This window comes from Polaribacter sp. NJDZ03, from assembly GCF_019263805.1.
Taxonomy (GTDB): Bacteria; Bacteroidota; Bacteroidia; order Flavobacteriales; family Flavobacteriaceae; genus Polaribacter.
In genome coordinates this window covers 2,520,344-2,635,686 of the sequence record NZ_CP079195.1, presented here as the reverse complement: position 1 = coordinate 2,635,686, position 115,343 = coordinate 2,520,344, and the positions used below count along the sequence as shown (strand labels likewise).

At 29.2% G+C, this 115,343-nt stretch carries 118 protein-coding genes (2 of these 118 running past the window's edge); 43 read left to right on the top strand and 75 right to left on the bottom strand.

Features of this window, described 5'->3' with window-relative positions; translation table 11 throughout:
• The 4 genes from raiA to KV700_RS11165 form a co-directional block, all read right to left on the bottom strand.
• On the bottom strand, positions 1 to 128 hold the beginning of the coding sequence (gene raiA / locus KV700_RS11180) for a ribosome-associated translation inhibitor RaiA (protein WP_166383890.1). It extends 175 nt beyond the left edge of the window; only the first 128 of its 303 coding nucleotides appear in the window; its start codon is at positions 126 to 128; its stop codon lies off the left edge, out of view.
• Positions 129 to 608: 480 nt separating this feature from the next.
• Positions 609 to 1,451 carry a universal stress protein gene (locus tag KV700_RS11175; RefSeq protein ID WP_166383892.1) on the bottom strand — a complete coding sequence of 281 codons (843 nt, stop codon included), beginning with the start codon at positions 1,449 to 1,451 and terminating at the stop codon, positions 609 to 611.
• Between the two features lie 91 nt (positions 1,452 to 1,542).
• Positions 1,543 to 2,592 carry a response regulator gene (locus KV700_RS11170; RefSeq protein ID WP_166383894.1) on the bottom strand — a complete coding sequence of 350 codons (1,050 nt, stop codon included), beginning with the start codon at positions 2,590 to 2,592 and terminating at the stop codon, positions 1,543 to 1,545.
• Positions 2,589 to 3,830: a PAS domain-containing sensor histidine kinase gene (locus KV700_RS11165; RefSeq protein WP_218597930.1), complete on the bottom strand. Its 1,242-nt coding sequence runs from the start codon at positions 3,828 to 3,830 to the stop codon at positions 2,589 to 2,591. Before KV700_RS11165 ends, KV700_RS11170 begins: the two co-directional genes overlap by 4 nt.
• Before the next feature lie 136 nt (positions 3,831 to 3,966).
• Here KV700_RS11165 and KV700_RS11160 point away from each other — a divergent pair, with 136 nt between their 5' ends.
• The 4 genes from KV700_RS11160 to KV700_RS11145 all read left to right on the top strand — a co-directional run bounded on the left by KV700_RS11160 (position 3,967) and on the right by KV700_RS11145 (position 6,301).
• A complete protein-coding gene (locus tag KV700_RS11160; RefSeq protein WP_218597929.1) occupies positions 3,967 to 4,374 on the top strand; it encodes a hypothetical protein in 408 nt (135 codons plus the stop codon).
• 85 nt (positions 4,375 to 4,459) lie between these two features.
• Positions 4,460 to 5,344, top strand: coding sequence for a DnaJ C-terminal domain-containing protein (locus KV700_RS11155; RefSeq protein ID WP_166383900.1), 885 nt, complete (start codon positions 4,460 to 4,462; stop codon positions 5,342 to 5,344).
• A gap of 2 nt (positions 5,345 to 5,346) precedes the next feature.
• Complete coding sequence (locus tag KV700_RS11150; RefSeq protein ID WP_166383902.1) at positions 5,347 to 5,643, top strand: chaperone modulator CbpM; 297 nt, start codon at positions 5,347 to 5,349, stop codon at positions 5,641 to 5,643.
• A gap of 196 nt (positions 5,644 to 5,839) precedes the next feature.
• On the top strand, positions 5,840 to 6,301 hold the full coding sequence (locus KV700_RS11145) for a pyridoxamine 5'-phosphate oxidase family protein (RefSeq protein ID WP_166383904.1): 462 nt from the start codon (positions 5,840 to 5,842) through the stop codon (positions 6,299 to 6,301).
• Positions 6,302 to 6,381: 80 nt separating this feature from the next.
• Here KV700_RS11145 and KV700_RS11140 read toward each other — a convergent pair whose 3' ends face one another.
• Complete coding sequence (locus KV700_RS11140; RefSeq protein ID WP_166383906.1) at positions 6,382 to 6,717, bottom strand: single-stranded DNA-binding protein; 336 nt, start codon at positions 6,715 to 6,717, stop codon at positions 6,382 to 6,384.
• A gap of 178 nt (positions 6,718 to 6,895) precedes the next feature.
• Here KV700_RS11140 and KV700_RS11135 point away from each other — a divergent pair, with 178 nt between their 5' ends.
• A complete protein-coding gene (locus KV700_RS11135) occupies positions 6,896 to 7,438 on the top strand; it encodes a GNAT family N-acetyltransferase (protein WP_218597928.1) in 543 nt (180 codons plus the stop codon).
• Positions 7,428 to 7,778, top strand: coding sequence for a hypothetical protein (locus tag KV700_RS11130; RefSeq protein ID WP_165731465.1), 351 nt, complete (start codon positions 7,428 to 7,430; stop codon positions 7,776 to 7,778). The genes KV700_RS11135 and KV700_RS11130 overlap by 11 nt, the downstream gene beginning before the upstream one ends.
• 206 nt (positions 7,779 to 7,984) lie before the next feature.
• On the opposite strand, the gene KV700_RS11125 is transcribed toward KV700_RS11130, so the two are convergent.
• From KV700_RS11125 to KV700_RS11100, 6 genes are all read right to left on the bottom strand, one after another.
• On the bottom strand, positions 7,985 to 8,455 hold the full coding sequence (locus KV700_RS11125; protein ID WP_166383910.1) for a CBS domain-containing protein: 471 nt from the start codon (positions 8,453 to 8,455) through the stop codon (positions 7,985 to 7,987).
• Positions 8,456 to 9,353: 898 nt separating this feature from the next.
• Positions 9,354 to 10,781 (bottom strand): pyruvate kinase, encoded by a 1,428-nt coding sequence (gene pyk, locus KV700_RS11120; protein ID WP_166383912.1) that lies wholly within the window; start codon positions 10,779 to 10,781, stop codon positions 9,354 to 9,356.
• Positions 10,782 to 10,783: 2 nt separating this feature from the next.
• Positions 10,784 to 11,233 (bottom strand): IPExxxVDY family protein, encoded by a 450-nt coding sequence (locus tag KV700_RS11115; RefSeq protein ID WP_240914566.1) that lies wholly within the window; start codon positions 11,231 to 11,233, stop codon positions 10,784 to 10,786.
• Positions 11,234 to 11,345: 112 nt separating this feature from the next.
• A complete protein-coding gene (gene rnc / locus KV700_RS11110) occupies positions 11,346 to 12,083 on the bottom strand; it encodes a ribonuclease III (RefSeq protein ID WP_166383916.1) in 738 nt (245 codons plus the stop codon).
• Between the two features lie 6 nt (positions 12,084 to 12,089).
• Positions 12,090 to 13,343, bottom strand: coding sequence for a beta-ketoacyl-ACP synthase II (fabF, locus tag KV700_RS11105; protein WP_166383918.1), 1,254 nt, complete (start codon positions 13,341 to 13,343; stop codon positions 12,090 to 12,092).
• A 6-nt stretch (positions 13,344 to 13,349) separates the two neighbouring features.
• Positions 13,350 to 13,586 (bottom strand): acyl carrier protein, encoded by a 237-nt coding sequence (locus KV700_RS11100; protein ID WP_004569249.1) that lies wholly within the window; start codon positions 13,584 to 13,586, stop codon positions 13,350 to 13,352.
• A 171-nt stretch (positions 13,587 to 13,757) separates the two neighbouring features.
• On the opposite strand from KV700_RS11100, the gene KV700_RS11095 reads away from it, so the two are divergent.
• Positions 13,758 to 14,330, top strand: coding sequence for a phosphoribosylglycinamide formyltransferase (locus KV700_RS11095; protein WP_166383920.1), 573 nt, complete (start codon positions 13,758 to 13,760; stop codon positions 14,328 to 14,330).
• Positions 14,323 to 14,958, top strand: a complete 636-nt coding sequence (locus KV700_RS11090) for a viroplasmin family protein (protein WP_166383922.1) — start codon at positions 14,323 to 14,325, stop codon at positions 14,956 to 14,958. The genes KV700_RS11095 and KV700_RS11090 overlap by 8 nt, the downstream gene beginning before the upstream one ends.
• A 517-nt stretch (positions 14,959 to 15,475) precedes the next feature.
• Here KV700_RS11090 and KV700_RS11085 read toward each other — a convergent pair.
• The 9 genes from KV700_RS11085 to KV700_RS11045 form a co-directional block, all read right to left on the bottom strand.
• Positions 15,476 to 15,793, bottom strand: a complete 318-nt coding sequence (locus KV700_RS11085; protein WP_218597927.1) for a GIY-YIG nuclease family protein — start codon at positions 15,791 to 15,793, stop codon at positions 15,476 to 15,478.
• Positions 15,794 to 16,071: 278 nt separating this feature from the next.
• A complete protein-coding gene (locus KV700_RS11080) occupies positions 16,072 to 18,726 on the bottom strand; it encodes a carboxypeptidase-like regulatory domain-containing protein (RefSeq protein ID WP_218597926.1) in 2,655 nt (884 codons plus the stop codon).
• A 6-nt stretch (positions 18,727 to 18,732) separates the two neighbouring features.
• Positions 18,733 to 19,470 carry a GLPGLI family protein gene (locus KV700_RS11075; protein WP_166386213.1) on the bottom strand — a complete coding sequence of 246 codons (738 nt, stop codon included), beginning with the start codon at positions 19,468 to 19,470 and terminating at the stop codon, positions 18,733 to 18,735.
• 63 nt (positions 19,471 to 19,533) lie between these two features.
• Positions 19,534 to 19,797 (bottom strand): hypothetical protein, encoded by a 264-nt coding sequence (locus KV700_RS11070; RefSeq protein ID WP_166386211.1) that lies wholly within the window; start codon positions 19,795 to 19,797, stop codon positions 19,534 to 19,536.
• An 813-nt stretch (positions 19,798 to 20,610) separates the two neighbouring features.
• Positions 20,611 to 21,351, bottom strand: coding sequence for a GLPGLI family protein (locus KV700_RS11065; RefSeq protein WP_218597925.1), 741 nt, complete (start codon positions 21,349 to 21,351; stop codon positions 20,611 to 20,613).
• Between the two features lie 52 nt (positions 21,352 to 21,403).
• Positions 21,404 to 21,622: a hypothetical protein gene (locus KV700_RS11060; RefSeq protein ID WP_166385898.1), complete on the bottom strand. Its 219-nt coding sequence runs from the start codon at positions 21,620 to 21,622 to the stop codon at positions 21,404 to 21,406.
• Positions 21,623 to 21,848: 226 nt separating this feature from the next.
• The gene (locus KV700_RS11055) at positions 21,849 to 21,986 is read right to left on the bottom strand and encodes a hypothetical protein (protein ID WP_166386207.1); all 138 of its coding nucleotides are present in this window, start codon (positions 21,984 to 21,986) and stop codon (positions 21,849 to 21,851) included.
• Between the two features lie 135 nt (positions 21,987 to 22,121).
• Positions 22,122 to 22,844 (bottom strand): GLPGLI family protein, encoded by a 723-nt coding sequence (locus tag KV700_RS11050; protein ID WP_166386205.1) that lies wholly within the window; start codon positions 22,842 to 22,844, stop codon positions 22,122 to 22,124.
• Between the two features lie 82 nt (positions 22,845 to 22,926).
• Entirely contained in the window at positions 22,927 to 23,130 is a 204-nt protein-coding gene (locus KV700_RS11045; RefSeq protein ID WP_166386203.1) for a hypothetical protein, read from the bottom strand.
• 899 nt (positions 23,131 to 24,029) lie between these two features.
• Between KV700_RS11045 and KV700_RS11040 the strand changes: the two genes are divergently transcribed.
• The gene (locus KV700_RS11040) at positions 24,030 to 24,320 is read left to right on the top strand and encodes a helix-turn-helix domain-containing protein (protein WP_254712906.1); all 291 of its coding nucleotides are present in this window, start codon (positions 24,030 to 24,032) and stop codon (positions 24,318 to 24,320) included.
• 129 nt (positions 24,321 to 24,449) lie between these two features.
• Here KV700_RS11040 and KV700_RS11035 read toward each other — a convergent pair whose 3' ends face one another.
• The 17 genes from KV700_RS11035 to dinB all read right to left on the bottom strand — a co-directional run bounded on the left by KV700_RS11035 (position 24,450) and on the right by dinB (position 40,554).
• Positions 24,450 to 25,190 carry a succinate dehydrogenase/fumarate reductase iron-sulfur subunit gene (locus tag KV700_RS11035; protein ID WP_218597924.1) on the bottom strand — a complete coding sequence of 247 codons (741 nt, stop codon included), beginning with the start codon at positions 25,188 to 25,190 and terminating at the stop codon, positions 24,450 to 24,452.
• Between the two features lie 10 nt (positions 25,191 to 25,200).
• Positions 25,201 to 27,213, bottom strand: a complete 2,013-nt coding sequence (locus KV700_RS11030) for a fumarate reductase/succinate dehydrogenase flavoprotein subunit (protein ID WP_218597923.1) — start codon at positions 27,211 to 27,213, stop codon at positions 25,201 to 25,203.
• A 10-nt stretch (positions 27,214 to 27,223) separates the two neighbouring features.
• Positions 27,224 to 27,901 carry a succinate dehydrogenase cytochrome b subunit gene (locus KV700_RS11025; RefSeq protein ID WP_218597922.1) on the bottom strand — a complete coding sequence of 226 codons (678 nt, stop codon included), beginning with the start codon at positions 27,899 to 27,901 and terminating at the stop codon, positions 27,224 to 27,226.
• A gap of 162 nt (positions 27,902 to 28,063) precedes the next feature.
• Positions 28,064 to 29,680, bottom strand: a complete 1,617-nt coding sequence (locus tag KV700_RS11020; RefSeq protein WP_166386195.1) for an aspartate:alanine exchanger family transporter — start codon at positions 29,678 to 29,680, stop codon at positions 28,064 to 28,066.
• A 206-nt stretch (positions 29,681 to 29,886) separates the two neighbouring features.
• Positions 29,887 to 30,504, bottom strand: coding sequence for a hypothetical protein (locus tag KV700_RS11015; protein ID WP_166386193.1), 618 nt, complete (start codon positions 30,502 to 30,504; stop codon positions 29,887 to 29,889).
• Between the two features lie 423 nt (positions 30,505 to 30,927).
• The gene (locus tag KV700_RS11010; protein WP_166386191.1) at positions 30,928 to 31,800 is read right to left on the bottom strand and encodes a helix-turn-helix domain-containing protein; all 873 of its coding nucleotides are present in this window, start codon (positions 31,798 to 31,800) and stop codon (positions 30,928 to 30,930) included.
• Between the two features lie 36 nt (positions 31,801 to 31,836).
• Complete coding sequence (locus tag KV700_RS11005) at positions 31,837 to 32,295, bottom strand: 3-oxoacyl-ACP synthase (RefSeq protein ID WP_218597921.1); 459 nt, start codon at positions 32,293 to 32,295, stop codon at positions 31,837 to 31,839.
• A gap of 9 nt (positions 32,296 to 32,304) precedes the next feature.
• Entirely contained in the window at positions 32,305 to 32,871 is a 567-nt protein-coding gene (locus KV700_RS11000) for a 4'-phosphopantetheinyl transferase superfamily protein (RefSeq protein ID WP_218597920.1), read from the bottom strand.
• Entirely contained in the window at positions 32,864 to 33,115 is a 252-nt protein-coding gene (locus KV700_RS10995) for an acyl carrier protein (protein WP_218597919.1), read from the bottom strand. Before KV700_RS10995 ends, KV700_RS11000 begins: the two co-directional genes overlap by 8 nt.
• A gap of 69 nt (positions 33,116 to 33,184) precedes the next feature.
• Positions 33,185 to 34,459 carry a beta-ketoacyl synthase gene (locus KV700_RS10990; RefSeq protein ID WP_218597918.1) on the bottom strand — a complete coding sequence of 425 codons (1,275 nt, stop codon included), beginning with the start codon at positions 34,457 to 34,459 and terminating at the stop codon, positions 33,185 to 33,187.
• A gap of 55 nt (positions 34,460 to 34,514) precedes the next feature.
• Positions 34,515 to 34,955: a 3-hydroxyacyl-ACP dehydratase FabZ family protein gene (locus KV700_RS10985; protein ID WP_218597917.1), complete on the bottom strand. Its 441-nt coding sequence runs from the start codon at positions 34,953 to 34,955 to the stop codon at positions 34,515 to 34,517.
• Between the two features lie 53 nt (positions 34,956 to 35,008).
• On the bottom strand, positions 35,009 to 35,569 hold the full coding sequence (locus KV700_RS10980; RefSeq protein WP_218597916.1) for a transposase: 561 nt from the start codon (positions 35,567 to 35,569) through the stop codon (positions 35,009 to 35,011).
• Between the two features lie 71 nt (positions 35,570 to 35,640).
• A complete protein-coding gene (locus KV700_RS10975) occupies positions 35,641 to 36,693 on the bottom strand; it encodes a type III polyketide synthase (RefSeq protein ID WP_218597915.1) in 1,053 nt (350 codons plus the stop codon).
• Between the two features lie 92 nt (positions 36,694 to 36,785).
• The gene (locus KV700_RS10970) at positions 36,786 to 37,496 is read right to left on the bottom strand and encodes a methyltransferase domain-containing protein (RefSeq protein ID WP_218597914.1); all 711 of its coding nucleotides are present in this window, start codon (positions 37,494 to 37,496) and stop codon (positions 36,786 to 36,788) included.
• The gene (locus tag KV700_RS10965) at positions 37,496 to 38,659 is read right to left on the bottom strand and encodes an NAD(P)/FAD-dependent oxidoreductase (RefSeq protein WP_218597913.1); all 1,164 of its coding nucleotides are present in this window, start codon (positions 38,657 to 38,659) and stop codon (positions 37,496 to 37,498) included. The genes KV700_RS10970 and KV700_RS10965 overlap by 1 nt, the downstream gene beginning before the upstream one ends.
• 16 nt (positions 38,660 to 38,675) lie before the next feature.
• Positions 38,676 to 39,128, bottom strand: coding sequence for a GNAT family N-acetyltransferase (locus tag KV700_RS10960; protein ID WP_218597912.1), 453 nt, complete (start codon positions 39,126 to 39,128; stop codon positions 38,676 to 38,678).
• 343 nt (positions 39,129 to 39,471) lie between these two features.
• A complete protein-coding gene (dinB, locus tag KV700_RS10955; protein ID WP_218597911.1) occupies positions 39,472 to 40,554 on the bottom strand; it encodes a DNA polymerase IV in 1,083 nt (360 codons plus the stop codon).
• Between the two features lie 311 nt (positions 40,555 to 40,865).
• Between dinB and KV700_RS10950 the strand changes: the two genes are divergently transcribed.
• The 5 genes from KV700_RS10950 to KV700_RS10930 all read left to right on the top strand — a co-directional run bounded on the left by KV700_RS10950 (position 40,866) and on the right by KV700_RS10930 (position 45,240).
• Positions 40,866 to 41,195 (top strand): iron-sulfur cluster assembly accessory protein, encoded by a 330-nt coding sequence (locus KV700_RS10950; RefSeq protein ID WP_166386169.1) that lies wholly within the window; start codon positions 40,866 to 40,868, stop codon positions 41,193 to 41,195.
• Between the two features lie 15 nt (positions 41,196 to 41,210).
• Positions 41,211 to 42,659, top strand: coding sequence for a Fe-S cluster assembly protein SufB (gene sufB, locus KV700_RS10945; protein WP_166386167.1), 1,449 nt, complete (start codon positions 41,211 to 41,213; stop codon positions 42,657 to 42,659).
• Between the two features lie 79 nt (positions 42,660 to 42,738).
• Positions 42,739 to 43,485 carry a Fe-S cluster assembly ATPase SufC gene (gene sufC / locus KV700_RS10940; RefSeq protein ID WP_166386165.1) on the top strand — a complete coding sequence of 249 codons (747 nt, stop codon included), beginning with the start codon at positions 42,739 to 42,741 and terminating at the stop codon, positions 43,483 to 43,485.
• 137 nt (positions 43,486 to 43,622) lie between these two features.
• The gene (sufD, locus tag KV700_RS10935; RefSeq protein WP_166386163.1) at positions 43,623 to 44,936 is read left to right on the top strand and encodes a Fe-S cluster assembly protein SufD; all 1,314 of its coding nucleotides are present in this window, start codon (positions 43,623 to 43,625) and stop codon (positions 44,934 to 44,936) included.
• 100 nt (positions 44,937 to 45,036) lie between these two features.
• Positions 45,037 to 45,240: a hypothetical protein gene (locus KV700_RS10930; protein ID WP_166386161.1), complete on the top strand. Its 204-nt coding sequence runs from the start codon at positions 45,037 to 45,039 to the stop codon at positions 45,238 to 45,240.
• Positions 45,241 to 45,313: 73 nt separating this feature from the next.
• Here the strand turns inward: KV700_RS10930 and KV700_RS10925 are convergent, their stop codons facing one another.
• From KV700_RS10925 to KV700_RS10915, 3 genes are read right to left on the bottom strand one after another with little or no spacing between them, the layout of a single operon-like run.
• Positions 45,314 to 46,963, bottom strand: a complete 1,650-nt coding sequence (locus tag KV700_RS10925; protein ID WP_218597910.1) for a hypothetical protein — start codon at positions 46,961 to 46,963, stop codon at positions 45,314 to 45,316.
• Positions 46,964 to 46,980: 17 nt separating this feature from the next.
• Positions 46,981 to 48,141, bottom strand: a complete 1,161-nt coding sequence (locus KV700_RS10920) for an ATP-binding cassette domain-containing protein (protein ID WP_218597909.1) — start codon at positions 48,139 to 48,141, stop codon at positions 46,981 to 46,983.
• Positions 48,142 to 48,186: 45 nt separating this feature from the next.
• Positions 48,187 to 49,506 carry a serine hydrolase gene (locus KV700_RS10915; RefSeq protein ID WP_218597908.1) on the bottom strand — a complete coding sequence of 440 codons (1,320 nt, stop codon included), beginning with the start codon at positions 49,504 to 49,506 and terminating at the stop codon, positions 48,187 to 48,189.
• A 100-nt stretch (positions 49,507 to 49,606) separates the two neighbouring features.
• On the opposite strand from KV700_RS10915, the gene KV700_RS10910 reads away from it, so the two are divergent.
• A complete protein-coding gene (locus tag KV700_RS10910) occupies positions 49,607 to 50,821 on the top strand; it encodes an aminotransferase class V-fold PLP-dependent enzyme (protein WP_218597907.1) in 1,215 nt (404 codons plus the stop codon).
• Positions 50,822 to 50,902: 81 nt separating this feature from the next.
• On the opposite strand, the gene KV700_RS10905 is transcribed toward KV700_RS10910, so the two are convergent.
• Together KV700_RS10905 and KV700_RS10900 are read right to left on the bottom strand one after the other, a co-directional pair.
• Positions 50,903 to 52,534, bottom strand: coding sequence for a G-D-S-L family lipolytic protein (locus KV700_RS10905; RefSeq protein WP_218597906.1), 1,632 nt, complete (start codon positions 52,532 to 52,534; stop codon positions 50,903 to 50,905).
• A gap of 18 nt (positions 52,535 to 52,552) precedes the next feature.
• Entirely contained in the window at positions 52,553 to 55,405 is a 2,853-nt protein-coding gene (locus tag KV700_RS10900) for a TonB-dependent receptor (RefSeq protein WP_218597905.1), read from the bottom strand.
• Between the two features lie 192 nt (positions 55,406 to 55,597).
• On the opposite strand from KV700_RS10900, the gene KV700_RS10895 reads away from it, so the two are divergent.
• Entirely contained in the window at positions 55,598 to 56,530 is a 933-nt protein-coding gene (locus KV700_RS10895; RefSeq protein WP_218597904.1) for a bifunctional riboflavin kinase/FAD synthetase, read from the top strand.
• A gap of 399 nt (positions 56,531 to 56,929) precedes the next feature.
• The gene (gene serS, locus KV700_RS10890) at positions 56,930 to 58,204 is read left to right on the top strand and encodes a serine--tRNA ligase (protein ID WP_166386145.1); all 1,275 of its coding nucleotides are present in this window, start codon (positions 56,930 to 56,932) and stop codon (positions 58,202 to 58,204) included.
• A gap of 143 nt (positions 58,205 to 58,347) precedes the next feature.
• Here the strand turns inward: serS and KV700_RS10885 are convergent, their stop codons facing one another.
• Positions 58,348 to 58,491 carry a hypothetical protein gene (locus KV700_RS10885; RefSeq protein WP_165731424.1) on the bottom strand — a complete coding sequence of 48 codons (144 nt, stop codon included), beginning with the start codon at positions 58,489 to 58,491 and terminating at the stop codon, positions 58,348 to 58,350.
• 125 nt (positions 58,492 to 58,616) lie between these two features.
• On the opposite strand from KV700_RS10885, the gene KV700_RS10880 reads away from it, so the two are divergent.
• The 4 genes from KV700_RS10880 (at position 58,617) to mgtE (ending at position 63,015) form a co-directional block, all read left to right on the top strand.
• Complete coding sequence (locus KV700_RS10880; RefSeq protein ID WP_218597903.1) at positions 58,617 to 60,410, top strand: tetratricopeptide repeat protein; 1,794 nt, start codon at positions 58,617 to 58,619, stop codon at positions 60,408 to 60,410.
• A 96-nt stretch (positions 60,411 to 60,506) separates the two neighbouring features.
• A complete protein-coding gene (locus KV700_RS10875) occupies positions 60,507 to 60,836 on the top strand; it encodes a DUF4286 family protein (protein WP_166386141.1) in 330 nt (109 codons plus the stop codon).
• Between the two features lie 33 nt (positions 60,837 to 60,869).
• Complete coding sequence (rsmA, locus tag KV700_RS10870) at positions 60,870 to 61,682, top strand: 16S rRNA (adenine(1518)-N(6)/adenine(1519)-N(6))-dimethyltransferase RsmA (protein ID WP_166386139.1); 813 nt, start codon at positions 60,870 to 60,872, stop codon at positions 61,680 to 61,682.
• Positions 61,663 to 63,015, top strand: coding sequence for a magnesium transporter (gene mgtE, locus KV700_RS10865; protein WP_166386137.1), 1,353 nt, complete (start codon positions 61,663 to 61,665; stop codon positions 63,013 to 63,015). Before rsmA ends, mgtE begins: the two co-directional genes overlap by 20 nt.
• Positions 63,016 to 63,313: 298 nt before the next feature.
• Here the strand turns inward: mgtE and KV700_RS10860 are convergent, their stop codons facing one another.
• Positions 63,314 to 63,844, bottom strand: a complete 531-nt coding sequence (locus KV700_RS10860; protein WP_218597902.1) for an RNA methyltransferase — start codon at positions 63,842 to 63,844, stop codon at positions 63,314 to 63,316.
• A gap of 434 nt (positions 63,845 to 64,278) precedes the next feature.
• Here KV700_RS10860 and mutS point away from each other — a divergent pair, with 434 nt between their 5' ends.
• Together mutS and KV700_RS10850 are read left to right on the top strand one after the other, a co-directional pair.
• Positions 64,279 to 66,888 (top strand): DNA mismatch repair protein MutS, encoded by a 2,610-nt coding sequence (gene mutS, locus KV700_RS10855; protein WP_218597901.1) that lies wholly within the window; start codon positions 64,279 to 64,281, stop codon positions 66,886 to 66,888.
• The gene (locus KV700_RS10850) at positions 66,888 to 67,343 is read left to right on the top strand and encodes an RNA methyltransferase (RefSeq protein WP_218597900.1); all 456 of its coding nucleotides are present in this window, start codon (positions 66,888 to 66,890) and stop codon (positions 67,341 to 67,343) included. The genes mutS and KV700_RS10850 overlap by 1 nt, the downstream gene beginning before the upstream one ends.
• Before the next feature lie 23 nt (positions 67,344 to 67,366).
• Here KV700_RS10850 and KV700_RS10845 read toward each other — a convergent pair whose 3' ends face one another.
• From KV700_RS10845 to KV700_RS17295, 9 genes are all read right to left on the bottom strand, one after another.
• Positions 67,367 to 68,074, bottom strand: a complete 708-nt coding sequence (locus tag KV700_RS10845) for a zinc-dependent peptidase (protein ID WP_254713008.1) — start codon at positions 68,072 to 68,074, stop codon at positions 67,367 to 67,369.
• 165 nt (positions 68,075 to 68,239) lie between these two features.
• Positions 68,240 to 68,848: a short chain dehydrogenase gene (locus KV700_RS10840; RefSeq protein WP_218597899.1), complete on the bottom strand. Its 609-nt coding sequence runs from the start codon at positions 68,846 to 68,848 to the stop codon at positions 68,240 to 68,242.
• Between the two features lie 67 nt (positions 68,849 to 68,915).
• Complete coding sequence (locus KV700_RS10835; protein WP_166386125.1) at positions 68,916 to 69,479, bottom strand: Crp/Fnr family transcriptional regulator; 564 nt, start codon at positions 69,477 to 69,479, stop codon at positions 68,916 to 68,918.
• A gap of 172 nt (positions 69,480 to 69,651) precedes the next feature.
• Complete coding sequence (locus tag KV700_RS10830; RefSeq protein ID WP_218597898.1) at positions 69,652 to 70,029, bottom strand: hypothetical protein; 378 nt, start codon at positions 70,027 to 70,029, stop codon at positions 69,652 to 69,654.
• Positions 70,029 to 70,859 (bottom strand): hypothetical protein, encoded by an 831-nt coding sequence (locus KV700_RS10825; protein ID WP_218597897.1) that lies wholly within the window; start codon positions 70,857 to 70,859, stop codon positions 70,029 to 70,031. The genes KV700_RS10830 and KV700_RS10825 overlap by 1 nt, the downstream gene beginning before the upstream one ends.
• 460 nt (positions 70,860 to 71,319) lie before the next feature.
• The gene (locus tag KV700_RS10820; protein WP_218597896.1) at positions 71,320 to 71,601 is read right to left on the bottom strand and encodes a hypothetical protein; all 282 of its coding nucleotides are present in this window, start codon (positions 71,599 to 71,601) and stop codon (positions 71,320 to 71,322) included.
• Between the two features lie 205 nt (positions 71,602 to 71,806).
• Positions 71,807 to 73,363, bottom strand: a complete 1,557-nt coding sequence (locus KV700_RS10815) for an SIR2 family protein (protein WP_218597895.1) — start codon at positions 73,361 to 73,363, stop codon at positions 71,807 to 71,809.
• 335 nt (positions 73,364 to 73,698) lie between these two features.
• Positions 73,699 to 74,727, bottom strand: coding sequence for a D-alanyl-D-alanine carboxypeptidase (locus KV700_RS10810; protein ID WP_254712905.1), 1,029 nt, complete (start codon positions 74,725 to 74,727; stop codon positions 73,699 to 73,701).
• On the bottom strand, positions 74,728 to 74,964 hold the full coding sequence (locus KV700_RS17295) for a D-alanyl-D-alanine carboxypeptidase (RefSeq protein WP_254712904.1): 237 nt from the start codon (positions 74,962 to 74,964) through the stop codon (positions 74,728 to 74,730).
• A gap of 89 nt (positions 74,965 to 75,053) precedes the next feature.
• Here KV700_RS17295 and KV700_RS10805 point away from each other — a divergent pair, with 89 nt between their 5' ends.
• Positions 75,054 to 75,380 carry a twin-arginine translocase TatA/TatE family subunit gene (locus KV700_RS10805; protein WP_166386115.1) on the top strand — a complete coding sequence of 109 codons (327 nt, stop codon included), beginning with the start codon at positions 75,054 to 75,056 and terminating at the stop codon, positions 75,378 to 75,380.
• Positions 75,381 to 75,557: 177 nt separating this feature from the next.
• Here the strand turns inward: KV700_RS10805 and KV700_RS10800 are convergent, their stop codons facing one another.
• From KV700_RS10800 to KV700_RS10790, 3 genes are all read right to left on the bottom strand, one after another.
• A complete protein-coding gene (locus tag KV700_RS10800; protein ID WP_218597894.1) occupies positions 75,558 to 76,199 on the bottom strand; it encodes an O-methyltransferase in 642 nt (213 codons plus the stop codon).
• A 177-nt stretch (positions 76,200 to 76,376) separates the two neighbouring features.
• Positions 76,377 to 76,640, bottom strand: coding sequence for a hypothetical protein (locus KV700_RS10795; protein ID WP_166386111.1), 264 nt, complete (start codon positions 76,638 to 76,640; stop codon positions 76,377 to 76,379).
• 3 nt (positions 76,641 to 76,643) lie between these two features.
• Positions 76,644 to 77,210, bottom strand: a complete 567-nt coding sequence (locus tag KV700_RS10790) for a sigma-70 family RNA polymerase sigma factor (protein WP_166386109.1) — start codon at positions 77,208 to 77,210, stop codon at positions 76,644 to 76,646.
• Positions 77,211 to 77,466: 256 nt separating this feature from the next.
• Here KV700_RS10790 and panB point away from each other — a divergent pair, with 256 nt between their 5' ends.
• The 5 genes from panB to KV700_RS10765 all read left to right on the top strand — a co-directional run bounded on the left by panB (position 77,467) and on the right by KV700_RS10765 (position 81,341).
• Positions 77,467 to 78,285: a 3-methyl-2-oxobutanoate hydroxymethyltransferase gene (gene panB, locus KV700_RS10785; protein WP_166386107.1), complete on the top strand. Its 819-nt coding sequence runs from the start codon at positions 77,467 to 77,469 to the stop codon at positions 78,283 to 78,285.
• Positions 78,286 to 78,448: 163 nt separating this feature from the next.
• The gene (locus tag KV700_RS10780) at positions 78,449 to 79,387 is read left to right on the top strand and encodes a 2-hydroxyacid dehydrogenase (protein WP_218597893.1); all 939 of its coding nucleotides are present in this window, start codon (positions 78,449 to 78,451) and stop codon (positions 79,385 to 79,387) included.
• Positions 79,388 to 80,065: 678 nt separating this feature from the next.
• The gene (locus tag KV700_RS10775; protein ID WP_166386103.1) at positions 80,066 to 80,452 is read left to right on the top strand and encodes a VOC family protein; all 387 of its coding nucleotides are present in this window, start codon (positions 80,066 to 80,068) and stop codon (positions 80,450 to 80,452) included.
• Between the two features lie 31 nt (positions 80,453 to 80,483).
• Entirely contained in the window at positions 80,484 to 80,930 is a 447-nt protein-coding gene (locus tag KV700_RS10770) for a hypothetical protein (RefSeq protein WP_218597892.1), read from the top strand.
• A 12-nt stretch (positions 80,931 to 80,942) separates the two neighbouring features.
• Positions 80,943 to 81,341 carry a DoxX family protein gene (locus KV700_RS10765; protein WP_218597891.1) on the top strand — a complete coding sequence of 133 codons (399 nt, stop codon included), beginning with the start codon at positions 80,943 to 80,945 and terminating at the stop codon, positions 81,339 to 81,341.
• Positions 81,342 to 82,137: 796 nt separating this feature from the next.
• On the opposite strand, the gene KV700_RS10760 is transcribed toward KV700_RS10765, so the two are convergent.
• From KV700_RS10760 to KV700_RS10745, 4 genes are read right to left on the bottom strand one after another with little or no spacing between them, the layout of a single operon-like run.
• The gene (locus KV700_RS10760) at positions 82,138 to 82,995 is read right to left on the bottom strand and encodes a class I SAM-dependent methyltransferase (protein WP_218597890.1); all 858 of its coding nucleotides are present in this window, start codon (positions 82,993 to 82,995) and stop codon (positions 82,138 to 82,140) included.
• Between the two features lie 55 nt (positions 82,996 to 83,050).
• On the bottom strand, positions 83,051 to 84,928 hold the full coding sequence (gene mnmG, locus KV700_RS10755; RefSeq protein ID WP_218597889.1) for a tRNA uridine-5-carboxymethylaminomethyl(34) synthesis enzyme MnmG: 1,878 nt from the start codon (positions 84,926 to 84,928) through the stop codon (positions 83,051 to 83,053).
• A 49-nt stretch (positions 84,929 to 84,977) separates the two neighbouring features.
• Positions 84,978 to 85,388: an rRNA maturation RNase YbeY gene (gene ybeY / locus KV700_RS10750; RefSeq protein WP_218597888.1), complete on the bottom strand. Its 411-nt coding sequence runs from the start codon at positions 85,386 to 85,388 to the stop codon at positions 84,978 to 84,980.
• Positions 85,389 to 85,390: 2 nt separating this feature from the next.
• Positions 85,391 to 88,783, bottom strand: coding sequence for a DUF4175 family protein (locus KV700_RS10745; protein WP_218597887.1), 3,393 nt, complete (start codon positions 88,781 to 88,783; stop codon positions 85,391 to 85,393).
• Positions 88,784 to 88,893: 110 nt separating this feature from the next.
• Between KV700_RS10745 and KV700_RS10740 the strand changes: the two genes are divergently transcribed.
• The 6 genes from KV700_RS10740 to KV700_RS10715 all read left to right on the top strand — a co-directional run bounded on the left by KV700_RS10740 (position 88,894) and on the right by KV700_RS10715 (position 94,652).
• Complete coding sequence (locus tag KV700_RS10740) at positions 88,894 to 89,733, top strand: hypothetical protein (RefSeq protein ID WP_166386090.1); 840 nt, start codon at positions 88,894 to 88,896, stop codon at positions 89,731 to 89,733.
• A 254-nt stretch (positions 89,734 to 89,987) separates the two neighbouring features.
• Positions 89,988 to 91,508, top strand: a complete 1,521-nt coding sequence (gltX, locus tag KV700_RS10735) for a glutamate--tRNA ligase (RefSeq protein WP_218597886.1) — start codon at positions 89,988 to 89,990, stop codon at positions 91,506 to 91,508.
• 2 nt (positions 91,509 to 91,510) lie between these two features.
• Entirely contained in the window at positions 91,511 to 92,050 is a 540-nt protein-coding gene (locus KV700_RS10730; RefSeq protein ID WP_166386087.1) for a hypothetical protein, read from the top strand.
• A 161-nt stretch (positions 92,051 to 92,211) separates the two neighbouring features.
• Positions 92,212 to 93,141, top strand: a complete 930-nt coding sequence (locus KV700_RS10725; protein ID WP_205860424.1) for an SPFH domain-containing protein — start codon at positions 92,212 to 92,214, stop codon at positions 93,139 to 93,141.
• A gap of 68 nt (positions 93,142 to 93,209) precedes the next feature.
• Positions 93,210 to 93,527, top strand: a complete 318-nt coding sequence (locus KV700_RS10720) for a heavy metal-binding domain-containing protein (protein ID WP_218597885.1) — start codon at positions 93,210 to 93,212, stop codon at positions 93,525 to 93,527.
• A 249-nt stretch (positions 93,528 to 93,776) separates the two neighbouring features.
• Positions 93,777 to 94,652, top strand: a complete 876-nt coding sequence (locus tag KV700_RS10715) for a LytTR family DNA-binding domain-containing protein (RefSeq protein ID WP_218597884.1) — start codon at positions 93,777 to 93,779, stop codon at positions 94,650 to 94,652.
• Positions 94,653 to 94,852: 200 nt separating this feature from the next.
• On the opposite strand, the gene tatA is transcribed toward KV700_RS10715, so the two are convergent.
• From tatA to rnr, 3 genes are all read right to left on the bottom strand, one after another.
• The gene (tatA, locus tag KV700_RS10710) at positions 94,853 to 95,041 is read right to left on the bottom strand and encodes a twin-arginine translocase TatA/TatE family subunit (RefSeq protein WP_068447859.1); all 189 of its coding nucleotides are present in this window, start codon (positions 95,039 to 95,041) and stop codon (positions 94,853 to 94,855) included.
• Positions 95,042 to 95,097: 56 nt separating this feature from the next.
• Positions 95,098 to 95,787, bottom strand: coding sequence for a head GIN domain-containing protein (locus KV700_RS10705; RefSeq protein ID WP_218597883.1), 690 nt, complete (start codon positions 95,785 to 95,787; stop codon positions 95,098 to 95,100).
• A gap of 155 nt (positions 95,788 to 95,942) precedes the next feature.
• A complete protein-coding gene (rnr, locus tag KV700_RS10700; protein ID WP_166386080.1) occupies positions 95,943 to 98,168 on the bottom strand; it encodes a ribonuclease R in 2,226 nt (741 codons plus the stop codon).
• A gap of 115 nt (positions 98,169 to 98,283) precedes the next feature.
• On the opposite strand from rnr, the gene KV700_RS10695 reads away from it, so the two are divergent.
• The 3 genes from KV700_RS10695 to KV700_RS10685 all read left to right on the top strand — a co-directional run bounded on the left by KV700_RS10695 (position 98,284) and on the right by KV700_RS10685 (position 100,912).
• Positions 98,284 to 99,189 carry a diacylglycerol kinase family protein gene (locus KV700_RS10695; protein ID WP_218597882.1) on the top strand — a complete coding sequence of 302 codons (906 nt, stop codon included), beginning with the start codon at positions 98,284 to 98,286 and terminating at the stop codon, positions 99,187 to 99,189.
• 742 nt (positions 99,190 to 99,931) lie between these two features.
• Complete coding sequence (gene rpiB / locus KV700_RS10690; RefSeq protein ID WP_218597881.1) at positions 99,932 to 100,366, top strand: ribose 5-phosphate isomerase B; 435 nt, start codon at positions 99,932 to 99,934, stop codon at positions 100,364 to 100,366.
• Positions 100,367 to 100,465: 99 nt separating this feature from the next.
• The gene (locus KV700_RS10685) at positions 100,466 to 100,912 is read left to right on the top strand and encodes a GNAT family N-acetyltransferase (RefSeq protein ID WP_218597880.1); all 447 of its coding nucleotides are present in this window, start codon (positions 100,466 to 100,468) and stop codon (positions 100,910 to 100,912) included.
• On the opposite strand, the gene KV700_RS10680 is transcribed toward KV700_RS10685, so the two are convergent.
• The 8 genes from KV700_RS10680 to dinD all read right to left on the bottom strand — a co-directional run bounded on the left by KV700_RS10680 (position 100,909) and on the right by dinD (position 108,237).
• On the bottom strand, positions 100,909 to 103,461 hold the full coding sequence (locus KV700_RS10680; RefSeq protein ID WP_218597879.1) for a carboxypeptidase-like regulatory domain-containing protein: 2,553 nt from the start codon (positions 103,459 to 103,461) through the stop codon (positions 100,909 to 100,911). The genes KV700_RS10685 and KV700_RS10680 overlap by 4 nt on opposite strands.
• Positions 103,424 to 104,341, bottom strand: a complete 918-nt coding sequence (locus tag KV700_RS10675) for a FecR family protein (protein WP_218597878.1) — start codon at positions 104,339 to 104,341, stop codon at positions 103,424 to 103,426. Before KV700_RS10675 ends, KV700_RS10680 begins: the two co-directional genes overlap by 38 nt.
• Positions 104,342 to 104,401: 60 nt before the next feature.
• Positions 104,402 to 104,911: an RNA polymerase sigma factor gene (locus tag KV700_RS10670; protein ID WP_218597877.1), complete on the bottom strand. Its 510-nt coding sequence runs from the start codon at positions 104,909 to 104,911 to the stop codon at positions 104,402 to 104,404.
• 275 nt (positions 104,912 to 105,186) lie between these two features.
• Entirely contained in the window at positions 105,187 to 105,753 is a 567-nt protein-coding gene (locus KV700_RS10665; protein ID WP_302849996.1) for a pseudouridine synthase, read from the bottom strand.
• A gap of 4 nt (positions 105,754 to 105,757) precedes the next feature.
• Positions 105,758 to 106,555 carry an alpha/beta hydrolase gene (locus tag KV700_RS10660; RefSeq protein WP_218597876.1) on the bottom strand — a complete coding sequence of 266 codons (798 nt, stop codon included), beginning with the start codon at positions 106,553 to 106,555 and terminating at the stop codon, positions 105,758 to 105,760.
• Positions 106,556 to 106,598: 43 nt separating this feature from the next.
• Positions 106,599 to 107,396: an aldose 1-epimerase gene (locus KV700_RS10655; RefSeq protein ID WP_218597875.1), complete on the bottom strand. Its 798-nt coding sequence runs from the start codon at positions 107,394 to 107,396 to the stop codon at positions 106,599 to 106,601.
• A gap of 27 nt (positions 107,397 to 107,423) precedes the next feature.
• Entirely contained in the window at positions 107,424 to 107,699 is a 276-nt protein-coding gene (locus KV700_RS17395) for a hypothetical protein (protein ID WP_368384757.1), read from the bottom strand.
• Positions 107,689 to 108,237, bottom strand: a complete 549-nt coding sequence (dinD, locus tag KV700_RS10650; protein WP_368384756.1) for a DNA damage-inducible protein D — start codon at positions 108,235 to 108,237, stop codon at positions 107,689 to 107,691. Before dinD ends, KV700_RS17395 begins: the two co-directional genes overlap by 11 nt.
• 100 nt (positions 108,238 to 108,337) lie before the next feature.
• Here dinD and recA point away from each other — a divergent pair, with 100 nt between their 5' ends.
• Both recA and KV700_RS10640 read left to right on the top strand, forming a co-directional pair.
• On the top strand, positions 108,338 to 109,345 hold the full coding sequence (recA, locus tag KV700_RS10645) for a recombinase RecA (protein WP_166386062.1): 1,008 nt from the start codon (positions 108,338 to 108,340) through the stop codon (positions 109,343 to 109,345).
• 149 nt (positions 109,346 to 109,494) lie between these two features.
• Positions 109,495 to 110,037: a GNAT family N-acetyltransferase gene (locus KV700_RS10640; protein ID WP_166386060.1), complete on the top strand. Its 543-nt coding sequence runs from the start codon at positions 109,495 to 109,497 to the stop codon at positions 110,035 to 110,037.
• Between the two features lies 1 nt (position 110,038).
• On the opposite strand, the gene KV700_RS10635 is transcribed toward KV700_RS10640, so the two are convergent.
• Positions 110,039 to 110,191, bottom strand: a complete 153-nt coding sequence (locus tag KV700_RS10635; protein ID WP_166386058.1) for a PspC domain-containing protein — start codon at positions 110,189 to 110,191, stop codon at positions 110,039 to 110,041.
• 220 nt (positions 110,192 to 110,411) lie between these two features.
• On the opposite strand from KV700_RS10635, the gene KV700_RS10630 reads away from it, so the two are divergent.
• Positions 110,412 to 111,128 carry a LytTR family DNA-binding domain-containing protein gene (locus tag KV700_RS10630; RefSeq protein WP_166386056.1) on the top strand — a complete coding sequence of 239 codons (717 nt, stop codon included), beginning with the start codon at positions 110,412 to 110,414 and terminating at the stop codon, positions 111,126 to 111,128.
• 65 nt (positions 111,129 to 111,193) lie between these two features.
• Here KV700_RS10630 and dut read toward each other — a convergent pair whose 3' ends face one another.
• From dut to KV700_RS10615, 3 genes are read right to left on the bottom strand one after another with little or no spacing between them, the layout of a single operon-like run.
• Positions 111,194 to 111,625: a dUTP diphosphatase gene (dut, locus tag KV700_RS10625; protein WP_166386054.1), complete on the bottom strand. Its 432-nt coding sequence runs from the start codon at positions 111,623 to 111,625 to the stop codon at positions 111,194 to 111,196.
• Positions 111,606 to 112,505: an alpha/beta hydrolase gene (locus KV700_RS10620; protein ID WP_218597874.1), complete on the bottom strand. Its 900-nt coding sequence runs from the start codon at positions 112,503 to 112,505 to the stop codon at positions 111,606 to 111,608. The genes dut and KV700_RS10620 overlap by 20 nt, the downstream gene beginning before the upstream one ends.
• 3 nt (positions 112,506 to 112,508) lie before the next feature.
• Positions 112,509 to 113,963 carry a polysaccharide biosynthesis C-terminal domain-containing protein gene (locus tag KV700_RS10615; RefSeq protein WP_166386050.1) on the bottom strand — a complete coding sequence of 485 codons (1,455 nt, stop codon included), beginning with the start codon at positions 113,961 to 113,963 and terminating at the stop codon, positions 112,509 to 112,511.
• 95 nt (positions 113,964 to 114,058) lie between these two features.
• Between KV700_RS10615 and KV700_RS10610 the strand changes: the two genes are divergently transcribed.
• A complete protein-coding gene (locus KV700_RS10610; protein ID WP_166386048.1) occupies positions 114,059 to 115,054 on the top strand; it encodes an NAD(P)H-dependent glycerol-3-phosphate dehydrogenase in 996 nt (331 codons plus the stop codon).
• A 190-nt stretch (positions 115,055 to 115,244) separates the two neighbouring features.
• Positions 115,245 to 115,343 carry the 5' end (the start) of a hypothetical protein gene (locus KV700_RS10605; RefSeq protein WP_166386046.1) on the top strand. The gene runs 561 nt beyond the window's last position, so 99 of the gene's 660 nt are visible here — the first part of the coding sequence; its start codon is at positions 115,245 to 115,247; its stop codon lies beyond the right edge, outside the window.

Below are 115,343 nucleotides of genomic sequence, written 5' to 3'. Positions count from 1 at the left end.
TTTTTAAAAAACACATTTGCTTTAATAATTGTTTCGAATTTTTTAACCAAACCATCTAGCTTATTTTCAGTATAAGCTTCCATCGTTTCACTTGTAGACATGTTAACAAATTGAATATCCATTTTCATCTTTATGGTGTTTTTAGTTATTAATAAAAAAATTATTGAAACCTATCGTTTCGTATGTAGTTCTAAGATAATCCATTTTAATTAAATTATTATAATAGCATATGCAATATTTAATAGATACAAACCTATTAGAAAAAGTAGTGTATATATTGCCTGTACAAATCTAATATTTACAAGTTTTAACCAATGTATGGTTCGCTTCGGAATACTAAAGAGCGATAATCCTATAAGTAATGAAGACCAACCAATTAGGGTAATTATAAGTTTCCAATTAGGCTCCCAAATGTTATGGAATAGAATATTTATCAACCCAATAATAATGGCTAAAAAAGAAAAAATAATCAGAAATTTTTGATCTTCTAAATCATTAAATATTTGCCTAATCCTTTTAGGATTAAAGCTTAGTATAACGAAAAAAATAAGTAAATAATAACCCCAAAACTTTGCTAAAAAAATTGAATTATCCATAACATATTGTTTTTATTCATGCAGTACTAAAAAAGGAACATCGGTATGATAGCTTATTTCCGTTACTTTGGTATGAAATAATATTTGCTGAAAATAATTAAGGTTTTTTGCCACCATAACAATCATATCTATATTTCTACTATTTACAAAACATTGCACAGCATCTTCTACTTTTTTATTTGTTAAAAAATGAAAACTATGTATGTAATTATAGAGGTAATCTTCTAATAATTCTTTACTTTTTTGCTGATCTTCATTTAAAGCAGTCACTTTTTTACTGATATTTAAAACCCGTAAAGACGATTTTTTTTCTTCTAAAATTTCTGTTATCGGCTCTAATATCTGTAATTCATTACATAATGAAAAGTCGGTAGGAAACGCAACCTCTTCAATTTTCTTAAATGTAGCATTTTCTGGCACAACTAAAGTTGTACACTTTACCTTTGTAATAACATCTCCCGTATTACTCCCAGTAATATAGCCCGGAAAACCACTAGCTCCTTTTGTACCCATAACAATAACATCTATTTTTTTTTTATCTACATGCTGTCTTATAGATTCTATAAAAAAATTATCGTCTGTTAAAGTATAAAATTTATGATTTTTGTTATTATTAAAATTTATTGCTATTTTTTGCTGAAGTTCTTTTAGTTGTTTTTTTGCATTTTCTACATTTACATCTATTACAATTTCTTGCGTATCATCATATAAATAATCGTCTATTACAACGTTATTTAATCGATTAACATGTAACAAATAAAAATGGCACGTAGTGTGCTTATAAAAGTTTAAAGCATACTCAATAGCATTCCAAGAATTGTCTGAAAAATCTGTAGGGAGTAAAATAGCTTTCATTTAAATTCATCTTTTATATAAAAGACAAATTTATTGCTACAATACTTTTTAAAAAATGATATCGGTCATATTGACCTTATTTGCTTTCTTTTTAGCAAATTTCTTTAAGTTTCTCTAAGTCTAAAATTCTAATAGTTCTACCTTCTATTTCTATTAAACCTTGTTTCTTAAAACTAGACATTGTTCTTATTAACGTTTCTGTTGCAATACCGGCAACACTTGCTAAATCGTTTCTAGAAATTTTTATATGATCTTCTGGTTTTCTATTTAACTTTTCTGCAAACATTAAAATTGTTTTAGCAGTTTTTTTACTCACAGAACTATACGCCATTTGCAAAAGTTGGTCCTTTACAACTGCCAAGTCTTCTGTTAACAATTCTATTAACTCTAATGTTACTTTATGGTTTTTATTTAAAACACCTGTTAATGTTTTTTTAGAAAGCCCTACTAATTCGGTTTTTTGAATTGCCGTTGCAGATTCTTGATATGCTAAATTTTGAGAAAAAGAAGTATAACCAAACAAATCATCTTCTTTATATAAAGCAGTTGTAAGTTGTTTTCCTTGTTCATCTAGCTTATGGCATTTTATAAGTCCTTTATTTATTAAATAAATATAATTAGAGTTATTCCCTTCTTTATAAATGCTTGCATCTTTTAAAAAAGTAAAAGTTTCTCCATTATCTTCAAAATAATTTTTTAAGTCATTAAGACTTCTAATGTCTTCTACTTCTTCTGGTATTACTACTTTGGTTTCTCTACGATCTTTTAGTATCGCTGCTTTTGCCAATCTACTTTCTATAGCACTTATTAACTCATCTTCATTAAAAGGCTTGGTTATATAGTCGTCTGCTCCTAAATCCATTCCTTTTCTAACATCTCTTCTTTCTGTTTTTGCTGATAAAAAGATAAACGGAATGTGTTGGGTTATTTCGTTATTCGTTAAAGCTTCTAAAACACCATAACCATCTAACTCTGGCATCATGATATCACAAACAATAATATCTGGCACCATTTTTTTAGCTAATTGTACTCCTATTTTACCGTTAGCAGCACTCGTAACTTCATAGTTTGATAATTCTAAAAGTTCTAATGTGTTTTCCCTTAAAACTACATCATCTTCAATTAATAGTATTTTTTTCATATTGCTTTGTTAATAACCTTCAATGTAAAAGTAGATCCTATATTCTCTTCACTTTCAAAAGTAATCGTTCCTCCTAAATTTTGTAAATGACTTTTAATAATATTTAAACCAATTCCGGTTCCTTCCGTTAATAATGCATTTTCTGCTCTAAAATAACGGTTAAATATATTTTTTTGATCGGCTTTAGGAATACCAATTCCATGATCTTTTATTTTAATAGTAGTAGCTGTATTATCTTGCTTTATTTTAATATCTATTTCAGAATTTTCTGGCGAGTATTTAATAGCATTGTTTATTAAATTAGATAATGCCAAGGCGATGGTTTTTTCATCTTGTGTTAAAGAAATTTCATCTATATCTTCTGGATATTTAATTCTTTGGCCTTCTTTTAAAAGCATGTTTGCATTATAAATTACCTCATCTACAACCTTACTTAATCTAAACGTATGAAAGTTGTAATTTATCTTACCCGTTTCTAGCTTTTCTACCGATAAAAAATCATTTAAAATATTATTTAAATAATGTACTTTATTGGTAATGGTTTCTAAGTGCTTATCTCTTTTTTCTTGTTGTTCTGCCAATTTATATTTCCCTAAAAGCATTGTAGACGTTAAAATACCACTTAAAGGTGTTTTAAACTCATGAGAAACTAACGATAAAAACTTCGTCTTCAATTCATTAAGTTCTTTTTCCTTTTTTAAAGCATCTTTAATTTTAGTCTCTGCTTCTATTCTTTTATGGTTTTCTTCATCTAATTCAATGTTTACAACCTTTAATTCATGAACTGTTTTACTTAATTCTTTTGTTCGCTCACAGACCTTTTTTTCTAACTCATTATTTAATTGATGTATTTCTTCTTCTTGTTGCTTTCTAACAGAAATATCGATTACCAGAGCCATTATAAAAGTTTGTCCATTAATTTGGAACGGATTTAAACCTGCCTCTAACGGAAAAATAGCGCCATTTTTTCGGGCTCCATACAAGTCTCTCCCGTTGCCCATCTGCCTTTTTTCTTTGTTCTTCATAAAACCCTTAAAATGGGCTCCGTGACCTGCGTGATAATTTTTAGGTATTAAAATATTAAGCGATTTATTTAAGAGTTCTTCTGGGTTATAACCAAACATTCTCTCTACAGATGAATTTACAGAAACTATGTTTTGTTGATCGTTTACTACAACAACTCCCTCTGATACAGCCTCAAAAAGTACATTAAAAACATCCCGATCTTTACTTAGCATTTGGTAATAAATTATCTAATTAAACAAAGATTAAAAATACTACATTTTATATTGAAATTATAACATTTTATGACTAATATCATAATTATGTAACTCATAATTATATAACTTTACTCATATTCATAAATTCTTAATTATGAAACCATCACAAAACACAATTATTTCTTTTTATGAAAACTTAGGTAAATTATTTTTCGCAATTGCAGCTGCAGACAACATTGTAGAAGAAGTAGAATTTAATGTTTTAAAAAAAATAGTAAAAGACAAATGGACTAAAATAGATCCTGTAGATGATGGTTTTCATTCGGATGCAGCCTATCAAATAGAAACTGTTTTCGATTGGTTAAACAATGAAAGTTTTTTAAATTCTGAAACTTGCTACAATGAATTTATCGACTTTAAAAAAGAACATCCGTCCTTATTTACCGAAGAAATAAAAAGTCTAATTATAAAAACAGCAGCCAAAATTGCTGCTTCTGTTGCAGATTTAAATAAATCTGAATTAAAATTGGTTGCAAAACTAAGTTTAGAACTTGAAAAATAATAAATTTAAGTAGTATTTTAACTAAGTTGTTGTTCACAACCAAATTAAAAAAAATACGTATATTACTTTCTAAATACCTTAATTGATGGCTTCTATAGATTATTATAAAATTTTAGGAATTACCAAAAGTGCTTCTGAAGCTGATATTAAAAAAGCTTACAGAAAATTAGCACGAAAATACCATCCAGATCTAAACCCGAATGATAAAACTGCCGAAAAGAGCTTTAAAGAAATTAACGAAGCAAATGAAGTTTTAAGCAATCCAGAAAATCGTAAAAAATACGATGCATATGGAGAGCATTGGCAAAACGGAGAAGCTTACGAACAAGAAAAACAAAGACAGCAAGAACACCAAAGTAGGTCTCAAAGTAATCAAGGTGGGTATTCTCAAGAAGATTTTTCTGATATGTTTGGTGACATGTTTGGTGGTGCTTCTTCAGGAAGAAGAACGAATGCTAAATTTAGAGGGCAAGATTACAATTCTGAAATTCAACTAAATTTAAACGATGTTTACAAAACACAAAAACAGGTAATTACTGTTAATGGAAAAAACATTAGAATTACAATTCCGGCTGGTGTAGAAAACGGACAAGTAATCAAAATAAAAGGGCATGGAGGAAAAGGTGTAAATGGTGGTCCGAATGGCGATTTATACATTCAGTTTTCTATTGTAAATAATACAAAATTTAAACGAGACAAAGACAATCTTTATATTGATGTAGATCTAGATTTATATACCGCTCTTTTAGGCGGACAATTAACGGTTGATACTTTTGATGGAAAAGTAAAACTAACCATTAAGCCAGAAACAGAAAACGGAACCAAAGTAAAGTTAAAAGAAAAAGGATTTCCTAAATATAAAAAAGAGGGGCAGTTTGGAGATCTATATATCACTTATCAACTTAAAACACCAACTAAATTAAACGAAAAAGAAATAGCATTAATTAAAGAATTACAAAAACAACGCTAAATATGGAAACTCAAAATTTAATATCTATTCAGCAGTTTTGTGCCCACTACAGCATTCCTACAGCTTTTATAAATGAATTAAAAGAGTATGAATTAATAGAGGTTATTGTAGAAAATGATGATCATTATATTAAAGTTACTCAAATAACAGAAGTTGAAAAAATGATTCGTTTGCATTATGATTTAAACATAAACTTAGAAGGTGTAGATGTAATTTATAACTTATTAAACCAAGTAGATTCTTTAAAAAAAGAAATAACCAATTTACAAAATAAACTCAGGTTTTACCAAAACGAATAAAATTCGAAAATAATTTCTTGTAAAAAAGAGTTCCTTATTTCAGCTTTTATACTTCATCTTTTAAGATTTTTAACACATCTAAACCTTATAATTTAAAATCTATAATAGTTAAAAAATCATTAAACTGATATATATCATATTTTATCTAATTAACTTTAATTAGATTAGGTACTTGTTTTAACTAAAAACCAGCATCATGACAACTAATTTAAAAGAGAGTGAATGCATAAACATATTAGAAAATAACTATATAGGGCAACTGAGCTATATTTATATAGAAAGACCTTTTATTGTACCCATGACCTATTTTTTTGACAAGAAAAAAAGCATTGTTGGCTATTCTGAAGAAGGTCATAAAACAAAGGCAATGAGAAATTATAGAAAAGTTTCTCTACAGGTTTTAGAAAAAGCAGACGGCAATACGTGTAATTCTGTATTAGTGCATGGTGTCTATGAAGAACTATCTGGTTCTGTAGCAAAAAAATATTTGCACGATTTTACCGAGGGTATTAAAGCACTAATTTTAAAAAAGGAACACAGAGATTTGCATTGTATCAGTGATTTCTCTAACAAAAGTACCCTTAAAAAAATTCCAATTGTTTTTAGAATTACAGTCAATGAAATGACAGGTAAAAAAATTACAAACAAAAGTTCTTAATTCTAACAACGTAAACATCTAATTTAAAAAGACCATCTAAAAAGTTACAATACTTTCTAGACAGCCTCTTTCTATGTAAATTATTTAGCTCCCAAGAGCAATAATTCATTCACCATAATTTCTGTAATATATCTTTTTTCTCCTTCTTTAGTATCATAAGATTTATTTGTTAACTTTCCTTCAACCGCAATTTCTTGCCCTTTATTTACATAGTTTTCTACTACCTTAACCAAGCCACCAGTAATAACAATATTATGCCAATAAGTACGCTCTACTTTATTACCTGCTTTGTCTTTGTAACTGTCATCTGTAGCCATAGAAAATTTAGCCATTTTATTACCATCTTTAAAAGTTACTATTTCTGGATCTTGACCCAATCTACCAATTAACTGTACTTTGTTTCTTAACGTATTCATAAGATAAGTTTTTATGCATTTTTATTGAATGCAGATTTATAATTTGTTTTTGTCAAATCGTTTTGACTCTGCAAAGTTGCGACACCATTGCAACTTTATTCGGTTACAAAACAATTACTTTCGGTTGTAATTACTTGTAGTCGTTTGTAAACGGATAAAAATTAAGTATATTTACCTTATGAAATTTCATTTAGAAACAGAAAGACTACTTCTTAGAGAATTTAGAATAACTGATGTCGAAGGAATGTTTGAGTTAGATTCTAACCCAAAAGTTCATCAATATTTAGGAAAAAAAACAATTAAAACGAAAGAAGAAGCAAAAAGAATGATTGATTTTATTCTAAAACAGTATAAAGAAAATGGTATTGGACGGTTTGCTGTTATAGAAAAATCTTCAGGTAATTTTATAGGTTGGTCTGGTTTAAAACTAAATAAAGGAACAAAAGAAAGCTTAAATGGTTTTCAAGATTTTATTGATATTGGCTATCGCTTCATTCCGAAATATTGGAAAAATGGATACGGTTTAGAATCTGCCATTGCTTGTTTAGAATATGGTTTTAAAACCATGAACTTAGACATTATTTATGGTGCTGCAGAAATTGGAAATATTGGTTCTAATAAAATTTTACAAAAAATTGGTTTGCAATTTGTAAACGAATTTAAAGAAGATAATGAGCTGGTAAATTGGTACGAACTAAAGAAAGAAAACTATGGAAAGTAGAAAATGTTTAGAGTGTGATGAAGTTGTTAAAGGTAGAATTGATAAGAAATTCTGTTCAGATTATTGTAGAAACGCGTACAACAATCGTGTTAACAAAGACAGTAAAAACCTCATTAGAAATATTAACAATCGACTTAGAAAAAATTACAAAATTTTATCAGAATTAAATACAACCGGTAAAACAAAAGTAACCAGAACCAAATTGTACGATAAAGGATTCGATTTTCAGTTCTTTACCTCTATTTACAAAACAAAAACTGGGAATACTTATTTTTACGTTTACAATGAAGGTTATTTGCCTTTAGAAAATGAGACTTTTTTATTAATTAGAAAAGAGTAAAAGCTAATATTAATTGCAACCTTACGTTATACTTAAGCTTTTATAAAAATTGAAGGAGAAATTACTGTTAAAAATATTACAAAGTGGAAAAGCTTAAAAGAACCCATAGAAGGCTATTCGTATTCTAAAATAGCCGAACTAGAAAGTTCTGATAAACAAAAATTAATTATTACAGATTTACCAAATATTAAATCTAAAAAAAGGTTTTAACTATTCCAGGTATTACCTTTTACACTTATTGCAGCTTTTAACACATCGGTTTGACTAATTTGACCAATTAATTTTCCGTTATCTACCACAGGAAATCTTCTTCTGTGAGAACTAATAAATTTGAAAGCTGCATCAAAAATATTCGTGTTTTTATCAATCGTATCAACATCAGTTACCATATATTTACCTACCGTATTGTTAACATCAGAAGGCATATTATAATATTTACTTTCAGAAATGTGTTTAATACAGTCTGTTTCAGAAATAATACCAATCAATTCATTTTGATCATTTACAACAGGTCCACCAGAAATTTTATGTGTAATTAATTGTACAATTACATGATCTAACGTATCCTCTGCTTTAAAAGTTATCAATTTTTTGGTCATATAATCAGACACTAAAATTTGTGCATCCTCTTTTCCCTGACTTGTATCTCTTTTTCCTTGAAAGCTTTTAATTGCCATAGTAATTTTATTTTTTGGTTCTCTTAAATTTACTGTTTTTTCTGTTTTATGCAACAATTACATAAAGTTTTTTTTTATTTCATACTTTTATAGATACTTATTTATCAAATAATTAAACGAAAAACTTTTCTTCTCTTATATCTGTACTTATAATTTTTTAGAGTTATGTATTGAAGTTTTTCTAATTTAAAACCTACATTTTATCGAGACAAAAAACATCAAAAACTGTATTTTTAATTAAAAATGCGCTGTTTCATTTAAAAAATAATACCAAACGATGTCCATTTAACCATTTTAGAGAAAAAAGAAAATATTAATAGATTCAATTTTAAAAGGTTAATGCCTTTATACGGGTTGTACTATTATCTGGTAGGTTTTCTTCTTGCTTATGGAAGCTACTTTTACTCCTTTACACTCTATATAAAGCCATTTTAAAGAGTTTTATTCATAATGTATATAAGTATGCAGCTGCATTTGTATTTTTAAGTCTACGGGTATTATTTAAGATTTATAAATATATTATTAATCAAAAAAAAAAATGATTTTACTAATTGCACTAATTGTAATTTGTTTAATTATTAATTTCTTTATAAAAAGATGTTTAAAAGAAATACAGATAATTAGGCATCCTTTTGTTTTAAAGAATAACAAATAGCAACCAAACAAGTTTAGCCCTGATTGAAACGGCATCCTTTTTAATACCTTGCTAAGCAAGTGAAATCTATTTTAATTAAGAGATTGCCATAGTTTATAAAAAAGAAAACTGCGCAATGACATATTAAAAAGATACAGTGGAAAGCAGGAAACAGCTTCTAAAGAAACTATACTTTTAAATTTAAAGCAAAAAAAAGCATCCTGATTTCTCAAGATGCTTTATAAAATATTATTTTATAGGTATTTATTCTATTTCAGAAACTCTTAAAGTGTTCACCATTCCTTTAGCCTCAACTGGCATAGAAGTAAGGTTAATCATTAAATCTCCTTCTTTAACAAATCCTTTTTCTTTAGATATTTTGTTAATATCTACAACAGTATCATCTGTACTTAAGTTTTTATCGTAATAAAAAGCTTTAACACCCCAAAGTAAGTTTAGTTTTCCTAAAATTCTTCTTTCTGATGAAAATGCTAATATTTTAGCTTGTGGTCTCCATGCTGAAATTTGGAATGCTGTATAACCACTATTTGTTAAAGTAGAAATTGCGGTTGCATCGATATCATTTGCCATTAAAGCTGCGTGATGACAAACTGATTTTGTTATAAATCTATTTGTTCTAATATGTGGTGCTTCATGTGGTACTTTAATCATTCTAGAGTTTTCAACTGCTTTAATGATTTCAGACATTTTCTGAATTACTTTTAAAGGGTGTTTCCCTACAGAAGTTTCTCCAGATAACATTACTGCATCTGCTCCATCCATAATAGAATTGGCAACGTCATTTACTTCTGCTCTAGTTGGAACAGGGTTATCAATCATTGTTTCCATCATTTGAGTTGCAATAATTACAGGAATTCTTGCTCTCTTTGCACGTCTTACTAATTTCTTCTGAATTAATGGAACGTCTTGCATAGGAATTTCTACTCCTAAATCTCCACGGGCAACCATTAAACCATCACAAAAAGGAATTAAAGCGTCTATATTTGCAACTGCTTCTGGTTTTTCAATTTTAGCAATTACGGGTACTCTATAATCTGAATGCTCATCGATTAAATCGCGTAACATTCTTAAATCTTCTGGTGTTCTTACAAAAGAAAGTGCCATCCAATCTACGTTTAAGCCTAAAGCAAAAACGGCATCTTCTTTATCTTTTTCTGTTAAAGCGGGTAAAGAAATAGCTGTGTTTGGTAAGTTTACTCCTTTTTTAGAATGTAAAGGTCCACCAACTATAACTTTTACAACAACTTCTTTGTCTTTATCTGTAGAAACTACTTCAAAACGTAATTTACCATCATCTACCATAATGTTTTCCCCAACTTTTACGTCTTTAGGAAAACGTTGGTACGTCATAAATGCTTTTTGGTTGTTACCAATACACTTTTCTGTAGTAAAAGTAAAGAAGTCTCCATCTTTTAAGATGACATTTTCTTCCATAACTCCAACTCGAAGTTTTGGTCCTTGTAAATCTGCTAAAATTGCAACATTAAAGCCTTCTTCTTCATTAATTTCTCTAATTCTTAGCACATTTTGTTTTACAACTTCGTAATCTGCATGAGAAAAATTAATTCTAAAAACGTTGACACCTGCAATTGCCAACTCTTTCATCTTTTCTTTAGTGTCTATTGCTGGACCTAAGGTTGCAACTATTTTTGTTTTTTTGTAGTCTTTCATGTTTAAAATATTAAAAAGTCTTTAGACTTTAAGGTGTTTTTATCTATTGAATATGCGGTAATTACATTATCAATACTTTTAATACTATTTATAGTTTTCATAACAAACTCATACTCTGAATCTCCAGAAATTTTTAAAAAAAAATCTACTTTTTTCTTTTCTGGAATGAGGTATGTTATTGTTTCTGATGTTAATAACAATGCGTTAGATGCCGTTTGGTTTTCAGTTTTATAACTATTCGCTATTAAAAACCACTCGTAATCATATTCTATATTTTCATAATTATATATAGAAAAAGAGGCTGTCTTTTCTTCTATAACAAATTCTAAATCTTCTTTTGCTTTATAAAACCTGGTATTTAGGTTTTTATTTAATAAGTAGGCAAGTTTATAATCTTCTAATGTAGAATGGATTCCTATTAAAGAATATTCTTCTTCGCAAAAATCGTCCATTTCTAAAGCGTGTACCTGCATAGATAATAACTAATACTCGTTTTTATGAAAAACAAAATTACTAATTGTTTACGAACTTTACCGTTAATTTTAACGAAAACGTTATCGTGAGTTAGCCTATATTAATTTGTTTTTGAAATGCAAAGTAGACTCTTTTAGATGCTTGCTCTTCTGCTTTTTTCTTAGAAGTAGCTCTACCCTTGGCTATTTGCTCTCCATCGATACTAATCTTTACACTAAAATGTTTGATTGCCTCGTTACCAGAATCTTCATACGTTTCAAAAGTATATTTCTTCTTTTGTTTCTGACACCATTCTATAATAAGCCCTTTGTAACTTGTAATTTTTCCTTCTAGCTTTTCAATGTCTACATAAGGAACAATTACATTTTCGTAAATAAATTTCTGACAAGTATTGTAGTTTTTATCTAAATAAATAGCGCCTACTAATGCTTCAAAAATATTACCATGAATATTATCACCAACGTTAGATTGATCTATATTACTTTTTACAAAACGTATTAAGTTTAAGTCTTTTCCTAATTCATTTAAATGCTCTCTACTAACAATTTTAGAGCGCATTTGTGTAAGATAACCTTCACTACCTGTAGGTACTTTTTTGTATAAATAAGATGCAATTACAGATCCTAGAATAGAATCTCCTAAAAACTCTAAACGTTCATAATTAATAGGTATTCCTTTACTATCTAGCATTTGCACAGATCTATGTGTAAATGCTTTTTTGTATTTATTTATTCTTCTAGGAGAAAAATTAAGTAGTTTTTTTAATTCGTTGTATAATTGTGCATCCTCTTCATTGTGAGGTTTTACTATTTTACGAATAAAATTCATAGAGTATTATTCATCTAATTTTTTAAATGCAACACATGCATTATGCCCACCAAAACCAAAAGTATTACTCATAGCAACGTTAATCTCTCGCTTTTGAGCTTTATTTAAAGTTAAGTTTAATTCTGGATTGATATTTTCATCTACATTAACATGATTAATTGTTGGTGGCACAATGCTATGTTTCATTGCTAAAATAGCAGCAATAGATTCAATAGCTCCTGCAGCACCTAACAAGTGACCTGTCATAGATTTTGTAGAATTAATATTAATGTTTTTAGCATGTTCTCCAAAAACCGCAGAAATAGCTTTCAATTCTGCAACATCTCCTAAAGGAGTAGAAGTACCATGTGTATTAATATGATCTACATCTTCTGGTTTAATACCTGCATTTTCTAAGCAGTTATTCATTACAGCAATAACACCAATTCCTTCTGGGTGAGGTGCCGTCATATGATAAGCATCAGAAGACATACCGCCTCCAATAACCTCTGCATAAATTTTTGCTCCCCTTGCTTTTGCATGTTCGTAGCTTTCTAAAACCAAAGCACCGGCTCCTTCTCCTAATACAAAACCATCTCGTTCTGCATCAAAAGGTCTAGACGCTGTTTCTGGACTTTCGTTTCTTGTAGATAAGGCATGCATGGCATTAAAACCACCAACACCAGAAATTACAACTGCAGCTTCAGAGCCACCAGTTACAACAACATCACAAGTACCTAAACGAATATAATTTAAAGCATCTATCATTGCGTTTGCAGATGATGCACATGCAGAAACTGTAGTATAATTTGGCCCCATAAATCCATTTTTAATAGAAATATTTCCTGGCGCAATATCTGCAATCATTTTTGGGATAAAAAATGGGTTAAATCTTGGTGAACCGTCTCCAGCTCCAAAATTTATAGCTTCGTTTTGAAAAGTTTCTAAGCCTCCAATTCCTGCTCCCCAAATTACACCAACGCGTAATTTGTTTAATTTTTCTAGATCAAAATTCGCATCTGCAATTGCTTCATCTGAAGCAACCATTGCATACTGCGTAAATGGATCCATTTTTCTAGCGTCCTTTTTATTAATAAAGTCCGTTACCTCGAAATTTTTTAATTCACATGCAAAACGAGTTTTGAACTTGGCAGCATCAAACCGCTTGATAGGTGCTGCACCGCTAACTCCGTTAACTAAAGCATTCCAATACTCTTCAATATTATTACCAATTGGCGTAAGTGCGCCAAGTCCAGTGACTACAACTCGTTTTAACTGCATATAAATTTACTTTTTAGCTTCTTCAATATAGCTTACTGCTTGACCTACTGTTCCGATGTTCTCTGCTTGATCATCTGGTATTTGAATATCAAATTCTTTTTCGAATTCCATAATTAATTCAACAGTATCCAAAGAATCTGCTCCTAAATCGTTTGTGAAGCTAGCTTCTGTTGTTACTTCGTTATCGTCTACGCCTAATTTGTCTACGATAATAGCTTTTACTCTTGATGCAATGTCTGACATAATTTTGTGTTTTTTAAAATTTTAATCGTGGCAAAAATACAAATCTTAGCAATTAAAACTAATTTTTGCCGCGAAAATGATGTTTAAAAGTAAAGAAAAATATTTAATCTTCACTTAAAATAATCTATTTGTTAATAATTATTCTTTTTTTTGTAGCTTAGAAATGAAGTTATGAAGCGTATTGTTATTTTTGCATCTGGTTCTGGAACGAACGCAGAAAACATTATTAAATTTTTTAATCATACTAAAACCGCTAAGGTTACTACTGTGCTATGTAACAATGAGCATGCCAAAGTATTTGATAGGTGTAAAAAATTAGACATCAAATGTTTACATTTTAAAAAAGAAGCTTTTTTTACTTCGGATGAAATTCTAAACCTATTAAAAGAGCAGGCAGATTACATAGTTTTAGCAGGTTTTTTATGGAAAATTCCAACCAAAATTATCGATGCTTTTCCTAATAAAATCATCAATATTCACCCTGCATTATTGCCAAAATATGGCGGAAAAGGGATGTATGGAATGAACGTTCATAAAGCCGTAAAAGAAAATAAAGAATTAGAAACTGGTATTACAATTCACTACGTAAATGCCAATTATGATGAAGGTGCCATCATTTATCAGGCAAAAACTGCCTTAAACGAGGAAGATTTACCCGAAAAAATTGCAGAAAAGATACATATTTTAGAGCAACGTTACTTTCCTAGAGTAATTGAAGATGTAATTTTAGCTATAAATGAGTAAAAAAAAGTTTTATGTAGTTTGGAACGGACACAGAAAAGGAGTTTTTACGTCTTGGAAAGTCTGTAAAAAGCAAATTGATGGTTTTGAGGGTGCGCAATACAAATCTTTTGCAGATTTAAATGAAGCCGAAATAGCTGCAACCAAAAATTATGCAGACTATGTTGGTAAAGACACTAAAAAGAAAACGTTATCATCAACAGAAAAAGAAAAAATTGGAAGACCTATTTTAGAAAGTATTTCTGTAGATGCTGCTTGTTCTGGAAATCCTGGTAAAATGGAATACAGAGGCGTTTTAACGCATAATAAGCAACAAATTTTTATAAAAGGCCCATTTGCTAGAGGAACTAACAATATTGGTGAATTCCTAGCTCTAGTGCACGGAATTGCTTTATTAAAGAGCAAAAACAAAGAAAATATTCCTATTTATTCCGATTCTAGAATTGCCATGAGTTGGGTAAAGCAGAAAAGATGCAAAACCAATATGCATTTTGATGCTTCTAATAAAGATTTATTAGAGTTGATAAAAAGAGCTGAAACTTGGCTTAAAAATAATACGTACAAAAATCCTATTCTTAAATGGGAAACCAAAGCCTGGGGAGAAATTCCTGCAGATTTTGGGAGGAAATGAATTAGAAGCCCATCCCAACCTTCCCAAAGGGAAGGAGCTAACTTGTTTGTAAAAATTATTTGTTGATAACATAAAATTGAACAAGCAAATTGTCATTTCGACGATAGGAGAAATCTCATAACAGTGATAACAAACAAGTCTTAAAAAGCATTATGGGATTTCTCCCTAAAAAGGTCGAAATGACAAAACTGTGTAAAAATAAACTCAATAATTGTCACTTCGAAGTAATGAGAAGTCGCATAACAATGATAATATAAAACAGAACACTCAAATTGTCATTTCGACGATAGGAGAAATCTCATAACAGTGATGATAACAAACAAGACTTAAAAAACATTATACGATTTCTCCAAAAAGTTCGAAATGACAAAACTGTGTAAAAATAAACTCAATAATTGTCACTTCGAAGTATTGAGAAGTCGCATAACAGTGATAATAACAAACAAGACTTAAAAAAACTTTATGTGATTTCTCCAAAAAGGTCGAAATGACAAAACTGTGTGAAAATCAAAAAGTATTAATCAAACTCATTATTCAAAAAAGTAAAAGAAGGATTCATTTCTCTTATAAGTGTTAGTTTCTTCTCACGTCTCCATTTTTTCAATTCTTTTTCCCTTGCAATAGCCAGTTGAATCCAAGTATGCTTTTCGTAATATACTAAAAACTCAATATTATATTTTGCTGCAAATGTTTTCTTCTTTTCAAGTATGTTTGTTTTATGCTGTTGTAAACGTTCTTTTAAATTATTCGTTACTCCAATATAAAATGTAGAACGGTAACTATTAGTAATTATATAAACATAATAACTATGAAATCCTTTTTGTGGGTTTAGCATACTTTTTTCCTTAAAAGGTATGGATTATAAGAAGAACCTCCAAAATTTGTCACTTCAAAGTAATGAGAACTTGCATAACAATGATAACACAGCAATGCTTAACAAGCATTATGTGATTTCTCCCAAAAAAGGTCGAAATGACAAAACTGTATGAAAACAAACTCAATAATTGTCACTTCGAAGTATTGAGAAGTCGCATAACAGTGATAACCAACAAGACTTAAAAAACTTTATATGATTTCTCCAAAAAAGTAGAAATGACAAACTGTGTAAAAAACCTATAAATTATACCCAATACTAAACATTACAATTCTTGGTAAAATAAAAGTTTTACTGTCTGATATTAAATAATCTGAAAAACTGTTGCTTTGTTTAAATTGTGCATTAAACATATTTTGAACACTTAATTTATAAGACCACGCAGAATCTTCATTTTTGTAAGACAAAGTGGAGTTCGCTATTTCATACACGTTTTTTTGTCCCAATGTTTTATTCTGATAATTGCTTAACCTATAATCGAAATTAAAAATAAAGCCTTTTAAAAAATCATAATCTACGGTTACAAAAGGTTCTGTAGTTATAAATTTTGAGGTTGAATTACTAGAAATAAATTTACCAATATCTCTACTAACACCAACTTCTATGGTTGGGAAATTATCGAACATAGTTTCGAAACCGACTTCGTAATTATAACTATTATTTTTATTGGTTTGTGTATTTCCATTTAACTCTTGTAGGTATTTATTGTTACTAAAACCAACATCAAACTTATATTTTATTTTTTTTATACTTTTCTCTAAATGCACATTTCCTCTAATATCTTCGGATGGATTGTCGAACATTTTTACCGTTAAAAACTGATTGACATCATTAAAATCTACCGTATTTCTAACACCTTTTATCTGTTTGTTATAATTTAAGTTTGCAAACAACATTAAACCTCTGTACAAACTAAATCTACTATAATAAATACGAGCAGCATGATATAAATTGTTCTCTAAGTTTTCGTTTCCTTTAAAAACCGAATTATACGATTGTAAATAAAACCGATTGGCAAATTTTTCTACATCAGAAAAAGATGTTTTTAAATTATAATTCAGTTGTATTTTTTTTGATTTATTAAACTCAATTTTAGCTAAAAAATCAGGTAAAACAATCCATTTGTTGTTTTCTAATTGGGTTTGTTTGTTTAAGTTCCATTTATAATTGTGCAACTCAACACCTTGTTTTAGTGTAAAAATTCCAGTTCTAAATTTGTAATGCATTCCTACAAAGAAATCGTTTAACTTTAAATTTAAGTCGTTACCAAAATCATCCGAAGAAAAATTATTAGTGGTTCCGTTGTCTAACGTCTGAAAATCATCACTTAAAAAATCTTCGTTTAAAAACTTATTACCTAACGTTGTATAAATATGATTGCTATTGTTAATTTCCCAAAAGTGTTTAAAAACCGCATCAATATTTTGTTCTTTGGTATTTTTAAGTTGATGAATTCTTAACAAGTCTTGATCTGCATCCGCAGGAATTAAACCTTGTAAAATAGCATCTTGCGTTTGCCAGTAATTTGTTTTGTCACTTTTATTAAACACATAATTAAAAACGGATGAAAACGTGTGTTTATCGTTCTGTCTTTTATGCCACTCTATATTTTGGTTGATATATGTTGCCGTTAAATCTCTATCTGTAGCAATGGTATTTGTATTGGCATTTATTAAAGAAGCAACTGTATTATTTTTAGTGTTATTGGTTCTTTTTACTTGGGTTCTTGCGTACCATTTTTCTTTACTATTTGGTGTGTATTCTATATTAAGGTTCCCAATTCCTAATAAATTATCTGTAGCTGTTTTGTTTGTTTTTTGCTCTGTAAATGTGGTGTATTCATTTTGATTTTCTACAAAACTACTCGTATTTGTACCAGAAAAAATAGCATAACCAGAAATGTCTAAGGTTGATGTTGCTGTTTTTGTAATGTTTAATGCGCCAAATTTTTGTTGACTGGTTAGCAAATCTCTACTTTCTAAAAACTGAGAAAAATCGCCACCTTTAAAATTAAAATTACCTCTAAAAATGGAATTCATTCCGCCAGAAAAACTCATATAATCTCTAAACGTAAATGTTTTTTCGCCAATATTATTGATGTTTCCTATAAAATTGACATTGGTTTTGGGTGAATAATAAAATAAATTAGCACTTGTTTTATAAAAGTCTTTATTCCCTTTTCCTGCCTCTATATCACCAAAAAGAAAACGTTTTTTATCTTCTTTTAGTTTGATGTTCATAGCAGTTTCATCAGAATCTGTGAGTCCTTTTAAAAAAGCAACTTCGTTATAATTATCGATTACTTCTATATTACCAACAGCATCTGCAGGAATGTTTTCTACAGCCAATTTAGAATTACCACCAAAAAACTTCTTGCCATCTACTAACATTTTGGTAATCTTCTTGCCTTGTACGGTAACCGTTCCGTTTTTATCTACTTCTACACCTGGTAATTTTTTTAACACATTTTTTAGTTTGCGTTCTGTTCCGTTTACAAATTTATCGGTTTTATAAGTAGTTGTGTCTCCTCTAACAGTTACAGGCATTTCTATAACTACCTCATCTAATTGCTCTGAAGATTGTTGTAAAACAAAGTCTTTTTTAGTAGTTTTTAAGGCTATAAATTGATGTTCTACAGGTTTATACCCTAAATAAGAAATACTAATAGAAATGGTGTCTCCTTTTTCTAATAATAACTTATAATAGCCTTCGTTATCTGTTATGGCAAATTGTAAGTTTTTAGAAACGTCTTTCGGTTTTGCTATTACATTTGCATACGGCATTGGGGTTTGTAAACTATCTTTTACAGCGCCTGAAAGGGTTACTTTTTGGGCAAATAAAGAAGTAGAAATAATAATAAAAAAAAGTAATGATAGAAAGTGATTTAATTTCATATATGATTATCTTTTTTTATAAAATTCGGAAAATGATGTTCTTTTTAAAATGTCAAATTCTTTTCTAGAAAGTTTTTTTATTTTTTTCGGTTCTTTTATTATAATCTTTCCAATTGGGTTTAATTCTATTTTTATAGCCGTAATAACTATTGTATTTTTACTAATCTCTAAAATTACGCCAGGTAAACCAAAATAATTCATAACTCCGTAACTGTATGGGATTTTTGGAGTGTACCAAGCTTCTAAAGTTATTTTTTCTGTTTTTTTATTTCTTAAAACGGCTTTGTAACATAAAAACCCTCCGATCTTTTTAGTTTCTTGTTTTAACTCCCATATTGGCATTAAGTTTTGTATCAAAAAACACTCGCCTAATAAATAACAATCCAGAGTATTATTTTCATAGCTCATAACATTGTTAGATGTGTAGTATTTTTTTGAACTTCCTGACATAAGATATGTAAAGTTAAATTCTTCTTTATTTGTTAAATCCATTTTTTTTATAGCATGATATTCTGAAGCTACACTATTAAAATTCAATATTACTTTAACATCTTTTGCCTTTTTATAAAGTTCATTTACATGTTTTCTTATGTGTTTTTTATTCTTTTTACCTTTTTCTTGAATATAAGCTAAGGCCTTTTTGGCTGAAGCAAGGTATGTAATTCTCCCTTCGATGTTTTGTGAATGAAAAACAATTACATTTAAAAATAAAAAAATTAACAAATTGATATATTTTTTATTCATTTTATAAATAATTTTATATCCTCAATTTTTTTTAAACATTGAGGGTATTATTTTTTAATATTATTAACAACCTCTAAGACAACCAGTGTAATACCTCATATAAATTTCCATATACATGTCGTCATCGTTAGGATGGTCACCTATATCTTCTGCAATCTCATAAGTATTACCTCTAGCCCATCTTACACAACCACCAGCACAACCAAAATCTTCGACGATTTCAATAGCCTTTGCTGTTGTTGTAATCGGTGTTTCAGTCGAAACATTCGCATTCATCATAGTTCCTGTTGCAAAAACAAAAACCATTGCTAAAATTAATTTTTTCATAATATAAAATTTGTAATCCAAACTTTAAATTTGGATTCTTTGATTTAAAAATATTTAGAGGTTTATATGAGTTAACAAGTTTAAATATCTCTAAAAACTTGTAGAAAAAGGGTTACTTTTGTAGCCTTCCTCTGTTTGTTGGTGTTTATTTACATAAGCATTTGTTTAAGTTATACATTTATTTACAAGGTTTTTATATTTCTTAATTCCGCAAGCGGAGGTTTTTTGTTTTCGTTATCCATATCAATAGCTTATTAGTTCTAAGTGAGATTTCTCATAAGTTTATATTGAGCGTAGTCGAAATACCAAAAAAAGGAGCATTTCGAAATGACAATTGTCTTTATTTTACAATTGTTCTATGCTATAACATTAAAAAAACAACTGTTTGTGAGATTCCTCAATCGCCCAAAAAGGCTCATTTCGGAATGACACATGAGTATTATTTAAAAGATTACTTCATCTAAAACTATTTGTATTGACATTTTTTTTGGGGGAGACGAAAGAAATTTTCTTTTTCATAACAATTTCTTTTTCCAAATTTGGGAAATATATTTTATAACACCAAAAAATCCTTTCCTCTTTTTAGATTAACTGTTTTCAGGGAGTTAGCTTCACTGAAAACAGTTAGTCCAAAAAGGAAATAAAAAAAATCTTGACTAATTGTTATGAAATACTATAGGCACTTCTATTAAAAAAGAGTTTTTAAACAATCTTTTACACTGCTTAAAAAGGTTACTTTTTATGAAGAACAAAAGTTGAAATATTAAAAAGTAATAGAAATAGGAGTTTGTTTTTCATAGATTATTAACTAAGTTATAAACCTTTACTTTTTTTAAATTTTTGCATTGTTGATGATGCTTTTTCTTGATATTCCTTTTCGGTTACCTTAATCCCTTTTGTTGGTTTTTCTATTTTTATTTCTTCTTTAGGATTTAACATGATTTTTTTTGCATAATAAATTTTCTTATAAACCTCTAGCTCTAATATTAAACCAGGTAAACCATCATAACCTAAAGGACCAAAAGAAATTGGTATTTTTGTTGTAAACCAAGCTGTAATTAAATGTTTTCTACCTTTAGTGTTTACAATAATCTCTGTTGTAGCTTTAAAACATTCGAATTCTCCTATTTTTTTAGTTTCTTTTTGTATTTCCCATTTCAACTTAGGTTTTGTAATTAAAAATAATTCTCCAAAAGCATTTAATTGTAAAATCCGTTTATCTTTATTATAGTAAACTCCTTTATCATATGGCCCAGGACCTAATTGTTTTTTATGATTACTTTCAGACTCTAATAATGGTTTCATTGTAAAAATTCCAATATTATTATCAACCCTAAGTTCGAAAGTTAATTTTTTTTCACCTTCTGCATATAGTTCATACATTTTTTGAAATCTTTTATACTTTTCTGGGGTTTCTTTCATTCTCTGTTTATCCTTTTCAGTTAAAACCCTTTTCTTAGATTTTTTTCCGTATTCAATTACCCCTCTAGAATTTTGTGAATTGGTATTAAAAAAAAAGAGCAATACAAAAGGTATTATTAATATTTTATTCATAATTTTTTATTTTAAAAGGTTGCTAGTAAAACTAACAACCTTTGTTTATTATTTACGCACAATGTGTTTCATAGTATTCGTTCATATAAAACCATTCTGAATATTCACTATACCCCATGTCAGTTCCATACTCCCAAGCTTCCGAGAAACAATCATCTGCTTTTTCAATAGTTCTTGTTATTTGTGTAGTTATTTCTTTGTTAGAAGTATTCGCATTCATCATAGTTCCTGTTGCAAAAACAAAAACCATTGCTAAAATTAATTTTTTCATAATATAAAATTTGTAATCCAAACTTTAAATTTGGATTCTCTGATTTAAAAATATGTAGAGTTTTATATGAATTAACAAGTTTAAAATTCTCTAAAAACTTGTAGAAAAAGGTTCTCACATTAATCAGATTTCTCAATCGCTAAAAAAGCTCATTTCGAAATGACTATCGTTTTATTTTATATTTCTTAACTCAAATATAACTAAACAGTTAGTTTTAACTAATTATTTAGTTATAAATATTCAAAATAGTTGCGAAATCTCCCTTTTTTAAAAGCAACTTATAATAGCCTTCGTTGTCTGTAATTGCAAATTGTAAGTTTTTAGAAACGTCTTTAGGTTTTGCGATTACATTTGCATACGACATTGAGTTTTGCAAACTGTCTTTTACAGATCCTTAAAGGGTTACTTTTTGGGAGAAGCCTGTAGTTGATAAAGCAAAAATAAATAGGAGGTTCTTTTTTATGAAGTTTTTTATTTTTATTCTTGTAATTTTATACATTTAATTACCAAAAACACTCTTTTTGGCTTTACCAATAATTTTTTTAAATTCTTCTAGAGTTACAAATTCTCCTCCTTTTGGCTCAATTACATGTACCTCATCTTTTGGGTTTAATATAATTTTCTTGACTCTAAAAATAGATCTACTTATTTCTAATTCAAGAATTAAACCAGGTAAACCATATTCTCCTTTTGGACCAAAACTAACAGGTATTTCTGGAGTATACCAAGCAATTACTTTTTCATTAGCTCTAGTAGCCTTTAAAACTTTGTATCCATTAATGGTTTTAGTTTCTTGTGTTAATTTCCATTCTAAAAATTCATTAGGATATATAAAGCAATCACCTAAGGATTCACAATTTTTTATTAAGTATTTTTTATCTTTATCATTGTAATAGTATTTATTAGTGCCTCCAGCATTTATTTTAGCTATTGATAAACCTACATCATTATCATCTATATTCATATTATCATCTACCTCATAAATACCACTACCATTTTTAAATGTAATTTTTGAATTGATTGGTTTTGCCTGAAAATAAACTTTATCTAACGTTTTTATAAGTTCTTTATTTTTTATTGAATCTTTCTTCTTTTTTAAATATTCTTTTAGAATTTTTTCACTTATTGTTGATTCGTAATATACGATTCCAGAAAAATTAGATTGCCCCCAAATAATTGAAGATGTAAAAAATAACAATACTATTGTAAACTTGTTTTTCATCCTTTTAGCTTTTTTGTTAAGAAATATATTATTAAAAAAAATCTAGAAACTTTTAAATTCCTAGATATTAAACTATTCATTTTTATTTCATACAAATTGCATAAAATTTATTGTAATTCTCCATTAATTCACCTCCTACACCTCTGTCTGATTGATCTTCTGAGATTTCTAATGCTAACTGCCTTGCACCCCAATTACAATCACTAGCTTTTCCAAACTCCTCCACTACTTTAATAACTTCTTTTGTTGTTGGTAAAGTTTCATCATTAGTAGATGTTGCATTCATAAAACTCATTCCTAATGATAGTATAAAAACTTAATATAACTTTTTTCATAATATAAAGTTTTGTTACCTAAATATTATTTAGGTTAATTGATTTAAAAATATTTAGAGCTTTATATGAGTTAACAAGTTTAAAACTCTCTAAAAACTTGTAGAAAAAGGTTTACTTTTCAGATTCCTCTTCGTTCCTCATTCGAAATGATACTCGTTTCATTTTTATATTTCTTAAATCCGCAAGCGGATGTTTTTTGTTTTCGTTATCCATATCAATAGCTTATTAGTTCTAAGTGAGATTTCTCATAAGTTTATATTGAGCGTAGTCGAAATACCAAAAAAAGGAGCATTTCGAAATGACAATTGTCTTTATTTCACAAGTGTTCTATGCTATAACATTAAAAAAACAACTGTTTGTGAGATTCCTCAATCGCCCAAAAAAGCTCATTTCGGAATGACAAAACTGTATCATTTAAAAAAATACTTGGTGTAAAACTATTTGTGTTAACACTGTTTTATTTAGGGGAAGAAATTTTCTTTTTCATAGTAATTTCTTTTGTTAAAATTGGGAAATAAATTTTATAACACCAAGAAATTCTTTCCTCTTTTTGGACTAACTGTTTTCAGTGAGTATAAAAATTAAAAAAATGATATTTTTTAACAGTTAAAATTTATTCAATAAAAAACTCCTTAGATTAATCTCTAAGGAGTTTGTATCTTCTAAAGACTTTAGAAGTCTATATAGACTAAAACTAGTTTATATTTTTTGTGGAAATAAATTTCTTTTCATAGCAATTTTCCCAAAGTACAAAAGTCGGAAAGATTCTCATAGTTAACAAGAAATCCTTTCCTCTTTTTGGACTAACTGTTTTCAGTGAGACGCCCTCACTGAAAACAGTTAGTCTAAAATGGAAATAAAAAAAACCTTTTTTAGCATTATATTTGATGTAAGAAAAAGAAAAAAGAAAATGCTAAGAAAAATTACTATTGAAAATCCTAAAGAGAAAGCAATCAATGTTCTACAGAAAATTGTTACGAGAAGACAAGAATTAGGACTCTCTCAAACAGATTTAGCTATTAAATTAAACATGACCACAAGTGGATATTTTAAAATAGAAAAAGGAGACTCTAAACTAGATCTTTTAAGGCTATTTGCAATTGCAGAGTGTTTAGATATAGATGCTAAAACACTTTTTTAAAAGCGATACTATCAATTTTTATTATAAAATAAAACCCCGAAACTAATAATTAGCTTCGGGGTTTTTATATTTATAATTTTACTTTAAGATTGCTTTGTAAAAACTCGCAATGATGTTTAAACTATCTTATTATAAATTAGCTTTCATTAACTCTCTATTCATACGAGCTATATTGTCTAAAGAAATTCCTTTAGGACATTCTACCTCACAAGCTCCTGTATTTGTACAGTTTCCAAAACCTTCTAAATCCATTTGCGCAACCATGTTTTGTACACGATCTGCTGCTTCTACTTGCCCTTGTGGTAATAAAGCATACTGAGATACTTTTGCACCTACAAATAACATTGCAGAAGAGTTTTTACACGTTGCCACACAAGCACCACAACCAATACAAGTTGCTGCATCCATAGCGTCATCTGCTGCGTGTTTAGAAATAGGTAAAGAGTTTGCATCTTGTGTATTACCAGAAGTGTTTACAGAAATGTAACCACCAGACTGCTGAATACGCTCAAAAGCCATTCTGTCTACTACTAAATCTTTTATTACAGGAAATGCTGCTGCTCTAAAAGGCTCTATTGTAATAGTATCACCATCTTTAAACATACGCATGTGTAACTGACATGTAGTAACTCCTCTATCTGGTCCGTGAGCTTCTCCATTAATGTATAAAGAACACGCTCCACAAATACCTTCTCTACAATCATGATCAAAAGCAACTGGTTCTTCACCACCATTTACTAATTGTTCATTCAAAACATCCATCATTTCTAAAAAAGACATGTGCTCTGAAATATCATTCACTTTATAGTCTACCATTTGACCCTTTGAACCAGCGTCTTTTTGTCTCCAAATTTTAAGTGTTAAATTCATTTTGTCTTTCTTATTTGTATGAACGTTGTTTCAATTCAATATCGTTAAACTCTAATTCTTCTTTATGTAAAACCGCATCTGCAGGTTCTCCTTTATATTCCCAAGCAGCTGCAAAAGCGAAATCTGTATCGTTACGTTTTGCTTCTCCTTTTTGAGGTCCGTCTAATTCTGCCGATTCTTCTCTAAAGTGTCCTCCACAAGATTCTGCTCTCATTAAAGCATCTTTTGCAAACAATTCTCCTAATTCTAAGAAATCTGCTACTCTACCCGCTTTTTCTAATTCTGGATTCATTTCATTTGCTGTTCCAGGAACAGAAACTTCTTTCCAAAACTCTTCACGAATCGCTTTAATTTCGGCCATTGCCTCTGTTAAACCTTTTGCGTTTCTAGACATTCCTGCCTTGTCCCACATTACTTTTCCTAATTTCTTATGGAAATAATCTACAGATTTTGTTCCTTTATTATTAATAAAGTGACTAATTCTTTCTGTAACTTCTTTTTCTGCTTCAATAAATTCTGGAGTTTCTGTTGAAATTTTTCCAGTTCTAATGTCATCAGATAAATAATCTCCAATAGTATAAGGTAATACGAAATAACCATCTGCTAAACCTTGCATTAATGCAGAAGCTCCTAATCTGTTTGCTCCGTGATCAGAGAAGTTTGCTTCTCCAATACAGTAACATCCAGGAATCGTTGTCATTAAGTTATAATCAACCCAAACACCACCCATTGTATAGTGTACCGCTGGATAAATCATCATTGGAGTTTCATATGGATTCTGATCTATGATTTTCTCATACATCTGAAATAAGTTTCCGTATTTTGCTCTAACAATCTCTTGTCCTAATTCTTTTATTTTTGCAGGTGATGCATTTTTTATATTATGAATCTTAGCTTGCTCTTCTCCATAACGAGTAAAAGCAGATGCAAAATCTAAATAAACAGCTTCTCCTGTTGCATTTACTCCATAACCAGCATCACAACGTTCTTTTGCTGCTCTAGATGCAACATCACGCGGTACTAAGTTACCAAATGCAGGGTAACGTCTTTCTAAATAGTAATCTCTTTGGTCTTCTGTTAAATCTTTAGGTGTTTTCTTTCCTTCCCTAATAGCTAAAACATCTTCCATGTTTTTAGGAACCCAAATACGACCATCATTACGTAAAGATTCAGACATCAATGTTAATTTAGACTGATAATCTCCAGAACGCGGAATACATGTTGGGTGAATCTGTGTATAACAAGGATTTGCAAAATATGCTCCTTTTTTATGAATTTTCCAAGCTGCAGTAGCGTTAGAACCCATTGCATTTGTAGATAAGAAATATACGTTACCGTACCCTCCAGAACCAATTACAACAGCATGTGCAGAATGACGCTCAATTTCTCCTGTAATTAAATTTCTAGCAATAATTCCTCTTGCTTTTCCATTAACAATAACAACGTCTAACATTTCATGTCTGTTAAACATCTCAATTTTACCACGAGCAATTTGTCTATTCATTGCAGAATAAGCTCCTAATAATAATTGTTGACCTGTTTGTCCTTTTGCATAAAAAGTTCTAGAAACTAAAACTCCACCAAAAGAACGATTGTCTAACAAACCACCATAATCACGTGCAAAAGGAACTCCTTGTGCCACACATTGATCAATAATATTTGCAGAAACCTCTGCTAAACGATATACGTTTGCTTCTCTAGAACGGTAATCTCCACCTTTTACAGTATCGTAAAACAATCTGTAAGTAGAATCTCCGTCTCCTTGATAATTTTTTGCAGCGTTGATACCTCCTTGTGCAGCAATAGAATGCGCTCTTCTTGGAGAATCTTGGTAAGCAAATGCTTTTACATTATACCCTAACTCTGCTAATGTTGCTGCGGCAGAACCACCAGCTAATCCTGTACCTACAACAATAACGTCTATATTACGTTTGTTTGCAGGGTTTACCAAGTCTATTTTATTTTTATAATCTGTCCATTTATCTTTAATTGGACCTTGAGGTACTTTTGAATCTAAAGCCATATTGTATAGATTAATGGTTTAAGTAATGATAAATTGCAATAAAAATAAATCCTAAAGGAATTATAATTGAATATGCTTTACCTATTGTTTGTAATGTTTTTTTTCGTCCAGATGTAGAACCCATAGACTGAAATGCTGATGTAAATCCGTGTGCTAAGTGTAATCCTAAGAATACAAAAGCAACTACATAAGCAGCAACTCTCCAAAATGGCACAAATTTATGCAATAATTCTTCATGGTAACGGTACCCTTCTATTCCTTGTAAAGTACCAGACCAGTCTCCTTGAATAAATTTTGTGTTAATTTCTGGAATCCAGAAATCGATAAAATGTAAAATGATAAAAGCTAAAATAGCTGCTCCACTCCAAATCATGTTTCTGCTCATCCAAGATGAATTAGCTGCACCATTGTTCTTTGCATACCCAACTCCGTTTGCTTTTTTGTTTTTTAATTCTAAGATAAATCCCAATACAAAATGAAAAACCACACCAAAAATTAATACCGGCTGCAAGGCAAATTGTATTAAAGGGTTTGTTCCCATAAAATGTGAAACTTCGTTAAAAGTATCTGGGCTAAAAACTGATAAAAGATTGATTGCAAAATGCTGTAATAGGAAGAACATTAAAAAGAATGCAGAAAGCGCCATGGCTACCTTTCTTCCAACTGAAGATTTGAAAAATCCGCTCATTGTATAAATGTATAATTAAGTTATAATTGTTGTTTTACAAATGTACCATTTAGATACGCTCTACTGAAATAATAAAGGTTGTTTTTTGGTTATTTAGAATCGTTTTAATATGATGATTTTGTTTTAATTACCCTTTTAAATTTTGTCCTTAAATTTAACACGCTACAACAAAGCCATTACTTCTGCTACAATAATTATAAGCACCAATGAAAAAGGATACACTGCTGCATAAGCAATTTGCGGAGCATCAGACTCTGTCATAGAATCGGTAGCACTTAACCCGGGTGTAGATGTCATACCTCCTGTTAAAGCTCCTAAAATAGACAAAAAGTTAATTTTTAAAATAAATCGACCTACAAGAACCACTGTAATCATAGGAATTAAGGTAATTAGAGCGCCGTATAAAAATAAAATAAAACCATGTTTTTCAATTGCAGAAATTAAACTTTGTCCTGCTTTTAAACCAACTGGAGTTAGAAATAATAAAAGTCCAAACTGACGCAATATTTGGTTTGCAGGACCTGATAAATTCCAAATTACGGTAGCAAATTTTCCTTTCCAACTTAAAAAGATAGAAGATAAAAGTACACCTCCAGTAAGACCTAATTTTAAACCGATACCTCCTAACGGAATAGCAATTGCCCCTACAAGAATACCGATAACAATACCAAATGCAACGGGTAAAAAACTAGTTTCGCCTATTCTTTTTAAACTATCTCCAAAAAGTTCTGTAACTACAGAAACATTTCCTTTAGAACAAGAAACTAAAATTTTATCTCCATATTTAATTTGAGTTGAAGGATGAGGAGCCAAATCTATACTAGCTCTTCTAATACGTGTAATGGTAGCAGAATAATTTTCTAGAAGATTTAATTCTTCAATTGTTTTATTTACCACAGTATCATTACTTACCACATACCATTTTACTTCATAGGTGCCACTTCTAGGAATTTTAATATCGGTAACTTTACCTAATAAAACTTCAATTCTTTGCAATGCATTAACGGTACCTACTGCTTTTATAATATCTCCTGTTTCTAAAATAGTATCTTTTGTAGGAGAAGTAGGTAGCTGATTAGGCTTCATAATACGTGAAATATTAGCCTTGGTCATAAACCGTATTCTTAACTCATTAATTGTTTTTCCGTTTACGTTTTCATTAGAGATAATTAAGTTTTTATTAATCACCATTGGTGTGTTAGATTTCGATTTTTCTTCAAAATCTTTTTCTTCTTTCTTAATGTTTACTCTAAATAATGTAGGTCCTAATTTTACAAATAAAATAACACCTAAAACTCCAAATGGATATGCAATACCATAACCAATGGATGCTAAAGGAGATTGAGAAGCCTCTATAGAAGCCGCCAAACCAGGTGTAGACGTTAGCGCACCTGTTAACAAACCACTCATCATATTCATATCTACATCATAAATATAAGAAATAGACACGGCCGTAATTCCACCTGTTATAACCGTAATTCCTGCCAAAAGAATTAATTTAGCTCCTTGTTCTTTAAAAGAACTAAAAAAAGAAGGTCCTGCTTGCATACCAATGGTATAAATAAATAAGACCAAACCTACACTTTGTATAATTGGAGGAATGTTAAAGGTAATGCCATTTAAATTGTAGAGATATCCAAAAAAGATAGCAACAAAAATAACTGCAGAAGTATCAAAACTAATTCCTTTTATACGAATGTTTCCTAAGGCGATCCCTAAACCAATAACTAGAAATAACACAAAGTAATCTTTAGTGAGTAATTCTAAAAAAAATTCCATAATTTTAATATTAATTTTATTGTGTTTTTATAAAAAACTGACTTTCATTTAAGTAAGCAAAAATAGCTCTTTACTTTATTAAATTTTTATGATATTTATCACTAGAAGCCCTGCTATTACTAGTGTAATTTACTTATCCCTCCCCTAACTACTATGCCTATTGGACGAATACGTTGTAGTATATTTTATTACTTAAAAGGATCCGTTTATTTATTATCCGAAGAAATTAAGCATTTATCATTTCCCCACTTCCCTTTAAGTTCCTCTGTGTTAATTACTTCTCCATTACACCTTAAAAAATTCCCTTCTTTATCTTTTTTAATGATTTTCATTTTACCTTTCTCAATGGCGTTTATAATTCTATAAATCAAACCATTTTTAGACACAATACTACCTTTTGCAATTAGCTTTAATCCTTCTTCATTATTGTATAAATCCATTTCAGTTGAAATTTCATCTGGAACAACACCATCTTCTAATTTTTGTTTTTTGTACGTTAAATAATTTTCTTTTTCATGTGCCTCTCCTAAAGAACGAGCAGAGTTCTCACCTATTTCCTGAGCTAACCTTGCCATCCAATAGGCATGCCTAAAAGCATCTACTTGCCCACCTGCACCGTCTTTATCTAATACATCTGTTTTTGAAATAGAATCTGCTACTCTAGTAGTTTCTTTAGAAATCTCTAAAGATTTTTTTGCCTTAAAAGGATGAAAAAATACCCATTTTTTAATTGGAGGAGAGAGTTTAAAAAATCTTTTAAAATTAGATTGTCCAAATGAATGTATAGCAAAGAGTATCGTTAAAAGAAATAGTATCCTTTTCATTTTGAAAATAATGATTTGTAAAAAACAAAAATACTCCTTTTAATCGAAAAAAAACTTTCAATAGAAAATCCCTTTATGGGTCTTGCTTTTATAGTAGTAATATTTAATGTTCATCAATTTTTAAAATTTAGTACAAAAAAAAACCATCTTAATTATAAAAATTAAAATGATTTAAATATATCTTTTTAAAAAACAGGAATCACTTTCTAAAAAAATTGAGAAATTGGGGGACTTCTTAATTATTTACAGCAAAACTAAACTTAATTAAAAAGTATTTTTAGATAATAATACTCCTAAAAACTGTAAAAACGGGAAAACAAAGAAGAATTCAACTACTCTGAACATGCTTTTCTAAGAAAAAACAACCTTTACATTATAGAAAATTAGTACTATTTAAATAAAATTCAAATTTTAAAATAAAGATTATGCATACTTTTTTCTAAATTCTTCTGGTGTAGAATTAGTGTGTTTTTTAAAATATTTATACAAATTGGTAGGCTCATTAAAACCCGTTTTAAAAGCAATCTCTTTTATAGAAAGATCATAATGTATCAGCAATCTTTTCACTTTAATTATAACAGTATCATCTATAAACTCTTTAGCAGATTTGTTTGCAATAAATTTTACAACCATATTAAGCTTTTTTGCAGAATACCCTAACTTATCTGCATAATCATACACTTTTTTAGTTTTGTAATAATCTTCTTCTAATAAATTTTGAAAAATAATAAACTCTTTTAAATATCTACTCTGTTGTAAAGTGTTATACCCAGTCGATTTTATTCTATAAATTAAAGTAATTAAAATATGTAATAAACTCCTTATCAGTTTAAAAGAATAAATATCATTTACAACTAAAACCTCTTTTTCTATTCCTTTTATTAATTTAAAAATACTCTCAAAATCGAAGTCTTTTAATTGTGTTTTTGGAGAAACTAATAACTCATTAAACATCTGAATAGCATTTGCAACCTCAATTTCATTTAAATAACTATTTAAAAACTCTTCTTTAAAACATAATAGAAAACCTTTTGTTGCCTTATTTAAATAAAACCGATGCATTTGATCTTTTCTAATAGCCAAAATAGTCCCTTTATCATATTCATAATCAGAAAAATCAATTGAGTGTTTACCTTTTCCTTCTGTTATAAAAATTAATGCATAAAAATCTACTTTATGATTTTTTGTAAGAATTTCTTCACTTTCAAACTTATCTAAGTCTTGAAAATTGACAATATCAAAATTTGATTGCTGGAGTTTTAAGTAATTATGGGTTCTGTGTAGGGTAATTGACATCTATTTAAGGTATTTAAACCTCTAAAATACAGATTATTATTTTAGTCCTTTTATAATTATTGTATTTCCATTAAAAACAATTGCATCTTCCATCTTTTTACCTAACAACAACTTACCGATTGGAGACGAAACAGAAATAGCAAAATACACTACATTATCAACTGTAAGTTGACCTGCAGAAATAGATAAAAAATAGTTAGTAATATTTGTTTCAATCACCGTGCCTAGATGTGCAATATTAGACGTTTTAGAAACATCAATTTTAGCTAAAATCTCTTTCATTTGTGTAATTCCTGCAAGTTGCTGACTGGCTTTTTCCATTTCTAACTGCAACATGGCTCTACCAGTTTCATGCTTATCGCCAGCAGAACTTTTAGTTTCTGATTGTAATGCTTTTTGATTTGAAGTAATAATTTCTGTAACCGTATTTAAGCGTTTATTTACAAAAGCTTCACACTGCTTATAAAGTGCTTCTTTAACTTTTAATTCCGACATATATTATTTTTATTTCTCTAAAGAAAACACAAAGGCACCATAATTTCCATGATGCGAAATTGAGCAAGATTTGGTTAATAATTTTTTCTTGTGATAAAACAAAGGAGCACCAACAGTTGTTTTTATTTTTATGATTTCCTCGGATAAAACACCTGTTTCTATGGCCAATTGTATTTTTAGATCGATATGTGTTTTTTTTGATGAACCAATCTTTGAAAAAATAACAACTTCATTATTCTCTTCTTTGGCAATTGTATGGATATAAAATGGATTAAAACTTGTACTTGTACCATATTTATGATCTTTAAAAAGCACAAAGCCTTCTGTTTTAGAAATTAAACTACATTCAAATTTTTGAGGTGCAAAAAAGCGTTTTTCTATTTTTTGAGTATAACATTTATAAGCCGCTTCTTTCATAGACCAAAATTGCCAAACTTTTAAAAATGGATTCTCTGCATCACGAATTTCTTCTTGTTCTTTTTGGGTGAATTGTTTCTCTAAAAACCCTTTTCGTTGCCATTTACTTTGGGTTTTAGCAAGGTTTAAATCTACAATATCATTGCCAATATTATGCATCCGTTTTAGATTGAATTACAGCAATAGTTGCTTTTACAGAAAGCATTTTCTCCATAGAATCGTTGTCTATTTCTATATTAAATTCATCTTCTACATCTAAAATAATATCTACCAAATTTGCAGAATTTATCTCTAAATCATTTATAAAATCTGTTTCTTCAGATAAGTTTTTAAAACCTTCTTCGTTTTGAATATATGGTTTTACAATTGTTGTTAATTTCGATATAATTTCTTCTTTCGTCATATTTTATTTATTGTTTTAAACCTCACAGGTTTTTAAAACCTGTGAGGTCTTTCTATAACTTACAATTAGTTATAATTTATACTTTTTAAAGATAACACATGCATTAACATCACCAAAACCAAAACTTGCTTTTGCTAAAATAGTAATGTTTTTCTCCACCATTTTTGTCGGAATTTTATCTGTAGAAATTAATTCAGAAATTTCTGAATGCACATCTTCGCAATTAATATTCGGAAACACAAACTGTTCTTTAATTTGCAAAACGGAAGCTACAGACTCAATAGCACCAGAAGCAGCCAAACAATGGCCAACCATAGATTTTAAAGAGTTAATGTAAGGAAAATCAGTTCCTTTTCTTTGCAATGCTTTGGTCCAATTTTCTATCTCTAAACTGTCTTTAGAAGTGGCTGTTAAATGGCCGTTTATTACATCAATTTCATCTACAGAAATAGCAGCATCTAAAATTGCATCTGTTATACATTTCTGAACCGCTTCTGCATTTGGCGCAGTTAAAGTTCCGCCATTTCTTTGTCCGCCAGAATTTATATTCCCACCTAAAACCTCTGCATAAATGGTTGCTTTTCTTTCTAAAGCGCTTTCTAACGATTCTAAAACCAAGGCACCTGCGCCACTTCCAGGAACAAAACCAGACGCAGTTTCACTCATAGGTCTCGATCCTTTTTCTGGACTTTCATTGTGCTTATAAGACATTACACGCATTGCATCAAATCCACCCCAAGTATACAAACTACTGTCGCTAGAACTGCCAACTAACATTCTTTTTGCCTTTCCGTTTTTAATACGTTCAAACCCCATTAACAAGGCTTCTGTACCCGTTGTGCAAGCAGATGAATTTGTCGTTACTTGGTTTCCTAAACCTAGAATTCCGCCTAAATAAGCCGAAATACCGCTTGCCATTGTTTGTACCACAGAAGTACTACCCAAACGTCTTACATTTTGATCGTCAATTTTATAAATTGCTTCTCTAAATTTTTCAATACCAGAGGTTCCTGTTCCAAAAATTAATCCAGAATCATAGTCCAATTTAGAGTTTTCATCCACCGAAAAACCAGCGTCTTTCCAAGCATCAATTCCTGCCATACAACCGTATAAAATACTTGTACTATTGAAACCTCTTAATTGTAAAGGCGATAAATATGCAGCTTTTTTTTCTTCAGAAACTTCTGGAATTCCACCAATACAGCAAGAAAATCCTTTGTCCTTTAAATTCTGATGAAAGGTAATTCCAGATTTCCCAGTTTTTATGGCATTTGTAAATTCCTGCAAACCAACGCCATTTGGTGCAACAACTCCTAAACCCGTAATTACGACTCTATTTTTCATTTCTTTATCGATTTTTTAGACCTCACAGGTTTTAAAAACCTGTGAGGTCTGCTTACTAAATTAATATCATTCCAGAAATAGTTCCTCTGCAAACCAATTCATTTTTCTCATTCATCATTTTTACTTTGCACTTCAATTTATTGAATCTAAAATATTCTTTTTCTGAAATTACCGTTACTTTTTCATTTGGTAAAACAGGCAAATAGAAATCCACCTGATTAGAGGTTAAAGCAATTTGTGGTTTTTTTTCTTCGGATGAAATTTCGTCTTTTAATAAATAAATACCCAAACAAACAACACCAATTTGCGCCATTGTTTCTGTTAAAATAACACCTGGCGTAATCGGATTTCCTTTAAAATGACCCTCATAAAAAAAGGCATTCTCTTTAAATGTATAATTTCCAGTAACTCCGTTTTCTGAAATTTCTGTGAGTTCATCAACAAACAAAAAAGGATTTGTATACGGAAGGTTTTTAATGATTTCTATTGAGTTCATTTATTTAGTTTAACAGACCTCACAGGTTTTAAAAACCTGTGAGGTCTTCTTTATTACTCTAAAGTTAAGGATTCTAAAATAATTACTTCCTTAACTTTATGAGAGTCGATAAAATTTTGTTTGTCTTCAAAAATATTGATAACATAGTCTCTTAATAAACTTGTTTTTTTATCTGATAAAATAGAATTGTAAGAAGAATGTTTATACGTTCTAAAATCACCTACAAACTGATGGTGTGTTGGGTTTAAATGAATGTATAAAATCAACTTTCTTAAATACTCTTCATTATCTAATTTTATTCTTGAAAAACGATCTTTAAATAAACTTCCACTTCTTCCATATTTTTTATTGATACTTTTTGAATACGCATTAAATAAATTTGAAAATGATTGAGATATTTCTTTTGAAGCAACCTCTTCTTTTGTCTTTATTAATAAGTGAAAGTGATTTTTCAATAAACAATAAGTCAAAATCTCTAAAGTTTTAGAAAGGTGTTTTTTTACTAATAGAAGAAAATAAGCATAATTCTGCTCTTCAATAAAAATATTTTCTTTATTGTTTCCACAGTTATAAATATGGTAAAAAGAATCTTCTACTAAAACTTCATATTTCATATTGTTTTCTTTAACAGACCTCACAGGTTTTTAAAACCTGTGAGGTCTTGTCATTACTTATTATCATTCAATTACCACTCCAACAATATTCGTTGTGCTGAAAAACCAGGACCAAAACTTAACATAAGCCCTCTTTCTCCTTTTGGTGGATTTCGATCCATAAATCGTTCTAAAACATACAAAACTGTTGCGCTAGACATGTTGCCGTACAAACGTAAAACTTCTTTTGTGTCGTCTATATTTTTCCCTAAAACACCGAATAAATCTTCTACCGTTTGTACAATTTTCTTTCCTCCAGGATGAAAAATCAAGTGGTCTACATCATCAATCGTTAAATTATTTCGTTCTAAAAAAGGATGCACAATTGCCGGAAAATGATCTGATATTTTTTGCGGAACTTCCTTATCCAATATCATTTGCAAACCTGTATTTACCAATTTAAAACCCATCATAGAAGTGGCATCGTAAAAATGATACATCGCTTCATCAATAATTGCTGGCCCTTTATCATCTTCATAAGAAGACAAAATAACAGCAGAAGCTCCATCACCAAAAATAGCAGCACTTACAATATTTGTCATCGAATAATCTTCTAACTGAAATGTTGCTGTTGGTGCTTCCACAGCAATTACGGCAGCTCTTTTATTCGGATTCGCCTTTAAAAAATTCTTTGCATAAATAATACCAGAAACTCCTGCTGCACAACCCATTTCTGTAACAGGCAAACGCACAATGTCTTGTTTCATTTGCAAGGAATTAATCAAATAAGCATCCATAGACGGAATCATAATTCCGGTGCAACTTACCGTAATTATATAATCGATATCTGTAGGTTTTAAACTCGCTTTTTCTAATGATTTTTTTAAAGATTGTTCTGCTAATTTCACAACTTCACGTGCGTAAATATCATTTTTTTCCTCAAAAGAAGTTGCTATAAAAACTTCTTCTGGATCCATAATAGAATAGCGTTTGTCTACGCCTGCTCCTTCAAAAAGTTTAATTACTTTTCTTTGAAAACGGGTATCTTGATCTTGCATCCATAATTTTACAAACGGAATAATATCTTTTGTTTCTCTGTGATATTTTGGTAGTTGTTTTGCAACCGATGTTATTTTAACTTTCATATTTTTAGACACTGATTTCACGAATTCTCACTAATTTATTTCGACTTGAATTTCACTGGATTTTTATGGTTTAAAGTAAAACCTAAAACTTTTTAACGTTTCAATATCCATTGAAAACGAAATGCCCATTTCCAAGAAATTTGTGCTTTTACATTTAATTTTTGAGAGATTCTTTCTAAATCTTTTCTTTTGAATCCTCTTAAAACAGATGTTAATCCGTCTTCAATAATCATTTTATTTTTGATAAAAAGTGACAACAGCATAAATAAATAATACGCCAATTTATGTCGATGTAAATCGTTTACTACAATTGCTATTTTTGTTTGTTTTAAAGTGTTTCCCAGAAAAGAAACCAATTGTTCTTCTTTAAAATGATGTAAAAATAAGGTGGCCAATACCACATCGAATTGTCTGTTTTTAAATGTATCAGAAAAAATATCTTCCGTTTTAAAACTCAGTTCTGGAAACGCTGTTGACAATTCATTGGCGTATTCTATTGCTGTGGGGTTTGCATCAATACCTAACAACGTCATTTTATAGCCTTTGTTTCTTCCAAATTTTGCCACATCTCGTAAAATATCTCCATGACCACAACCAATATCTACAATAGTTAGCTCTTGTTCTTTTGGGTGATTTTTTAATACTTTTTTCAGTGAATTTAAAGTTACTAAATTTCCGCCTAAATACCGATTTATATTTTCTAACTTATCTAAAGTATCTCGCAATAAATCTCCGCCAATAGAAAAATCGTCCATTAATTCTTCTTTGTCTGTTCTATTATTTGTGCTGATAAAAAAATCCATTAAATTTTCATTGGTTTACCATGTGTTTGCTTAATTATAATTGGTAATAAAAAAGGTAGTTTTTTTAAAATTTGAAGCAAAACAGCTGCAATTTTATCTTTTCGAAACAACATTGCTATAAAATGACCTGCTTTTAAACGCAAACTAAATTTTTTATTCCACTGTCTAATATATTGCTTTTCGAGCTCGTTTCTAGACACTTTTTCACTATTCAAGTAATTTAGAATCAATTTAGAGGCAATTTGTGCAGACTGAATTGCCATACTCATTCCATTTCCGCAAAGCGGATGAATCATTCCTGCAGAATCTCCGCACATTAAAATATGCTTTTCTACTGGTTTTTTGGTTTCAAAAGAAATCTGACTAATGGTTAATGGCTTCTCAAAAATAGCTTGAGAATTATTAAAAATTTCTTTTAAAAATTGATTTTTAAAAACGACTTGTTCCTGAAAATCATCAATATTTTTATACTTTTTAAAGGATGTATAATTGGTGATATAACACAAATTAATTGCATTATTCTCTACTTTAGAAACACCACAATAACCACCTTTAAAGTTATGAAGCGCTACTAAATCTTCTCTAAAGTTTCCTTTTACATGAATTTTAACGCCTAAATAAGGCGATTTTTTTTGGATAAACTCACGTTCCATTTTTACATCTAACAAAGAACGTTTTCCAAAAGCTCCAATCGTAATTTTTGAAGTGAACGTGTTATTCTCTTTGGTTTCAACCAAAAACACATCATTTTTAAAAGCAACATTTATTACGGAATCTTTTAAAATTGTAACTCCGTTTTTTATCGCTTTTTCTGATAAAATAAGATCTAATTGATACCGTGAAATTCCGAATCCTCCCAAAGGTAATTTTACCGAAATAAGGTTGTTCTTAGTAGTTGATAATTGAAAGTTTTTAATTTTAACAGCGCCAAAATCAAACGGATTAATCTCTAAAAAGTCTAAATAAGGCAATACTTCATTCGATATATATTCACCACAAACTTTGTGTTTAGGGTATTCATTTTTCTCAATTAATAAAACCTTTTTATTAAATTTTGATAAATGAATTGCATTGCATAAACCTGCTAAACCTCCACCAATAATAATTACATCTGCAACTAAATTGCTATTATTATAATTATCTGTGTTTATAGGTTTTTTCATTTTAATCTATTGACTTTTACAATGCTTTTTCAAAACAAATACTATTTTCTACTCCTTTGTATTGTCCGTAATTTGGAATCTTTTTATAGTTGCATTTGGTATAAAATTTTGCTGCTTCCACTTGTCTTTTTCTGGTTTCTAAAATACATTTTTTATAACCTAATTCTTTAGCCCAAGTTTCTAATTCTTGTAATACTTTTTTAGCAACTCCTTTTCCTCTATCATCCAGAGAAACAAACATTCTTTTTACCTCTACAGAAGTAGCGTCAAACTTTTTTATTGCTCCGCAGCCAACTGCTTTTTTATCAACAGAAACCACCACCACATTCTTTAAAACATCAATATTATTAAACTGATTGTAAAAATCGTGTTCTGCTCCATCCATGATTTTTAAATAAGCATCTAACTGTTTTACCAAACTGATAAAATCTGGATTTTCAGAATTTGTTCTAATAGTTTCTATTCTCATTTTTAATGTTATTTATGTCATTCTAAGACCCTATAAAAAAATAATGACTCAGAAATAATAACGTACAATTTAATCCTTTCTCTGATAAGATTTTTGGTTTTTCTTTCAGTTTGTCATTTCGACCTTTTGAGAGAAATCACATAAAGTCACGCTGTTTTGTATTTTTCTGGTTATGAAATTTCTCCTACCGTCGAAATAACAATTGGAAGTATTATTAATTCTTTTCATTTTTAGGCAAGCCTACAGACATTAAACTCTTCATAATTTAAGTTAACAGATTACTCAGTAATGCTGCCGCACAATGCTTACCATAATTTTGTAAAATACAAAAAGACGCTTAGTGTCAGAACTCAAACTTTAACTGTACCCAAACAGGTTCTTTGTTTTCGGTATTTAAATTACCAAAAGACAAACCTAACAAACGTACGGAATTTGTAATTTCATCTTGAAATAACAACTCTTTTACAACAGGAAAAAATTCGTTTTTGGTCTGCATAAAATATTCTTTGGTTTTACTCCTAGTATGTTGTGTAAAATCTGAATACTTAATTTTTAAGGTAATCGTTTTTCCCTTTGTATCGGTTTTAGTCATGCGTCTTTCTAACTCATCGGCAATTTTCTCTAACTTTTCTATCATAAAAATTTCCGAAGAAATATTTTCACTAAAAGTTCTTTCTGCTGCAACAGACTTTCTAATTCTATTGGGTTTTACGGCGCTATTATGAATTCCGCGAACAATATTATAATAATGAGCACCAGATTTCCCGAAAGATTTAACCAGCTCTTCTAACGATTTTTTCTTTAAATCGTTCCCAACAAAAATACCTAAATTATACATTTTTGCAGCGGTAACCTTACCGACTCCGTAGAATTTATTGACAGGTAATTCTTCTAAAAACTGAATAACCTCATCTGGATGCACTGTTTTTTGTCCGTTAGGTTTATTAATATCAGATGCTACTTTTGCTATAAACTTATTTATAGAAATTCCGGCGGAAGCCCGTAAACCAGTTACTTCAAAAATACGCTCTCTAATTTCTCTTGCAATGGTGTTTGCAGACGGATTTCCTTTCTTATTTTCTGTAACATCTAAATACGCTTCATCTAAAGAAAGTGGCTCTACCAAGTCTGTATACTCATAAAATACTTCTCTAACTTGAGCTGATATTTCTTTATAGCGAGCAAAATTACTATTTACAAAGATTAAATGCGGACATTTTTGTCTGGCTAAAGCGCCACTCATGGCAGATTTTACACCAAATTTACGAGCTTCGTAACTGGCTGCAGAAATAACGCCTCTTCTACCTTCGCCACCAACAGCAATCGCTTTTCCCCTTAATTCTGGGTTGTCTAATTCTGCTACAGATGCGTAAAAGGCATCCATATCTACATGAATTATTTTTCTAAAAGGTGGTTGCAATTCCATGTATCGAAAGTACAAAATGAGTTATAAATTTATCAATATTTTGTTATTATATTCATAATTCATTTCAGAGAGTTTTATCAACAATAAAAAATGTTAGTACATTAATTTATATAAACGAGTATTTATATTTTCTTAGAATCTGCAATAGTATATTATTAATCTAAAATAATATCATGGTCTGTAAAACGGTTACTTAAAAGAACAATCAATAAAACCAATTGCATAATTGGGTTTGTTAATGAAAGTTTGTTATTTTTCTTCGACTTATATTGTATATTTGTCCACAATTTAGATTTAATCTATTTAAAATTATGATAAAAGTTTCAGACACAGCAAAGAAGAAAGTCATAGAATTAATGACTGACGATGGCTTTAATGCAGCAACCGATTTTGTACGCGTTGGTGTAAAAAGTGGTGGTTGTTCAGGTTTATCTTACGATTTAACTTTCGATAACAAAAAAGAAGAAAACGATAAGGTGTTTATGGAGAATGATGTAAAAATCATTGTTGATAAAAAAAGCTTTTTATATTTAGTTGGAACCACCTTAGAATACTCTGGAGGTTTAAACGGAAAAGGATTTGTTTTTAACAACCCAAACGCAAATAGAACTTGTGGTTGTGGAGAATCATTCTCACTTTAAAAATTTAAGAAAAAGATGTCAAAGTACACAGAGGAACAGCTAGAAGAAGAATTAAAAACTCAAGAATATAAATACGGTTTTTACACAGATATAGAAAGTGACACATTTCCTGTAGGATTAAGTGAAGATGTTGTTCGCGCAATTTCTAAAAAGAAAAATGAGCCAGAATGGATGACCGAATGGCGTTTAGAGGCTTATAGGGTTTGGGAAAAAATGGAAGAACCAGAATGGGCTAATGTGCATTATGCGAAACCAAGTTTTCAAGACATTGCTTACTATTCTGCACCAAAAAAGAAACCTAAATTAAATAGTTTAGATGAAGTAGATCCAGAATTATTGGACACTTTTAAACGTTTAGGAATTTCTTTAGACGAACAAAAAAAATTAGCTAATGTAGCGGTAGATATTGTAATGGATTCTGTTTCTGTTGCTACTACTTTTAAGAAAACATTAGGTGAAAAAGGTATTATTTTTATGCCTATTTCTGAAGCAATTCAAGAACATCCAGAATTGGTAAGAAAATATTTAGGAACCGTTGTACCAACTACAGACAACTTTTATGCAGCATTAAATTCGGCTGTTTTTTCTGATGGATCTTTCTGTTACATTCCAAAAGGTGTTCGTTGTCCGATGGAACTTTCTACCTATTTTAGAATTAATGAAGGTGGAACAGGACAGTTTGAAAGAACTCTAGTAGTTGCAGATGCAGGGAGTTATGTATCTTACTTAGAAGGATGTACTGCGCCAAGTAGAGATGAAAATCAATTACATGCAGCTGTTGTAGAATTAATTGCAATGGATGATGCTGAAATTAAATATTCTACTGTACAAAACTGGTATCCTGGTAATAAAGAAGGAAAAGGTGGCGTTTACAATTTTGTAACCAAAAGAGGATTGTGTGAAACCAATGCTAAAATTTCTTGGACACAAGTAGAAACTGGTTCTGCTGTAACTTGGAAATATCCTTCTTGTATTTTAAAAGGAAATAATTCTGTAGGTGAGTTTTACTCAATTGCAGTTACTAATAATTTTCAACAAGCAGATACAGGTACAAAAATGATTCACTTAGGTAAAAATACTAAGTCTACCATTATTTCTAAAGGAATCTCAGCAGGTAACTCACAAAACTCCTATAGAGGTTTGGTACAGATACATGCAAGAGCAGAAAACGCACGTAATTTCTCTCAATGCGATTCTTTATTGATGGGTAATGCATGTGGTGCACACACGTTTCCTTATATAGAAGTTAAGAATAAAACAGCTCAAGTAGAACACGAAGCAACTACAAGTAAAATTGGTGAAGAACAATTATTTTACTGTAACCAACGTGGTATTGATACAGAAAAAGCAATTGCTTTAATTGTAAACGGATTTAGTAAAGAGGTTTTAAATAAATTGCCAATGGAATTTGCTGTAGAAGCTCAAAAATTATTGGAGATTAGTTTAGAAGGAAGTGTTGGATAATTTATAACCAACCATAAAATATACAATTATTAAAAATAATGCTTCTAGCCAAAAGCTAAAAGCCAATAGCATAAAAAGAATGTTAAAAATAGAAAATTTACAAGCGAGTATTGATGATAAATCAATTTTAAAAGGATTGAGTTTAGAAGTAAAAGCAGGTGAAGTACATGCAATAATGGGACCTAATGGTGCTGGTAAAAGTACTTTGGCTAATATTATTGCCGGTAAAGATGATTATGAAGTTACTGCTGGTACAATTGAGTTAAATGGAGAAGACATTAGCGAATTAGCACCAGAAGAAAGAGCACATAATGGTGTGTTTTTATCTTTTCAATATCCTGTAGAAATTCCTGGAGTTTCTGTAACCAATTTTATTAAAACTGCAATTAACGAAACTCGTAAAGCAAAAGGTTTAGAAGACATGCCTGCAAAAGACATGTTAAAAATGATCAGAGAAAAATCTGAATTATTAGAAATAGACCGTAAATTTTTATCTCGTTCTTTAAACGAAGGTTTTTCTGGAGGAGAAAAGAAACGTAATGAGATTTTTCAAATGGCAATGTTAGAACCAAAATTAGCCATTCTTGATGAAACTGATTCTGGTTTAGATATTGATGCTTTGCGTATTGTTGCAAACGGGGTAAATAAATTAAAATCTAAAGACAATGCAGTAATTGTAATTACGCATTACCAACGTTTATTAGATTATATCGTACCAGATTTTGTACACGTTTTACATGATGGGAAAATCGTAAAAAGTGGAGATGCTTCTTTAGCTTTAGAACTAGAGGAAAAAGGATACGATTGGATTAAAGAACTTGTATAAGTTCACAGTAAAATCAGTAGCAGTTTGCATCCAGCAACTGTGTATAAAATTAAGTTAAGAATAAAAAATAGTCAGTTTACAATAGTTTAATGAAAATTCATAAAACTATTGTAAACTGAGTACTGAAGACTGAAACAATGGAATTAAAAGACAAACTATTATCATCATACCTTGCATTTGAAAATGATGTAGACACCAATTCTGACATACACGAAATCCGTTCTAAAGCATTTAAAAACTTTGAAACATTAGGGTTTCCTACTAAGAAATTAGAAGCTTGGAGGTACACTTCTTTAAACGCTGTCTTAAAACACGATTATAGCATTTTTCCTAAGAAAGACTGTAATATAGAAATGGCTGATGTAAAACAGTATTTTATACATGATATAGACACTTATAAAATTGTTTTTATCAATGGAAAATACAGCTCTTTTTTATCAGAAACCACACACGATGCTATAGATGTTTGCTTAATGTCTGCAGCTTTAGCTAAAGATAAATATAAGCCAGTAATAGAAAACTACTTTAATAAAATTGCAGAAAAAGATAATTTAACATCTTTAAATACTGCATTTGCAACAGAAGGAGCATACATTCATATTCCTAGAAATACCGAAGTAAAAAAACCGATTCAAATTATCAATTTCACTACAGGTACAGAAGCTGCTACAATGCTACAACCTAGAAATTTAATTGTTGTTGGAGAGAATTCTCATGTTCAAATAATAGAACGTCATCAAAGTTTAACAAGCAATCCTGTTTTAACCAATTCGGTTACAGAAATTTTTGCTGATAAAAGAGCATTTGTAGATTATTATAAGATTCAGAATGATGATTTAAATGCATCGTTAGTAGATAATTCTTTTGTAGAACAAAAATCTAATAGCGTTGTTTCTGTACATACTTTTTCTTTTGGAGGAAATATCACCAGAAACAATTTAAACTTTTATCAAAAAGGAGAATACATAGATTCTATCTTAAAAGGGATTACAATTAGCGAAGGGAAGCAACATATAGATCACCATACTTTAGTGCATCACATAGAGCCTAATTGCGAATCTCATCAAGATTATAAAGGAATTTATGACGAGCGCTCTACAGCCGTTTTTAATGGTAAAGTAATTGTAAATAAAGAAGCTCAAAAAACAAACGCATACCAACAAAACAATAATGTTTTATTAAGTGGTAAAGCAACGATTAATGCAAAACCTCAACTAGAAATTTTTGCTGATGATGTAAAATGTTCTCATGGTTGTACTGTTGGTCAATTAGATGATGAAGCATTATTTTACATGCAACAACGTGGTATTCCTAAAAAAGAAGGGAAAGCATTGTTAATGTTTGCTTTTGCAAATACTGTTTTAGAAAGCGTTAAAATACCAGAGGTAAAACAACGTATTACTAAGATAATTGCAAACAAATTAAACGTAAATATTGGTTTCGATTTGTAGATCTCAAAATCAATTATTATATAAATATAAAAAACCACGCAATTTGCGTGGTTTTTTATATTTATATATTTTTCGTAACTTTATAATAAAACAGAAAATCATGAACAAAACAATTAAAACAGTATTATTAATAGCCGGAGTTGCACTACTTGTTTACGGAACTTACACTATGATTCAACCAGAAACAGAAGTTTCTATTGGTGATTTAGATTTAATAAAATCTCAAGACAACACCAATTCATATATTACTATTGCTTTAGGAATTGCTGCTGTAGCACTTAGTTTAATAAAAGGTAAAAGTTAATAAAACAACCAGTAAATTATTTTAAAAACCACTTAGAAATAAGTGGTTTTATTATGTTTTAGTCTAAAATTGTTTACTCAGGTCTTGCTTTTAATTTTCTAATAAATAACGAATACACGTAGATTGTAATTACACTAATCAACAGTATTGCCCAAAAACCATAATTCTGAAACCACGTTTCAAAATTACTTTTATAATTATAATTTTGAGGGTTTAACTCTAAATATGCATCTTTTAAAAATCTAGAATAACTAAAAGCAGTAAATAAAAAGAAGGTTGGTACTGCAAATAAAACTAAAGACCAAAAGATAGATATTATTGTTTTTTTCCAGTTTAAAATATAAGAAAAAATTGAAAAAACGATAATTAAAAACGAGATAAATAATATTATAAAGTACTCGTTGTATTTACTATACCCAAACAAATTGTTAGAAGAAGACATTAACCAAACTATTAATACCAATACAACCAAACTTGCTACAAAACTTAACAATAGTGTTTTAATACTTGTTGTTTTAAATATTAAAATAAGAATACTTAAACAAAAAGAAAAGGCAATTATAAAATACAAAAAGACAATATCAAAACCCGAGAAGTAAGCTTCATAAACGTTCTTAAAAAAATTATCAGTATCATTAAAATCAAAATATAGACTCTTGGAATATGGAATCTCTTTACCCGAAGATAAAGTACTCTCACCAAAACCTCCTCTTGTATAGTACTCTGCATTTGGGTTGCTCGTGTTTATCAATTCGGTTAATAAATAATTTGGTTTGTTATCTATTAAACGAAACCAATTATCCATTGTTAAGTTATGCTCTATTTCATATTTTTTTGATAAAGAAAACACTTTATTTAAACCTTGCTTTATTTTAACATCATCTTTATTATTTAATATTTCTTCACAAAAATTAAGCTGGTTTTTGTAATCTAAAGCATCTTGACCGTAATTAAACTCCTGTTTTGAATAGTTTAATAGCGACGGACTTAAAAACTCTTTAAACTCACTTATATCAATTATAGTTCTATTGTCAAAATTATCAAAAACAATCTCAGATCTAGCTTCGTAAGAGTTATTCGTTTCTATATCATAATTACTATTGAACTTATAAAACTGTAAAAAACGACCATCCATTTTGATAAAAGCTTGTGTAGTATCAATATTTGCTTCTAAATTATGATTATAGCCAACTACAACCTTTAAAGGAAAAGGAGCCGGATATTCTTTTTTATCTATTTCATATTCAACTTGATTTTGCGCTAAAAACAAACTAAACTTATTAAAAACCTTAATATCTTTATCTATTTCTTGCCAACTATAAAGAGACCTCGTTTTAATTTTTAACCCGGTTTTAAAAGAATAAAATTGTGTTGTACTTATTAAGATGATGAGAAAAACAATGCAAAATTGCTGAAAAATCATTCCTTTTTTTATAGAATATAAATTCTTAAAAGCATTGTTTCTTAAGTAAAAAATTATCCAAATTAATAAGATAAAAATAGAGATTAACACGTTATAATACACGTTAGATGTAATGTAGAAAAAATCATCTAATTTATGATGTTCTTTTAAATCTGATAAATCATTTACAGTACAAAAGCCTATTAAAAAGAAAAGTAGGTGAATAATTATATTTACTCCAAGCATCCAAACTAAACGAGTATTCCATATTAATGGGTAATGTTCTAAAAGGTATTTATTTATTTTATTGATGAAATTCATTATTATTTTTTAGAAGATTAATACACAAAAAAGCGTCTGGTAGATTTAGAAATATCTCTAATATAAGTTACATTTAATTGATGACTTGCAATTGTATTTAGCACAATATTAAATGTAATTTCATGCTTAAAGTACAAGATATAAACACCTCCATTAAACTCTAGCTTTTCTAAATTCAGTTCTTTAAAAACAGTTTCTAATTCTTCTCTAGCGTTGGTTGCATCTAATTCTATAATTAATTGCTTTGCTGTTTTTCCTTCTATATTTAATTGATTAGAAGGTTTACCATTTCTTAAATAAATAACCTCATCAGAAATTTTTTCTACTTCATATAATTGCTGAGAAGAAAACACCATTGCAATTGGGTTTACAGGCGATTTAGACATCATCTTTAAATCTTCTAAAATAATTTGTTGTGCCAAAATATCTAAATTTGCTAAAGGCTCATCTAATAAAATAATTTCTGGTTTACGTAACATTGTTCTTGCCAATTCAAAACGCATTTTATATCCAGAAGAAAGTTCGCTCCATTTTAAATCTTTGTATTTCCAAAGACCAAACCTGGCAACCATCATTAAAACTAATAAATCATTTTTTTTGCCTTTTACACCATAATGTACCAATGCAAATTTTAAATTATCTAAAACTTTACCATACCAAACAGTGGTTCTTTGCGGTATGTAAACCAATTTAGACAATACATTGTAAGCGTCTTTATTTTTTGATGAAAAAGAATATTCTAAACTACCTGCAGATACTTTATTTAAAGAAGCTAACACCGTTAATAATGTTGTTTTTCCATTTCCATTTTCGCCAACCAAACCAAAAACATCGCCTTTTTTTAATTCGATATTTACAGGACCTAAAACAAAACGACCTTTGTTATAATCTTTGGTAATATTTTCTGCTTTTAAAATTGGTGTACCAACTAAGTTTTTTGTTTCAATTTTTATCTTTTTTAGTTGATTACAGCATTCTGTAAACAACAAAAGTAATGACGATTTATCATCACTACTTTCATTTTCATATTTTTCTACAAAGTTTAATACTTTGGTAAATATTTCTGTAGAATCGGTATTTAAAGAAGCATCTAAAAGCGTTCTATACCCTAAAGAAAAATCGCCTCTCTTAAAATATAAAAGCGCATTTTCTATTAATTCTTCTTGTGTTTGTATCATATTTCTCTAAATTCTAGCAATTTTTATAATTAGAAATGATAAAGTTTATTTTATCGATTCAATCACCCCTTTTAAAAAGGTGTTTTCATCAAAATTCTTTAAACCAAAACGGACAATTACCATCTCTTGATCGGGTAAAACGTACACTCTTTGTCCTTGAAAGCCATCTGCATAATACATGTTTTTTGGTACATCTTTAAAATCATTTTCTGCATTTAGCCAGAACTGCGCACCATAAGTTCCGTTAGAACCTCGTGTTGGTGTTCTTATATAGTTAACCCATTCTTTGGTAAATAATTGTTCTCCATTCCAATTACCGTTTTTAAGGTATAAAAGCCCAAATTTAGACCAATCTCTTGCAGTTGCCCATGAATAAGAAGAACCCACGTAATTCCCGCTTAAATCAGCTTCTAAGACCATAGAATTCATCCCTATTTTATCAATAAAATTAGTGTACCAAAAATCTAAATATTCTTGATGCGTTTTAAAGTAAGTTCTTAAAATACCGGATAATAGATTAGAGGTTCCAGAGGAGTAATTCCAACTTTCGTTTGGAGTACCAACCAAAGGCTTATTTTCTTGCATCTTGGTCATATCTCTATCTAAAAACAACATTTTAGTTGCATCTGAGATTCTACTATAATTTTCATCCCATTCTAAACCAGAATTCATTTGTAATAAATTATTGATCGTAATGTTTTTACGTTCGTCCTTTTGCCAAGAATCAATAGGAGCCTTATCAAACACATTAATTCCACCTTGGGTTTGCATAACTCCAAATACAGTACTTAACAAACTCTTAGTCATAGACCAACCTAATAATTTTGACTCTTTATGAAAGCCTTCTGCATATTTTTCTGAAACAATTTGATCTTTATAAACAACCAAAACAGCTCTTGTTTTATTGATTGAATCAAATAGAAAATCTACAGATTCATCAATTTTATCATAATCTAAATTTGCAAAAATGGTGTCTTTTTGTGGTGCATTTCCGTAAGGATAAGGTGTGTTATTATCTGGTTTTAACCTTTTAGGAATTAAGTAATCTGCAGTTTCATCACTTTCTTTTAAAGTTAAAACAGCTCCTAAACCTTCTCTATAAATAGCTTTTCTTGTTAACAAGCCAAAAGCAGAAGATGTTGCATTTTTATTTTCTAAATCAACGCTATCCGAAGCCAAATTAACTGGAGAAAAATCATTGTCCGTGGTATCAGTATATTCTAGAGTTCTCTCTGCAACAAAAACAGACGAAGCAATATTTTTAGCAGAATAACCAGCCAATAGGTTCAATTTTGGATAATTATAAATTACTGTAGATAAAACAAGAATCAATACTAAAAGTAGAATACGTTTAAAAATTTTCATCAGAAAAAGAGTTTAATTATGTAAAAATAAGAAAATCATATTGTCTTTATCACAAGTTTAAAAAATCAACGGTTATCTTTGTCTTTTAAATTGATTTTGTATGATAAATGTTGATAAAATTAGAGCAGATTTTCCAATTCTAAAAAGAACCGTTCACGGAAAACCTTTAGTCTATTTTGATAATGCTGCTACTTCTCAAACACCACAAGTTGTTATTGATGCAATTGTAGATTATTACAGTAATTACAATGCTAATATTCATAGAGGCGTACACACTTTAAGTCAGGAAGCAACAGATAAATACGAACAAGCGCGTATTAAAATTCAACATCATTTTAATGCTAAAGAAGCGTATGAAATTATTTTAACTGCTGGTACCACAGACAGTATTAATAGAGTTGCAGCTGGTTTTGCATCACTTTTAAGTACAAGTGATGAAATAATTGTTTCTGCTTTAGAACACCATTCTAATATTGTGCCTTGGCAAATGCTTTGTGAAAAAACGGGCGCAATTTTAAAGGTGATTCCAATGTTAGAAGATGGTTCTTTAAACATGGAAGCATACCATAAATTATTAAATGATAAAACAAAATTAGTCTTCTGTAACCACGTTTCTAATGCATTGGGAACAGTAAACCCAATTGAAGAAATTATTGCTGCCGCACATAAGGTGAATGCTGCTGTTTTAATTGATGGAGCTCAGGCTACACCACATATTAAACCAGATGTACAAGCTTTAAATGTTGATTTTTATGTAGCATCTGCTCATAAATTATGTGGGCCAACAGGTGTTGGAATGTTATATGGTAAACAAGAATGGTTAGAAAAACTACCTCCTTACCAAGGTGGTGGAGAAATGATAGAAACCGTAACTTTTGAAAAAACTACATATGCAGGTTTGCCTCATAAATTTGAAGCTGGAACGCCAAATATTTGTGGCGGAATTGCTTTTGGAGCAGCCATAGATTATATGAATTCCGTTGGTTTTGATAATATTGCTGAATATGAACATGAGCTTTTAGCTTACGGAACACAAGAACTTTTAAAAATAGAAGGATTAAGAATCTACGGAACTACAAAAGATAAAACGGCTGTAATTTCTTTTAATGTAAACGATATTCATCCGTATGATATTGGTTCTATATTAGATAAATTAGGGATTGCAGTAAGAACAGGACACCATTGTGCACAACCAATTATGGACTTCTATAAAATACCAGGAACCATAAGAGCTTCTTTTTCTTTTTACAATACAAAAGAAGAAATAGATATTTTAGTTGCTGGCGTAAAAAGAGCAACAATGATGTTGTCTTAAGTAAACAACACTTTATAAAAACAAAAAAGGTTGAGAATATTAATTCTCAACCTTTTTTTATGCAACTAATACGCTATTTTATTATTTTAAACTAGGAGAATAATTTGTTGGGTATGCTCCTGCTTTTGCTAAACTATTTGTAGCTGTGGTAAAGTTAGAACCATATTTAGCATCTATAGAAGCTAAAATTTTGTTTGCCATTAAAGCATAACCTCTACTTGTTAAATGAATACCATCTAAACTGATTAAACCACCAGTAACTAAGTTTGTAGTCATTGTATAACCATCAAATACAACTCCGCTTGTAGAAGCTTCATTTAAAATAGCATTTAAATCTACAAAAGCTAACTCTTTTGCACTAGCAACACTAGCAATTGTAGCATTATAACCATCTGTAGCCGTTTTAATTTCTAATTGTTCTTCTGGTGTTAACACCCATTTATCTGCTAATGGAAGTGTTACTCCTTCTGCAGAAAACTGACCCGCTAAAGCTTGTGGCAACCCTTTACTCATTAAAAATTGTAAAGAAGTAGTATTTATTTTACCTATTACCCCACTACTAGATAACACTAATAAATCTTTTGCAGTTGCAGGTCTTGCTTGTCCATAATATTGCCCAAATAAAGAGGCAACTAATGGAGCTGCTTCTGCAGGAAGACCAAATTGCTGAACAAAAGGAACAAAGGTAGCACTAGAAAGTAAGCCTCCAGTAATTTGAGCAGATATATCTGTTAAATTTTCATCCTTTATTACAACTGGGTTTGTATTTTCTAAAGAAAACTCAATAATTCTATCTGTTTCACCTAAAGCTGTAAAAACTCTATTTATACCTCCGTAAACAGTGTTTAATGTAGGTATTTGAGCTTTAAGCCCAGCACCTGTATCTTTATCATTAGGATCTAAAGGATTAAAAGGTACCGTTGTAAAATGTGGTAAATCTGTAATATTAGGAACATTTGTAATAACTCCTTTAGGAGAAACCGCTGTTAATTGATTTACCATGTCATTAAAGACAAAATCGAAAGTAGCTATTGGTGTAATTGGGTTTGTACCATCTCCTCCTGTTGTAGCATATCCTAAAACATCATTACCACCAATTTCTGTTAATGTAAAAAATGTTGGGTTTTGTGCAATTGCATACTCTAACATAGAAACTGATGGTGAGTTTGCCATTCGTCCAAAATATGGGTTCAAACTTGCATAACCATTAAGGTTGATATGAGTACTCTTTGCACCTGGCACTCCAACATTTGTAAAAATACTACCATCTGCTGCCAAACTTACTCCAGCATTTGTAGATACTGGTGGTACAGGAGCACCTAAATTTGTTAAAAATTCATTTAACCTTTGCGGAGTTGCTCCATTAAAAATTAATCGATAAGCAAAATCATCAACTCCAGGAACTGGAATTATCATACCACCGGTATTATCATTCATTAATGGCTGATTAAAATCTCCTCCTCCAGCAGCTTTAAATTTTGTTGCTAAAATATTTGGAAAAGAATTCTCTTGACCTGCTTTAAATAAAGCCCCATCTGTATAACCTGCAGTAAAAGAAGCACCAAGAGAAATGTATTTAGAGAAATCTAATCCGTTTGCGTTTAGTGCTACTGCTGTTGCATCTTCTGAAATTGTATCTAACTCATTATTTACATCACAAGATGTTAAACTAAGCGTTAAAAGAAACAATCCTATATATTTATAATTTTTCATAAATTATCGTATTTTATTTTAGTTATTAATTGTCCAAGAAAGGTAATACTGAGAACCAATTGCACCAACACCAGGAGCACTTAAATATTCTTTACCCGTTAAGTTAGCACCACCTAATTTAAAAACAGATTTCCAAGTAGGAACGCTATAATTAATTTGCGCATCTAAGACTGTTCTAGAAGCAATTGTTGCATCTAAGAAAGTAGACTCCCATCTGTACTCATCTTGCCATCTTGCATTAATATTAAAACCAAAGTTTTTAAATAAATCTGTTTTCCCAAATTGTAATTTTACTTTGTGTTCTGGAGTATTAAACCCAGCTTCAAAATCTGGATCAGATGCTTGGTCAAATTCAAATTTAGAGAACGTATAGTTTAAACCTAAATTAAATCCATCTAAAATTTTTGTATTTAAACCAATAGAAGCACCGTAAGAGCTAATATCTGCTGCAGAGTTTGTATATGTTTGAAAAGCGGTAAAATCTCCACTTCCTAAAGCCACTAATGCTAAAGGAACTTGCGATCCTCCTGATCCAACTGGTGCTGTTTGTGTTAAGTTAACATCGCCATAAAAAGGAACGACAACATTTTTGTTTGCAATAAAATCTTCATATTGGTTATAATACACACTTAAATCTACAGTTACTCTTTGACTGTCTGCTAAAGCTAAACCTCTATAACCAACTTCAAAAGCAGTTACTTTTTCTGGTTTTACTATAGATACATTCGCATTACTTGGTGCTGCAACTTGTCCGGCAGCAAATGCTTCTACAGAACTTGCAGAAAAAGCATTTTCATAGGCAGATCTTCCAGAAAGAGCAATGGTTCCAGATCCTGTAAAATTCTGACCTGCACCACTAACTGTTAAAGGATTTGTTACATATCTATCTAAATTATCTGGTGCAGAACCTACTAAAAATCCTCTACCAGCATTTAATCCAATATATTGATCTTGTGTTGTTGGGTTTCTAAAACCTGTTTGAAAAGAGGCTCTAAAATTTTGATTTTTATTTTCTCCGCCTGCATACGCAAAAGAAACTCTTGGAGAAAAGTTACCTTCAAAATTTTGTGCTTTATCATAACGAATAGAAGCCGTAATTTTTAAACGATCGTCTTCTAAAAATTGTTTTTGAACTTGTGTATACACACCATATTCATTGTATTCTATAGGACCATCATAATCTGTAAAAATACTTCCGTTAGAATTTAAAGAATATAATCTATAAGAACCACCAATCTGAAACTCTGCCCAATCTATATAATCTCTAAAGTTATAGTTTGCATCTGAATGATAATATTTTGTGTTGTCTTGAAACTTTGCACCTGTAACTAAATTTGGATCTGCTATTACTTTATCAAAAGCAGCATTAAATTCTGCTGAACCAGGAAGTAACCTACCCGACTCTGCTGTTTGTCTAGCAATTGCATGTGCTTGGTCTGCAGTTAAACCGGCTAAAGTACTTTGTACAAAAGCACCTGTGTACTGACCAAACCATGTATTATCATCTTTCCAAGATCTATTAATATTAATAGCTGCAAAACGAGTATCATAAGAATTACCTGCATCTTCACTTGTCATATATCCTCTAAGAAAGAAATTTTTACCTTTAATTTCTAATTTATGTTGCTCCATAAAGAAGTCTTTAATATTGTATCTATTGGTACCTTGGTAAATAGTATTTCCAATACCAAATTTAGAATTCCATATTATTTCTAAACGATCATCTCCAAAAGGACGATAATTTAAAGAACTCCCAAATTTTACACTTTTAGCTTCATAAGACATTAAATCTCTTTCATCATACCCTGTTCTACTTATATTTTCACTCGGCACTAAAGCTGCAGCTCCGGCAGGTAAAATACCTAACCCCTCTAATGTTTCTGCAACACCTCTTAGATTGGTAGAAACCTCATCTCCATAAACGTTTAAACCGTCATAGTTTCTATCAGAATCTCTATCTCCAAAAGCATAACCACCATCTCTGGTATTTCTATAATCTGTAGCATGCCATTCTGTACCTTTTAAATAAGATAAAGTAGCTTTAGCAGCAAACTTATCAGAAAAAGCATACGCCATTCTAAGATTAAAATCATTATACTCATTGTCTCCAGCTGCTTCTTGACTTGTAATTCCAGATTTTAAAGAAATACTAATACCTTGATCTTCAAAAGGACTTTTACTTGTCATAAACATTATTCCGTTAAATGCATTTGCACCATATAAAGCAGAAGATGCACCAGGAAGTAACTCAACCGTTTTTACATCTAGCTCAGACATTCCTAATAAATTACCCAATGCAAAATTTAATGCTGGCGATGAATTATCCATACCATCTACTAACTGCATAAAACGAGTATTAGAAAACGTTGCAAAACCACGTGTATTTACAGACTTAAAAGTTAAACTGTTTGTGTTTACATCTACTCCTTTTAAGTTTTCTAATCCGTCATAAAAAGAGGGGGCAGAAGTGTTTTTAATAGCTCTACTATCCATTCTTTCTACCGTAACTGGAGATTCCATAATACGTTCTGGAGTTCTAGAAGCAGAAACCACTATTTCATCTAAAGAAGTTGCATTTTCTTTTAAATTAGCAGCTACTTTTTGATTGTTTTTTGTAATTTCTACTTTTACTGTATGAAAACCTAATACAGAAATTTCTATGGTAAAAGGGGGTTTGTCTGCAACCTCTAATACAAAATTTCCATCGAAGTCTGTAGTAGTACCTACGGCCTTTCTAGAAATTTTAATGTTTGCTCCAGGAAGAGTTTCTCCTGTTTTAGCGTCTTTAACAGTTCCTGTAACAGTGGTTTGAGCTACCATTGTTACACTACTAAAAGCTATAATTGCAAGAAGTATAATTTTTTTTATCATAATTTGATTTTTTTGTTAACTAAATGCAAAATACAATATTTTTTGAATAATTTAACAAACAGGTCTTTATTTTAAGATTATAGCAATATATCACCATAATATTATTAAATAGAAAGTTTAAAAACTACTCTTTTTCATATTAGTAAAAACCGTTAGTTATTGTACATTTGTCATATATTTAATTATCTTTTTTTGAATACAATTCAGAATATTTCTAATTTTTCTACTTCAGAAAAAACATACGTAACCATAGGTACTTTTGATGGCGTTCATTTTGGACATCAAAAAATTATTGACAAACTAGTTTTAGAGGCTAAAAAAGCAAATAGTAAATCTGTTTTACTTACTTTTTTTCCGCATCCAAGAATGGTCTTGCAAAAAGATGCTACTATAGAATTGATAAACACGATTGAAGAACGTGCAGAATTACTTAAAAAAACAGGTTTAGATTACTTAATCATTCATCCTTTTAGTAAAGAATTTTCTAGAATGAATGCACTTGAATTTGTGCGTGATGTTTTGGTAAATCAACTAAATATTTCTAAATTAATTATTGGTTACGATCATCATTTTGGGAAAAATAGGGAAGGAAACATTGTGCAACTAACAGAATATAGTTACTTGTACGATTTTGTGGTAGAGGAAATTCCGGCACAAGATATAGATGATGTTTCTGTAAGTTCTACAAAAGTAAGAAGTGCTTTGGCTACTGGAAATTTAAAAACTGCCAATGATTATTTGGGTTATAACTTTATGCTGAGTGGTACTGTTGTAAACGGAAAAAAGTTAGGCGGAAAAATAGGATATCCAACGGCAAATATTGATGTAAAAGAAGCGTATAAATTAATACCTAAAACGGGGGTTTATGTTGTAAAATCTACCATAGACAATAAAACTGTTTTTGGAATGATGAATATTGGCAGCAGACCAACCGTAGATGGAACTTACCAAACAATTGAAGTCCACTTTTTTGACTTCAACCAAAATTTATACAACGAATATTTAACGATAGAATTACTTTATTTTTTACGTGATGAAGAAAAATTTAGTTCTATTGATGCATTAGTTGTTCAGATTAAAAAGGATGAACAAACGGCTAGAGAGTATATTAAAGAAAACCTTTAAGTTTTTACAATTTTTTTTTTTTTGCAGATTTGTGTTATCACTGTTATGGGACTTCTCAATACTTCGAAATGACAATTTCGGTATTTAATATTAAAGACCCTTCAGGTTTTTAAAACCTGAAGGGTCTGAACTGAGTAACCTTATAATAACTTCCTTTTTTAGTATTCACTACGCGTTAAGGATAGCGCAATTGTTTGAGCTCTTTTTTGTTTTTCTACAAAAAAAGCGAGTGCGAAAGCCTGACCCTTGTGGTAACGCCCAAAAAACATTTGAAAACATCTATTTTCTATGATTTCTTTGTGCCTATTTGTTTAGAATTTTACAGCATACTTTTATGTATAATTTAGTGTAAAACAATTTCACAAATTATATCTTTGCATTTACAAAAATTCTACAAAAATGTTACAAGTACAGTTTATTAGAGACAACAAAGAAACGGTTTTAGCAGGTTTAGCAAAACGTAATTTTGCCAATGCAGCAACTATTATTGAACAAGTTTTAACTGCGGATGAGAATAGAAGATCTACTCAGGTTGAGTTAGATAATACTTTGGCAGAATCTAATAAATTATCCAAAGAAATTGGTGGTTTTTTTAAATCTGGAGAAGTACAGAAAGCGAATCTTTTAAAGGAAAAAACAGTTCAGTTAAAAGAGAAATCTAAAGAGCTTGGTGATAATTTTAATGCTTTTGCAGAAGAGTTGCAAACGTTACTTTATCAAATACCAAACATACCGCATACTTCTGTAAAAGCAGGAACTTCTGAAGAAGATAACGAGAACATTTTTAGTGAAGGAACAATTCCTGATTTAGGAGAAAATGCTTTGCCTCATTGGGAATTAGCTAAGAAATACGATATCATTGATTTCGAATTAGGTAATAAAATTACAGGTGCTGGTTTTCCGGTTTATAAAGGAAAAGGAGCAAGATTACAACGTGCATTAATTAACTATTTTTTAGATAAAAATACCAAAGCAGGTTATACAGAAGTACAAGTGCCACATTTGGTAAATACAGAATCTGCAACGGCAACGGGTCAATTGCCAGATAAAGATGGGCAAATGTATCATTCTACGGTAGATGATTTATATTTAATTCCTACGGCAGAAATTCCTATCACGAACATGTTTCGTGGTAATTTAATGCAAGAAGCTGAATTTCCTATTACCGTAACGGGCTATACACCTTGTTTTAGACGTGAAGCAGGAAGTTATGGTGCACACGTAAGAGGTTTAAATAGATTGCATCAATTTGATAAAGTGGAGATTGTACGTATTGAGCATCCAGATAATTCTTACCAAGCTTTAAACGGCATGGTAGAACATATTAAAGATATTTTAAGAGAGTTAAAATTACCTTATAGAATATTACGTTTGTGTGGTGGTGATACTGGTTTTACAGCTGCTTTAACCTTCGATTTTGAAGTGTTTTCTACAGCGCAAGACCGTTGGTTAGAAATTAGTTCTGCATCTAACTTTGAGGCTTTTCAGGCAAATAGATTAAAATTACGTTTTAAAAATAAAGAAGGTAAAAGCGAATTAGCACACACCCTAAACGGTAGTTCTTTGGCTTTACCTCGTGTTTTAGCAGGTATTTTAGAAAACTATCAAACTGCAGACGGAATTAAAATACCGGATGCTTTAGTACCTTATTGCGGGTTCGATATTATAGATTAATTTTAGTATTCAGTTTACAGTAGCAGTATTCAGTGCTAAAGTTTGTGAAAAAAGTAATCAGTCTCAGTTTACAGTTCTAATAGTACTGCAAACTGAGACTGATTACTTTTTTTTGACTGTTTACTGAAAACTGAAACTGCAAACTAATTTGCAACTACAGCAACCATTAATCTTTTGTATTTATTCATTTCTAAAAGTGAGTTTAAATACGCACTAATTTGTCCGTTTTTCATAAACTCTATAGAATTGTTTTTTGCTGTTTCGTATTGTTTTTTAAATGTATTCATCTTCTTAAAATTTGATTGGTTATATTCTCTTTAGACAAGTTTCGTGCCAAAATGTTACAAAGAACACCTTAGAATAGACGTCTTTAATAAAAATTTAACATATTTCTTACCTATCTTTGAAATTGATGAAACAACTGTTTTTACTTATTTTTATTACTATAACTAGCGTTAGCTTCTCTCAAGGTGATTATTATTTGGCAGAAGATTACTATAGAGAAGGAGAGTATGAAAAAGCCACTCAAATCTTTAAAAACTTATATGCTAACAACCTTTTTAATACTACTTATTTAAGTAGATTGATTTCTTGTTATCAAGAAACCAATAAATTTAATGAAGTAGAAAAACTATTAAAAACCGCACTTGACAAAGACCCTAAACAAGCTTTTTTCTATGTGCACTTAGGGTATAACTACCAAAGACAAGAATTACAAGAGTTGGCAGAAAAAAATTACTCTATTGCCTTAAATTCTATTGATACAAATAGTTTTTATGGCGGATTTATTGGTAGACTTTTTAAAGATTACAATCTTTTAGACCATGCTATTTTAGCCTATACAAAAACAATGGCTAAAAATAAAAAAGCAGATTATAACTTTAGAATTGCTCAGATTTATGGTGAAAAAGGTGACTTAAAAAAAATGTTTGAAGCTTACTTTAATCTCGTTGATAAAAACATTGAAAATTACGATTTAGTAAAAAGATATACGAGTAGTTATATTACAGATGATGCAAAAAATGAAGCAAATATTTTATTTAGAAAAACACTTTTAAAAAAATCTGCGAGTAACCCAAAAGATGTTTGGAATCTTTTATTAAGTTGGCTTTTTACACAACAGAAAGATTACAATAAAGCTTTTACGCAAGAAAAAGCTCTGTACAAAAGAAACCCTGTTGATTTAAATTCTATTTTTGATTTAGGAAAAATAGCTTTTGAAAACAAAGATTATACTACTGCTAAAGAATGTTTTTATTTTATAACCGAACAAAAAACTTTACAAATAGAAAAAATTGAAGCTTCATTATACCTAACAAAAATAGCAGTCGCAACAGATAATCCTGAAGTAGAAAATATGTTTCTATCTCTTTTTAATCAATATGGTAAAAATTCATATACCATAAAATTACAAGTGGAATATGCTGATTTTTTAACTTTTAAAAAAGACCAACCAAACGAAGCTAAAACTGTTTTAGAAGAAGCCTTAAACTATTCTCGTTCTCGATTTGATAAAGCCAGAATAAAATTAAAATTAGGAGATATTTTGGTTTTTACAGGAAACTATAATAAAGCATTGATTTATTTTTCTCAAATTCAAACGCAACTTAAAAACCACGAATTAGCACAACAAGCACGTTTTAAAGTAGCACAAACAAGTTATTATAAAGCAGATTTTACATGGGCTAAAGCACAGTTAAAAGTATTAAAAGGCTCTACAACACAATTAATTGCCAATGACGCTCTAGAGTTGTTTTTAAAAATTACAGATAATGAACCAGTAGATTCTATTCCGTCTGGCTTAAAACAATTGGCCAAGGCAGAACTGCTTTCTTATCAGAATAAAAATGAAGAAGCATTAACCGAATTACACAGTTTGTTTATACCTAAAAACGTTTTTGAAAACGGGTTAACACCAGGAGAAGTTATATACGATGATGTATTATTTTTTGAAGCAAAGTTGTTCATCAAACAAAAAAAATATGACGACGCTATTGCCAGTTTTTCAAAAATTATAGCCGCCGATAATCAAGGTATTTATGCAGATGATGTCTACTATGAAATGGCAGAATTGTATAATAATCAATTAAACAACCCAGAAAAAGCCTCAGAATACTATCAAAAGATTATTTTTGACTATTCTTCTAGTATTTATCTTGTAGATGCTAGAAAAAAATACCGAAAATTAAGAGGAGATGATATTTAATCATCCTGCAAGGGTTCAAAAACCTTGTAGGTATAAAAATAAATTAATAAACCTGCAAGGTTCTAAAAACCTTGCAGGATAAGGAAAAAAAATAGCATGTACATATACAACGTAACTATAAATATAGATGAAACCGTTCATTTAGAATGGCTAACCTGGATGGAATCGCACATTTTAAAAGTACTAAATACAGGCAAATTTACAGTAGCTAAATTAACCGAAGTTTTGGTAGAAGAAGAAATGGGTGGTAGAACGTATTCGATACAATATACCGCAAATACAAGAGAAGATTTAGACGATTATTACAAACACGAAGCAGAAATATTACAACAAGAAAGCCTGCGAAAATTTGGAGATAAAATGTTAGCTTTTAGAACAGAATTAAGGTTGATAAAAGAATTTTACCCTACAAATACTAACAATTAAGAACAATTTCTTTACTTTTTAAAAAACATAAACATGTCAGTTAAAGCAAAAAAACATTTAGGTCAGCATTTTTTAATGGATGAAAGCATTGCAAAAAACATTGCAGATGCCTTAACTGGAAATGGGTATGATGATGTCTTAGAAATTGGTCCGGGAATGGGGGTTTTAACCAAATACTTATTACCTAAAAAAGCAAAAGTAACTGTCATGGAATTAGACAGAGAATCTGTTGCTTATTTACATGAAACTTTTCCTTTAGAGCACATTAAATTAGATACCTCTAAAGAACATTTCGAAATTATTGAAGGCGATTTTTTAAAGAATCAAATTCAAGATATTTTTAATAAAAAGCAAGTAGCAATTATTGGTAATTTTCCTTATAATATTTCTACACAAATTGTTTTTAAAGCCATAGAAAATAGAGACTACGTACCAGAATTTGCAGGTATGTTTCAAAAAGAAGTAGCTAAGAGAATTGCAGAAAAAGAAGGTAGTAAAGTGTACGGAATTTTATCTGTTTTAACCCAAGCCTTTTTTGATGTAGAATATTTATTTACAGTTCCGCCAACAGTATTTAATCCGCCACCAAAGGTAGATTCTGGTGTAATACGATTAGTTCGTAAAAAAGATTATTCGTTACCTGTAGATGAAAAGTTATTTTTTAGAGTAGTAAAAACCGCCTTTAACCAACGAAGAAAAATGCTTCGTTCTAGTTTAAAGTCTTTCAATATTTCGGATTCTCTAAAAGAAGACCCTATCTTTGCGAAACGCCCAGAACAATTATCTGTTTCTGAGTTTATTTCACTTACGCAAAAATTGGCAGAAAATGACGTTCGAAATCAATGATGAATCCCTAGAAAACCTATCAGAACTTATCATTTCTAAAAATGATAAAGAAATAACAGCATTATTTTCTGAAGTCCATTTTGCCGATATTGCAGAAGTTTTAGACGAAGTTAATTTTGATGAAGCTATCTATATAATCAAACTTTTAGATAGTGAAAAAACATCAGAAATACTTACCGAATTAGACGAAGATACGCGTGAAGAAATTTTAAAAAACTTATCTGCAAAAGAAATTGCCGATGAGGTTAGAGAAATGGATACCGATGATGCTGCAGATATTATTGGTGAACTTTCAGAAGAGCGACAAAGACGTGTAATGTCTGCTTTAGAAGATGATGACCATGCGGCAGATATTAAAGAGTTATTGTCTTATAATGATAATTCTGCAGGAGCTTTAATGGCAAAAGAGCTCGTAAAAGTTTATGAAACCTGGACCGTTGCCGGCTGCATGCGTAGAATAAGAGGGCAAGCAAAAGACGTTACCAGAGTGCACTCTATTTACGTAGTAGATAAAGAAGATAAACTAGTAGGTAGAATGTCTTTAAAAGACTTAATAATTGCCAAATCAGACCATAAAATAGCAGACATTTGTAAAGCAACCGTAGATGCTGTAAACGTGCATGAAGATGATGAAGCCGTTGCCAAAATAATGGCTAAATACGATTTAGAAGCCATACCTGTTGTAGATGATAACAACGTTTTAGTAGGTAGAATTACTATTGATGATATTTTAGATGTTATTAGAGATGAAGCCGACAAAGATTATAAAATGGCTGCTGGTTTTTCTAAAGATGTAGAAGCAAATGATACCATTTGGGAACTTACAAAAGCACGATTACCTTGGTTAATTTTAGCCCTTTTTGGTGGTTTTGTTTCTGTTTCTATTTTAGGTAGTTTTGATAGTGCAATGAGCAGTTTTCCAGAACTTTTTTTCTTTACCCCTTTAATTGCTGCAATGGCAGGTAATGTAGGTGTACAATCTTCTGCAATTATTGTGCAAGGTTTGGCCAACGACAGCTTAAAAGGATCACTATTTAAAAGGTTGTTAAAAGAAATATTACAAGGCTTGTTAAACGGTTTTGTATTGGCTGCCTTATTAATGTCTGCCGGAATGTTGTTTTTAGGTTTTCCACTAGATTTAGGTATTACCGTAGCAGCTTCCTTAATTTCCGTAATTATTATTGCCTCAATTATCGGTACTTTTATCCCTATTCTTTTAGCTAAAAAAGGCATCGATCCTGCTTTAGCAACAGGCCCATTTATAACTACCAGTAATGATATTTTAGGAATTTTAATCTACTTTTCTATTGCTAAATTAGTACTGGGTTTCTAAATTTTTTAGAAGCTATTTACAGCTTTCTGCACTCGCTTTTTTTGCTAAAAAAAGCAAAAAAGAGCTCAAACAAATGCTTCAATCTGGACTAAACTTGTTTGCTAACTACTTGTATTTATAAAACACCTTTTTTAGTCTAATTTGACAATTCAATATAATGCTTAAAGAAATAAAAAAAATAACAACCCACTAGTCATTTAGCCGCAAGGAGAAACCTCATAACAACAATATACAAACCAAAGCAACCTTATCTGATTTCTCTATCTGTTCGAAAAAGACAAACAGTATGAAAAAAGGACTATTTTCTTAACTTCACAAACAAGTCCCAAATAACAACCCCTGTAGTAACAGAGATATTTAAAGAATGTTTGGTACCCAATTGCGGAATTTCAATACACAAATCACTCGCATTTACAACTTCTTGTTGTACTCCTTTAACTTCATTACCCATTACAATAGCATACTTCTCTCCTATCGTCGGATAAAAAGTGTCGAGCATTGTAGCGTTTTCTGCTTGTTCAATAGATAAGACTTTTACATTTTCTGCTTTTAATTTTTCAACTAAAGTCAACGTATCCTCTACATATTCCCAAGCCACAGATTCTGTTGCACCTAAAGCTGTTTTATGAATATCTTTATTTGGCGGAGTAGCGCAAATACCACATAAATAGATTTTTTCAATCAAAAAAGCATCACTCGTTCTAAACACAGAACCAATATTATTTAAACTTCTAATATTGTCTAAAACTACTATAATAGGCGTCTTCTCTACTGTTTTAAATTCATCAACAGTAATTCTTCCTAACTCGTTATTCTTTAATTTTCTCATACTTATTTTATTCAAAACTCCAAACCTCACAGAGGTTTTAAAAACATTCGTTTATAAGAGTTTTATCGCGTTCCTAACTATAATTATTTGGCTAAAGCCAATATTTAACTGATCATTAAACACAGACTAAAGTCTGTAACAATCCATAATTTTAATTCAATTACCTGTAGATTTATCCACAGGTCTTAAAGTATTTCCAGCATAATGGCTTTAGCCCAAATTTTGTTTTAATCAACAACCTCAACCTAAGGTTACAAGATATGCTTCGAAACAAATATTTAACATTTTAAAGCATGCCTCAGTAAATAAAGCTCCTAACTATCGCCCTATAATTAAAAGTTCTGACTTATTGTGAATAAGTTCACTACAAACTGCCAACTGAATACTGACTACTTTTTCTATCTTCGCAAAACTAACTGAAAATTTCCAAAAACTTGGCAAAATCAAAAGCAAAAAAGGTTACTCCTTTAATGAAACAATACAACGCAATCAAGAATAAATATCCTGATGCAATGTTACTTTTTAGAGTAGGAGATTTCTATGAAACCTTTGGTGAAGATGCTAAAAAAGCTGCTGATGTTTTAGGAATTACCTTAACAAAACGTGGTGCCGGAAGTGAAACAGAAACTGCATTGGCCGGTTTTCCGCATCATTCTTTAAATACCTATTTACCAAAGTTGGTAAAATTTGGAATGCGTGTTGCCATTTGCGATCAGTTAGAAGACCCGAAAATGACCAAAACCATTGTAAAACGTGGTGTTACAGAATTGGTTACTCCTGGAGTTTCTTTAAATGACGAAGTTTTACAAACCAAAACAAATAACTTTTTAGCCGCGGTTCATTTTGATAAAAAACAACTCGGAATTTCTTTTCTTGATGTTTCTACAGGAGAGTATTTAGTAGCGCAAGGAAATGCAGAATACATAGATAAATTGTTGCAGAATTTTAGTCCGAGTGAAGTCTTGGTTCAAAAACAACACAAACAACAATTTTTAGAACTTTTTGAAAACCGTTATTATACGTTTTATTTAGATGATTGGGTTTTTCAAAAAGAATACGCAAACGAAACGTTGCAAAATCATTTTGAAGTAAAAAGTTTAAAAGGTTTTGGAATCGAAGATGTTAAAAACGGAATTATTGCTGCCGGTGCAGTGATGTACTATTTATCTGAAACGCAACACAATCAGTTAAAACACATTCAACATATTGGTAGAATTGCTGAAGATAATTATGTTTGGATGGATCGTTTTACGGTTCGAAACTTAGAACTTTATAATCCGAATTCTGTAAACGCAGTAACGTTATTAAATGTTATTGATAAAACGATATCGCCAATGGGCGGAAGATTGTTAAAACGTTGGTTGGCGCTTCCATTAAAAAATATAGACGAGATTAAAAATCGTCATGAATTGGTAAAGTTTTTTATAGATTCTGATGAGTTTTCTCAGACGGTAACCTATCAATTAAAACAAATATCCGATTTAGAAAGATTGATTTCTAAAGTAGCAACAGGTAAAGCTTCACCAAGAGAAATTGTACTTTTAAAAGATTCTTTAAAGGCGATTCTTCCGATAAAAGCATCCGCAGAAAAGAGTAAAAATAAGGCTGTAAAAGCTCTCGGAAATCAGTTACATACTTGCAATGATTTAATTGAAAAAATTAATGAAACTTTATTTGATGAAGCTCCGGTAAACATCAATAAAGGAAATGCCATAGCAACAGGTGTTCATCAAGAATTAGATGATTTACGCGCTATTTCTAACTCTGGTAAAGAGTATTTAGATAATATGCTAAAACGTGAAACAGAGCGCACAGGAATTACAAGTTTAAAGATTTCTTTCAACAATGTTTTTGGGTATTATATAGAGGTTAGAAATTCTCATAAAGACAAAGTTCCGCAAGAATGGATTCGTAAACAAACCTTAGTAAATGCAGAACGTTATATTACTGAAGAGTTAAAAGAATACGAAACTAAAATTTTAGGTGCTGAAGAAAAAATAGCGAAAATAGAACAAGAAATATTTTCTAAGTTATTACAATATATCATTCAATATGTACAAGTTGTGCAAGAAAACGCACAAATTATTGCAAAAATAGACTGTTTACTTTCTTTTTCAGTTTTAGCGATTGACAACAATTATGTGCGCCCAATTATGGATGAAAGCACAGATTTAGAGATAAAAAATGGTCGTCATCCGGTTATTGAAAAGCAGTTACCAATAGATCAAGCATATATTGCAAACGATGTTGTGCTGAACAGAAATCAACAACAAATAATTATGATTACCGGACCGAATATGTCTGGTAAATCTGCAATATTAAGACAAACAGCATTGATTGTTTTATTAGCACAAATGGGAAGTTATGTTCCGGCTCAGAATGCAAAAATTGGTATTGTAGATAAGATTTTTACCAGAGTTGGTGCAAGTGATAATATCTCGATGGGAGAATCTACTTTTATGGTAGAAATGAATGAAACCGCTTCGATCTTAAATAACGTTTCTGAGCGCAGTTTAATTTTGTTAGATGAAATTGGTAGGGGAACCTCTACTTATGACGGAATCTCGATTGCATGGGCTATTTCTGAGTTCTTACACGAGCATCCAACCAAAGCAAAAACATTGTTTGCAACGCATTATCATGAATTAAATGAAATGACTACTTCTTTTGAGCGCATTAAAAACTTTAATGTATCGGTAAAAGAATTAGAAAACACCATTATTTTCTTGCGTAAATTGGTTTCTGGTGGTTCTGATCATAGTTTTGGTATTCATGTTGCCAAACTTGCAGGAATGCCGAATATGGTAATCCACAGAGCGAATAAAATTTTAGCAAAACTAGAAAAGAACAACAAAAACGCCGAAGTTAAAGACGTTTTAAAACAAGATCAGAATGAAGAAATGCAACTCAGCTTTTTTCAGTTAGATGATCCGTTATTAGAAAACATTAAAGAAGAAATTTTAGCCACAAACATTGATACTTTAACACCTATTGAAGCCTTAATGAAGTTGAATGAAATTAAAAGAATGTTGATTAAAAACTAATGGTAAATAATTTAGAACAAGGTTTTTTCGGAATCGGAATTCAGAATGGAAAAACGCCCGAAAATTTAGGAGTTCTTTGGCGTTCTGCACAAAATATGGGTGCAAGTTTTATTTTTACCATTGGCAATCGCTATGCTAAACAAGCTTGCGATACACACAAAGCTACTGGAGCAATGCCTTATTTTCATTACAAAACTTTTGATGATTTCTTTAATAACTTACCAAAAGGCGCTATGTTAGTGGGGGTAGAATTAGATGAAAAAGCAGTACAATTAGAAACTTTTAAACATCCGAGACGTTGCGTATATTTATTAGGCGCAGAAGATCATGGATTGTCTAATGCAGCTATTGAAAAATCGCATCATTTGGTAAAATTTAAATCGGAATTGAGTTTAAATGTATCCGTAGCAGGAAGCATTATTATGTATGATCGGCAAGCGAAGTTTAATTTTTAAAGTTGATTAAAACACATCTTAGATCATAAAACAGGATCCTTTTTATTAATTGGATCTTGCTTTAATAATTGCGTCATACTTTCATACAATTCTGGCTCGTTTTCTTTAAAGTATGCTGCTTGTTCAATAAAGGTTTCTAATGAAACTGAAAAGAACTCGACAAGATTTGTACCTGCATAATCCCTTAAAACGATGTTTTCTTTCGCTTTTATTTTTTTAAATTTCGTTTTTGCTTGACTTTTCCAATTTTCAAAATCTCCTTTATTAAATATTTTAGAGAAATAAGATCTTGTATGATTCTCGAAAATTAAACAATGACCAAATTCGTGAATAGATAAATTAAGCGCATCATCTGTAATTTTAAAGCCCTTTTCTATTGCAGGCCAAGACATATTTATCTTTTTAGTTGCAATATTTACATCACCCTTAAAAACTGCTGTATTATTTTTGTAAGAGTAAGAACTTGGTGCAACAAATACATCATTAAACTTATTTAAAGTATCCGTTTTTAATCCAAATGTAATTTGAACAAAAGCACTCGAAATAATAATTTTCATTTTTTTATTTACAATGAAATCAGGCTCTGAACTGAAGTTTGTTGTAGAAATAAATAATAATGTTCTTGCTTGAAAATTAGTTTTATGAACATCTGAAAGGTTCTTATAATATGAGTTTGATTTAAATAGAACTTCATGACATTCAATTTTTGATTTTCTTCTAAAAAAAAGCAAGAATGATAGTGACAAAAATGTTTAAAAAAGTAACGCTCTTGTGTTTGGTTTGGTTCGTGTTTTAAGCTACTAATTTAGTAAATAATAACTAAATAAAAAGTCCTCACAAACTTTCGTAAATAGATGAGGACTTAGCAATAAATTATATACGGCTTAAGTTTGTATTTATGCATCTACAAAAATTACTTGACCCGTAATAAATCCATCAACCGAACGTTCAAAAGCTTTACCTACTAACTTTCCAGGAACTGGCTCAAAACCTGGCATCATTTCACCATAAACATCCCAAGCCTCTTCTAAAACAGTTGGGTTTATTGAGTTTACTCGGATTCCTCTTGGCATTTCAAAAGCAACACATTTAACAAATGTATCAATAGCGCCACTAGTAGTAGCATCAGCAATTGCAAAAGGTATAGGCTTAGTATTTAAAATTCCTGTTATTAAAGTAAATGCCCCCTTATCTGCAATGTATTCTTGACCAATACGTACAATGTTTATTTGTCCCATCATTTTACTTAAAATGGTACTCATCCATTGTTCTTCGGTCATTTCAGTAAAATTTGCATATTCACAAACACCAACAGTGTTTACAACAGCATCAAAATGACCAACATCTTCATATAATTTCCTTAATGATGCTTCGCTTGTAATATCTACTTGAAAGTCATAGCTATCAGCAGAACGTCCAGCAGTTATAACTTTGTGTTTTCCTAGCCCCATAAGAGCAGCTTGTCCCATTTTTCCGTTTGCTCCAATTAAAATTATTGTTTTCATATAATATCTGTTTTTAAATTATATGCAAATTTATGAAGCACTAAAGGTTTATGAAGAGGACATTTGTCTAATACGTAATATTAGCCCTTATTCGACTTAGGTGACGTTGTGTAACGCCTAGGTAAGAAGCTATATAATGTAGTGGAATCTCCTTGATATATTCAGGTTGCGTTGTAATTAAATCTAAATAGCGTTGTTGAGCCTTATCTTTTTGATGATTAAATATCCATTTTTCTAATTCAACATATTCCTTTTCGGCAATAATTTTCAAAAAACGCAACCAATTACTATTTGATTTGGCTAAATTTTCTAAAGTTGCTTTTGGTATTGAAATTATTTCAGCATCTGTCAGAGCTTGAATATTTTCTTCAGATTTTTTTTGTGAAATAAATGAAGAATAAGCCATTAATAATTTATTAGGAAAAGTGAAACAATATGTGATTTCATCTTCATTATTTGAATAATAATAGGAACGAAAAATTCCACTTTTGACAAAAGCTATAGAGTCGCAAATTTCATTATTATTAATATATAAATCGCCTTTTTTTAATAAAATAGTTTGAGATAAATTCAAGAAATCATTAATCTCTATGTCGGTAAATAAATTAAATGATTTTAAATATTCTTTCATTTCTTTCTTTGATGTTTGGTATGCTCAAATTACCGCCAACGTGTTGGTATATGAAAAGTAGTAGAATAATAATGCTTTTACTTTCAGTTTATACACAAAATAGTAGAAAAGCACAAACTTTGTAGCCCACACTTAACTGCTATTTTTTATATAACGTGTTGTGGTTTGTATATTATTCTATTTCAGTAATCGCAACAGTTTTAGTAAAGTGTTTTTTTTCAATTATAATTACAATATGCTTATTTAAATATATAGCTAAATCATAATCTCTAACTTTATCATTATCATAATAGGCTCCAGATTTTTTTATTATTGTATTCATACAATATATTTTTGTTGGCTTTAAATTATACAAAGTGTCTGTAATAGATAGTGAAGTAAATTCTGCTGAATTATCATTGTCTTTAAATACAAAAATATGTTCTTTTTCTGTATAGTCAAATCCTTTTTTTAAGTATTTGCCATCTAGCTTTATAAATAAAGTATCTTTTACTTTTTGAGAGAAACAAATAAAAGGAAGAAATAATATGACTAAAAATATTTTTTTCATTACTTACAAAAGTTTTTAGTTAAGCCCGATAGGTTTGTATTAATTGTATTATTTATTTTAATTGTGTCTTTACCTTTATCTAGCCAAGCTTGTAATTTATGGTTTTTTAATCCTTGCCATGCAAGCGCCTCATAAATATTATCTAAAGTATTTAATGGATAATTTTCTTTGTAATATTTTACCTCATTAGGTATTAATTTTTGATGAGTATTTTTTAGTGCTAATATCATTTCGTTTAAATATAATTTAGTCATAGTCTCGTGTTGAGGGTCTGGTTTAAAGTTAACATTTTTAAAATGGTTAAACGTTTGTTTAAAATCTAAATCACCGTTTATTGAATATTTTGTATTTAATTTTCTAAACATATCTGCATGTATATATTCATGTAGTATAGTTCTTATGCCAGCTAATGAAGACATATTTGATAATCTTCCAGTACTAATATTAATATTTATTAATGAGGAACCAGGTAGATACGTAGTTTTTCCATTAAGTTCAATATTAGTATTTTTTCTAAAAATTTTATCTTTTGAAGATCTATTTATGTTAAATTCAGAGTTTCCATTAAAATTAGCTAATAAATCTTTAACAAAATCATTACTATCTTTGGTTAAACTATCGTTTAAACACTCTGCTTTACCTGTAAGGTCAGAGGAATCAATATGATCTTCCAAATCCTTTACACAATCACCATTACTATTAGGAAATAACCCTGGTCCACAATAACTAATTGCATCATTAATAAAAGCAATTTTTTCTTCTTTTTCTCCAGTATTGTTAGTGCCTGTTTTTTTATAGATACCAGCACCATTTGGCCCAAATCTATTCATTTCGGGCAAACTACCTCTAGTTATACAAATTTCCTCATAATCATACCCAGTTATTGTTGTACCTTGGTATACTATAAAAATTCCGTCTTCATCACTAGATATATTATACCAATCTGTATATTCTGTAACAAGTCTAACAGTTTCACAATTTGAATCGCTTTTAGCAAATGTTGATGTTGAAGATTCTTTTTTTGTTTTAAAAGGTGAATAGTGTGTTACATTACCTTTATCGACTTTTTTAGTATAGACAAAGTTTTTTTCTTTATCTACTAAATAAATGATACCAGAATAATTTTTAGAATTAGAGAATGAAACTTCTGAATTAATTAAATGACTATTTTGGGTGTCTACATTTTGATAAAATTTAGCAGCAAAAAAATTAAAATCTCCTTCATTATTTTGAATGGCTACTATTTTATATTTAGTATAATACCCTCCTTTTCGTTTAAGTTTGTTTAACTCATTGGGGGTTCAATAAAGAAGTATAATTGACAGGAAGTTCGTAGTAAAATAATTCTAAATCTTCGGAGTAGGATTTTACAGGGCTGCTAAAATCTACAGTAAATTCATAAGGAATTAAGTTGCTAAAATCATTTTGATTAAAGATTTTTTGTAGTTGTTCAGAAACAGTATTTTCCTGAACTAGTTGGTTTTCTTCTTTTTCACAATTCCAAAGTAATAATGAAATTCCAAAAAATAGAATTCCAAGTTTAAAAAGGTTGATTGATTTGTTTTTGTTCATTTTGATTATTGTTATAAATTTAATGATTAATTTTTAATTCTACAAGTTGCAATTTTATCGTAATTTTTCTGGATATAAACCACAACGTTGTTGTATAAGATTAGTTGCGTGTTTTAAGTACTAAAGTTAGCAAATAAATCACAGATAGAAAGTCCGCGAGGACTTTCGTAAATAGACTAAAACCAGCAATTAATTTTATACGGTGTTAGCCACCGTTTTTATACGCTAAGTAATCATATAGACAGATTAGTTTTCTGAAATATGTATTTCCCAAAGTTTTATTATTTATATTCTCTTTCAAAAAATTATGTAACTGTTCAATATTTATTTTTTCGGTTTCCAAAAGAGGTGTATAATATAAAATATGCGCAAAATCTTCCCCTTCTTTAAGCTCTTCGAAATTTTTATATTTTTCGTTAATTTCCTCAGCTTTTCTTGAATAATTTTGTGCAGGGTAAAAGTTTTGTTGCTGAATTGAATTTACCTTTTCAATAAAAGCAGGACTGAACTCTAACGTTTTATCATCTGTTGGAATTTCCCCATCTTCATTTAAGAAACCGCCACCATTCAAATGCTTAAAATATGGTATATAAGTTCCGTTTATATTCGTAATTACGTTTTTTGAAACTTTTTCTGCATTCCAATTTTTAGTTAAAACAATATCTTGCAATAAATCTCTCAAATGAATACCAGTATAACCAACTTCTGAGAGTTTATCTCTAACACCAACACCGTAGAAAAACTCAACCTTTTCAATATCTTCAATTTCATCTAAATCATCACTAACAAAAACTTTAGATTTTGATTGGTTTGATTTTACGTAATCAAAAACCATATCTTTCATATTTCTAAGAATTTTTATTGGAAGTCTTTTTTTGTTATTTGCCAATACAGTATATAAAGGACTAAAATTATTTAATCTTATTAGCTTTATAGGAAGTACTGTATCTGAAATCAAAAGTGTACTATCAATCATAGTTGGTTCAATATCGTCTGGAATCCATTCGCAAAAGATTAATCTATCTTTTAGCTTATCAATATTATGTCTGCTTAAACAAGCTATTATTGATTTCAAAATTTCTTGAATATTATGGTCGTTTAAGCTGTAACCTAAAAATATTATAGGTTGCTCAATGAAAATAGTTAACAACTTTGCTGCTAAATATGGGTTTTTATTATTGAAATTTTCATAGTCGCTTGAAGTTAGAACTAATGAATTTGGTTTAGAGCTACATCCGTGAATTTTGTAAATATCTCCAACAGAAATATAGTCTTGGAATAAAATACTTTCTTGACCAATAAATACACTAAAATCCGGAAATATTGATTCTAAAAATAAATCCCAGTTTGTAGTTATTATACCATCAATATTTATTTTTCGAAATAGATTAATTTCTTGCTCAAGTTCCTTTATGTTCGTTAATCCTTTATTTCTGATATATTTCGTAATTTCAAATTTGAAGGGACATTGTGAGGTTTTAACTTTGTCTTGAAATTCTTCACGACTCTCCGTAAAACGCTCTTCTTTCCACCACAAATCGTAAAATTCCTCCGCTATAATTGAAGCAACTTCAGGTAAATCTCCATTTGCTTTAGATAAATAATATCTAAAACTATTAGCCATTCCGATTTCAGCTGTGATTTTTTCGAGTAGTCCTGTCCAAGTTTCTAAACCTAAATACCTTCTCGAAATTCCTGAACCAACAAATAGGAAAGGTGACGTAGCAAATTTATTTAGATGTATTTTTAATTCTTCTTCCAAAGTTTGTTTTTAAATGGTGGCTAACGCTTTATATAACAGTAAAAATTTGTTTTATCCCCTAAATTCACAGGGTTTAAAAAAAAGTATTTACTTTTATAATTATTTCTTGATATTTAGATTTAGCAATTTATTATATGGTAAAAATAAACCATAAAAATATACTTGTTAATAACAAAACATTAAAATTCATTTTTTACTAAAACGTTTCGAAAATTTGAATAAAAAATATACCGCGGCCGCCAAAAATATTATTTGAATTACTTGCCAAATAAAACCTCCTGCACTAAAATCATTTATCGCTTCTTCCATATATGTTGCTCTTTTTTTAAATATACTTAATAATTATCTCTTAACTCCTCAAAAACAGCTTGCATTTTCTTTTTTACTTCAGCATTAGAATGCATGTAATGATTGTTCATATAACTGAATATTAATGTTTTTCCGGAGTTTGTAATTAAGTAACCACTTAAATTATAATTGTTCCCCAAAGTACCAGATTTTGCATGAATATACGGTTTTGGGTTTCCAGAAAACCAATTTTTTAAAGTCCCAGACTTTCCGCCAACCGGAAAAAACTGAAACAACCTTTTTATTGGAATTTTTTGATGCATTTTGGTTAAAACTTCGACAAAAGAAATCGGTGTAAATAAATTATACCTACTCAATCCAGAACCATCTACCCAACGTGGTTTTTGTTTTAAATCTTTCAATTGATTTTCTAATAGATAGTTTATTGCTTTTGCAGAATTTAACGTGTCTGAAAGAGTGGATGAAGCTAAAACTAAAATCTGTTCTGCTAAAAAATTATCGCTTACTTCCATCATTCTTTTAAATAAAGAATCTTTAGGAATACTGTATGCAATTTTAGACGGTTTTAAAGCCGATTTATGCAGTAAACTTACTTTGTTGGGTAAAATGTCATTCCAGAGATTTAAAAGCAAAGAATCACTTATAATCATCGGAATTTCGGTTTCTCTTTTCCTATTTTTTCCAAAGTAAAAAGAGTTAGAAAGCTCTTTTCTACCGTAACTTTTATCTGTAATTTCTAATTTATCAGAAAAATAGTTAGGGGCAACTTTTATTGAATCTTCATTTTGGACAAATACAACATTTCCATATATAGGAAAAGCACTTCTTTCTGGACTAAAATAGCTATCAAAATCTTCCCAAGCCCAACCTGGTCCGTATCTTTTATCAGAAATATTATTAGCTATTATATGTACTTTTTTATATTTTTTCGCCAATTTTAAAGCGGTACTGTCTTTAAAAAATGGATGTAAAAAAGTAGGATCTCCTGTGGCTTGTATTGTAATTGTATCTTTATTTACAGCATATTTAAAAGCCGGAATTGAATCTGGTAACATTTATAACCCCGTAAAAAGTGTAAAAATTTTGGTATTACTTGCGGGTGTAAAATACTTATCTGCATTATAATTATAGAGTACTTTGTCTGCTGCTACATCATAAATATAAATTCCCGTAAAATGATTATCAAAAAAAGAAGTTGCTAATTTTTGATCGATATTTCTAGATAATTTAACCGTTTTACAGCTTGTAAAATAGACAGTTACAAACAAAACTACAAGTACTCTTTTAAGCATTTAAACTATTTTTAATATTTTTTTTTTCTAAACTACAAATATTTTGGTTTGTGAAGTTTATATATTGAATAAATATTTACCTTTGTTTTATGAATTCTACTCTTTTATTTATTAGTGGTCCCGAAATAATGGTTGTCATGTTAATTGTGGTAATGCTTTTTGGTGCAGATAAGATTCCTGAAATTGCCAGAGGATTAGGAAAAGGAATGCGTCAGGTAAAAGATGCAACCAACGATATTAAGAGAGAAATTAATGAAAGTGCTAAATTGCCTATTTCAGAGACTGATTCTGCAAAAGAAGTTACTAAAGGTGTTAATGAAGAATTTAAAAGTATTACAAAAGACATTAACAAAGGAATTAATTCTGTAAAAGATAATATTGAAGATCTAACAGGTCCTATAAAACGTAATTTCTAACTTTACTTTATTCTGAATTTAGTTATAGAATAGCACATTACATTCAAAAAAAATCTTTACCGCACAAAAAGAAAACCATCATTAATAATTTAACAGCTTCTTTTTAACTATTTTATTTGTTTTTAAACAGCTATGTTTTTGTTTACAAACATTGTTTTTTATCCTGTGAAACAGAAACTACTTTACTCTACTTATTGTTAAACCATCTCTAATTGGCAAAAGTACCGTTTCAACTCTATCGTCTGTATTTAATAGTTTATTGTAAGCCAAAAGTATTTTTGTATCCTTATCTTTTGGATCTAATTTTTCAACAACTTTACCACTCCAAAGTACGTTATCAGATAAAATAATTCCACCAGAATTCATTTTATCTATAATTAAATGAAAATAATTAATGTAGTTTGTTTTATCTGCATCAATAAAAACCAGATCAAATTTCTCATTAATGGTAGGTATAATATCTATTGCCTTACCAACATACTGTTTTATTTGATTTCTAAAACCAGATTTTTCAAAGTATTTATTTTGAAGTGTTTCTAATTCTTCATTCTTATCTAATGTAAAAATTTTTCCTTCGGGTGCTAAACCTTCGGCTAAACACAAAGCAGAATACCCAGTATAAGTACCAATTTCTAAAATATTTTTTGGTTGAATTATTTTTGAAATCATAGACAATACTCTTCCTTGAAGATCACCGCTTAACATTCTTGGGTTTAATACTTTTTGCCAAGTTTCTTTACTTAATTCTTTTAAAATTGTAGGTTCTTGTTGTGAGTGATCTACAGCGTAGTTGTCAATATTTTCTGGTAAAAAATGCATCTGATGTTTGGTCGAGTACAGTCGAGACCTTATTAAGTTTCTTTACAAATCTCTCGGCTGTACCCGAGAAAATAAAAAGCGAATGTACAAAAAAACGGAATCTATATTTCTATAAATCCCGTTTCAATCTAACAAAAAATCAAAAAATGTAGTTTTTTAAAAACTACCAAAATATTTTTATTCTTTTATTTTAGCTAACTCTTTTTTAAGAGCTTCCTTTTCTTCTTTACTAAGGCAACGTTTTGTTGGTTTACAACTTCTTGCATGCCCTTTGTACATATTTGTAAGTGCTTTATTTTGCTTTGTGTAAAGACAACATATTTTACAACTTAAAAAATGTAGATTTAGTTTTATTTTTTCAACTAAAGAAGCAGCACCATATTGGCTTTTATCACAAATAGTAGTTGCTTCGTCGCAAGTAATTTTTAAATTTTTAAACATCTCTTAATTATTAAACCAATTATCTTCCATACATTTTCTGAGCTGTGTTCTTGCTCTATGAATGATAACCCATAAGTTGGACGCTGTAATATCTAACTCCTTACAAATTTCTTCAGTTTCGAACCCTTGTATGGTTTTCATTCTAAAAACCATTGCATATTTTTTAGGCAAAGCATCTATACAAGAATCTAACTGACTTTTTAATTCTTCGTTTTCAATGGTTTTCTCAGATTCATTGTCCCAACTCTGTGGTACCCTCTCTTCTAACCAATTACCTTCGTTTTCACCATCATCATAAAAATTCATTCTAACTTCAGCTTGCCCTTTTTTAGAATTTATTTTTCTATAATAATCTATAATTTTTCTTTTTAAAATAGAAATTAACCAAGTTCTTTCTGTAGATTTTCCTTGAAAATTTTTAGCAGACTTTAATCCTGCAAAAAAAGTATCTTGAACTAAATCTTTAGCTAAATCACTGTTATTTACACGCACAATAGCATAATTATACATATAGTCTGCATAATTATCTATCCATTTGTCTGTGTTTAATACAACTTGCTCTTCTGTCATTTAATAAATAAAGGTCAAAGATAATGTTATTTTTTATTCTTTACTCTTTTAGATTATCACTTCTTTTTACACCTAAAACATAATTAATTAAATACAGGTTGTTAGAAATTTAATTAGATAATTATAAGTAACCAGCAATAAATCTAAACAAATAGCTTAATAATAAAATTTATTTTTCTTAAGATTAACGAAATATTAACTTGTTTAATCTTTATGCTTTTCCTTACATTTACATACTATTTTAAAAACAAAAAGTATGTCAACAGCAAAAAAAGAATATAAAAAAGTTACCGTAAAATCTTTGGTAGATATGAAAAAGAATGGAGAGAAAATTTCCATGCTAACTGCCTATGATTTTACAATGGCAAAAATTTTAGATGGAGCTGGAATCGATGTTCTTTTGGTTGGTGATTCTGCCTCAAATGTTATGGCAGGTCATGAAACAACTTTACCTATTACGTTAGATCAAATGATTTATCATGCAAGTTCTGTTGTTAGAGCAATAACCAGATGTCTAGTGGTTGTAGATTTACCTTTTGGTAGTTATCAATCTGACCCAAAAGAAGCCTTGCGTTCTGCCATTAGAATTATGAAAGAAAGCGGCGGACATTCTATTAAATTAGAAGGTGGTAAAGAAATTAAAGAATCTATTAAACGCATTTTAAATGCCGGAATTCCTGTAATGGGTCATTTGGGTTTAACACCACAATCTATCTATAAATTTGGTACCTATACGGTTAGAGCAAAAGAAGAAGAAGAGGCAAAACAATTAATGGAAGATGCTTTAATGTTAGAAAAATTAGGCTGTTTTGGAGTTGTTTTAGAAAAAGTACCAGCTAAATTAGCACAAGAAGTTGCAGAGGCTATTTCTATTCCTGTAATTGGTATTGGTGCCGGAAATGGTGTAGACGGACAAGTTTTAGTTACCCACGATATGTTAGGAATGACACATGAATTTCATCCTCGTTTTTTACGTAGATATTCTGATATGCATGCAGATATGACTGGTGCTTTTGAAAGCTATATTGCAGATGTAAAAACTGGTGATTTCCCTAATGATAAGGAGCAATATTAGAGCCCATTCTAATCCTCCCAAAGGGAAGGGACTTCTTGTTACAAAAATATGATCCACTAAATTCACAGATAAACACGAATGAAGTGTGTGTTTATCTGTAAAATTTGTGGGAAATAAAAACCTCTGTTGACTATGTTTCTATGTGGTCAAAAAATTATTACAAATGAAAATTCTACACTTAGATTCAAATCATCCTCTTTTACTTAAACAACTCTGCGAGTTGGGTTTTAGTAACGATGAAGATTACACTTCTTCAAAAGAAGAAATTCTAGCTAAAATTCACAACTACGATGGTTTTATTATTAGAAGTCGATTTTCTATTGATAAAGCATTTTTAGATAAAGCTACTAATTTAAAGTTTATTGGACGCGTTGGCGCAGGTTTAGAAAATATAGATTGTGCGTACGCAAAAAGCTTAAATATTGAATTAATTGCTGCTCCAGAAGGAAATAGAAACGCCGTTGGAGAACATAGCTTAGGAATGCTATTATCGCTATTTAATAAGCTAAACAAAGCAGATAAAGAAGTTAGAAACGGAAAATGGCTACGCGAAGAAAACCGAGGAATTGAACTAGACGGTAGAACGGTTGGTTTAATTGGTTATGGAAATATGGGGAAATCTTTTGCAAAAAAACTACGTGGTTTTGATGTGGAAGTATTGTGTTATGATATAAAACCAAATGTTGGTGATGCAAATTGTAAACAAGTTTCTTTAGAAGAATTACAAGAAAAATCAGATGTTTTAAGTTTACACATACCACAAACAACACTTACTCAAAACATGATAGATGCAGATTTTATCAAAGGTTTTAAAAAGCCTTTTTGGTTGATAAATACCGCGCGTGGAAAATCTGTAGTTACCAAAGATTTAGTTGCTGCTTTAAAAAATGGTAAAATTTTAGGTGCCGGTTTAGATGTTTTAGAATATGAAAAAGCCTCTTTTGAAAATTTGTTTTCTGATGATAAAATGCCAGAAGCTTTTCAATATTTAATCAATGCAGAGAATGTTTTGTTATCGCCACATGTTGCCGGTTGGACTGTTGAAAGTAATGAAAAATTAGCACAAACTATTGTAGATAAAATTAAGGCAAAATTTAAATAGATCATTTTATTTTAACATTCAGACCCTTCAGGTTTTAAAAACCTGAAGGGTCTTTTTATTTTATAAAACTTAAAGTAAACATTTCTACCTTTTCAAAAAAAATTACTCAAGGTATCTTTTATCACTGTTACCCTACTTCTCCTTTGGTCGAATTAGTTAACTTCTACAGAAGTGACAATTTTGTGTTTTTTTTATATTCAGATATGCTTACACCCAGATGTGTCATTTCGACCCTTTTTAGGAGAAATATCATGAAGTTCCTCGGTTTTACATTAACTTATTTATAGAATCATTCAATACTTAGAAATCACAAAAATTCATTAACTTGTTAACCTTTCTTATTCCTAATAAAGAATAAAAAGAAATTTATTATTGTCAAATTTTATGAGATTTTTAAATCAACAAGAAAGTCTCATTTTGAAATGACAATTGTATAAATCTAAAATTATGCAATACAAAGCCACATCAGCAGAAGAATATATAAATCAGGTTCCTAAAGAATGTAAAATACGCTATTAGATTTACGTACAACAATCAAACAAAACCTACCAAACTGTATAGAAGAAGGTATTCCGTATGGAATGATAGGCTATTATATTTCTCATTCTTTGTATCCAGATGATATCTGTTGATGAATGTATGGCAGTTTATGAAACTAATATTAAAAAGAAAAAGTTTATGAAAAAAAGAGTTACAGGAATTGGAGGTTTGTTTTTTAAATCTGAAGATGCAAAAGCAGCAAAAGAATGGTATAAAAATCATTTAGGATTTAATACTGACGATTGGGGATCTACTTTTTGGTGGAAAGATGAAAACGGAAATAAATGCGCTACACAATGGAGTCCATTTGCAGAGGATACCAAACATTTTGAACCTTCTAAAAAGGATTTTATGTTTAATTACAGAGTAGAAAATTTAGTAGAATTATTAGCAGAACTAAAGAAAGAAGGTGTTACTATTGTAGGTGAAATGGAAGAACATGACTACGGTAAATTCGGTTGGATTTTAGACAACGAAGGAAACAAAATTGAACTTTGGGAACCAATAGATAAAGCATTTCTTTAGAAATATATAAGAACAAATTAATCAAAAAATCATGTCAGAAAAAAGTAAAAATATAGAAGAGAACCTAAAACAAACCGCAGGTTCAATTTCTAACGAAGCAAAAGATACTCTTAAAAATACAAAACAAAAAGCCAGTAAATTTGCAGACACTGCAAAAGAAAAAACAAACGAATTTGTAGAAGATGCTAAAGAAGTTTTTGGAGATGCAAAAGAAAAAGTAAATGAACTTTTATCTGATGAAAATATAGAAAAAGTAAAATACAAAGCAGAAGAATACTCTGAAATAGCAAAACAAAAAACTACTGAATTTACAGATGACGCCAAAGAATCTTTTGAAGATTTAAAAGAAAAAGGTTCTGAATTAGCTGGAGACGCGGCAGAACATTTAGCCGATTTTGCAGAAGATGCTAAAGAGGAAATAAAAGAGATGAAAGAAAAGTCGAAAAGCTTTTTACAACGATTATTCGGAAAATCATAAAGAGAAGTAATTATGCGTTTTTTATCAGACCACCCAACCGAAATTTTAATACTACTATTTTTAATCATCACTTTTTTAATATCAGCATTTGAAAAAATACTAGATTGGAAAGGAACTGTATCTTTTATAAAAGATCATTTTAAAAATTCTCCATTAAAGGGCAGTGTTCCGTTTTTATTATCCATTTTATTAATCATAGAAATTATTGCTGTAGGATTTATGCTTATTGGAGTGTATCAAATTTACACTTCGCAAGCAAAAGAAATTGCTTTACTCGGAATACAGCTTTCTGCGATCAGTATAATTTTTATGCTTATTGGGCAACGTCTTGCAAAAGATTATCCAGGAGCGATGTCTTTAGGTGTCTATTTTATTATTTCACTTTGTGGTGTATATTTACTAAATAAGTAAAACTGATATTTTTAATAAATAATATAAATAATATTTATAGAAAAAGCTCTTAAAACAATCGTTTTAAGAGCTTTTCTTTTTCAACTAAGGTATTTCTATTCTATTAGAGTTAAACTTTTAACAAGTCTTTTTAAAATCGTTTTTAATGGCTTTTTAAGTACAAAAACTAAAGTAAGATATACTTTTCTTCTTTTTGATGTAAATGAAACTGAAAACTGATTTTACAACGTTCTTTTTCAATTTTGATATCTATTTCTTAAAAACATCTTTATTTAGTATTCTAATGTATTTCTAATATACGAATTGTTTACAAAAAAAATTAAGCTTTATCCGATAAGGAAAAACACAACTAAACCAGAATTTAAAAGAGAATACAATTTTCAGAAAAAACTAATTAGAATTTAATTTAGAAACTAAAAATCAGAATTACATTCTAATTACTTCTATTTATAAAAAAGTAATTTATTTTGAAGTAACTGAACTTTTCAAACTTATTATAAATCTGTAAAACGGGTATTATATAATTCTACAAAAGCTACCACTACTCCAACATTAATAATGATTATATAAAATTTAATATTTATTACCTGGTAATCTATTTTTTAATTTAATGTTTGTAGCTAAACCATAAAACCATTCTTAGATCAATTTTTTAAATATTGTTTAAAAAAACGCTCCTAATTTTAGATTAAAAATTAAAATGTTCCACGAGGAACAACTTGATTTATCATCATAAAAAAACCTTCAAAATTTTAATTTTGAAGGTTTCTAATATTTTTTAAAAAAAATTATAATACTACTTATTTTTAATCACATAGATTAAAGAAGAATACTCAGAACTAGAACTTGCTTTTAAATTAGAAACAAAGCCTCTATAAAAAGCTTTCATAGGATTCATTTTACCTGTTTTATATTTTTCACTTAAAAGCGAAACATAATAAGAATCAAACTTCATTGGTAATATTTTTTCTACCTCCATATTATCTTCCGAGAAAATTTTCTGAATGGAGTTTTGAGAAAAATGCCAAATATGTCTTGGTACATCAAAAGCTGCCCAATACTCTTTATAATATTTTGCATCATCACTTTTATGATTAGGAACTGCAATAATTAATCTTCCATTTTTAGAAAGCAATTCTTTTAATTTAGAAATATAATCAGACAATTTTTCAACATGTTCTAAAACATGCCAAAGTGTAATTACATCAAATTTTTTATTTTGAATATCCAATAATTCTTCTTCTAAAAAAACTCCTTTTTCTTTAGCAATTCTTCTTGCATCAACACTTGGTTCTACACCCAGAACATTCCAATTATTAGAAGCACATATTTTTAAAAAATCTCCTGTACCTGCTCCAACATCTAAAATATTTTTTGCATCTGTTTTAAAAGAATTGATTAAAGCTAATTTTCTTTTTAACGTAATATTTTTTACAGACTGATATACTTTATCTATAAATGTTTTTTTACTATCCGTATGTGAAATATAGTTTTCACTCTTATAGTAATTTTCTAAATCTACCGGAATTGGTGAAGTCACCAACATATCATATTCCTTATTAAACATTACTTCATAAGTTTCATCTGAAACTGTAAAATCTTTACAATTTATAAATGGTTCTAGTCTTTTGTGAAGCCCTCTTTTTTCCCCCATAATTCTTTTTCTTTTTAAATTGTTCCACGAGGAACATAGCAATTATTTTCACAATTTATCTACCCATATAAACCAAAAGCACAGAGATGTCGCTGGGTGAAACGCCACTTATTCTACTCGCTTGTGAAATGGATGTAGGTTGTATTTTACTCAACTTTTCTCTAGCTTCAAAAGACAGAGATTTAACTTTTTGATAATTAAAATGAGAAGGGATCATAACATTCTCTAATCTATTTAATTTATCTGCATTGTTCTTTTCTTTTTCTATATATCCAGAATATTTTAAATGAATAACGGCTTGTTCAATAGCTTCTTTATCAATATTATTTTCTTCTAAAAAAGCAGCCAATTTCTTTACATTTTTAAAATCAGAAAATTCTAATTGCGGTCTTGCAGCAATTTTATAAAGCTTCATAGACTGGTTAATTAAAGCTAAATTCTTTGCTTCTAAAATAGGATTAATTTCCTCTTGTTTTACACTCGTTTCTTGTAAAAACTGAATTAACAAATCTGCTTTCGCTTGTTTTTCTATAACTCTATCTAATCGTTCTTGAGACGCTAAACCTAATTTAAAACCAATTGGAGTTAATCTTAAATCTGCATTATCTTGTCTTAACAACGTTCTATATTCTGCTCTAGAAGTAAACATTCTGTAAGGCTCTTCTGTTCCTTTAGTTATTAAATCATCTATCAAAACACCAATATAAGCTTCGTTTCTTTTTAATACAAACGGTTCTTTTCCTTGAACTTTTAAAGCAGCATTTACACCAGCCATTAAACCTTGTGCAGCAGCTTCCTCATAACCTGTAGTTCCATTTATCTGTCCTGCAAAAAACAAATTCTCTATTAACTTTGTTTCTAAAGAATGTTTTAATTGTGTTGGCGGAAAATAATCATATTCTATAGCATACCCATATCTTAAAAACTTTACGTTTTCGAAACCAGCAACAGAACGAATTGCTTTGTCTTGAATATCTTCTGGAAGAGAAGTAGAAAAACCATTTACATACATTTCACAGGTTGTCCATCCTTCTGGTTCAATAAACATTTGATGTCTATCTTTGGTTGCAAAACGATCTATTTTATCTTCTATAGAAGGGCAATATCTTGGTCCTGTAGATTTAATTCTACCATTAAACATTGGCGATCTATCAAACCCAGTACGTAACAAATCATGCACATCTAAGTTTGTATACGTAAGCCAACAAGAGCGTTGTTTTACCAATGCTTTAGTGGTTGGTAAGTAAGAAAATTTCTCTGTAACTTCATCACCAGGTTGCTCTATCATTTTAGAATAATCTAAAGATCTACCATCTACTCTTGGTGGCGTTCCTGTTTTCATTCTACCAGATTCAAAACCTTTAGCAACTAAATCTTCTGTAATTCCGGTTGATGCTCCCTCACCTGCTCTACCACCTCCAAAACTTTTATCTCCAATATGGATCAATCCATTTAAAAAAGTACCTGCAGTTATTACAACAGTTTTTGCTTTTATTTCTAAACCTAAAGCAGTTTTAACTCCTATAATTTTATTACCATCAAACAATAAACCGTTTACAGAATCTTGATAAAAATCTACATTTTCTGTTTGCTCTAACATTGTTCTCCAACATTCTGCAAACTGCATTCTATCAGATTGTGCTCTTGGACTCCACATTGCAGGTCCTTTAGATTTGTTTAGCATCTTAAATTGTATCGCTGTTTTATCAGTAACAATTCCGCTATAACCTCCTAAAGCATCAATCTCTCTAATTATTTGTCCTTTTGCGATTCCTCCCATTGCAGGGTTACAACTCATTTGCGCAATATTTTGCAAATTCATTGTAATTAGTAAGGTATGCGCACCCATATTGGCAGCAGAAGCCGCGGCCTCACTACCAGCGTGACCACCTCCTACTACAATAACATCGTATGTTGTTGAAAATAAACTCATTATATTATAGTTCCACGTGAAACCTTGTATTTATATTATTGATTATCAATTATTTGAATTCAGATAATGCCACATTTTCGGCATTTCTCATCTCTTTTTTCTCAATTTCTGTTTTATCTTTAAACCCCATATAGTGAAGTACGCCATGTATCATTACTCTATGTAATTCTTCTAAAAAAGAAACCTCAAAATCTTTCGCATTATCAGCAACTCTTTCGATAGAAATATAGATATCTCCACTAATTAACTTACCTAAAGTATTGTCGAAACTAATTACATCCGTTAAAGTATCGTGTTGTAAAAACTCTACATTTAATTTATGAAGGTATTCGTCATCACAAAAAATATAGTTTAATTCACCTAAACTAAAACCTTTTTTTGAAACCACATTATCAATCCAATATTCTAAAAGATTTTCATCTTTTAAATCAAAATCTGTTTCGTAATTAAAAGTAACCATAATTAATCCTTATTTGAGTCAGAAAAATATGCTCTAACTTTGTTTTTATAATTCTGCTGCAAAGGTAATGATTGTCTGTTTAATATCTCTGTTTGATTGTAAAACTGCTTTTTAAATTCTAAAGCCTTTATATTTATCTTTTCAAATTCTTTTAAATTAGAATTAGACTTTCTTTTTTTATCTTCTCCCTGTTCTAAAGCAGCTTTATCTAACTTTAATAATTCATAATTTAATTGCTGCATTTTTTGAAGTGTTTCAGCGTTAAAACCTTTTTCTAAAATTTCATTTTCCAAGTCTTCCATCTTTTTTAAAGCTTTATTTGCTTCTGAATTTTTACCATTTCCAGCTTCCTCAGACATATTAATTTGTCCTTGTAATTCTTGTCTTAATAAACTTTGTTGCTTATAAATCTCATAAATTTCTCCGTTCAAATCATTATTAGAACCACCTTTTCCATTCTCGCCTTTCTCTCCATTCGTTCCCTGTTTGTCTACTTTACCTTTTTGTCCATTACCATCTGGTTTATCGATTTCTCCTGGTTTCTCTCCTTTTTTTCCTTCTTTGCCTTCAGCTTTATTATCACTAGGTTTATTACCCTTTTTCAATCCTTGTTGCATTTTTTCAGACAACTCTCCTTGCTTCTTGATAAGGTCTGGAAGACTAAAACCATCACCTTTTTTTTTCTTTCCTTTGCCCATTTTCATAGACATAGAATTCTTCATACTACTTAACATGTTACTTAAATAATCTGCTAAACTATTTACAGAAGTCATAACGTATCGTTGATTAGAAACTCCATATGAAAAAAGATTTTCAGAAAAATTATATAAAGATTGGTCTAAGTTATAATGCGTTGTAGATAAATCATCTTTAATAATTGCTGAAATTTTAGGCAACCTCATAGACAACACATACAGACTATCATCTATGTGTTCGAAATACGTTTTTAAAACATTCTGACTTTTTAAAGCTTTTCCAAAATCTGGATGTGATGTGGAAATTTGATCAAACTTATGCATTAAAGATTCTTGTTTAAAAGAAAAAATAACAAGGTTTTCTAAAATTTTACGCAAGTCATCTATGTTTTCTTCCATAGATTCTCCCTCCATTTCCAACATTTCTTTTTGCATTTTAGCACTCATTTCTTTCATCTTTTTTGATGAATTTTTTTGACTCTTTTTTGCATCAGAATTATTTTCTTTAGATAAATTTTCTTCAGATTTTTTTAATTCAGTATCAATAGCTTCTTTATCATCTTCCACATCCGGAAGCTCCATAGCTTCTTTTAATTTCTCATTATCCTTATTAAGTTCTTCTAAATCTTTTTTTATCGCTTCAAATTCTTTTTTTATTTCTCTCTGATTATCTAAATTATAATCTTTTTCTTGAGATAGCACTTCTTGTTTTTTAGATAATACTTCAACCTTATTAGCAATTTGCATTGTTTTCTGCTCAACATAAAAACGTTTTGTCAATTCTAAAATACGTTCTAAGCTTCTTTCTTGTTGTTTATTTTGTTGCGATAATTCTTTGGCTTTTTTTAACAAATCTTCTTTGTTAAGTTTTTTACCCATTTTCTCAATTTCATCTAACAATTTTTGTTGCTTATCTATTTTTTTAAGTTCTTCGATGCGTTTTTTTAGTTCTTCTTTTTTTGTTTGAAGATCTTCATTTACTTCTTTTTTTTCATCTAAATTTTCATGTAACTTTTCAGTTTGACGTTGCATCATTTTATTATAATTGTTCTGACGCGCTACAAATTTTTCAATCTTCTTTTTATCATTCCAATTAATTTGCTTCTTACTTTGTAAATCTTGCTGAACTTTTTCTAATGCTTTCTGTTGCTTTTGTTGTTTCTGAATGGAGTTCTCAATATTATTAATTGTATTTCTTTGTTCTTGTAACAACTCCTCCTCTACCTCATCAGTAGTTTTTTGTCGATAATTAAAAACTTTGGTCTTTGTTTTTTTACTTCCATTTACAGCGTCATTATCAAATACCTCAAAATATAATTCATAATTAATTCCTGCTTCTAAATTTAAACCATCTGGAAACTGATAAAAAAAAGTTTGAATATTTTCTTTTGTTATTGATAACTCAAATTTATTTTGACTTTGTGGATGCCCTTCATTATAATAAACAAGCTGTAATTTTTTAATTCCGTAATCATCGGAAATCTGACCAGCAAACTGTGCCGCTCCACGTGAAATACTATCTATATTAGATTGCACAGAAATCAATGGAAATTCATCTTTTATAACATCCACCGAAAACTGTAAATTTTCAAAATCTTTTAAATCTTTATTAGATGATGAAATTTGATAATTTAACGGATTATGAATTCTTTTAGAATATGTAAAAATATTATCTGAATCTGTATCAAAAAAAACACTTTTTTTATTGTTGATAAATGCCACAGAATCTGTTTGATTAGTAGTAACATTCCAAGTAATAGTAGTACCTTCGGGAACTATTACATTCCCAGAATTTTTGATCTTTTCATTTTTCTTACCCAAATATCTAGGATACTTAACATCTAAAGAAATAGCATTTATAGTAGGTGTTTTTATCACTTCTATTTTATAATCTTGAGATTGAACTCCGTTTGCTTCAATAAAAAAATCAATTGGTTGTTGAACATCAGAAAAAGTATACGTAAAAGTTCCGTTACCATTATTTTCTAAAAAATATTGCTGATTTTCAAAGTGGATCAGTGACTCCATTGGTAGCACTTTTCCGAGGGTCTCAACCAAAATAGAAATAGACTTTCCTTGTATCACTTTTAAATCGTTATTTTTAATCAAAAACAAAAATGGAGCAGGCGGATTATAAGCTGTTTTATAATTTACAACGCGCTCTAAACTTTCTGATAATTTATCATTAATACCTGTAAATAAGGTAATTAAAAAAATAATAACAGGAACTATCGCATATTTTAGATACTTTTTATTTTTGGTAAAATCTACTGCTTTTACAAACGGAATGGGTTGTAATTCAGTTTCTTTTTGTTGAATACTTGCTAACAATAAATCTGAATTATTATTGTTTTTTTTCAATTGTAAAACATTCAATAATTTATCCTGAACCTCAGGAAAATGAGCACCAATTATTTTGGAAGATTGTTCATAAGTAATTCCTTTTCTAAGACCAAATAATTTAAAAATTGGCACAAAAATAAATCGAATAAGTAAAAAAAATTCCACTATTAAGAAAACCCAAAATAAAATAGTTCTTGCCGTTGGTTTTAACCACAAAAAAAATTCTATAAATACCGTGAAAAAAAAGTACAGAAATCCTAAAGAAAGAAATAATATGCTTCCTTTTATCAATTCACTCGTGTAGTATTTACGTGTAAATTGATGTAACTTCTCTTCTATGTTCTTAAATTCTGCCATAATTAACTATTAAAAATACTATTTTTACATAGATAAGCAACCAAATAACTGTTAAAACGATTTTTACAAGTAATTAATAATAAGTACAACTAAAGTTAAAATTAACTAAAATGAAAAAAATAACAAAACTTCTATTTTTATTAGTAAGTATTTCTGCATTTTCTCAAGGACCTTGGACACAGGAAAAAGGAAAATTTTATACACAAGTATCCTTTTCTACGATACCAAGTTATAATGAATTGTTTGGCGATCCTGATTATACTATTAATGGAGAACTAACAGATAATACCCTTCAACTTTATGGTGAATATGGTATTTCTAATAAAACTACTTTACTCGTAAATGTGCCTTATAAAATCATTAAACACAAAGAGTTAGTAAATCCTTGTTTAATTGGTCCTTGTCCAGAACATACAAATAATAAAACTGCTTTAGGAAATATAGAAATTGGTGTAAAACATAATTTCTATAAAAAAGATTGGTTACTTTCAGGTCAGTTTTCTGTAGAATCGAATACAGGTTCGTATGATGAAAATTCTGGTTTAAGAACAGGTTATGATGCATTTACGTTCACTCCCCTATTCTTAGCTGGTAAAAGTTTTAATAAATCTTATGTACAAACATTTATAGGAACCAAAATTAGAACCAATAATTACAGTTCTAATTTTAAAATTGGTGGAGAATATGGTGGCAAAATTTATAAAAATATTTGGTTGATAGGTTTTCTGGATATTGAAAAATCATTTGAAAACGGAGATATAGAAATACCAAATTCTAATAAAGCAACAGGTTTATATGTTAATGATCAAGAATATGGTGTTGTTGGTATAAAAGCAATTGGAGAATTTTCTGATAATTTTGGAATTACCGCAAGTTTACCCGCTGCTTTTTATGGAAACAATGTGGCCAAACAAGTTGCCTTAACAGTTGGTCTTTATAAAAAGTTTTAAAAAATTAACTCATATATCAAAATTAGTAAGCGTATCAGCCCCTTCAGGTTTTAAAAACGTGAAGGGGCTTTTCAATACAAAACTTTTATAACGAAAAAAGTAGTTAAAAAACACCTCTATTTTTTCTTTTCCTTAATTTCTATTCTCTCTTATAAAAACTATCTTTGCGCATTAAAAAAGCACCTTAAATTTTCTTTAAGTTGCAATATATAATGTCTTACTTGCTTTGGCAGGAATCAAAAAAAAACAAAAAAATGGAATCTAATGTTCGCGTTCGTTTTGCACCAAGTCCTACAGGACCTTTACATATTGGTGGTGTAAGAACGGCTTTATACAATTATTTATTTGCTAAAAAATATAACGGAACTTTTGTACTTCGTATAGAAGATACAGACCAAACGCGTTATGTGGCCAATGCAGAGCAATATATTATAGACGCTTTAGAATGGTGTAATATTCCTTTTGATGAAGGTCCGGGTAAGAACGAAAAATTTGGTCCATACAGACAATCAGAACGTAAAGCATTGTACAAAGAATATGCAGATAAACTAATTAAAACCGGTTGGGCATATTATTGTTTTGATTCTACTGAAGCGTTAGATTTAGAAAGAAAAGCACACGAAGCAGAAGGAAAAACCTTTATTTATAATTGGCATAATAGAGCTGGCGGAACATTAGTAAATTCTTTAGTTTTAACGGATGATGAAGTACAAGCTAAAATAAATGCTGGTGAGAATTATGTAATCCGTTTTAAAACTCCACAAGACGAGCTTTTAAGAATGGAAGATGAAATTCGTGGAAATATTAGAATTGATACCAATACTTTAGATGATAAAATTTTATTTAAAGGAGACGGAATGCCAACCTATCATTTAGCAAATATTGTTGATGATCATTTAATGGAAATTACACACGTAATTCGTGGTGAAGAATGGTTACCTTCTATGCCACTGCACGTTTTATTATACAAAGCTTTTGGTTGGGATGCTCCTAAATTTGCACATTTACCGTTAATTTTAAAACCGGTTGGTAAAGGTAAATTAAGCAAACGTGATGGTGATAAATTAGGTTTCCCAGTGTTTCCTTTAGAATATACCAATGAAGTTTCTGGTGATGTTTCTCGTGGATATAAAGAAGATGGTTATTTTTCTGATGCTTTTATTAACATGTTGGCTTTCTTAGGATGGAATCCTGGAACAGAACAAGAATTATTTAATTTAGAAGCATTAATTGAAGCTTTCGAATTGAAAAGAGTGAGTAAATCTGGCGCAAAATTTAATCCAGATAAAGCTAAATGGTTTAATCAACAATATATGCAGACAAAGTCTAATGACGAGTTGACTGATTTATACTTACCTATTCTAGCTGAAAAAGGAATTACAAAAGACAAAGAGTTTGTTTTAAAAGTTGTTTCATCTATAAAAGAAAGAGCCGTTTTTGTAAACGATTTTTGGGATTTATCAAACTTCTTTTTTGAAACGCCAACAGAATATGATGAAAAAGCTAGTAAGAAAAACTGGAAAGAAGGAACTGCTGAATTAATGCAAGAATTAAGTACTGTAATTACTTCTATTGACGACTTTTCATCAGAAAATACCGAAAAAATAGTTAAAGAATGGATTTCTGGCAAGGAAATTGGTTTTGGTAAAGTAATGCAACCTTTAAGACTCTCTTTGGTAGGTAAATTAGCAGGACCTCATTTATTTGATATCATAGCAATGATTGGTAAAGAAGAAACTGTAAAAAGGTTAGAAAACGCAATAGAAAAACTATAATTATGAAAAACTTAATCCTATTTATTATTCTATTTTGTGCTTTTACAACTCAAGCACAATATGGTAGTTATGGAAACAATAGTGGCAGACAAAGACAAATGCCACAAACAGAACAAAAAGCTCCAGATCCAGATTTTAATATAGAAAGATATGTTGGTATTGTTAATTATGATATAGAAAAAGCAGCTAAAAAATCTAGTATAAAGCTTACTTCTAAAGAAGGGCAAGAATTTTCTAAGGTATTAACAAAGTATAATAAGGATATTAAAGACATCACTAGAATTAATACCTTTGTACTAAGAAGTACCAAAGATATGGTAGATAATTTTCAGAAAGAGGTAATAAAAACAGGTGATCGTTCTACTCAGAAAAAGGTTATGACAACTATGGGAGAAAACCTAAAACCAATTTCTGAAATACTAAAGAAAGAAGATTCAATACTAGTTAAAAAAATGAAAGGTTTACTTTCTGCAAAAAAATATAAAAAGTGGATAAAGTATAACAAAAAAATATATAAATATTTTCCGAAAGAAGAAGAATAATTTATTAATTAAAACATATAAAAAATCCTGTAAAAAATACTTTTACAGGATTTTTTTTTTAATAAAACTGTAACATTTAAATAAAATTATGTCTTATAAATAACTACTGAAATACCCTATCTTTACATATAAACAAATTATTAACTTTTAAAAAACAAACTATGATACCAACTTCTATTATTATACCTATTGTTATAATTGCACTTATCTTATTTTCATCATTTTTTATGGTAAAGCAACAAACTGCTGCTATTATAGAACGTTTTGGAAAATTTCATAGCATTAAACAATCTGGACTTAAATTAAAGATTCCTTTTGTTGATAAAATTTCTGGAAAATTGAGTTTAAAAATTCAACAATTAGATGTTATTATTGAAACTAAAACTTTAGATGATGTTTTTGTAAAATTGAAAGTTTCTGTACAATATAAAGTAATCACAGAAAAAGTATATGACGCTTTTTATAAATTAGATTATCCACATGATCAAATAACTTCTTATGTTTTTGATGTAGTAAGAGCAGAAGTACCAAAAATGAAATTAGATGATGTTTTTGTTAAGAAAAATGACATTGCTATTGCTGTAAAAACAGAATTAAATGATGCAATGTTAGATTATGGTTTCGATATTATTAGAACTCTTGTTACCGATATTGACCCAGATGCTCAAGTAAAAATAGCAATGAACAGAATTAATGCTGCAGATAGAGAAAAAACAGCAGCACAATATGAAGGAGATGCACAACGTATTTTAATTGTAGAAAAAGCAAAAGCAGAAGCAGAAAGCAAACGTTTACAAGGACAAGGTATTGCAGACCAAAGACGTGAAATTGCACGTGGTTTAGAAGAATCTGTAGACGTTTTAAACAGAGTTGGTATAAATAGCCAAGAAGCATCTGCATTAATAGTTGTAACGCAACATTATGATACTTTACAATCTATTGGTAGTGAAACTAACAGTAATTTAATATTATTACCAAACTCACCACAAGCAGGTAGCCAAATGTTAAATGATATGGTTGCAAGTTTTACAGCAAGTAACCAAATTGGTGAAGCAATGAAAAATGCAAAACCTAAAAAATTAGATAAATAAATACAATTTAACTTCATCTTTTATTACCTTAATAAAGGATGAAGTAACCCTATAATAAATAATACGAAATGATAGTAACAACAACTCCTACAATAGAAAACAGACCTGTAACGCAATATTTAGGCATTGTAACAGGTGAAACTATTATTGGAGCTAATTTTATTAAAGATTTCTTTGCAGGTATTAGAGATATAGTTGGTGGACGTTCTGGTTCTTATGAAAAAGTTTTAAGAGAAGCTAAAGACACCGCTTTAAAAGAAATGGAAGAAATGGCAAACTCATTAGGTGCACAAGCCATTGTTGGTGTAGATTTAGATTATGAAACTGTAGGTAAAAATGGAGGAATGTTAATGGTTACAACCTCTGGAACCGCAGTAAAATTATAATAAATTATCCCTTTTTAATAATACTAAACTTAATAAAATTTTTATTAAGTTTTTTTTTGTTCTAAATTTGACTACATCTTGTTGTCATAAAAAAATTATCTAAAGTTAAAATATCACTTTTAATATTTAAAAATTAGTTTATCTTACTTATTAATATAGTTATCTTAACTTTTATGTGTTTTTTTTATCAAAAATAGATAGATTGTTTATTAAAATACTGTTTTAATTTTTTTTAAAATATAATTTTTTATGAAAAATATTATTAAATGGCTATCAAAACCATACTATTTTAATCCTTTATTAAAATTTAAGCTAAAAATAAGTTTTTTTCATGGTCTATTTGTATTCTTATTTTTATACATTTTTAAACCATTTTACCTTATACAAATAGAAGTAATTATTTTAGAATATACTTTAGGTATAGGTATAATTGCATTTTTAGGAACCTTTATCGTTTTATATATTCCTCCACTTATCTTTAAAAATTATTTTTATGAAGATAATTGGACTATTGGTAGAAACCTTCTATTAATGATATTAGGTGTAACTTTTATAGGAGTTGTTTTATGGTACTTTGGCGAAATGTATAAGGAATCTTATCACCTAAAGAAAATAGGGCTTTTTGAATTTCTTATTTATACTTTTTTAGTCAGTCTTATTCCACTAACTTTTTTTGTTTTTATAAATGAAAAAAAGATAAGAGAGAGAAGAGAAAAAAAGGTGTTTGAAATTAAAGAAATAAAAAGAAATAAAGAAATTAATGTTACTAAAAAACTAGCTAGTGAAATTTGTATTAATTCTGATAATGGGAGAGAAAATATTACTTTTTTAATAGATGATTTAGTTTATGTTACTTCTCAAGGAAACTATGCAAGTTTCTTTTTGTTACATGAAAATAATCTAAAAGAAAAAATATTAAGAGTTACGCTAACAAAAATAGCTAATGAATTAGAAGATTATTCTACCATTATTAGATGTCATAAAAGTTATATTGTAAATGTAAAATATATAACAGATATTTCTGGAAATGCGAGAGGTTATTTATTAGAATCAAAATTTATACCAATACTTATTCCAGTATCCAGGAGTTTTTCTAAACAATCTTTGCAAAGCTTGATACAATAATCCTTCCCATTTATCCCAAATACTCTAAAAATCTTCCTGTTTACAACAAAATTTTATTAATTTCAATTAAGATATATATATTTGTCTCCTGAAAAAGAATTAAAAATATTGGGGGATTTTTTTAATTCATAAACTAAAAAAAGCTCAACTTGTATTATACAAATTGAGCTTTTATTATGTTTAAAAAGAATAACTTACTATTATTTCTTCTCTTCTAATTTTTCTTCTGGTTCTTCTTTAGCAGCGTTTTTAAACTCTTTAATTCCACTTCCTAAACCTTTCATTAATTCTGGAATCTTCTTACCACCAAATAATAGTAAAACTACTACCACAATAATAATTAGTTGTGGACCACCAATGAACATAAAATTTGTTGCTAAACTATACATGTTTTCTTTAATTTAATAATACAAATATACAAAAAACTGAATAACAGTAACCTTTGTTAATTCCTTTTTTGAATAATTCCACCAATTACTTTTTTATCTTTAACAACCTCCGGATTTCCTTTGTAAAATATAGATCCTCCAAAGCTTACTTTTGCACTTAAAGTTTTGCCTGCTAAAATTTCTGCTTTTGCTCCTGTACCTGCAAAAACATTAGAATTACTTGTTATTTGCATGTCAAAACCATTATAAACACCATATAAATCTACATCTACTTCTTGGGTATCTGCAGTACCAGAAAGTTTTATTATTCCGCCAGAAGATGTTTTAACAGTTAAATATTTAACATCTGTTGTTAAATTAATAAAAGCTCTTTCTTGTGCGTTTACTTCTAATTTATCTTGATTTACATCTTTACCAGTTACTGTTGCACCCTCATTAGCATCTATAATAGCTATATTTTTATTATAATATAGTTTTACTAGTACTTGACCATCTGCGGCATTGTTTTCTGGTTTTAAAGAAAAAGGTAATGATATTTTTAAGATGTTATTTACATTCTTAATTTTTACCATCTCAGACTTTTCTCCAGTAATTTCTAATTTTTGCTCTGCAGATTTTATCAATTCTAACTCTATTCCATTAAAAACTTTTAATTCAGAATAATCTCCTAAATTTTTAGTTACAGTTGTTTGTGCTATTGTTATAGAACTTAACAGTATAGCACAGATATATATTACATTTTTCATTATTCAAAAGTTTTGATTACTATATTTAATTCAATAATTATACCACTATAAAGGCTTTTTACCTTTTTTATTGTCACAACAATAAAAAGATAAAAACCTAAAAGCATTAAAAATTAGTTAATGAATTTTTAAATCAATCATATATCATTTAAAAATTATGCTTCAATTAAAGCAAAATCTAAATGTTTTCTTTCTAAATCTGTATGCTTAACTCTAACTACAACTTCATCACCTAATTGGTAAATCTTTTTTGTAGCCTGACCTACAATAGCATACTGTTTTTCATCAAAAATATAATGATCACTTTTTATATCTTTAATTCTAACCATTCCTTCACATTTATTAGAAGCAATTTCTACATAAATTCCCCATTCTGTAACACCAGTAATTACGCCTTCGAATTCTTCATCTTTATGATCTTGCATGTATTTTACTTGCATGTACTTAATTGATGATCTTTCTGCTTTAGAGGCTAATTCTTCTCTGTTAGATGAATGTTTACACTTTTCTTCATACTTATCTGCTTTTGGGCTGTCTCCGCCATCTAAATAATGTTGTAGTAATCTATGTGTCATTACATCTGGATAACGTCTAATAGGCGACGTAAAATGGCTGTAATAATCAAAAGCTAATCCATAATGCCCAATATTCTGAGTTGTATAGACTGCTTTAGACATAGTTCTAATAGTTAAAGTTTCAATCATGTTAGATTCTGCTTTACCATGTACATCACTTAATAACTGATTTAAAGAATCTGAAGTTTCTTTTTTGGTATCTGTATTAATTTTATAACCAAATTTACGCACCATGTTTTGTAAAGAAGCTAATTTTTCTACATCTGGCTCATCGTGCACTCTGTAAATAAATGTTTTATTTGTTGCTTTTCCTTTAGAAAAACCAACAAATTCTGCCACTTTTCTGTTTGCTAACAACATAAATTCTTCAATTAATTTATTAGCATCTTTAGATTCTTTAAAGAAAACGCCTACTGGGTTTGCTTCTTCATCTAAATTGAACTTTACTTCTACTCTATCAAAAGAAATTGCGCCTTGTTTCATTCTTTTTTTACGAAGAATTTTAGCCAATTCATCTAATTTTAAAGTAGCCTCTACAATTTCTGGCGTTACTGTGTATTCTTTATCAATGATAGAAATATCTTCTGGCATTGTATATGGTTGAATATCATCAGATAATTTTACATTTTCTATAATAGATTGTGCTTCTTCATACGCAAAACGTTGGTCTGAATAAGTAACTGTTCTACCAAACCACTCGCCTACTATTTGTGCTTTTTCATTTAATTCAAACACTGCAGAAAACGTTAATTTTTCTTCATGTGGTCTTAAAGAACACACTCCGTTAGACAGCATTTCTGGTAACATTGGTACTACTCTATCTACTAAATACACAGAGGTTGCTCTTTTATAAGCTTCATCATCTAAAATAGTTTTTGGTTCTAAATAATGCGAAACATCTGCAATATGAATTCCTATTTCGTAATTACCATTTTCTAATTTTGTAAATGATAAGGCATCATCAAAATCTTTTGCATCTTTAGGATCTATCGTAAAAGTTAAATCTTTACGCATATCTCTACGCTTAGAAATTTCTTCTTTGGTAATTTCTATCGATAAATTTTCTGCTTCTTTTTCTACCTCTGGTTCAAACTCAAAAGGCAATCCATATTCTAATAAAATAGAATGCATTTCTGTGTTATGATCTCCTGGTTTACCAAGAACAGTTGTTATTTTACCAAACGGATTTTTAGAATTTTTAGGCCAATCTAACAAAGTAGCTTGTACTTTATCGCCATCTACTGCTCCATTCATTTTACTTTCAGAAACAAAAATATCTGCATACATTTTGTTATTATCTGGTACAACAAAACCAAAATTTTTGTTTTTATTCTTCTGTAAAACTCCTACAAATTCTGTTTTTGCACGTTCTATAATTTCTACAACATCTGCTTCATATTTCTTTCCGCTTCGTCTTTTATAAACATACGCTTTTACAGTATCATTATGTAAACCTTTACCTAAATTAATATTCGGGATAAAAATATCATCTTCATAATCATCTGTTACAAAATATCCATTTCCGGTAGAAGTTACATCTAAAGTACCAATAGAATATTTTTTATCAACATTTACTTGAAACTTGCCACGTTCTACTTCTTTTATTTCTTTTGTTGCAGCTAATTCTGCTAATTTCTTAATTATTTGGGTTTTCCCGTCTGTATCAGAAATCTTTAATTTTGCAGCAATTTGCTTATGATTATAAGATTTTTCGCTGTCTTGTTTTAATACTTTAAATATATTTCTGGTTAAGTCTTTTACAACATTCCCTTTCTTTTTATATATTTTATTTTTCTTTTTTGTCATTAATTCTTACTTCTTATTATATGATACTAAATTACAATTATTTACTGTGATTGGCTATTAAAAAATAGTTATCAATCTAAAATTGTAATTTGGCATTACTTTAATTATTATTTTTATGTCTACATCTTGGTTTATAATTGCAAATCCTATTTCTGGAAATCGGAATTTTTCTAAACAATGGAAGGAAATTCAACAATTATTAAACAATAAGAAAATAGACTTTTCTTTTGCTTTTACAAAATTTTCTAAACACGAAATTGAATTGGTAAATACCGCAATTCAGCAAGGCTTTAGAAATATTATTTCGATTGGTGGAGATGGAACACTACACAATGTAGTTAACGGAATAATGCTGCAAAGATACGCAAAAACTTCTAATATAACTATTGCTGTGATTCCACAGGGAACTGGCAACGATTGGATAAAGACATACAACATACCTAATAACGTTGAAAAAGCGATTGATATTATTTGTAAAAAGAATATAATTTTACAAGATATTGGTGTTTTAAAAACTAAAAATAAAACAACTTATTTTAATAATGTAGCAGGTTTAGGCTATGATGGTTACATTGTTAATAAACTAAAAACTTTAAAACATTTTGGGTCTTTGGCTTATATATTAAGTGGTATTGCCGGTTTACTCTTTTATAAAAAAACAGTGTTTAAAATTATTTTTGATGATAAAATACTAGAAACTAATTGTTTAATGACAGTTTTTGGTATTTGTAAATTTTCTGGTGGTGGTATGCAGTTTACAAAAGAAGTACATACTACAGATGGTTTATTAGATATTACTATTGCTAAAAACCTAACTATCTTTGATTTAATTTTAAATCTACCTAAATTATATTCTGGTAAAATTGTAGATCATAAAAAAATAGAAACTTATAAAACCAAAGAAATTAGGGTGGTTCCACAAACAGCAAAACCTTTTATTCAGGCTGATGGTGAGGTAATTGGAACAGGAGAAGTACATGTAAAAATTATTAAAAAGGCTATTAATTTTGTGGTGAATTAAAGAAAAATAAACCTTAAAATACTATATAGCTTATATTTTTAAACGAAATAAGAAGTTGAATAAAGCTACACTGTTTTAATTTTTTAAAGGTTAATCTAAATTTTAATTTTTAAAATATATTTTAATCTATAGAAAGAATAAATAATTTCATGAAAGCTAAATCAATTTCTTCTCTATTTTCTTTTTGCTTTCCTCCTATTTCATTTTTTCGTTTTCAACAGTTATAAACATTCTATATTATAATTATATTTTCTTTTTAAATTTAAAAAAAACAATAATGGTTATAATAGTGTGTGAATAGCTACTATAAAAAAAACACTTTTTATTATTATATTTCAGTTATTAAAAATCATTGACAAGTTATGAGTTACCTAAAAGCTTAAAAATCAATTTAAAATTAGAGTTGTTAACAATAGTTATAAACAGTAGTTAACCTAAAATTCTTAATAGTTAACAACCCAATTGATGTAAACAAATGGTTAATTTTATGTTGATAAACTTTTATCAAAAACTCATAAATAAAGTTGTGTATGTCATAGTACTCGCTGTATTGTAATTTTAATTTAATATACCAAATTTACTTGTAAAACTTTACTGATACTTCTTAACAATTACCTAACATAGCTAAAGAGTTAAAAATTAATAAGTTATTAAAAAAGGTGTTTTTTTGATTGTTTATAACTGTTGATAACCGTTACTTTCTGTATTTTTGCTACTACAACACAATTAAAATCAATTTATTATGACTATTGCTATTGGTAACGATCACGCAGGTACAGAATACAAATTCGAAATTATAAAACATTTAGAAGAAAAAGGGTATAAAGTTCTAAATTTTGGAACCGATACAAACGACTCTATGGATTATCCGGATGCCATTCATCCAACAGCAGAGGCTGTAGAAAGTGGTAAAGCAACATTAGGTGTTATTTTATGTGGAAGTGGAAACGGAGCACAAATGACAGCAAATAAACACCAAGGTATTAGAGCTGCTTTATGTTGGAATAATGAATTGGTTGCATTAACAAGACAACATAACAATGCAAATATTCTTACTATTCCTGCACGTTTTGTGTCTTTACAACAAGCTATTGGTTTTGTAGATATTTTTCTTACTACAGAATTTGAAGGTGGAAGACATGGAGACAGAGTTAATAAAATTTCTTGTGCTGGATAATTAGTAAAATATTCTTGATACAAAAATTATAAAAAATAAATAAAAGTCACTCAAACTTACTATTAGATTGAGTGATTTTTTCTTTTAAATTGATACAAAATGGACTTTTTAATAAAATCTTTTAATGAATTAAATACAACAGAACTGTATAATATACTTCAATTACGATCTGAAGTTTTTGTAGTAGAACAAGACTGTGTGTACCAAGATGTAGATTTTAAAGATCAAAAAGCACTACATGTTTTTGGTTTAAAAAATGATAAAATTATTGCATATACACGTATTTTTAAACCAGGAGATTATTTTAAAAATGCCAGTATTGGTAGGGTAGTAGTTGCTGCTAACGAACGTAAATACGGTTTTGGACACGATTTATTAAAAGCTTCAATTAAAGCCATTAAAGATGATTTTAAAGTGGATGAAATTACAATTTCTGCTCAAAAATATTTAAAGAAATTTTACGAGTCGCATCAATTTATTCAAGTAGGCGAGGAGTACTTAGAAGATGGTATTCCGCATATTAGAATGGATAAAAATGGTAACTAAAAATTGATTCTAAAACTTAAATTAGGAGTAAAAGGTAAAGAATAATTATCTACTCTTCTTACATTATTTTCACTAGTATTATCTACAAGATAATAAGAATTTATAATGTTTTGTTTGTCTGTAATATTGGTAAAACCAAGACGAATAGTAGATTTTAAGACTTCAGATAAATTAAAATTATAACTTGCAGAAAGATCTAATCTAAAAAAATTAGCTAATTTTTCTTGGTTAGGATTGTTATAATTAACAATTGTTCTATTTTCATTTTGTATGGTTTCATTTCCTACAACAGGTTTTGTATACGGTTTACCAGAACGCATAACCCCACCAAATGAAATTTTAAAAAATTGACTTAAATTATAGTTAAAAGCAGTACTTAAAGAGTGTGTAATATCTAAACTATTAGAAAATGTAGCCGGAGTAAAAATATTGAATGTATAATTGTTTTTGGCATAGCTATAACTTAGCCAAGTACTAATTTTTTTATTTTGTTTATTCACTAAAAATTCTATACCCTTTACATCATAATTTCCTATAGAATTAGCGGTTAGATTGTTATAAAAACCTTGATTTTCTGCAGTAATTCCATCTACTTTTTTGTAAAAACCAGTAATATCTATATAAAAATTTTCTTTAGAATATTCCAAACCAAAAGAGGCTTGTTTACTTTTTATAATAGGTGTATTATCATGATCAGAAAGTATCCATCTTTGTTTTTCAATTCCTAAAAAGTTATTTTCAAAATCTATTTTCTGAGCCGTAGTTTGGTTTTTATATTCACCTTCTAGTTTTAAAGATAATTCGGTATTTAATTGCTGACGAATATTAATTCTAGGTTCTACTAAAAATTTATCAAACTTTTCAAAGTAGTTTGCTCGCACTCCAAATCTGGTATATGTATTTTTTTTATGATACTCAATTTCTGAATAAAAAGCACTTTTTAACAATGTATGTTTGTCTGTATTGTTAAAAGATGGTGTATGTACGGTAAGGCTATTATTAACTTCTATTTTATTAAAAACCAACCCATTAGTTAATTTTAAAATATCAGAAAACTCATATTTAGTATGCAATTTTATTGCTGTTTCTAATACATTATTAAATTGTTTTTGGTATTGATCTACATCTCTATTATAATTTGAAGAGTTTATTTTATAATCTGAAAAGAAAATAGATAAATTAGTAGAAAATTTAGCATCCCAATTAGCATCCCAACTAATTTTAGCACCCAAATTTTCTTGTTTTAAAATGCTATTTTCTTCTATTTCAGTATTTTTTGAAGTGTATTGTTCTTTATAATCTAAATTGTTTTTTATGTGAATAAAATTTGTTCTAATTGCATGATTGTAACTAATATCATATAAAATTTTAAAAGAATAATCATAGAAATAAAAGTCTGAATATGTGTTATTTACAGTATTTTTTTTGGTAGTATTACCTTGAAAACTTCTAGTAAAATAATTTTTATAAGTTGGGGTGTTAATAACATCTGTAATAGATCTTCTGGCAGAAATGTGCAGTTCTAAATTATCTTTTATAGGTACTTGTAAAAAAGCATCTGCACTTAATAAATTAAAACCGCCGCCTCCAGAAAATTTATTAGTAATTTCATTAGAAGCTTCCATATTTATGGTAGAGGATACTCCGTCTGAAAAAGCACTAGTTGTTCCGTTTTTAATAACAGCTACTTTTTTAGTTAAATACGGATTATAAGCAGAAATAAGTCCAAAAAAATGACCTGAATGGTACATTTTAATACCATCCCAAAGCATTAAATTTTGGTCATTGCTACCACCTCTAACATTAATATTAGAAATACTTTCGTTGATGCTTTGTACACCTGGCAAAATTTTAATTGTTTTTAAAATATCTGGTTCTATTAAACCAGGTAAAATTCCTAATTTTTCTGTGTCTAAAACCGTACTTCCATCAGTATTTTTATGCAAACCGGCAGTTATAAACTTAGGCATTGTTACTTCGGATAATTCTTCTGTTTTTTCTTCTAAATAAATTTGTTTACAACTGGTAGAAAACAATTCTTTTACCGTAATATTTTTTGTTTTAAAACTGATAAAAGAAACAGTTAAAGTAGCATTTACAGGTATGTTTTTTAAATAAAAAATACCTTTATTGTTGGTTGTTGTTCCTAATTTATAACCATTTACTTTTACAGAAGCTAAATATAAAGGTTCTAAAGAGTTTGAGTTTAAAATAGTTCCGCATATAGAAATATACTTATTCAAAAAAGAAACAGTTACATATCTATTATCTAAAGTATTAAATAGTAAAAAGGTTTCTTTATTTAAAAAATTGATAAGGTTTTCTATTGAAATTCCTTTTTCTGGTTTTTGGATAAAAATATTTTTTACATCATTATCAGAATATGAAAATTTTATATCATAACTTTTTTCAAGTTCTAATAATAACGAAGAAAGCGCTGTTTTATCAGAAGAATTCTGAGTAAAAACAACACTTGTTATCAATAAAAAACAACAAATAAGAAGCCGTATTTTAATTACCATGGTTAAAGATAGTAATTTTTTTACCATCAATTTTATAAGATAATTGTAACGGAATTGTAACAGATTTTAGGGCAATATTTATATCTCTATGTGTAAAGCCACCAGAGTATAAAATATCTAAATCAATGTTTTTTGTTTCAATTGTATACCCAAACTGATTTTCTATTTCATCTAAAATAAAATGCAAAGCTGTACTTTTAAAATTAGACTCTTTTTGTAACCAAGATTTCTCATCTATATTAAAAGTATTGGTGGTATCTACAACTCCATTTACCACTTTAAAAATGGTTCCTTTAGGTAGTTTTATCAACTTATTTTTATAGCTAACACTTACCAAACCTTCATAGGTTTTTACTTCAAAATAATTAGCTCTTTCCTTTACATTAAACTGTGTACCAAGTACAGTAACATCTCCAATTTCTGTATTTACGGTAAACTTTTTTCCTTTTTGTACTTTAAAAAAAGCTTCTCCGTCTAAGGTTAAATTTCTGTTTTCTTGCCAATCTTCTTTAGCATAAGAAATTTCTGAATTTGCATTTAAAACTACCTCAGAATTATCTGGTAAATTAAAGTTCTTTGTTTCTGCAAATGCTGTTTTAAATTTATAATTATTAGTATTAAAAAGAATAAAATAAGAAGTTGTTAATAACACAACAATAGCTGCGGCATATTTGTAAATATTCTTATAATTAAAGGACACAATTTTTCCTTTTTTAGACGTATTTTTAGTTTTTAATTTTAGGTCTGCAAGAGATTTATGAATATCTACTTTAGGCGTTTCTATTTGAGATGAATAATGCGCTATTTTTTTTAAAGTATTAAAATTTTTAGTTTCTTTTAACTGCGTTAATTCTTCATCAGAAATTTCTCTGTTTAGCCATTTTAAGATGTCGTTTTCTTTTTCCATTTTCTTGGTATTCTATATATAGAACAACTAATCAGTAGTTTACCCTACCTTAAATTGGTGTTAAATTCTGTCTATTTTATTTCTTAACTTTTTTAATGCTGATGACATTCGTTTTTCTACTGCTTTTTGAGATATTTCTAACAATTCTGCTATTTCTCTGTATTTTTTTCCATCAATTCTATTCATTAAAAAAACTTCACGTTCTCCTTCTGTTAAACCTGCAATAGCATTTTGTAGTTTGTCTTTAAACTCTTCTTCTTCTAATAAATACTCTGGACTTTGGTTATTAACATCTAAATAAGGACTGCTTTTTGCATATTCAAAAACTACTTTTTGATGTTTTACTTTATTTAGAAAAAGATTGTTAATAACTGTAAATAAGTAAGACTTGGCTTTTGTAAAATCTATTTTAGAACACTGTTCCCAAACCTTTATAAATGCTTCTTGTGCTAAGTCTAAAGAGGTGTTTTTATCTCCAGATTTATAGTAAGCAAAATTACTTGCAGACTGTACATGAGAAGTATAAAACTCATTAAAATAGATTTCATCACAAAGAGATTTATCACTCATATAGAGGTTTTAAAAAAGAAAATAAAGTGTAAAAATAAAACAAAGTTGTTCTATTAAAAAATAAGTTTATAAAATCTATTTAGCTTTATCGTTTTAGAAGTAAAAATGACAAGTAAATGATTATTTATCGCCCTTTTTTGTCATTTTATAAATAAGATAACCAAAACCTACTACAAAGTGAAAAATAATTACAGCAGCTACTATATATAATGTGGTATTAGAATTGTTCATTACACAAAATTAGAAATATAAATATTCTTTTTTTCTGATAATTGTCACATAAAAGAATCCACTTCTTTTACGCCACTAATTTCTAAATTACCTAATTCTATTGTTCCAATTCTAACCCGAATTAAACGTAAAGTAGGCAAACCGACAGCAGCAGTCATTTTACGTACTTGTCTAAATTTTCCTTCTCTAATAATTATAGAAACCCAGCTTGTTGGTCCGTGTCTTTCATCTCTAATTTTCATGCTTCTCAGCGGAAATTTAGGATCATCAATAATAGAAGCTTTCCCTGGTTTTGTCATGTATTTTTTACCGTTAAAACCAATTTCTACACCATTTTTTAACTGTGCTATTTCTTTTTCGGTGATTACTCCATCTACTTGTACGTAATATTCTTTTTCGTATTTATTACTTCTAATTTCTGCGGATACTTTTCCATCCGTTGTTAATAAAAGTAATCCTTCCGACGGAACATCTAAACGACCAATTGCCATGGTTCCTGCTGGGAAATCATGTAAATCTCCTAAAAGTTTTTTCTTCCGCTTTGCGGGATTTACAAACTGAGAAATCATTCCCCAAGGTTTGTGAATTATAAAATGACGATGTTTTTCTATCAATTTATTCGTCTTTTAAAGAAGATAAAAACTCCTTAAAGGAAGCCCAATAGGTTTCATTACCTTCTGTAGTTTCCCAAAGTGCTCTAGTACCATGAATCCCTTTTACTTCTGGTATAAAATGTGTTAAATAACTAGCATTTACTTTATCAACCAACTTTTTAACACCCGCACTTTCACTTAAAGAAGAAGTAACAAAAACAGGTTTTTTATACGTACTTATGCTTTTATTGATGTTTATTCCTTTAAAATATTCACCAGGACTAAATGCTGCAACCGCTTTAATTTTAGCATTATGTACACCCATTAAAAGCGCCAAAGAAGAAGAATAAGAACTACCAACTAATATTATTTTTTGTCCGCCATTTTGGTTGTATATATAATCTACAGCAGCTTCAATATCTTGTTCTGCATCTAAATAAGAAATGCCTAAACCTTTTATATTAGCGGCTATTGCTGTCTGATTATCTATATTATTAACCGTGTTGCCAGAACGTTGATCTATTGCCATTACAGCATATCCTAATTTTGTTAATTCTATAGCAGTATCCTTATATTCTCCTCTACTATAACCTGCCTGATGACATAGTAAAATAGTGATAGGCGTTTCTTTACTTTTATAAATATCTGCAGTAATTGGCAAACTATCTTTAGATGGAAAAGTGATGGTTGTCTTTTCTAAATTGTTACTTGTTTTTTTTATGATTGTTTTATTTTCTAAGGCTATAGTTGGTGTATCTGTAGCCTGTTTTTTACAAGAAAAAAGTACTAATAAGCTAATAATTACGGTATATTTTATCATTTTTTTAAAGGTATTTTTTAAGTTTTATAACTTTATAAGTTATTTATAATATTTTAACAGCGACACCAAAACTATTTTTTCCTGTTGATAAACGCATGTTTTTTTCAGAAAATTTTTGATCTGTGTGCGAAGTATATTGTGTAATTGGCTCAATACAAAGCATATTATCAACCTCTGTCCACAACATAAAATTGTTAAAACCTTTTGTAGTAATTTCTAAATCGTTTCTATCAATATTTTTTAAAGTGATTTTATCAGCATTTAAAATAGGAAAAGCATTAGCACCCGCTTTATAAACATCGGCTAAAGTAATTTCTGTATCATTAGAAATTAAAGTTTCGTTACCAGTGTTAGATAGCATAAATGCCGGATGATAGCCCAACATAAATGGCATTCCTTCATCAGAATTAATGATAAATTCTATGTTTAAAACATCATTTTCTAGTGTAAAATTCTTTTCAAATGTAAAATCGAAAGGCCAAGAAAGGTTTTCTTCTGTAGATTTTACAGGAAATTTACTATTGTTAATAAGGGTATCCTTTTTATATTTTTTGATGAATTTAGCTGAGTTTTCATCCGAAGATACTAAAGAATATTCTAACTCACGCAACAAACCATGTTGATCTAAAATTGCATCTCCATTTTTGGTATGCACTCTAAAATTATTTTTAGAAGTTGGACCAATTACAGGAAACATTTCATCATCAGAATTACGCCAACCTTTGTTTCCTTTTTGATGAATATATTCTTTATCATCTTTTTTAAAACTGATAATTTCTCCTTTTTCTATGTTAACCTTAGATTTTTTATCATTAGAAATTAAGGATTGTATACTTTTCATATTAATTTAATTTTTCAGGATTTTTACCTATTTTTTTGATTCAGAATTTACCCTTCTTTCTAATTTTTTTATATCCTCTTCAGGTGGTAAATTTTCTGGTTTAATTCCTCTTTCAATTAGTATTTTTCTTACGGAACTATTGTTTGTTACGTGCTCTTTAGAAATACTATTTTCAGTCCTTAAATCTTTTTCTTTGGTATTAAAAACGGTTATTTCTGTTGCAAAATCTTTTGCTTTAATGGTAATAGTTGGTAAATAATCTGCTAAAGCTCTACTATTAGGAATCCCTAATTTAACTTTCATTTGTTGTGGTAGACAACCCAAATAATGCTTGATCTCCTTTACTTCTTATTAACCCAAAATTTTTGTCATTACCCGTTTTTTCATAAATTAATTCTGATAAATCTTTTTCTGACAATGTTAATTTTTGTCTTGCTTGTAATCTTTCCCAATCTTTAATTCTTTGTTCAATTAACTCAAATTTTCTAGTTTGCATTGCAAAATAATTTTGAGCGAAAGCAATGCTCTCTTTTCTAGGATCTCCATTCTGAGCAATTAAATAACAAGCATATCTTGTTAACATAATATCTTCAATTTCTCTTTCACTTCCAGAACCTAATTTTACCATTTTGTTGATGTCAACAAAATGGTCTGAAATAAGGTTGTTAGTAATTTCACAAGCTGTTTTAGATTTAAAAATTACTTTTTGAAAATTTCTCCATTCAGAATATCCTAAAAGTTGTTGTAAATCTCTTGCAAACCAAAACTCAATACCACTTTCAGTAGTTTGAGAGTGGTCTTCAAAATTTTTGGATAAGCTTTCTACGATTTCCTTTTTCATCTTTTTCAATTTTTTATAAAAATACAAAAAAAGATGAGTACAAAAAGAAACTCTTTTTGTAACTTGTGGCACTTATTTAAAATTAAAACAAGCAAGATTAATGGCGGCAGATAAAGAAAAAACAGCAAAGCTAAAAGCACTTCAACTTACTCTAGATAAGCTAGATAAGACGTATGGTAAAGGAGCTGTAATGAAATTAGGTGATGTAGTAACTGAAGATATAGATGCAATTTCATCTGGTTCTTTAGGGTTAGATTTGGCTTTAGGCGTTGGTGGTTACCCAAGAGGAAGAGTTATTGAAATCTACGGACCAGAATCTTCTGGTAAAACTACCTTAACATTACATGCAATTGCAGAGGCTCAAAAAGCAGGAGGAATTGCAGCTTTTATTGATGCAGAACATGCATTTGATAAATTTTACGCAGAAAATTTAGGAGTAGATATAGATAATTTAATTATTTCTCAACCAGATCATGGTGAGCAAGCTTTAGAAATTGCAGAAAACTTAATTCGTTCTGGTGCAATAGATATTGTGGTTATTGATTCTGTTGCGGCTTTAACGCCAAAAGCAGAGATTGAAGGAGAAATGGGAGATTCTAAAATGGGTTTACATGCTCGTTTAATGTCTCAAGCATTGCGTAAATTAACAGGTACAATTTCTAAAACAAAATGTACGGTTATATTTATTAACCAATTACGTGAAAAAATTGGAGTAATGTTTGGTAATCCAGAAACTACAACGGGTGGTAACGCATTAAAATTTTATGCTTCTGTACGTTTAGATATTAGAAGAAGAACACAAATTAAAGACGGAGACAAGGTTATTGGAAACAGTACTAAAGTTAAAGTTGTTAAAAATAAAGTAGCACCTCCTTTCCAAATTGCAGAATTTGATATTATGTATGGACAAGGAATTTCTAAAGTTGGTGAAATTTTAGATATTGGTGTAGAGTTAGGTATTGTTAAGAAAAGTGGTTCTTGGTTTAGTTACGGAGAAACAAAATTAGGCCAAGGTAGAGATGCTGTTAAAGGCTTAATTAAAGACAATCCTGAGTTGGCAGAAGAACTTGAAGGTAAAATTAAGATTGCTATTGAAAATCAAGAATAAATATTAAAAGTTCTAACTATTATTATTAAACTGCTATAGAAGTAATCAATCTATAGCAGTTTTTTTTATGCTAAAAAAACGAATTTATTTTTGTTGTGTATAATTTACTTCTTTTTGTAAAGCAACAATTACTTTTATAAGTTTGCAATATGATTAAGCTAACAAAACAAGTATCCTTAAAAAATATAACAACTACAGATTGTACTAAATTGTATGATTTAATGCGCGAAGTTTACCCTTTAGCATACAGTCATTTTTGGAAAGATAAAGGAGATTGGTATATAAACGCTCAATATTCTAAAGAGCATATTTTAAAAGAAATATCCGAAGAAAATACGGAGTATTATTTTATCCTTTTTAAGGATGAAATTGTTGGTAATTTTAGAATTATTTGGGATGAAAAATTAGAATATTTATCCGAAGAAAAACAAGTAAAATTACACAGAATTTATCTTCATAAAAAAATGCAAGGAAACGGAATTGGAAAAAAACTTGTTTCTTGGTTATCAGAAAAAGCAATTCAAAAAGGCTATACTATTATTTGGTTAGATGCAATGGATGAGCAACCCCAAGCTTTTCAATTCTATAAAAAGTTAGGTTTTGTATATCATTCTCACACTTTTTTACCTTATAATTTATTATACAAAGAGGTAAGAAAAATGAGTCAGGTTTATAAAGTATTAGAAGACTAAATTATTCTTTAGACACTATTTTTACCAACCATAAAATTAGATAAGCACCAAGCCCTAAACCAGCAAATAAAACTAACAGTACAAATAATATTCTAATATTTTTTGCAGTAAACTGTGTTTTTGTACTTAACCATTGACATACACCTAAAATCATAAATCATAAATTTTTTGTTATTAACTTTAAATATAATTAAACTTATTAATTTTATAAAAAATATTTAAAAATTAATTATTAATACTTTAAAGTACAATTAATTATACAATTTCGTCCTTTTTTTATTATTGTTTATCCTAAAATTAATTTAATTAATACTTTTTATCTCTAAATTTGTAAAAATTTTATTTTTTGAGATTTTTCCTTTTTTAATGAGAATATGAAATACAAATACGTAATTATACAAGACAAAGAAGATGCTTTAGATGATTTAAAAGCAACTTTAAAAGAACATTCTAATTATAAGTTAGTTGATGTTGCAACAACTTTAGAAGATGCTTTTTCTTTAATTATTAAAACAAAACCCAATCTTATTTTTTTAGATGTAGAAATTGATGATAAAAATTCTTTTACACTTATTCCTAAATTAAAGGAATTTTTTATAGAGTTGCCAACTATTATTATGACTACAGCACATAATTATTATGCAAAAGAAGCAGTAAATAATAAAGTATCTTATTTTTTAAGTAAACCAATTGAACCTGTAGAACTACAAAAGTCATTATTATTATTTGAAAAAGTGTTTACAGAAGGACAAACACATCTTGCAGTAAAAACAAGTTCTTACATAAATATTTTGGCTTATAAAGACATTTGCTTTTTACAAGCAGAAAGAAACTATACCAATGTTTTTAATATAACTGGTGAGAAGTTATCTACTTCAAAATCTTTAAAACATTTTGAAGAAACGTTACCAAAAAAATTTATTAGAGTTCATAAGAGTTTTATTATAAACAAAGATTGTATTGAAAAGTTAAATACTAGAAAAGGACAAATATTTTTACATCCAAAAGATGTTTTCATAGATTTAGAAGAAAACGTTATTCCTATTGGAAAAGAATACATGCAAAAACTTAAAAATTCCTTTTCCTTTTAAAATAAAATTCCCGCGAAAGCGGGAATAAAAGTTATAAATAATTATCTTAAGAAGTGTTTTAGTATTTAAACACCTGTGCTTCCAAAACCACCAGCACCACGTTCTGTTTCATTTAAAACAGTTACTTCTTGCCAGTTTACACGCTCGTGTTTTGCTATAATTAATTGTGCTATTCTTTCACCATCATTTATTACAAAATCATCGTTAGATAAGTTGACTAAAATAACCCCAATTTCACCTCTATAATCTGCATCTACAGTTCCTGGAGAGTTTAAAACAGTTACCCCTTTTTTTGCAGCCAAACCACTTCTTGGTCTTACTTGTGCTTCAAAACCAATTGGTAAAGCTATAAATAAGCCTGTTTTAACAATCGCTCTTTCTAACGGCTTTAATGTTATTGAAGTTTCAATATTTGCTCTTAAATCCATTCCTGCAGCACCTTCAGTTTCGTAATTAGGTGTTGCGTGTTTCGATTTGTTAATTATTTGTACGTTCATTGTTTTCTAAATTAAATAAAAATGTAATTACTTCTAAAAATTCTGCTTTCCAAAAAGACTCTGTGTGTTTGCCATCTGGGTGTACTTTTGTTTTTAAATTTTGTGATGGAAAACCAAGATCTATTAATAATTCTGCCATATTTTCGGTATCTGGAACCATAGAATTTCCTTCTTTATCACCCACTAATAAATAAAGTCTTGTTTTTTGCTGATTTCCATTTTCTTCGGCAAATGTAATTACTTTATCAGAAAACCAAAAAGAGGTAGAAAGTGCACCAATTTTGCCAAAAACTTCAGGATATTTTAAGCCTCCATAAAAGGAAATTAGTCCTCCTAAAGAGCTACCAATAATTGCGGTATTTTCTGGGGTGAGTTTGGTTCTGTAATTTTTATCGATGTAAGGTTTTAGTTCATTTACCAAGAAATCTACATAAATTTCACCTTTTCCTCCACCGTATTTTACATTTTTCCAAGGTGTATATTCTTCAATTCTTTTCTCTCCACCGTTTTCTACACCAACAACAATAAAACTTTTCCCTGTTTTTTTGTAAAGATTATTTAATGTTTCATCAATTTCCCATTCACCCACAAAAGAAGTAACATTATCAAATAAATTTTGTGCATCGTGCATATATATTACATCATATTTCTCTTTTGATGAGTTATAATTTGGAGGTAAATACAACCAAATTTTATGCGGAATATCGTTTAAACCATCAATAACAAATATTTTTTTTAAAATGGTAACATTGGCTGCTTTTGTAGAAGTTTTTTCAGAATTTACTTTAGATTTTATTTCTTTTACTTTTTCTGTTGTTTTTACTTTACAAGAAATAAAAAAAAGTAGAAAAGCTAAAAATAAAAGTGATATTCTTTTCATAATTTATCGTTTTAATATTTGTTTAATTTCCTCTTTTTCGTTAAAATAAATCAATCCAAAGAAAAGAAAAAGGGTTAAAATAGAAAACCAATACTGTCCTCTAAATACGGTAAAAGAAATCAATTCAAAAACAATAGAGAATACTAAATAATAAGCTATTTTTTTTAATTTATAATTTACAGGATAATGTTTTTTACCCACAAAATAAGACAATACCATCATGGTACCAAAGGCTATTAAGGTTGCCCAAGCAGAAGCCATAAAACCAATTTTAGGGATCATTATTAAGTTAAAAACAATGGTAATAATGGCGCCAACAATAGAAAAGTACATTCCGTATTTTGTTTTGTCCGTTAGTTTATACCAAATGGATAAATTGTTATAAATACCTAAAAATAAGTTTGCTAAAAGTATAATTGGCACTATAGAAAGCGCTGTAAAGTATTCTGGTTTTCCTAATAATATTTGCGCAAACAAATCGATAAAAACAACTACAGTTAGCATAAAAAAGGCTCCAAAAATGGTAAACCAAGTCAAAACTTTCGAATAAGTTTCTTTAGCATTTTTTTTATCAGCATTATTAAAGAAAAAAGGTTCTGCACCCAAACGAAATGCCATAATATACAAAGTCATAAAAACGCCTAATTTATAGCAAGCCGCGTAAATTCCCATTTGTTTTTCGCCTAAAATATCTCCTAACAGCAGTTTGTCTAAATTTTCATTGGTTACAAATGCTAAACTTCCAATCATAATAGGAAAACTATATTTGAACATTCTTTTGAAAAGCGAAATATCAAAATCGAATTTAAATTTAAAAACATCAGGAAAAAGTAACAGAAAAGTAGATAAACTTGCGAGTGTACCGGCTACAAAAATGTGAATTACTTTAGGATAATTGTTATAATAATTTACAATAAATTCTGGTAAAGAAATTTCGTTTTTTAAAGCATAAGGTACAAACCAAAGAAAGAAAACATTCAAAATAGAAAAGACACCAATATTTATTAATTTTATGGCTGTAAACTTTAAAGGTTTGTTTGTAACACGTAAATATGCGAATGGCACCACTACTAAAGTATCTAACGTAATTGTATATACTAATAATTTAAAAAATAATGGATTTTTAAATCCGAAGAAAAGAGAAATTTCATTATTAAAAAATAAGGCTAAACATAAGAAAATGAGTGTAGAAATTAGCAAACTAATAAAGGATGTAGACACCACTTTTCCTTTCTCTTTTTCTTTAGAAAAAAAACGAAAAAAGGCAGTTTCCATACCAAAAGTTAGTAGTGCATTTAAATAGGCAGCGTACACATAATAATCTGTGTTTATAGCATATTTTTCTGCATCTAAAGTAGAGGTATGTAGTTTTACCAAAAAGATATTTATTGCACGTGGTAAAACAGCTGCAATTCCGTATATTATGGTGTCTTTAAAAAAACGTTTTAAGGAACTCAAAATTTTTAATTAGCGAACACAAATATAATAATTCGTAAATGCAATCCTCAAAAGATAATAGTTTTATTACTTTTGATGTATAAAATGATCAATAGATGAATAAGCAAAAAAAAATAGCAGTTTTTGGTGGAGGAAGTTGGGCAACCGCAATTGTGAAAATGTTGAGCGAAAATTTAGAAACAATTGGTTGGTACATGCGTAATGAACAAGCAATTGAACACATAAAAGAAAACGATCATAATCCTAATTATTTACAATCTGCAGATGTGTATGCACGTCAGTTAGATTTGTCTAGTGATATTAATTACACGGTAGAAAATTACGATGTTCTTATTTTTGCAATTCCGTCTGCTTTTTTAACCAGTGAATTAAAAAAATTAACGTCTTCTTTAGAGGGAAAAATTATTTTTTCTGCTATTAAAGGAATTGTACCCGAAACAGGGTTAATTATTGGCGAGCACTTTAATAGAGAATTTAATGTTCCTATAGAAAATATTGGTGTTATTACGGGACCTTGTCATGCAGAAGAGGTAGCTATGGAGCGTTTATCTTATTTAACTATTGCTTGTAAAGATGAAGAAAATGCCAAGTTTATAGAGAAATCTATTCAAAGTTGGTACATAAAAACTAAAATTTCAGACGATATTATTGGTACAGAATATGCAGCCATGTTAAAAAATATTTATGCGGTTGCAGCAGGTATTGCACATGGTTTGGGGTATGGAGATAATTTTCAGGCAGTGCTAATGAGTAATGCTATTAGAGAAATGAAAAGCTTTATAAAAAAGGTGCATAAAATGAAACGTAACATCAATAATTCTGCTTATTTGGGAGATTTGTTGGTTACCGGTTATTCTCTTTTTAGTAGAAATAGACAATTTGGAAACATGGTTGGTAAAGGGTATACGGTAAAATCTGCACAAATGGAAATGAGCATGATTGCAGAAGGGTATTATGCGACCAAAAGTGCTTTTAAAATGAAAGAAGAAAACGGGGCAAATACACCTATTATAGATACCGTTTACAATATTCTATATGCAAATAAAAACCCTAAAAAAGAATTTCAAAAATTGACAGATAAATTAGATTAAATGTTCCTTGAGGTTTTTACCTCTAGGTTTCCCTTAAAATTGTCTTTCCCGTAAAAACGGGAATCTAAATAAAGAATTTCTAATTCTATTTAAAATAAGATGTACCTAATAGTTATAACAGATATTTAATGTTGTTTTTATAATAAATTGTTTATTTTTGAACATTGAAGTTAATTATTAAACAATTACAATGAAAACAATACAAGAAGTTGTAGAAAGCACCATTAGAAAAACACCTTTTATAGAAGAGGCTTTAAATGAAAAGTTGATAAATGTTTCTTCTTTAGCA

What these genes read in the sequence shown, in the direction of transcription:
- KV700_RS11175 (WP_166383892.1), bottom strand. Translation starts at nt 1,451, where the DNA reads ATGAAAGCTATTTTACTCCCTACAGATTTTTCAGACAATTCTTGGAAT.
- KV700_RS11170 (WP_166383894.1), bottom strand. Translation starts at nt 2,592, where the DNA reads ATGAAAAAAATACTATTAATTGAAGATGATGTAGTTTTAAGGGAAAAC.
- KV700_RS11165 (WP_218597930.1), bottom strand. Translation starts at nt 3,830, where the DNA reads ATGCTAAGTAAAGATCGGGATGTTTTTAATGTACTTTTTGAGGCTGTA.
- KV700_RS11160 (WP_218597929.1), top strand. Translation starts at nt 3,967, where the DNA reads ATGAAACCATCACAAAACACAATTATTTCTTTTTATGAAAACTTAGGT.
- KV700_RS11155 (WP_166383900.1), top strand. Translation starts at nt 4,460, where the DNA reads ATGGCTTCTATAGATTATTATAAAATTTTAGGAATTACCAAAAGTGCT.
- KV700_RS11150 (WP_166383902.1), top strand. Translation starts at nt 5,347, where the DNA reads ATGGAAACTCAAAATTTAATATCTATTCAGCAGTTTTGTGCCCACTAC.
- KV700_RS11145 (WP_166383904.1), top strand. Translation starts at nt 5,840, where the DNA reads ATGACAACTAATTTAAAAGAGAGTGAATGCATAAACATATTAGAAAAT.
- KV700_RS11140 (WP_166383906.1), bottom strand. Translation starts at nt 6,717, where the DNA reads ATGAATACGTTAAGAAACAAAGTACAGTTAATTGGTAGATTGGGTCAA.
- KV700_RS11135 (WP_218597928.1), top strand. Translation starts at nt 6,896, where the DNA reads ATGAAATTTCATTTAGAAACAGAAAGACTACTTCTTAGAGAATTTAGA.
- KV700_RS11130 (WP_165731465.1), top strand. Translation starts at nt 7,428, where the DNA reads ATGGAAAGTAGAAAATGTTTAGAGTGTGATGAAGTTGTTAAAGGTAGA.
- KV700_RS11125 (WP_166383910.1), bottom strand. Translation starts at nt 8,455, where the DNA reads ATGGCAATTAAAAGCTTTCAAGGAAAAAGAGATACAAGTCAGGGAAAA.
- pyk (WP_166383912.1), bottom strand. Translation starts at nt 10,781, where the DNA reads ATGAAAGACTACAAAAAAACAAAAATAGTTGCAACCTTAGGTCCAGCA.
- KV700_RS11115 (WP_240914566.1), bottom strand. Translation starts at nt 11,233, where the DNA reads ATGGACGATTTTTGCGAAGAAGAATATTCTTTAATAGGAATCCATTCT.
- rnc (WP_166383916.1), bottom strand. Translation starts at nt 12,083, where the DNA reads ATGAATTTTATTCGTAAAATAGTAAAACCTCACAATGAAGAGGATGCA.
- fabF (WP_166383918.1), bottom strand. Translation starts at nt 13,343, where the DNA reads ATGCAGTTAAAACGAGTTGTAGTCACTGGACTTGGCGCACTTACGCCA.
- KV700_RS11100 (WP_004569249.1), bottom strand. Translation starts at nt 13,586, where the DNA reads ATGTCAGACATTGCATCAAGAGTAAAAGCTATTATCGTAGACAAATTA.
- KV700_RS11095 (WP_166383920.1), top strand. Translation starts at nt 13,758, where the DNA reads ATGAAGCGTATTGTTATTTTTGCATCTGGTTCTGGAACGAACGCAGAA.
- KV700_RS11090 (WP_166383922.1), top strand. Translation starts at nt 14,323, where the DNA reads ATGAGTAAAAAAAAGTTTTATGTAGTTTGGAACGGACACAGAAAAGGA.
- KV700_RS11085 (WP_218597927.1), bottom strand. Translation starts at nt 15,793, where the DNA reads ATGCTAAACCCACAAAAAGGATTTCATAGTTATTATGTTTATATAATT.
- KV700_RS11080 (WP_218597926.1), bottom strand. Translation starts at nt 18,726, where the DNA reads ATGAAATTAAATCACTTTCTATCATTACTTTTTTTTATTATTATTTCT.
- KV700_RS11075 (WP_166386213.1), bottom strand. Translation starts at nt 19,470, where the DNA reads ATGAATAAAAAATATATCAATTTGTTAATTTTTTTATTTTTAAATGTA.
- KV700_RS11070 (WP_166386211.1), bottom strand. Translation starts at nt 19,797, where the DNA reads ATGAAAAAATTAATTTTAGCAATGGTTTTTGTTTTTGCAACAGGAACT.
- KV700_RS11065 (WP_218597925.1), bottom strand. Translation starts at nt 21,351, where the DNA reads ATGAATAAAATATTAATAATACCTTTTGTATTGCTCTTTTTTTTTAAT.
- KV700_RS11060 (WP_166385898.1), bottom strand. Translation starts at nt 21,622, where the DNA reads ATGAAAAAATTAATTTTAGCAATGGTTTTTGTTTTTGCAACAGGAACT.
- KV700_RS11055 (WP_166386207.1), bottom strand. Translation starts at nt 21,986, where the DNA reads ATGTCGTATGCAAATGTAATCGCAAAACCTAAAGACGTTTCTAAAAAC.
- KV700_RS11050 (WP_166386205.1), bottom strand. Translation starts at nt 22,844, where the DNA reads ATGAAAAACAAGTTTACAATAGTATTGTTATTTTTTACATCTTCAATT.
- KV700_RS11045 (WP_166386203.1), bottom strand. Translation starts at nt 23,130, where the DNA reads ATGAATGCAACATCTACTAATGATGAAACTTTACCAACAACAAAAGAA.
- KV700_RS11040 (WP_254712906.1), top strand. Translation starts at nt 24,030, where the DNA reads ATGGAAATAAAAAAAACCTTTTTTAGCATTATATTTGATGTAAGAAAA.
- KV700_RS11035 (WP_218597924.1), bottom strand. Translation starts at nt 25,190, where the DNA reads ATGAATTTAACACTTAAAATTTGGAGACAAAAAGACGCTGGTTCAAAG.
- KV700_RS11030 (WP_218597923.1), bottom strand. Translation starts at nt 27,213, where the DNA reads ATGGCTTTAGATTCAAAAGTACCTCAAGGTCCAATTAAAGATAAATGG.
- KV700_RS11025 (WP_218597922.1), bottom strand. Translation starts at nt 27,901, where the DNA reads ATGAGCGGATTTTTCAAATCTTCAGTTGGAAGAAAGGTAGCCATGGCG.
- KV700_RS11020 (WP_166386195.1), bottom strand. Translation starts at nt 29,680, where the DNA reads ATGGAATTTTTTTTAGAATTACTCACTAAAGATTACTTTGTGTTATTT.
- KV700_RS11015 (WP_166386193.1), bottom strand. Translation starts at nt 30,504, where the DNA reads ATGAAAAGGATACTATTTCTTTTAACGATACTCTTTGCTATACATTCA.
- KV700_RS11010 (WP_166386191.1), bottom strand. Translation starts at nt 31,800, where the DNA reads ATGTCAATTACCCTACACAGAACCCATAATTACTTAAAACTCCAGCAA.
- KV700_RS11005 (WP_218597921.1), bottom strand. Translation starts at nt 32,295, where the DNA reads ATGTCGGAATTAAAAGTTAAAGAAGCACTTTATAAGCAGTGTGAAGCT.
- KV700_RS11000 (WP_218597920.1), bottom strand. Translation starts at nt 32,871, where the DNA reads ATGCATAATATTGGCAATGATATTGTAGATTTAAACCTTGCTAAAACC.
- KV700_RS10995 (WP_218597919.1), bottom strand. Translation starts at nt 33,115, where the DNA reads ATGACGAAAGAAGAAATTATATCGAAATTAACAACAATTGTAAAACCA.
- KV700_RS10990 (WP_218597918.1), bottom strand. Translation starts at nt 34,459, where the DNA reads ATGAAAAATAGAGTCGTAATTACGGGTTTAGGAGTTGTTGCACCAAAT.
- KV700_RS10985 (WP_218597917.1), bottom strand. Translation starts at nt 34,955, where the DNA reads ATGAACTCAATAGAAATCATTAAAAACCTTCCGTATACAAATCCTTTT.
- KV700_RS10980 (WP_218597916.1), bottom strand. Translation starts at nt 35,569, where the DNA reads ATGAAATATGAAGTTTTAGTAGAAGATTCTTTTTACCATATTTATAAC.
- KV700_RS10975 (WP_218597915.1), bottom strand. Translation starts at nt 36,693, where the DNA reads ATGAAAGTTAAAATAACATCGGTTGCAAAACAACTACCAAAATATCAC.
- KV700_RS10970 (WP_218597914.1), bottom strand. Translation starts at nt 37,496, where the DNA reads ATGGATTTTTTTATCAGCACAAATAATAGAACAGACAAAGAAGAATTA.
- KV700_RS10965 (WP_218597913.1), bottom strand. Translation starts at nt 38,659, where the DNA reads ATGAAAAAACCTATAAACACAGATAATTATAATAATAGCAATTTAGTT.
- KV700_RS10960 (WP_218597912.1), bottom strand. Translation starts at nt 39,128, where the DNA reads ATGAGAATAGAAACTATTAGAACAAATTCTGAAAATCCAGATTTTATC.
- dinB (WP_218597911.1), bottom strand. Translation starts at nt 40,554, where the DNA reads ATGGAATTGCAACCACCTTTTAGAAAAATAATTCATGTAGATATGGAT.
- KV700_RS10950 (WP_166386169.1), top strand. Translation starts at nt 40,866, where the DNA reads ATGATAAAAGTTTCAGACACAGCAAAGAAGAAAGTCATAGAATTAATG.
- sufB (WP_166386167.1), top strand. Translation starts at nt 41,211, where the DNA reads ATGTCAAAGTACACAGAGGAACAGCTAGAAGAAGAATTAAAAACTCAA.
- sufC (WP_166386165.1), top strand. Translation starts at nt 42,739, where the DNA reads ATGTTAAAAATAGAAAATTTACAAGCGAGTATTGATGATAAATCAATT.
- sufD (WP_166386163.1), top strand. Translation starts at nt 43,623, where the DNA reads ATGGAATTAAAAGACAAACTATTATCATCATACCTTGCATTTGAAAAT.
- KV700_RS10930 (WP_166386161.1), top strand. Translation starts at nt 45,037, where the DNA reads ATGAACAAAACAATTAAAACAGTATTATTAATAGCCGGAGTTGCACTA.
- KV700_RS10925 (WP_218597910.1), bottom strand. Translation starts at nt 46,963, where the DNA reads ATGAATTTCATCAATAAAATAAATAAATACCTTTTAGAACATTACCCA.
- KV700_RS10920 (WP_218597909.1), bottom strand. Translation starts at nt 48,141, where the DNA reads ATGATACAAACACAAGAAGAATTAATAGAAAATGCGCTTTTATATTTT.
- KV700_RS10915 (WP_218597908.1), bottom strand. Translation starts at nt 49,506, where the DNA reads ATGAAAATTTTTAAACGTATTCTACTTTTAGTATTGATTCTTGTTTTA.
- KV700_RS10910 (WP_218597907.1), top strand. Translation starts at nt 49,607, where the DNA reads ATGATAAATGTTGATAAAATTAGAGCAGATTTTCCAATTCTAAAAAGA.
- KV700_RS10905 (WP_218597906.1), bottom strand. Translation starts at nt 52,534, where the DNA reads ATGAAAAATTATAAATATATAGGATTGTTTCTTTTAACGCTTAGTTTA.
- KV700_RS10900 (WP_218597905.1), bottom strand. Translation starts at nt 55,405, where the DNA reads ATGATAAAAAAAATTATACTTCTTGCAATTATAGCTTTTAGTAGTGTA.
- serS (WP_166386145.1), top strand. Translation starts at nt 56,930, where the DNA reads ATGTTACAAGTACAGTTTATTAGAGACAACAAAGAAACGGTTTTAGCA.
- KV700_RS10885 (WP_165731424.1), bottom strand. Translation starts at nt 58,491, where the DNA reads ATGAATACATTTAAAAAACAATACGAAACAGCAAAAAACAATTCTATA.
- KV700_RS10880 (WP_218597903.1), top strand. Translation starts at nt 58,617, where the DNA reads ATGAAACAACTGTTTTTACTTATTTTTATTACTATAACTAGCGTTAGC.
- KV700_RS10875 (WP_166386141.1), top strand. Translation starts at nt 60,507, where the DNA reads ATGTACATATACAACGTAACTATAAATATAGATGAAACCGTTCATTTA.
- rsmA (WP_166386139.1), top strand. Translation starts at nt 60,870, where the DNA reads ATGTCAGTTAAAGCAAAAAAACATTTAGGTCAGCATTTTTTAATGGAT.
- mgtE (WP_166386137.1), top strand. Translation starts at nt 61,663, where the DNA reads ATGACGTTCGAAATCAATGATGAATCCCTAGAAAACCTATCAGAACTT.
- KV700_RS10860 (WP_218597902.1), bottom strand. Translation starts at nt 63,844, where the DNA reads ATGAGAAAATTAAAGAATAACGAGTTAGGAAGAATTACTGTTGATGAA.
- KV700_RS10850 (WP_218597900.1), top strand. Translation starts at nt 66,888, where the DNA reads ATGGTAAATAATTTAGAACAAGGTTTTTTCGGAATCGGAATTCAGAAT.
- KV700_RS10840 (WP_218597899.1), bottom strand. Translation starts at nt 68,848, where the DNA reads ATGAAAACAATAATTTTAATTGGAGCAAACGGAAAAATGGGACAAGCT.
- KV700_RS10835 (WP_166386125.1), bottom strand. Translation starts at nt 69,479, where the DNA reads ATGAAAGAATATTTAAAATCATTTAATTTATTTACCGACATAGAGATT.
- KV700_RS10830 (WP_218597898.1), bottom strand. Translation starts at nt 70,029, where the DNA reads ATGAAAAAAATATTTTTAGTCATATTATTTCTTCCTTTTATTTGTTTC.
- KV700_RS10825 (WP_218597897.1), bottom strand. Translation starts at nt 70,859, where the DNA reads ATGAATAGATTTGGGCCAAATGGTGCTGGTATCTATAAAAAAACAGGC.
- KV700_RS10820 (WP_218597896.1), bottom strand. Translation starts at nt 71,601, where the DNA reads ATGAACAAAAACAAATCAATCAACCTTTTTAAACTTGGAATTCTATTT.
- KV700_RS10810 (WP_254712905.1), bottom strand. Translation starts at nt 74,727, where the DNA reads ATGTTACCAGATTCAATTCCGGCTTTTAAATATGCTGTAAATAAAGAT.
- KV700_RS17295 (WP_254712904.1), bottom strand. Translation starts at nt 74,964, where the DNA reads ATGCTTAAAAGAGTACTTGTAGTTTTGTTTGTAACTGTCTATTTTACA.
- KV700_RS10805 (WP_166386115.1), top strand. Translation starts at nt 75,054, where the DNA reads ATGAATTCTACTCTTTTATTTATTAGTGGTCCCGAAATAATGGTTGTC.
- KV700_RS10800 (WP_218597894.1), bottom strand. Translation starts at nt 76,199, where the DNA reads ATGCATTTTTTACCAGAAAATATTGACAACTACGCTGTAGATCACTCA.
- KV700_RS10795 (WP_166386111.1), bottom strand. Translation starts at nt 76,640, where the DNA reads ATGTTTAAAAATTTAAAAATTACTTGCGACGAAGCAACTACTATTTGT.
- KV700_RS10790 (WP_166386109.1), bottom strand. Translation starts at nt 77,210, where the DNA reads ATGACAGAAGAGCAAGTTGTATTAAACACAGACAAATGGATAGATAAT.
- panB (WP_166386107.1), top strand. Translation starts at nt 77,467, where the DNA reads ATGTCAACAGCAAAAAAAGAATATAAAAAAGTTACCGTAAAATCTTTG.
- KV700_RS10780 (WP_218597893.1), top strand. Translation starts at nt 78,449, where the DNA reads ATGAAAATTCTACACTTAGATTCAAATCATCCTCTTTTACTTAAACAA.
- KV700_RS10775 (WP_166386103.1), top strand. Translation starts at nt 80,066, where the DNA reads ATGAAAAAAAGAGTTACAGGAATTGGAGGTTTGTTTTTTAAATCTGAA.
- KV700_RS10770 (WP_218597892.1), top strand. Translation starts at nt 80,484, where the DNA reads ATGTCAGAAAAAAGTAAAAATATAGAAGAGAACCTAAAACAAACCGCA.
- KV700_RS10765 (WP_218597891.1), top strand. Translation starts at nt 80,943, where the DNA reads ATGCGTTTTTTATCAGACCACCCAACCGAAATTTTAATACTACTATTT.
- KV700_RS10760 (WP_218597890.1), bottom strand. Translation starts at nt 82,995, where the DNA reads ATGGGGGAAAAAAGAGGGCTTCACAAAAGACTAGAACCATTTATAAAT.
- mnmG (WP_218597889.1), bottom strand. Translation starts at nt 84,928, where the DNA reads ATGAGTTTATTTTCAACAACATACGATGTTATTGTAGTAGGAGGTGGT.
- ybeY (WP_218597888.1), bottom strand. Translation starts at nt 85,388, where the DNA reads ATGGTTACTTTTAATTACGAAACAGATTTTGATTTAAAAGATGAAAAT.
- KV700_RS10745 (WP_218597887.1), bottom strand. Translation starts at nt 88,783, where the DNA reads ATGGCAGAATTTAAGAACATAGAAGAGAAGTTACATCAATTTACACGT.
- KV700_RS10740 (WP_166386090.1), top strand. Translation starts at nt 88,894, where the DNA reads ATGAAAAAAATAACAAAACTTCTATTTTTATTAGTAAGTATTTCTGCA.
- gltX (WP_218597886.1), top strand. Translation starts at nt 89,988, where the DNA reads ATGGAATCTAATGTTCGCGTTCGTTTTGCACCAAGTCCTACAGGACCT.
- KV700_RS10730 (WP_166386087.1), top strand. Translation starts at nt 91,511, where the DNA reads ATGAAAAACTTAATCCTATTTATTATTCTATTTTGTGCTTTTACAACT.
- KV700_RS10725 (WP_205860424.1), top strand. Translation starts at nt 92,212, where the DNA reads ATGATACCAACTTCTATTATTATACCTATTGTTATAATTGCACTTATC.
- KV700_RS10720 (WP_218597885.1), top strand. Translation starts at nt 93,210, where the DNA reads ATGATAGTAACAACAACTCCTACAATAGAAAACAGACCTGTAACGCAA.
- KV700_RS10715 (WP_218597884.1), top strand. Translation starts at nt 93,777, where the DNA reads ATGAAAAATATTATTAAATGGCTATCAAAACCATACTATTTTAATCCT.
- tatA (WP_068447859.1), bottom strand. Translation starts at nt 95,041, where the DNA reads ATGTATAGTTTAGCAACAAATTTTATGTTCATTGGTGGTCCACAACTA.
- KV700_RS10705 (WP_218597883.1), bottom strand. Translation starts at nt 95,787, where the DNA reads ATGAAAAATGTAATATATATCTGTGCTATACTGTTAAGTTCTATAACA.
- rnr (WP_166386080.1), bottom strand. Translation starts at nt 98,168, where the DNA reads ATGACAAAAAAGAAAAATAAAATATATAAAAAGAAAGGGAATGTTGTA.
- KV700_RS10695 (WP_218597882.1), top strand. Translation starts at nt 98,284, where the DNA reads ATGTCTACATCTTGGTTTATAATTGCAAATCCTATTTCTGGAAATCGG.
- rpiB (WP_218597881.1), top strand. Translation starts at nt 99,932, where the DNA reads ATGACTATTGCTATTGGTAACGATCACGCAGGTACAGAATACAAATTC.
- KV700_RS10685 (WP_218597880.1), top strand. Translation starts at nt 100,466, where the DNA reads ATGGACTTTTTAATAAAATCTTTTAATGAATTAAATACAACAGAACTG.
- KV700_RS10680 (WP_218597879.1), bottom strand. Translation starts at nt 103,461, where the DNA reads ATGGTAAAAAAATTACTATCTTTAACCATGGTAATTAAAATACGGCTT.
- KV700_RS10675 (WP_218597878.1), bottom strand. Translation starts at nt 104,341, where the DNA reads ATGGAAAAAGAAAACGACATCTTAAAATGGCTAAACAGAGAAATTTCT.
- KV700_RS10670 (WP_218597877.1), bottom strand. Translation starts at nt 104,911, where the DNA reads ATGAGTGATAAATCTCTTTGTGATGAAATCTATTTTAATGAGTTTTAT.
- KV700_RS10660 (WP_218597876.1), bottom strand. Translation starts at nt 106,555, where the DNA reads ATGATAAAATATACCGTAATTATTAGCTTATTAGTACTTTTTTCTTGT.
- KV700_RS10655 (WP_218597875.1), bottom strand. Translation starts at nt 107,396, where the DNA reads ATGAAAAGTATACAATCCTTAATTTCTAATGATAAAAAATCTAAGGTT.
- KV700_RS17395 (WP_368384757.1), bottom strand. Translation starts at nt 107,699, where the DNA reads ATGAAAGTTAAATTAGGGATTCCTAATAGTAGAGCTTTAGCAGATTAT.
- dinD (WP_368384756.1), bottom strand. Translation starts at nt 108,237, where the DNA reads ATGAAAAAGGAAATCGTAGAAAGCTTATCCAAAAATTTTGAAGACCAC.
- recA (WP_166386062.1), top strand. Translation starts at nt 108,338, where the DNA reads ATGGCGGCAGATAAAGAAAAAACAGCAAAGCTAAAAGCACTTCAACTT.
- KV700_RS10640 (WP_166386060.1), top strand. Translation starts at nt 109,495, where the DNA reads ATGATTAAGCTAACAAAACAAGTATCCTTAAAAAATATAACAACTACA.
- KV700_RS10635 (WP_166386058.1), bottom strand. Translation starts at nt 110,191, where the DNA reads ATGATTTTAGGTGTATGTCAATGGTTAAGTACAAAAACACAGTTTACT.
- KV700_RS10630 (WP_166386056.1), top strand. Translation starts at nt 110,412, where the DNA reads ATGAAATACAAATACGTAATTATACAAGACAAAGAAGATGCTTTAGAT.
- dut (WP_166386054.1), bottom strand. Translation starts at nt 111,625, where the DNA reads ATGAACGTACAAATAATTAACAAATCGAAACACGCAACACCTAATTAC.
- KV700_RS10620 (WP_218597874.1), bottom strand. Translation starts at nt 112,505, where the DNA reads ATGAAAAGAATATCACTTTTATTTTTAGCTTTTCTACTTTTTTTTATT.
- KV700_RS10610 (WP_166386048.1), top strand. Translation starts at nt 114,059, where the DNA reads ATGAATAAGCAAAAAAAAATAGCAGTTTTTGGTGGAGGAAGTTGGGCA.